The organism is Brevundimonas sp. 1080, from assembly GCF_040545985.1.
Classification (GTDB): Bacteria; Pseudomonadota; Alphaproteobacteria; order Caulobacterales; family Caulobacteraceae; genus Brevundimonas.
In genome coordinates, this window is the sequence record NZ_JBEPMW010000001.1 from 776457 (window position 1) to 885885 (window position 109429).

At 66.8% G+C, this 109429-nt stretch carries 113 protein-coding genes and 1 other RNA gene (1 of these 114 running past the window's edge); 59 read left to right on the forward strand and 55 right to left on the reverse strand.

Annotated features, from left to right (window positions below):
- Nucleotides 1-108 precede the first annotated feature (108 nt).
- From arsC to ABIC32_RS04010, 3 genes are read right to left on the reverse strand one after another with little or no spacing between them, the layout of a single operon-like run.
- The gene (gene arsC, locus ABIC32_RS04000; RefSeq protein ID WP_354072483.1) at nt 109-522 is read right to left on the reverse strand and encodes an arsenate reductase (glutaredoxin); all 414 of its coding nucleotides are present in this window, start codon (nt 520-522) and stop codon (nt 109-111) included.
- Nucleotides 519-1574 (reverse strand): ACR3 family arsenite efflux transporter, encoded by a 1056-nt coding sequence (gene arsB / locus ABIC32_RS04005; protein WP_354072485.1) that lies wholly within the window; start codon nt 1572-1574, stop codon nt 519-521. Before arsB ends, arsC begins: the two co-directional genes overlap by 4 nt.
- Before the next feature lie 19 nt (nt 1575-1593).
- A complete protein-coding gene (locus ABIC32_RS04010) occupies nt 1594-1947 on the reverse strand; it encodes an ArsR/SmtB family transcription factor (protein ID WP_354072487.1) in 354 nt (117 codons plus the stop codon).
- Between the two features lie 38 nt (nt 1948-1985).
- On the opposite strand from ABIC32_RS04010, the gene arsH reads away from it, so the two are divergent.
- On the forward strand, nt 1986-2711 hold the full coding sequence (arsH, locus tag ABIC32_RS04015) for an arsenical resistance protein ArsH (RefSeq protein WP_354072489.1): 726 nt from the start codon (nt 1986-1988) through the stop codon (nt 2709-2711).
- Nucleotides 2712-3003: 292 nt separating this feature from the next.
- Here the strand turns inward: arsH and ABIC32_RS04020 are convergent, their stop codons facing one another.
- The 9 genes from ABIC32_RS04020 to ABIC32_RS04060 all read right to left on the reverse strand — a co-directional run bounded on the left by ABIC32_RS04020 (nt 3004) and on the right by ABIC32_RS04060 (nt 12899).
- The gene (locus ABIC32_RS04020; protein WP_354072491.1) at nt 3004-3921 is read right to left on the reverse strand and encodes a hypothetical protein; all 918 of its coding nucleotides are present in this window, start codon (nt 3919-3921) and stop codon (nt 3004-3006) included.
- The gene (locus ABIC32_RS04025; RefSeq protein ID WP_354072493.1) at nt 3918-4859 is read right to left on the reverse strand and encodes a hypothetical protein; all 942 of its coding nucleotides are present in this window, start codon (nt 4857-4859) and stop codon (nt 3918-3920) included. Before ABIC32_RS04025 ends, ABIC32_RS04020 begins: the two co-directional genes overlap by 4 nt.
- A gap of 487 nt (nt 4860-5346) precedes the next feature.
- Entirely contained in the window at nt 5347-5937 is a 591-nt protein-coding gene (locus ABIC32_RS04030) for a recombinase family protein (protein WP_354072495.1), read from the reverse strand.
- Nucleotides 5938-6062: 125 nt separating this feature from the next.
- On the reverse strand, nt 6063-8387 hold the full coding sequence (locus tag ABIC32_RS04035) for a S8 family peptidase (RefSeq protein WP_354072497.1): 2325 nt from the start codon (nt 8385-8387) through the stop codon (nt 6063-6065).
- 70 nt (nt 8388-8457) lie between these two features.
- Nucleotides 8458-9510 carry an AAA family ATPase gene (locus tag ABIC32_RS04040; RefSeq protein WP_354072499.1) on the reverse strand — a complete coding sequence of 351 codons (1053 nt, stop codon included), beginning with the start codon at nt 9508-9510 and terminating at the stop codon, nt 8458-8460.
- A gap of 419 nt (nt 9511-9929) precedes the next feature.
- Nucleotides 9930-10892 carry a TraB/GumN family protein gene (locus ABIC32_RS04045; protein ID WP_354072501.1) on the reverse strand — a complete coding sequence of 321 codons (963 nt, stop codon included), beginning with the start codon at nt 10890-10892 and terminating at the stop codon, nt 9930-9932.
- 44 nt (nt 10893-10936) lie between these two features.
- The gene (locus ABIC32_RS04050; RefSeq protein WP_055754453.1) at nt 10937-11134 is read right to left on the reverse strand and encodes a helix-turn-helix transcriptional regulator; all 198 of its coding nucleotides are present in this window, start codon (nt 11132-11134) and stop codon (nt 10937-10939) included.
- Between the two features lie 3 nt (nt 11135-11137).
- Nucleotides 11138-11596 (reverse strand): hypothetical protein, encoded by a 459-nt coding sequence (locus ABIC32_RS04055; RefSeq protein ID WP_354072504.1) that lies wholly within the window; start codon nt 11594-11596, stop codon nt 11138-11140.
- 85 nt (nt 11597-11681) lie between these two features.
- On the reverse strand, nt 11682-12899 hold the full coding sequence (locus tag ABIC32_RS04060; RefSeq protein WP_354072506.1) for a DNA recombination protein RmuC: 1218 nt from the start codon (nt 12897-12899) through the stop codon (nt 11682-11684).
- 119 nt (nt 12900-13018) lie between these two features.
- Here ABIC32_RS04060 and ABIC32_RS04065 point away from each other — a divergent pair, with 119 nt between their 5' ends.
- Entirely contained in the window at nt 13019-13381 is a 363-nt protein-coding gene (locus tag ABIC32_RS04065; protein ID WP_161640053.1) for a hypothetical protein, read from the forward strand.
- Nucleotides 13382-13386: 5 nt separating this feature from the next.
- Here ABIC32_RS04065 and recR read toward each other — a convergent pair whose 3' ends face one another.
- A complete protein-coding gene (gene recR, locus ABIC32_RS04070) occupies nt 13387-13989 on the reverse strand; it encodes a recombination mediator RecR (RefSeq protein WP_039244053.1) in 603 nt (200 codons plus the stop codon).
- Nucleotides 13989-14318 (reverse strand): YbaB/EbfC family nucleoid-associated protein, encoded by a 330-nt coding sequence (locus ABIC32_RS04075; protein ID WP_039244052.1) that lies wholly within the window; start codon nt 14316-14318, stop codon nt 13989-13991. Before ABIC32_RS04075 ends, recR begins: the two co-directional genes overlap by 1 nt.
- Nucleotides 14319-14474: 156 nt before the next feature.
- Here ABIC32_RS04075 and ABIC32_RS04080 point away from each other — a divergent pair, with 156 nt between their 5' ends.
- Nucleotides 14475-15089 carry a malonic semialdehyde reductase gene (locus tag ABIC32_RS04080; protein ID WP_354072509.1) on the forward strand — a complete coding sequence of 205 codons (615 nt, stop codon included), beginning with the start codon at nt 14475-14477 and terminating at the stop codon, nt 15087-15089.
- Nucleotides 15090-15161: 72 nt separating this feature from the next.
- Here ABIC32_RS04080 and ABIC32_RS04085 read toward each other — a convergent pair whose 3' ends face one another.
- Nucleotides 15162-15896: a c-type cytochrome gene (locus ABIC32_RS04085; RefSeq protein ID WP_354072511.1), complete on the reverse strand. Its 735-nt coding sequence runs from the start codon at nt 15894-15896 to the stop codon at nt 15162-15164.
- 142 nt (nt 15897-16038) lie between these two features.
- On the opposite strand from ABIC32_RS04085, the gene ABIC32_RS04090 reads away from it, so the two are divergent.
- Nucleotides 16039-16761: a 3-deoxy-manno-octulosonate cytidylyltransferase gene (locus ABIC32_RS04090; protein WP_354072513.1), complete on the forward strand. Its 723-nt coding sequence runs from the start codon at nt 16039-16041 to the stop codon at nt 16759-16761.
- Here ABIC32_RS04090 and nudC read toward each other — a convergent pair.
- Complete coding sequence (nudC, locus tag ABIC32_RS04095) at nt 16758-17678, reverse strand: NAD(+) diphosphatase (protein WP_354072515.1); 921 nt, start codon at nt 17676-17678, stop codon at nt 16758-16760. The genes ABIC32_RS04090 and nudC overlap by 4 nt on opposite strands.
- A gap of 47 nt (nt 17679-17725) precedes the next feature.
- Here nudC and ffs point away from each other — a divergent pair.
- Together ffs and ABIC32_RS04105 are read left to right on the forward strand one after the other, a co-directional pair.
- An RNA gene (gene ffs, locus ABIC32_RS04100) (signal recognition particle sRNA small type) lies at nt 17726-17821 on the forward strand.
- Nucleotides 17822-18141: 320 nt separating this feature from the next.
- Nucleotides 18142-19989 carry a DNA polymerase III subunit gamma/tau gene (locus ABIC32_RS04105; protein ID WP_354072517.1) on the forward strand — a complete coding sequence of 616 codons (1848 nt, stop codon included), beginning with the start codon at nt 18142-18144 and terminating at the stop codon, nt 19987-19989.
- Between the two features lie 9 nt (nt 19990-19998).
- Here ABIC32_RS04105 and ABIC32_RS04110 read toward each other — a convergent pair whose 3' ends face one another.
- Nucleotides 19999-20553 (reverse strand): ActR/PrrA/RegA family redox response regulator transcription factor, encoded by a 555-nt coding sequence (locus ABIC32_RS04110; protein ID WP_055754444.1) that lies wholly within the window; start codon nt 20551-20553, stop codon nt 19999-20001.
- A gap of 89 nt (nt 20554-20642) precedes the next feature.
- Nucleotides 20643-22097 carry an ActS/PrrB/RegB family redox-sensitive histidine kinase gene (locus ABIC32_RS04115; RefSeq protein WP_354072520.1) on the reverse strand — a complete coding sequence of 485 codons (1455 nt, stop codon included), beginning with the start codon at nt 22095-22097 and terminating at the stop codon, nt 20643-20645.
- Nucleotides 22098-22141: 44 nt separating this feature from the next.
- Between ABIC32_RS04115 and ABIC32_RS04120 the strand changes: the two genes are divergently transcribed.
- From ABIC32_RS04120 to ABIC32_RS04130, 3 genes are all read left to right on the forward strand, one after another.
- Nucleotides 22142-22765, forward strand: a complete 624-nt coding sequence (locus ABIC32_RS04120; RefSeq protein WP_354072522.1) for an SCO family protein — start codon at nt 22142-22144, stop codon at nt 22763-22765.
- Nucleotides 22766-22845: 80 nt separating this feature from the next.
- A complete protein-coding gene (locus ABIC32_RS04125; RefSeq protein ID WP_039244043.1) occupies nt 22846-24126 on the forward strand; it encodes a polyhydroxyalkanoate depolymerase in 1281 nt (426 codons plus the stop codon).
- Entirely contained in the window at nt 24092-24814 is a 723-nt protein-coding gene (locus tag ABIC32_RS04130) for a M48 family metallopeptidase (RefSeq protein WP_354072524.1), read from the forward strand. Before ABIC32_RS04125 ends, ABIC32_RS04130 begins: the two co-directional genes overlap by 35 nt.
- Nucleotides 24815-24984: 170 nt before the next feature.
- On the opposite strand, the gene ABIC32_RS04135 is transcribed toward ABIC32_RS04130, so the two are convergent.
- The 3 genes from ABIC32_RS04135 to ABIC32_RS04145 all read right to left on the reverse strand — a co-directional run bounded on the left by ABIC32_RS04135 (nt 24985) and on the right by ABIC32_RS04145 (nt 28797).
- Nucleotides 24985-27078 carry a PBP1A family penicillin-binding protein gene (locus ABIC32_RS04135; RefSeq protein ID WP_354072527.1) on the reverse strand — a complete coding sequence of 698 codons (2094 nt, stop codon included), beginning with the start codon at nt 27076-27078 and terminating at the stop codon, nt 24985-24987.
- 115 nt (nt 27079-27193) lie between these two features.
- Complete coding sequence (locus ABIC32_RS04140; protein ID WP_354072529.1) at nt 27194-27808, reverse strand: class I SAM-dependent methyltransferase; 615 nt, start codon at nt 27806-27808, stop codon at nt 27194-27196.
- Between the two features lie 5 nt (nt 27809-27813).
- On the reverse strand, nt 27814-28797 hold the full coding sequence (locus tag ABIC32_RS04145; protein WP_354072531.1) for an alpha/beta fold hydrolase: 984 nt from the start codon (nt 28795-28797) through the stop codon (nt 27814-27816).
- A 109-nt stretch (nt 28798-28906) separates the two neighbouring features.
- On the opposite strand from ABIC32_RS04145, the gene ABIC32_RS04150 reads away from it, so the two are divergent.
- A complete protein-coding gene (locus tag ABIC32_RS04150) occupies nt 28907-30037 on the forward strand; it encodes a Rieske 2Fe-2S domain-containing protein (RefSeq protein WP_354072533.1) in 1131 nt (376 codons plus the stop codon).
- Nucleotides 30038-30083: 46 nt separating this feature from the next.
- Here the strand turns inward: ABIC32_RS04150 and ABIC32_RS04155 are convergent, their stop codons facing one another.
- Nucleotides 30084-31100, reverse strand: coding sequence for an adenosine kinase (locus ABIC32_RS04155; protein WP_354072535.1), 1017 nt, complete (start codon nt 31098-31100; stop codon nt 30084-30086).
- 92 nt (nt 31101-31192) lie between these two features.
- Here ABIC32_RS04155 and ABIC32_RS04160 point away from each other — a divergent pair, with 92 nt between their 5' ends.
- Entirely contained in the window at nt 31193-32065 is an 873-nt protein-coding gene (locus tag ABIC32_RS04160) for an ATP-grasp domain-containing protein (protein WP_354072537.1), read from the forward strand.
- A 40-nt stretch (nt 32066-32105) separates the two neighbouring features.
- Here the strand turns inward: ABIC32_RS04160 and ABIC32_RS04165 are convergent, their stop codons facing one another.
- Nucleotides 32106-33569, reverse strand: coding sequence for a methyl-accepting chemotaxis protein (locus ABIC32_RS04165; protein WP_354072539.1), 1464 nt, complete (start codon nt 33567-33569; stop codon nt 32106-32108).
- Between the two features lie 225 nt (nt 33570-33794).
- On the opposite strand from ABIC32_RS04165, the gene ABIC32_RS04170 reads away from it, so the two are divergent.
- Nucleotides 33795-34283, forward strand: coding sequence for a MarR family winged helix-turn-helix transcriptional regulator (locus ABIC32_RS04170; protein WP_052247700.1), 489 nt, complete (start codon nt 33795-33797; stop codon nt 34281-34283).
- On the opposite strand, the gene nth is transcribed toward ABIC32_RS04170, so the two are convergent.
- Both nth and ABIC32_RS04180 read right to left on the reverse strand, forming a co-directional pair.
- The gene (gene nth, locus ABIC32_RS04175; RefSeq protein ID WP_354072541.1) at nt 34280-35026 is read right to left on the reverse strand and encodes an endonuclease III; all 747 of its coding nucleotides are present in this window, start codon (nt 35024-35026) and stop codon (nt 34280-34282) included. The two genes, ABIC32_RS04170 and nth, sit on opposite strands and share 4 nt — an antisense overlap.
- Nucleotides 35023-36354 (reverse strand): flavin monoamine oxidase family protein, encoded by a 1332-nt coding sequence (locus tag ABIC32_RS04180; RefSeq protein WP_354072543.1) that lies wholly within the window; start codon nt 36352-36354, stop codon nt 35023-35025. Before ABIC32_RS04180 ends, nth begins: the two co-directional genes overlap by 4 nt.
- Nucleotides 36355-36475: 121 nt before the next feature.
- Here ABIC32_RS04180 and ABIC32_RS04185 point away from each other — a divergent pair, with 121 nt between their 5' ends.
- The 5 genes from ABIC32_RS04185 to ABIC32_RS04205 all read left to right on the forward strand — a co-directional run bounded on the left by ABIC32_RS04185 (nt 36476) and on the right by ABIC32_RS04205 (nt 41064).
- Nucleotides 36476-37561, forward strand: coding sequence for an HlyD family secretion protein (locus ABIC32_RS04185; protein ID WP_165113973.1), 1086 nt, complete (start codon nt 36476-36478; stop codon nt 37559-37561).
- Nucleotides 37558-39168 carry a DHA2 family efflux MFS transporter permease subunit gene (locus ABIC32_RS04190; protein ID WP_055808940.1) on the forward strand — a complete coding sequence of 537 codons (1611 nt, stop codon included), beginning with the start codon at nt 37558-37560 and terminating at the stop codon, nt 39166-39168. The genes ABIC32_RS04185 and ABIC32_RS04190 overlap by 4 nt, the downstream gene beginning before the upstream one ends.
- Entirely contained in the window at nt 39168-39776 is a 609-nt protein-coding gene (locus tag ABIC32_RS04195) for a TetR/AcrR family transcriptional regulator (protein WP_354072546.1), read from the forward strand. The genes ABIC32_RS04190 and ABIC32_RS04195 overlap by 1 nt, the downstream gene beginning before the upstream one ends.
- Before the next feature lie 47 nt (nt 39777-39823).
- Entirely contained in the window at nt 39824-40597 is a 774-nt protein-coding gene (locus ABIC32_RS04200) for a creatininase family protein (protein ID WP_354072548.1), read from the forward strand.
- 68 nt (nt 40598-40665) lie between these two features.
- Nucleotides 40666-41064, forward strand: coding sequence for a phasin family protein (locus tag ABIC32_RS04205; protein ID WP_354072550.1), 399 nt, complete (start codon nt 40666-40668; stop codon nt 41062-41064).
- Here ABIC32_RS04205 and ABIC32_RS04210 read toward each other — a convergent pair.
- The 3 genes from ABIC32_RS04210 to ftsY all read right to left on the reverse strand — a co-directional run bounded on the left by ABIC32_RS04210 (nt 41061) and on the right by ftsY (nt 43331).
- The gene (locus ABIC32_RS04210; protein WP_354072552.1) at nt 41061-41675 is read right to left on the reverse strand and encodes a MarR family winged helix-turn-helix transcriptional regulator; all 615 of its coding nucleotides are present in this window, start codon (nt 41673-41675) and stop codon (nt 41061-41063) included. The two genes, ABIC32_RS04205 and ABIC32_RS04210, sit on opposite strands and share 4 nt — an antisense overlap.
- Before the next feature lie 98 nt (nt 41676-41773).
- Nucleotides 41774-42394: an inner membrane-spanning protein YciB gene (locus ABIC32_RS04215; protein WP_161640626.1), complete on the reverse strand. Its 621-nt coding sequence runs from the start codon at nt 42392-42394 to the stop codon at nt 41774-41776.
- A gap of 1 nt (nt 42395) precedes the next feature.
- Nucleotides 42396-43331, reverse strand: coding sequence for a signal recognition particle-docking protein FtsY (gene ftsY / locus ABIC32_RS04220; RefSeq protein ID WP_039245983.1), 936 nt, complete (start codon nt 43329-43331; stop codon nt 42396-42398).
- Nucleotides 43332-43833: 502 nt separating this feature from the next.
- Here ftsY and ABIC32_RS04225 point away from each other — a divergent pair.
- The 5 genes from ABIC32_RS04225 to ABIC32_RS04245 all read left to right on the forward strand — a co-directional run bounded on the left by ABIC32_RS04225 (nt 43834) and on the right by ABIC32_RS04245 (nt 48551).
- Nucleotides 43834-44046 (forward strand): ParD-like family protein, encoded by a 213-nt coding sequence (locus ABIC32_RS04225; RefSeq protein WP_354072555.1) that lies wholly within the window; start codon nt 43834-43836, stop codon nt 44044-44046.
- Nucleotides 44043-44810 (forward strand): type I methionyl aminopeptidase, encoded by a 768-nt coding sequence (gene map, locus ABIC32_RS04230; protein WP_354072557.1) that lies wholly within the window; start codon nt 44043-44045, stop codon nt 44808-44810. The genes ABIC32_RS04225 and map overlap by 4 nt, the downstream gene beginning before the upstream one ends.
- An 88-nt stretch (nt 44811-44898) precedes the next feature.
- Nucleotides 44899-46938 (forward strand): NAD(+) synthase, encoded by a 2040-nt coding sequence (locus tag ABIC32_RS04235; RefSeq protein WP_354072559.1) that lies wholly within the window; start codon nt 44899-44901, stop codon nt 46936-46938.
- 210 nt (nt 46939-47148) lie between these two features.
- Nucleotides 47149-47373, forward strand: a complete 225-nt coding sequence (locus ABIC32_RS04240) for an alkylphosphonate utilization protein (RefSeq protein WP_055754537.1) — start codon at nt 47149-47151, stop codon at nt 47371-47373.
- A gap of 41 nt (nt 47374-47414) precedes the next feature.
- Nucleotides 47415-48551 carry a CobW family GTP-binding protein gene (locus ABIC32_RS04245; protein ID WP_354072561.1) on the forward strand — a complete coding sequence of 379 codons (1137 nt, stop codon included), beginning with the start codon at nt 47415-47417 and terminating at the stop codon, nt 48549-48551.
- Nucleotides 48552-48612: 61 nt separating this feature from the next.
- Here ABIC32_RS04245 and ABIC32_RS04250 read toward each other — a convergent pair whose 3' ends face one another.
- Complete coding sequence (locus ABIC32_RS04250; RefSeq protein WP_354072563.1) at nt 48613-49668, reverse strand: 1,9-bis(guanidino)-5-aza-nonane synthase; 1056 nt, start codon at nt 49666-49668, stop codon at nt 48613-48615.
- A gap of 214 nt (nt 49669-49882) precedes the next feature.
- Nucleotides 49883-51148: a type III PLP-dependent enzyme gene (locus ABIC32_RS04255; RefSeq protein ID WP_354072565.1), complete on the reverse strand. Its 1266-nt coding sequence runs from the start codon at nt 51146-51148 to the stop codon at nt 49883-49885.
- A 229-nt stretch (nt 51149-51377) separates the two neighbouring features.
- Here ABIC32_RS04255 and ABIC32_RS04260 point away from each other — a divergent pair, with 229 nt between their 5' ends.
- From ABIC32_RS04260 to ABIC32_RS04295, 8 genes are all read left to right on the forward strand, one after another.
- Entirely contained in the window at nt 51378-52607 is a 1230-nt protein-coding gene (locus tag ABIC32_RS04260) for a DUF2254 domain-containing protein (RefSeq protein WP_354072567.1), read from the forward strand.
- A gap of 106 nt (nt 52608-52713) precedes the next feature.
- A complete protein-coding gene (gene phnC / locus ABIC32_RS04265) occupies nt 52714-53523 on the forward strand; it encodes a phosphonate ABC transporter ATP-binding protein (protein ID WP_055808912.1) in 810 nt (269 codons plus the stop codon).
- Nucleotides 53520-54536 carry a phosphate/phosphite/phosphonate ABC transporter substrate-binding protein gene (gene phnD, locus ABIC32_RS04270; protein WP_055808910.1) on the forward strand — a complete coding sequence of 339 codons (1017 nt, stop codon included), beginning with the start codon at nt 53520-53522 and terminating at the stop codon, nt 54534-54536. The genes phnC and phnD overlap by 4 nt, the downstream gene beginning before the upstream one ends.
- Nucleotides 54533-55345, forward strand: a complete 813-nt coding sequence (gene phnE / locus ABIC32_RS04275) for a phosphonate ABC transporter, permease protein PhnE (protein ID WP_045809538.1) — start codon at nt 54533-54535, stop codon at nt 55343-55345. Before phnD ends, phnE begins: the two co-directional genes overlap by 4 nt.
- 79 nt (nt 55346-55424) lie before the next feature.
- Complete coding sequence (locus tag ABIC32_RS04280) at nt 55425-56492, forward strand: substrate-binding domain-containing protein (RefSeq protein WP_066629283.1); 1068 nt, start codon at nt 55425-55427, stop codon at nt 56490-56492.
- Nucleotides 56493-56612: 120 nt separating this feature from the next.
- The gene (gene galU / locus ABIC32_RS04285) at nt 56613-57491 is read left to right on the forward strand and encodes a UTP--glucose-1-phosphate uridylyltransferase GalU (RefSeq protein ID WP_354072571.1); all 879 of its coding nucleotides are present in this window, start codon (nt 56613-56615) and stop codon (nt 57489-57491) included.
- A 101-nt stretch (nt 57492-57592) separates the two neighbouring features.
- On the forward strand, nt 57593-58390 hold the full coding sequence (locus tag ABIC32_RS04290) for an enoyl-ACP reductase FabI (RefSeq protein WP_162237597.1): 798 nt from the start codon (nt 57593-57595) through the stop codon (nt 58388-58390).
- A 58-nt stretch (nt 58391-58448) separates the two neighbouring features.
- Nucleotides 58449-59633, forward strand: coding sequence for a benzoate/H(+) symporter BenE family transporter (locus ABIC32_RS04295; RefSeq protein WP_354072573.1), 1185 nt, complete (start codon nt 58449-58451; stop codon nt 59631-59633).
- Between the two features lie 14 nt (nt 59634-59647).
- On the opposite strand, the gene ABIC32_RS04300 is transcribed toward ABIC32_RS04295, so the two are convergent.
- Both ABIC32_RS04300 and ABIC32_RS04305 read right to left on the reverse strand, forming a co-directional pair.
- Nucleotides 59648-60043: a DUF3597 family protein gene (locus tag ABIC32_RS04300; RefSeq protein WP_039245841.1), complete on the reverse strand. Its 396-nt coding sequence runs from the start codon at nt 60041-60043 to the stop codon at nt 59648-59650.
- 56 nt (nt 60044-60099) lie between these two features.
- Nucleotides 60100-60816, reverse strand: a complete 717-nt coding sequence (locus tag ABIC32_RS04305; protein ID WP_354072575.1) for a glutathione S-transferase N-terminal domain-containing protein — start codon at nt 60814-60816, stop codon at nt 60100-60102.
- 159 nt (nt 60817-60975) lie between these two features.
- Here ABIC32_RS04305 and ABIC32_RS04310 point away from each other — a divergent pair, with 159 nt between their 5' ends.
- On the forward strand, nt 60976-61149 hold the full coding sequence (locus tag ABIC32_RS04310) for a YegP family protein (protein ID WP_112862816.1): 174 nt from the start codon (nt 60976-60978) through the stop codon (nt 61147-61149).
- Here the strand turns inward: ABIC32_RS04310 and rimM are convergent.
- From rimM to ffh, 3 genes are all read right to left on the reverse strand, one after another.
- Nucleotides 61146-61673 carry a ribosome maturation factor RimM gene (rimM, locus tag ABIC32_RS04315; RefSeq protein ID WP_354072578.1) on the reverse strand — a complete coding sequence of 176 codons (528 nt, stop codon included), beginning with the start codon at nt 61671-61673 and terminating at the stop codon, nt 61146-61148. The two genes, ABIC32_RS04310 and rimM, sit on opposite strands and share 4 nt — an antisense overlap.
- A 69-nt stretch (nt 61674-61742) precedes the next feature.
- A complete protein-coding gene (gene rpsP, locus ABIC32_RS04320) occupies nt 61743-62294 on the reverse strand; it encodes a 30S ribosomal protein S16 (protein ID WP_055754551.1) in 552 nt (183 codons plus the stop codon).
- A 24-nt stretch (nt 62295-62318) separates the two neighbouring features.
- Nucleotides 62319-63854 (reverse strand): signal recognition particle protein, encoded by a 1536-nt coding sequence (ffh, locus tag ABIC32_RS04325; RefSeq protein WP_307508652.1) that lies wholly within the window; start codon nt 63852-63854, stop codon nt 62319-62321.
- Nucleotides 63855-64171: 317 nt separating this feature from the next.
- Between ffh and ABIC32_RS04330 the strand changes: the two genes are divergently transcribed.
- Together ABIC32_RS04330 and ABIC32_RS04335 are read left to right on the forward strand one after the other, a co-directional pair.
- Entirely contained in the window at nt 64172-65377 is a 1206-nt protein-coding gene (locus ABIC32_RS04330) for a saccharopine dehydrogenase family protein (RefSeq protein ID WP_039245835.1), read from the forward strand.
- Between the two features lie 13 nt (nt 65378-65390).
- Nucleotides 65391-66563 carry a carboxynorspermidine decarboxylase gene (locus tag ABIC32_RS04335; protein WP_354072582.1) on the forward strand — a complete coding sequence of 391 codons (1173 nt, stop codon included), beginning with the start codon at nt 65391-65393 and terminating at the stop codon, nt 66561-66563.
- Between the two features lie 38 nt (nt 66564-66601).
- Here the strand turns inward: ABIC32_RS04335 and ABIC32_RS04340 are convergent, their stop codons facing one another.
- From ABIC32_RS04340 to ABIC32_RS04370, 7 genes are all read right to left on the reverse strand, one after another.
- Nucleotides 66602-67978, reverse strand: a complete 1377-nt coding sequence (locus tag ABIC32_RS04340; protein ID WP_354072584.1) for a S41 family peptidase — start codon at nt 67976-67978, stop codon at nt 66602-66604.
- A 140-nt stretch (nt 67979-68118) separates the two neighbouring features.
- The gene (locus ABIC32_RS04345) at nt 68119-69198 is read right to left on the reverse strand and encodes a murein hydrolase activator EnvC family protein (RefSeq protein ID WP_354072586.1); all 1080 of its coding nucleotides are present in this window, start codon (nt 69196-69198) and stop codon (nt 68119-68121) included.
- 1 nt (nt 69199) lies between these two features.
- Nucleotides 69200-69664, reverse strand: coding sequence for a 23S rRNA (pseudouridine(1915)-N(3))-methyltransferase RlmH (gene rlmH / locus ABIC32_RS04350; protein ID WP_066554030.1), 465 nt, complete (start codon nt 69662-69664; stop codon nt 69200-69202).
- Between the two features lie 4 nt (nt 69665-69668).
- Nucleotides 69669-70103, reverse strand: coding sequence for a ribosome silencing factor (gene rsfS / locus ABIC32_RS04355; protein WP_082064315.1), 435 nt, complete (start codon nt 70101-70103; stop codon nt 69669-69671).
- A 144-nt stretch (nt 70104-70247) separates the two neighbouring features.
- Nucleotides 70248-70913 (reverse strand): nicotinate-nucleotide adenylyltransferase, encoded by a 666-nt coding sequence (locus ABIC32_RS04360; protein WP_295209070.1) that lies wholly within the window; start codon nt 70911-70913, stop codon nt 70248-70250.
- A 79-nt stretch (nt 70914-70992) separates the two neighbouring features.
- Complete coding sequence (locus ABIC32_RS04365) at nt 70993-71883, reverse strand: alpha/beta hydrolase (RefSeq protein WP_354072947.1); 891 nt, start codon at nt 71881-71883, stop codon at nt 70993-70995.
- Between the two features lie 2 nt (nt 71884-71885).
- Nucleotides 71886-72374 carry a transcriptional repressor gene (locus ABIC32_RS04370; RefSeq protein WP_354072589.1) on the reverse strand — a complete coding sequence of 163 codons (489 nt, stop codon included), beginning with the start codon at nt 72372-72374 and terminating at the stop codon, nt 71886-71888.
- Nucleotides 72375-72491: 117 nt separating this feature from the next.
- Between ABIC32_RS04370 and ABIC32_RS04375 the strand changes: the two genes are divergently transcribed.
- Nucleotides 72492-73274, forward strand: a complete 783-nt coding sequence (locus ABIC32_RS04375) for a SapC family protein (RefSeq protein WP_045809526.1) — start codon at nt 72492-72494, stop codon at nt 73272-73274.
- Nucleotides 73275-73335: 61 nt separating this feature from the next.
- Here the strand turns inward: ABIC32_RS04375 and ABIC32_RS04380 are convergent, their stop codons facing one another.
- The 3 genes from ABIC32_RS04380 to phyR all read right to left on the reverse strand — a co-directional run bounded on the left by ABIC32_RS04380 (nt 73336) and on the right by phyR (nt 75922).
- Nucleotides 73336-73743, reverse strand: a complete 408-nt coding sequence (locus ABIC32_RS04380) for a hotdog family protein (RefSeq protein WP_017505512.1) — start codon at nt 73741-73743, stop codon at nt 73336-73338.
- A 15-nt stretch (nt 73744-73758) separates the two neighbouring features.
- The gene (locus tag ABIC32_RS04385) at nt 73759-74790 is read right to left on the reverse strand and encodes an NADP-dependent oxidoreductase (RefSeq protein WP_354072591.1); all 1032 of its coding nucleotides are present in this window, start codon (nt 74788-74790) and stop codon (nt 73759-73761) included.
- Nucleotides 74791-75127: 337 nt separating this feature from the next.
- Entirely contained in the window at nt 75128-75922 is a 795-nt protein-coding gene (phyR, locus tag ABIC32_RS04390) for an anti-anti sigma factor/receiver protein PhyR (RefSeq protein ID WP_026108480.1), read from the reverse strand.
- Nucleotides 75923-76123: 201 nt separating this feature from the next.
- Here phyR and nepR point away from each other — a divergent pair, with 201 nt between their 5' ends.
- From nepR to obgE, 6 genes are all read left to right on the forward strand, one after another.
- Nucleotides 76124-76324 (forward strand): anti-sigma T factor NepR, encoded by a 201-nt coding sequence (nepR, locus tag ABIC32_RS04395; RefSeq protein WP_045809524.1) that lies wholly within the window; start codon nt 76124-76126, stop codon nt 76322-76324.
- A complete protein-coding gene (locus ABIC32_RS04400; protein WP_055754558.1) occupies nt 76321-76932 on the forward strand; it encodes a sigma-70 family RNA polymerase sigma factor in 612 nt (203 codons plus the stop codon). Before nepR ends, ABIC32_RS04400 begins: the two co-directional genes overlap by 4 nt.
- A 102-nt stretch (nt 76933-77034) precedes the next feature.
- Nucleotides 77035-78729 carry a sensor histidine kinase PhyK gene (phyK, locus tag ABIC32_RS04405; RefSeq protein WP_354072593.1) on the forward strand — a complete coding sequence of 565 codons (1695 nt, stop codon included), beginning with the start codon at nt 77035-77037 and terminating at the stop codon, nt 78727-78729.
- Between the two features lie 50 nt (nt 78730-78779).
- Nucleotides 78780-78917: an entericidin A/B family lipoprotein gene (locus ABIC32_RS04410; RefSeq protein WP_017505506.1), complete on the forward strand. Its 138-nt coding sequence runs from the start codon at nt 78780-78782 to the stop codon at nt 78915-78917.
- Between the two features lie 93 nt (nt 78918-79010).
- Nucleotides 79011-80465, forward strand: a complete 1455-nt coding sequence (locus tag ABIC32_RS04415) for an NAD-dependent succinate-semialdehyde dehydrogenase (RefSeq protein WP_354072595.1) — start codon at nt 79011-79013, stop codon at nt 80463-80465.
- Between the two features lie 52 nt (nt 80466-80517).
- Nucleotides 80518-81564, forward strand: a complete 1047-nt coding sequence (gene obgE / locus ABIC32_RS04420; RefSeq protein WP_165114127.1) for a GTPase ObgE — start codon at nt 80518-80520, stop codon at nt 81562-81564.
- Here obgE and ABIC32_RS04425 read toward each other — a convergent pair whose 3' ends face one another.
- Nucleotides 81565-82698, reverse strand: coding sequence for an AI-2E family transporter (locus tag ABIC32_RS04425; protein ID WP_174085511.1), 1134 nt, complete (start codon nt 82696-82698; stop codon nt 81565-81567).
- 98 nt (nt 82699-82796) lie between these two features.
- On the opposite strand from ABIC32_RS04425, the gene ABIC32_RS04430 reads away from it, so the two are divergent.
- Genes ABIC32_RS04430 through ABIC32_RS04475 form a run of 10 tightly spaced genes read left to right on the forward strand, consistent with a single transcriptional unit; the run spans nt 82797 to nt 91636 of the window.
- A complete protein-coding gene (locus ABIC32_RS04430; RefSeq protein WP_354072598.1) occupies nt 82797-84371 on the forward strand; it encodes a helicase HerA-like domain-containing protein in 1575 nt (524 codons plus the stop codon).
- Between the two features lie 49 nt (nt 84372-84420).
- On the forward strand, nt 84421-84981 hold the full coding sequence (locus ABIC32_RS04435; protein WP_055808867.1) for a NifU family protein: 561 nt from the start codon (nt 84421-84423) through the stop codon (nt 84979-84981).
- A gap of 46 nt (nt 84982-85027) precedes the next feature.
- The gene (gene tsaB, locus ABIC32_RS04440; RefSeq protein WP_354072600.1) at nt 85028-85708 is read left to right on the forward strand and encodes a tRNA (adenosine(37)-N6)-threonylcarbamoyltransferase complex dimerization subunit type 1 TsaB; all 681 of its coding nucleotides are present in this window, start codon (nt 85028-85030) and stop codon (nt 85706-85708) included.
- Complete coding sequence (locus ABIC32_RS04445) at nt 85705-86148, forward strand: GNAT family N-acetyltransferase (RefSeq protein WP_354072602.1); 444 nt, start codon at nt 85705-85707, stop codon at nt 86146-86148. Before tsaB ends, ABIC32_RS04445 begins: the two co-directional genes overlap by 4 nt.
- 27 nt (nt 86149-86175) lie before the next feature.
- The gene (locus tag ABIC32_RS04450; protein ID WP_017505496.1) at nt 86176-86661 is read left to right on the forward strand and encodes a Fur family transcriptional regulator; all 486 of its coding nucleotides are present in this window, start codon (nt 86176-86178) and stop codon (nt 86659-86661) included.
- Nucleotides 86662-86704: 43 nt separating this feature from the next.
- Nucleotides 86705-88141 carry a tRNA (N6-isopentenyl adenosine(37)-C2)-methylthiotransferase MiaB gene (gene miaB, locus ABIC32_RS04455; RefSeq protein ID WP_354072604.1) on the forward strand — a complete coding sequence of 479 codons (1437 nt, stop codon included), beginning with the start codon at nt 86705-86707 and terminating at the stop codon, nt 88139-88141.
- Entirely contained in the window at nt 88141-89127 is a 987-nt protein-coding gene (locus tag ABIC32_RS04460; protein WP_354072606.1) for a PhoH family protein, read from the forward strand. Before miaB ends, ABIC32_RS04460 begins: the two co-directional genes overlap by 1 nt.
- Nucleotides 89124-89570 carry an rRNA maturation RNase YbeY gene (ybeY, locus tag ABIC32_RS04465; RefSeq protein ID WP_354072608.1) on the forward strand — a complete coding sequence of 149 codons (447 nt, stop codon included), beginning with the start codon at nt 89124-89126 and terminating at the stop codon, nt 89568-89570. The genes ABIC32_RS04460 and ybeY overlap by 4 nt, the downstream gene beginning before the upstream one ends.
- Nucleotides 89571-89574: 4 nt before the next feature.
- A complete protein-coding gene (gene lnt, locus ABIC32_RS04470) occupies nt 89575-91212 on the forward strand; it encodes an apolipoprotein N-acyltransferase (RefSeq protein WP_354072610.1) in 1638 nt (545 codons plus the stop codon).
- Between the two features lie 16 nt (nt 91213-91228).
- Nucleotides 91229-91636 carry a helix-turn-helix domain-containing protein gene (locus tag ABIC32_RS04475; protein WP_354072612.1) on the forward strand — a complete coding sequence of 136 codons (408 nt, stop codon included), beginning with the start codon at nt 91229-91231 and terminating at the stop codon, nt 91634-91636.
- A gap of 3 nt (nt 91637-91639) precedes the next feature.
- Here ABIC32_RS04475 and greA read toward each other — a convergent pair whose 3' ends face one another.
- The gene (gene greA, locus ABIC32_RS04480; RefSeq protein ID WP_026108478.1) at nt 91640-92119 is read right to left on the reverse strand and encodes a transcription elongation factor GreA; all 480 of its coding nucleotides are present in this window, start codon (nt 92117-92119) and stop codon (nt 91640-91642) included.
- A 64-nt stretch (nt 92120-92183) separates the two neighbouring features.
- Between greA and ABIC32_RS04485 the strand changes: the two genes are divergently transcribed.
- On the forward strand, nt 92184-93413 hold the full coding sequence (locus ABIC32_RS04485) for a BaiN/RdsA family NAD(P)/FAD-dependent oxidoreductase (protein ID WP_174085497.1): 1230 nt from the start codon (nt 92184-92186) through the stop codon (nt 93411-93413).
- A 37-nt stretch (nt 93414-93450) separates the two neighbouring features.
- Nucleotides 93451-95097 (forward strand): M28 family metallopeptidase, encoded by a 1647-nt coding sequence (locus ABIC32_RS04490; RefSeq protein WP_354072614.1) that lies wholly within the window; start codon nt 93451-93453, stop codon nt 95095-95097.
- Here the strand turns inward: ABIC32_RS04490 and ABIC32_RS04495 are convergent.
- The gene (locus ABIC32_RS04495; RefSeq protein ID WP_354072616.1) at nt 95094-97415 is read right to left on the reverse strand and encodes a sensor histidine kinase; all 2322 of its coding nucleotides are present in this window, start codon (nt 97413-97415) and stop codon (nt 95094-95096) included. The two genes, ABIC32_RS04490 and ABIC32_RS04495, sit on opposite strands and share 4 nt — an antisense overlap.
- A gap of 130 nt (nt 97416-97545) precedes the next feature.
- Between ABIC32_RS04495 and ABIC32_RS04500 the strand changes: the two genes are divergently transcribed.
- Nucleotides 97546-97944, forward strand: coding sequence for a metallopeptidase family protein (locus ABIC32_RS04500; RefSeq protein ID WP_091751206.1), 399 nt, complete (start codon nt 97546-97548; stop codon nt 97942-97944).
- A 4-nt stretch (nt 97945-97948) separates the two neighbouring features.
- Here the strand turns inward: ABIC32_RS04500 and ABIC32_RS04505 are convergent, their stop codons facing one another.
- Nucleotides 97949-98644 (reverse strand): MarC family protein, encoded by a 696-nt coding sequence (locus ABIC32_RS04505; RefSeq protein ID WP_017505485.1) that lies wholly within the window; start codon nt 98642-98644, stop codon nt 97949-97951.
- A gap of 83 nt (nt 98645-98727) precedes the next feature.
- Here ABIC32_RS04505 and pyrF point away from each other — a divergent pair, with 83 nt between their 5' ends.
- A complete protein-coding gene (gene pyrF / locus ABIC32_RS04510) occupies nt 98728-99456 on the forward strand; it encodes an orotidine-5'-phosphate decarboxylase (protein ID WP_354072619.1) in 729 nt (242 codons plus the stop codon).
- Between the two features lie 49 nt (nt 99457-99505).
- Here the strand turns inward: pyrF and ABIC32_RS04515 are convergent, their stop codons facing one another.
- On the reverse strand, nt 99506-100666 hold the full coding sequence (locus ABIC32_RS04515) for a ribosomal eL19 family protein (protein ID WP_354072621.1): 1161 nt from the start codon (nt 100664-100666) through the stop codon (nt 99506-99508).
- A gap of 98 nt (nt 100667-100764) precedes the next feature.
- Nucleotides 100765-101022: a DUF1674 domain-containing protein gene (locus tag ABIC32_RS04520; RefSeq protein ID WP_091751215.1), complete on the reverse strand. Its 258-nt coding sequence runs from the start codon at nt 101020-101022 to the stop codon at nt 100765-100767.
- Nucleotides 101023-101108: 86 nt separating this feature from the next.
- On the opposite strand from ABIC32_RS04520, the gene htpX reads away from it, so the two are divergent.
- Both htpX and ABIC32_RS04530 read left to right on the forward strand, forming a co-directional pair.
- Complete coding sequence (htpX, locus tag ABIC32_RS04525; RefSeq protein WP_354072624.1) at nt 101109-102074, forward strand: zinc metalloprotease HtpX; 966 nt, start codon at nt 101109-101111, stop codon at nt 102072-102074.
- 120 nt (nt 102075-102194) lie between these two features.
- On the forward strand, nt 102195-103802 hold the full coding sequence (locus ABIC32_RS04530; RefSeq protein WP_354072626.1) for a M20/M25/M40 family metallo-hydrolase: 1608 nt from the start codon (nt 102195-102197) through the stop codon (nt 103800-103802).
- A 45-nt stretch (nt 103803-103847) separates the two neighbouring features.
- Here the strand turns inward: ABIC32_RS04530 and ABIC32_RS04535 are convergent, their stop codons facing one another.
- Nucleotides 103848-105023, reverse strand: a complete 1176-nt coding sequence (locus tag ABIC32_RS04535) for an acetyl-CoA C-acetyltransferase (RefSeq protein WP_354072628.1) — start codon at nt 105021-105023, stop codon at nt 103848-103850.
- Between the two features lie 160 nt (nt 105024-105183).
- Here ABIC32_RS04535 and trhA point away from each other — a divergent pair, with 160 nt between their 5' ends.
- From trhA to ABIC32_RS04550, 3 genes are all read left to right on the forward strand, one after another.
- A complete protein-coding gene (trhA, locus tag ABIC32_RS04540; protein WP_354072630.1) occupies nt 105184-105897 on the forward strand; it encodes a PAQR family membrane homeostasis protein TrhA in 714 nt (237 codons plus the stop codon).
- 91 nt (nt 105898-105988) lie between these two features.
- Nucleotides 105989-106618 carry a polyhydroxyalkanoate synthesis repressor PhaR gene (phaR, locus tag ABIC32_RS04545; protein ID WP_307508554.1) on the forward strand — a complete coding sequence of 210 codons (630 nt, stop codon included), beginning with the start codon at nt 105989-105991 and terminating at the stop codon, nt 106616-106618.
- Nucleotides 106615-106968, forward strand: coding sequence for a hypothetical protein (locus ABIC32_RS04550; RefSeq protein WP_307508551.1), 354 nt, complete (start codon nt 106615-106617; stop codon nt 106966-106968). Before phaR ends, ABIC32_RS04550 begins: the two co-directional genes overlap by 4 nt.
- A 225-nt stretch (nt 106969-107193) precedes the next feature.
- Here ABIC32_RS04550 and ABIC32_RS04555 read toward each other — a convergent pair whose 3' ends face one another.
- The 3 genes from ABIC32_RS04555 to ABIC32_RS04565 form a co-directional block, all read right to left on the reverse strand.
- Nucleotides 107194-107619: a hypothetical protein gene (locus ABIC32_RS04555; protein ID WP_045809501.1), complete on the reverse strand. Its 426-nt coding sequence runs from the start codon at nt 107617-107619 to the stop codon at nt 107194-107196.
- A gap of 83 nt (nt 107620-107702) precedes the next feature.
- Nucleotides 107703-108617 carry a hydroxymethylglutaryl-CoA lyase gene (locus tag ABIC32_RS04560; RefSeq protein WP_354072633.1) on the reverse strand — a complete coding sequence of 305 codons (915 nt, stop codon included), beginning with the start codon at nt 108615-108617 and terminating at the stop codon, nt 107703-107705.
- Nucleotides 108617-109429 carry the final stretch of an ArnT family glycosyltransferase gene (locus ABIC32_RS04565; RefSeq protein WP_354072635.1) on the reverse strand. The gene runs 882 nt beyond the window's last position, so the window shows 813 of its 1695 coding nt (coding positions 883-1695); the start codon falls outside the window, past its right edge; its stop codon occupies nt 108617-108619. The genes ABIC32_RS04560 and ABIC32_RS04565 overlap by 1 nt, the downstream gene beginning before the upstream one ends.

Sequence of the window (109429 nt, forward strand, 5' to 3'; positions counted from 1 at the left end):
GCCACCTTCAAGGAAAGGCGGAAGGCCGTGCTTGAGTCGCTCGGGTCAAAGAAGGGGCCAGAGCGACCGCCGGCGGACTATCGCTGCAGCGAGAGCTGGCTGTGATGGCTAGCGCCCCTTTTTAAGAAGCGCCAGCGAGCCGTCCTCCTTAACGAACGAGTGCGGGGGATTTGCGAGTAAACGCAGCACGATTTCAGATGGCCGACACAATGCAGCTCCAAGCGATGTGACGACGATCGGTCGATTGACGAGGATTGGATGCTCGACCATCGCGTCGATGATCGTATCGTCGGATACACCTTCTTCCAGCAGGCCCAACTCTGCCGCTGGCGTCCCCTTCTGCCGTATGAGTTCACGCAATGGCGCGGCGATGAGCGTCGATAGGCTTCGTAGAAGCTCCGGCGTCCACCCTGCGTCGAGATACTCGATCACTTCCGGTTCTTCTCCGGACGCGAGGATCATAGCCAGCGTGTTCCTGGAGGTGCCGCAGTTGGGGTTGTGATAGATGGTGACGTTGGTCATTGCGCCCTCTTGCTTGCGGCGCGCCTGACAGCTGCGCCAGCCTCATACCAACTCTTCGAACGGTTCACGATGCTGACAACCGACAGCATCACCGGCACCTCAACCAGCACGCCAACGACGGTCGCAAGAGCCGCGCCCGATTGGATCCCAAACAGACTGATGGCGGCGGCGACGGATAGCTCGAAAAAGTTGCTCGCTCCAATCAATGCTGATGGTCCCGCCACACAGTGCTGCTCGCCAGTCATTCGATTGAGGACATAAGCGAGGCCGGAGTTCAGATAGACCTGGATCAGGATAGGCACCGCCAGCAGAGCGATGATCATCGGCTGCTCCAGCACCTTCTCACCCTGGAAGCCGAACAGCAGGATCAGGGTCAGCAGGAGCGCCGTCAAAGACGCGGGCTGGATCAATCGCAATGTCCGCGCCAGCGCCGCTTCTCCTTGAGACAGCAGCGCCCTCCGGATCACCTGCGCAATGATAACCGGCACGACGATGTAGAGGACGACGGAGAACGCCAGTGTCGCCCAAGGAACCGTGATGGCAGACAGGCCCAGCAGCAGGCCGACTACCGGCGCGAAGGCGACGATCATGATCAGGTCGTTCACCGCGACCTGGGACAGGGTGAAGTTAGGGTCGCCCTTGGTCAGATTGCTCCAGACGAACACCATTGCGGTGCAGGGTGCTGCGGCCAGCAGGATCAGTCCGGCGATGTAGCTGTCGATCTCGCCCACCGGGAGCCAGAGACGAAAGACGACCGCCAGGAACACCCAGGCAAGGAAAGCCATAGAGAAGGGCTTAATGCCCCAGTTGATTAACAGGGTGACGCCTATGCCGCGCCAGTGACGACCGACGCCGGAGAGCGCGGAGAAATCGACCTTGATCAGCATGGGTATGATCATCAGCCAGATCAGGATGGCGATCGGCAGATTGACTGATGCGACCTCCATCGCCCCCAGCGCCGCGAATAGGTCGGGGGCGAGCGCGCCCAGCCCTATGCCTGCTACGATGCAGAGGATGACCCAGACGGTGAGATAGCGCTCGAAGACTGACATCAGAGAGACCCAAGCCCCGTCATTGAGGTTGGGCAGGGCAACAGGTCGCTTGGCTGACGATGTCGGCAAGCGGAGCGCACACGCTGGGAGAACCTCGGCAACAGTCCTCCATCAGGAAGGCGAGCAGCCCGGTCATGCAGTCGTAGTCGGCGGTATAGATGATGGACCGTCCGTCGCGCCGAGACGAGGTCAACCCTGCGTTTGTCAGGATGGTGAGGTTGTTGGACAGGGTGCTGCCCGCCATCTCGACCTCTGCCCCGAGGACGCCAGCGGCGAGCCCTTCCGGTCCCGCCTGGACGAGGCTGCGGAAGATGTTGAGCCGACCTTCATGTGCCAGCGCCGATAGGGCTGAGACCGCGTTCTTCGTTTCCATACTTCACGAATATCCGAAATATATGGCATAGGGAAGCCATGACCGATTTCCCCGCTCTCGACGCCGCTTATATCAGCACCCCGACCCTGGAGGCTCTGACGCCTCCGATGGAGTTCACTCACCCGCCTCGCTTCCTCCTGCTTTACGGGTCGCTGCGAGAACGGTCTTTTAGTCGCCTGTTGGTCGAGGAGGCGGATCGGTTGCTTCGCTCGTTCGGGGCCGAGACACGGATCTACGACCCGCGCGGCCTACCTCAGCCTGACGACGTAGATCCGTCCCATCCCAAGGTGCAGGAGTTGCGCGAGGCGTCGCTTTGGTCGGAAGGGCATGTCTGGTGCAGCCCTGAAAGGCATGGCTCCATGACCGGGATATTCAAGTCTCAGATTGACTGGCTACCCCTTGAGAGCGGCGGGGTTCGTCCGACCCAAGGGCGCACGCTCGCGGTCATGCAGGTGAACGCTGGATCGCAGTCATTCAACACGGTCAATCAGCTGCGCGTCCTAGGACGGTGGATGCGGATGATCACCATCCCGAACCAATCGTCTGTGGCGAAGGCGTTCAAAGAGTTCGACGAGGCCGGTCGCATGTTGCCGTCCGCCTACTACGAACGGTTGGTCGATGTGATGGAGGAGCTGTTCAAGTTCACACTGCTAACCCGAGGGCAAGCCGACTATCTCGTCGACCGCTACAGCGAACGTAAGGCGGTCGGCCAGCACCCAGCATCATCATCATTGGGCGATGCCACTCAAGTTCAGCGCCCATAAGGTAAGAGCATTCTGATGGCCCGAACACGCTAACCGCTTCCGGGCGGAACGGGCGAAGTCAGGGTCCACGTCCCCGGACTTATACCCTGGACCACGCCTGCATCCTGGTCGCTCAATCATACGAAGCCACCGCCCAGAACCACCGATAAGCTCAGGCGCTCTTCACTTCTGAACACATGAGCGTGGGCGTGAAATGGTCAGCACCGACCGGGGGTGTAAGGGATCCGATCCCAGTCGGTCGGCACGTAAGGGACCCTGATGGCTCCAGGCACCCCAAACCTAAGACTTCGTCCTACTGACGCATCCTTTCCGGCACGAACAATCGTCCGTGCTGACGCTCGACGATCTCCTTAGTCCCGATCTGCTCCAGGTCTGGCGGCAGGATCGAGAAGACCCTCCGGTCCGAAACCAGAGCAAGGTTGATCAGGCCCCAGACACCGTCCTTGGCGAACCGCTTCTCCAGGTCGTCCCGGATGGTGTCGCGGGTCATGTGGCTCTGGTTGCCGGTGCGGAGGCAAGCGTGGAGATCTTCCTTCGCCAGAACCTCGATGCAGCGACAGACCAGCGCCCTGGCACGGGTGGCTTCGTCAGCTGCGTCCCGGCGAGGAGCAGCACGTGAGAACCTCCAGTCTGGTTCGAGATCGGTCCAGTGCGCTTCCTGTCGGAGATACCAATGCATCCGATGGATGACGTACCTGAGCGCTTTCCGAGCAGCATCCTCGGACACCACCTGATCCAGACCGACGTAGGTCCGGAAACGGTCCTGGTCGATGGGATTTTCGATCAGGCCGGCACAGGTTCGAGCGTCCCGTTCCCACTGCTTCAGGGACTGGTCGTAATGCGCCCGGAGAGCGTCGCTGAGCGCGATGCAGACCCTTTCCTTCAGTCCTGCCAGGAAGGGCTCCGAGTGGGGCTCCTGGGGCACCTGGAGACTCATTCTCCGGATGCTGGTCTTGTTCAGGTCGTTGCGGATCAGATCCGTGATCCACTGGGCGATGTGGGCGTTGGCGTAGTCCCTGGTCTGCCAGCTGCCGTCGAACTCGAAGACGCCGGCGAACACGTCGTCCCATTCGATGTCGAAGGTCAGGGGATCGAGGCTGGTCTGAACGATCCGCCAGTCCGTGAGCTGGGTGATGAAGTCCGCCGCCTCGAGGGCGATGGGGGCGGTGATGTGGTCCGGCATGGTGATGCTCGGGGTGGGGGTAATCATTTGCCACCTCCGGTCGGTTGCCCAGCCAGGTCCCGGCATCTCCGGGCCTCCTGCTCCGAGATGAGTCTCAGAAGCCTGTCGGCGGTTACGGGGTCGAGCGCCGGGAGCTTCAAGTCAAGCTGTTGCCGATCGCCTGCAATAGCGAGATCAATCAGTCCCCAGCAGCCGCTCGATGACATTCGTGAGTCGATTTCGGCTTGCAGCAGCACGACGACCTCATCGCTGCTCAACTCCCGCAGTTCGACTTCCGGGAGAAGGGCTAGGAAGGCGCAACTCGCCCGGTAGACGAGATTGCGGGCTCGCTCGTGAGGCTTGCCGTCGTATCGCGCGCCTAGAACATCGCCCAGTTTCCATGGGTCAGCCTTGATCGTCGGGGCACCCGAGGTATCGACAGCAAGCGCCATCGATTTGAACACGTAGTTGAAGCCTCGCCGTAAGTCCCTCGGCTCGATCACCTGATCCATGCCGAGGTAGGTGCGGACGGCGTTCGCATCCTCGGGCGACTGCCAGAACAGTTCGTCTTCCACCCTCCCGCACCAGATGTCGGGCAGGCTTTCGCCTCGCAGGTTCAGGTCGTTCCGGATCCGAGTGAGAACGAACGACCTCAAATCGTCGAGCTTGGCCCGTTGTGCTGCTGCATCATCACGGATGGAGGCGTCGATCCCGCGAAACCGCAGGTGTCGGTCAGTCATCCTGCCGACGATTTGGAGAACCTGATCGGCGACATGACCACGAGCACGGTCTTCATACCGGGGCGTTCCGATGCCCTGCGCACAGAGTTCGAGCTCGGTAGGATTTTCGACCGAGACGGATACAGGATCCCAGCTGGAGAACTGCAGGCACCAGCTGATTTGCGAAACGTGTTTGAAGGCGGCCAACGCAGCGCGTTGGTCGATGACAGCCGGAAGCCAGGATCCGGCGGCGAAAAGCGATTGCATGTAAAACGGAAGAGAGAAGGTTTCTTACCGACCCCCTCGGGGGTCAGCGCACTGACCACTCAGGGCCAGCGTAACCGGAACAGGTGTCCGGGTGAGGGAGGTCGAAGCGAGCCCCGAACCGTTTCAACATGCTACAGCAACGCATCCGGTATGTCGAGTGCCGATGAAACGAACTTGCCGACATCGACGGCTTCCGGAGCGCGCCGCAGGCGCTGGCGAAGGAGCTGGAGATGTAGGCAAGTTGCGCGCCGAAGGCGTGCAGCAGCCGCTTCGTTTCTTTTTCTTGATAGAGATGTCTCTATCAACCCGGTATCTATTATATTCTTAAGAAACCTGGGCGAGCGCGAGCGTGCGCATACTTCATCCTTACTGAAAAGTCAAGAAGTTTTGGCGAAACCGCCCGCCCGCGCGTCCGGTGAGATGGGTGATTTTCCGCCCAGTGGAGTCGCCTTAAGGCTCTCCGCGAAGCTTCCCTCAGAAGCGCAGTTTATGCGGCCTCCACGGGCTCCTGAGCGGCTTCTAGACCCATGCCAGCCTGCTGCTTGATCCTGTACACGCTCGCCCGCCCGATTTTCAGACGGCGGGCCGTCTCGGCGGGGCCGACACCGGCCTGGAGGAGGCGCAGCACTTCATCAGGAACAATGGTTTTCGGCCTGCCACGATACACTCCAGCGGCCTTCGCCTTCTCGATGCCTTCCCGTTGACGTTCCCGGCGAAGGTCGCCCTCGAACTCCGCGACCGCCGCCAGCATGTTCAGCATGAGTCTTCCTCCGGATGTTGTCGTGTCGATTGCTCCTTGCTGGATGGCGCGGAACTCGACGCCCTTGTCCATCAGCCGGTCAACGATGTCGCGGAGGTCCGACATGGACCGCGCCAGGCGGTCTAGCCTTGTGACCACAAACACATCCCCATCCCTCACGTAATCCAGCGCGACGGCGAGCTGAGCGCGACCCTTCTGACTCGTGCCGCTGACCTTCTCCTCGAAGATCCTGGTGCAGCCCGCCGCGCGAAGTTGTTCAGCCTGGATCTCCAGCGACTGCCCTGTCGAACTGACCCGTCCGTATCCGATGATCGCCACGCGATGCCCCTGTCTCGTTGAGGTCTAGACCATACACCGAGACCGTATCGGAAGTCGGGTTACAACCCATACGAGACGCGGGAAATCGTCTCGAGCGGACGCCTCGCGGGGTATACCCAAATAGGTCAGACCATTACGCGCGCTGGCACTCGAGGCTGAACCGCTAGGCGGGATCGGACGGCGTCGTAAACCTCGATTTCGCCATCGGACTCAATCGTGACAGCAAGCCCGAAAGGAACGGCATCCGGCAAATCATCCGCGTTGTCAGGGCGACGAGACACAACGATCGGGACGGCGGCATTTTCCACCAGCGCTCGCGCAGTCGCGCCTTCCCAACAGCGATGGAAGGTCGTCCCACGCGCTGCGGCAACTTTTGCGGTCTGACCCGACTGAGGAGTTACGCCGATTAGAGGGTTGAGATCGGGCTCTTCAATCTGCAGCCGCACGGCCTTGTATGTTCTTCGACCGATGTCGATCGGTGTGAACCAAGCCAGTGTTGCGGTGACTCGCCTGACTGTCCGATTTCCGAACAGGCCAGCCGGGATAGGTAGCACGAAGGAACGCCCCTCATCGACGCCGAGCGTGCCGTGCCCCCATAGAGTTGCACGCGAGGCCAAGCACGCCGTCGCTTCTGACCAGTCAGGGAAACCATAACCGAATAGTCTTCGGACGTTCGCACTTCGTCGTTGATGTAGGCGGGCATCTGCAGGGCCAAAGACCTGATGGATCAACTCGCGCGACTCCGGCGGAACTGTCGCACGATGGACCAAGAGCGCCTTAAGTATCAGCGCCTGTCGAGCGCGATGCAGGTTCGTGAAGACCTCTCCGTATGCATCGACGAGGGCATCGTAGATCTGGTGGGATGCTCGAGCCGTCAGAGCCGTCGCGCCACTCGTGAAGCCTGACCATGCCGACATCTCTGGCTCTGAACCTGCGACTTTCAAGCCGCCTAATGAGTTCGCATTCGAGTATCGCAAGACGGTTGGACTATCGATTGGGCTCGATCTTCCTCGCAAACGCCCACCAGGCGCCAGCAGATCTGGCTTCACGGCGTTCCGAAAACCTGGGCCGTGCCGACTTGCCGGTGAAGGAAGTCGCCCGCTGGGCAAAGCGTCGTGACTGTTCGCGACCGTCTCGGCAATTTCGAGAGCATCATGATGCGCCGCGCCCACCGTGAGGGCATTCGTGGCTTCAGCTGGAGAAATGATGCGACGATGCGGCAAGGCGTCCCGCATCGCGGCCAGACTGGCGCTTGTGCGAGCCTCGCCGACGAGGGCTCGGAAGTGGTCTTCGCTCTCAACCTCCGGAAAATGGAGGTCACGGACGTTACCGGCGCTAACTAGGAACAAGACCCCATACTCAAACGACAGCCAATCGATGGCGCGCGCCCAAGGCGACATTCGTCCGGCGAAGGGGCGGGTCGCGTCCCCCATTGATATGCTGATCACGAGAACGCTTGGCGCAGCGGCGACCTCCGGCGGTCTAGGCACAAACATCTCCCGCACAGCGCGGACGACATCGTCCACGACCAAACGGTCATCAGGGAAGCGCTCATCATCATGTTCGACGGAGGCATACATGACTGGCCTGAAGAAAACCGGGCGTTCGAGCGGCGGCTCACCTGCTTGGAGATCTCCCCAGATCACCAGCGACGACATTGCCGTCCCGTGCTCCCGACGCCCCACAGACATGGCGGACAAATCGTCAGGATCGAAGACAGTCAGGCGCCCCCGCAACAAGGGGTGGTTTGAGAGAGGGACTGCATCGAGAATGGCAACGATGGGCTCCCCAAGCGGATCAGGCGCAACTCGCGCATCCGGATCGGCATCGGACGCATGGAGGTTATCGGCGAAACTCTGTGGCCTGATGGCAAACACGTCGGGCTGTTCAGCTAAGCTGCCCGCTTCCCTCAGCGCCACGGAGCGGACAGCTGGCGCGGGCAACCGAGCTAGTATTGCCTCATAGCCGATCTCGGGAATTGAGGCGGTCCTGACGACTTGGCCTCCCAATCCCTGCACAATCGCACCGACTCTTTGCGCCGTCGTGTTGCGGGCAGCATCAGATCCCCGACTGACGAGCTCGATTTCGATGCGTATATCCTCTCCATCGATCAGATCGAGAAGAAGAGCCGCAGCTTCGTCCGTCACACGGTCTCTTGGCCCCCACCGGCGCAGGTCATGGAGACATCTGAAAACGGAGGCCCAAGAGGCATGGTTGGGTCCTAGAGGACGATCTGACTTGTGCAGGTCCCACAGACGTAGGATTTCGTGCAGCGCCTGCGCGTCTGGGACCGTTAGGTATAGAGCGCCGTCCGCTTCGTCTTCATCCGGATCATCGAACTCACCTTCCTCCTCGCTCAGAAGCTGGAGGCCCGGAACCTGCCGGAGCGCTCTCGAGAAATCAGCGGTCGTCCCTGTCAACTCAAAAACGATGATCGTTTCAGGTGCCAACGCAGCAGGGTCGTCTCGCAAAGACAGGCCGTTTTGCTCTCTCGCGAGCACGTTCCGCAGGCGGTCGAATTTAGGGCCGACTCGAGCGTCCTGATTTACTGGCTGAGCCGGTTGAGGAGGAGGAACGAACGCTGGCGCTCCCCTTCTTCTTTCCGCCATCTGTGGCGGATCGAACGTCAGTAGTGGCTTCGACGGATCGCTCGCCATCACCAGGAACCCTCATGCGGGAAGCCCACACTCGGGACCGCTCTCGGATTGCATCGTTCAACGAAATTCCGGCGTCGGCAAGGATTAAGCGTCGCCTTATTTCGCGAACAAAGTCACCGGCTTCTGCGAAGCTGGACAAAGCTAGTTTTGCAACCGCTGCGACAGCATCGCGAGACAGCACTCCCTCCGTAGCGAGAGCGTTCTTCACGTAGTCCAGCACCATTGGTTGCGAGGGCTTCGCCATGGAAAGACGCATCTCGAACCGTCGCCAGGCGGCCCGATCTAACAGCTCCTCGTGGTTGGTAGCCGCTATGAGGACCACGTATGTCGGCAAAGCGTCAATTTGCAGCAGCAAGCTGGAAACGACTCGCTTGATCTCCCCGGTCTCATGAACGTCCCCGCGTTCCTTTCCGAGAGCGTCGAACTCATCGAACAAGATTACGCAGGGTGTCGTGCGGACGTAGTCGAACAGTCTTTTGAGACGCTGATTTGTTTCGCCGAGGTAGCTACCTATGAGAGCATCATAACGGACCACAAAGAATGGGACCGAAAGAGCCTCAGCGATCGCTTCCGCCAGCGAGGTCTTCCCGTTGCCTGGTGGCCCAGCCAATAAGATCCGGTGTCGAGGCTGCACCCCGTATGATCTCAGCAAATCGCCTCGATGGTGTTCAGTGACCAGCTCCTCGACTTGCTGGCGGACTGACGCATCGAGCACCAAGTCATTTAGGGTGCGTCGCGGCTGGCTCTCGAGAATGAAGTCTCGGCCAGAGGCTATCGAAGGAGACGACGACGCAAATGAAGCAGCTGAAGCTGGGGCAGCTAGACTAGCTGACAACGCCTTTGACAACCTGTCAGCGTATACGTCGTGGCGCTTCGACCTTTCCTCCGCAATCATGGCCTCAACAGTGCTCTTCATAAGAGCCTTGTCGCTACCAGCTGCTGCTCGAACGAGGGATATGATCAGGTCAGCTCGTGCCATCGCTTCGGAAACAGCCGAACCTTTCTGGAGTATGATGCATCATCCTATCCAGCTATCGGCACGACGCAAAGATGACGATGTCATTTTTGGCCGAACTAACCGCATACCGGGAGTGACCCGACCTCGCTCCAAGTCGACCAAGCAGTTTACAGAACGTTGGGCGCTACCAGGCGCAGCTGCCCTGGATTGGAGCCAGTTTGCAGCTAAGCGATTGAAATCCAGTCGCTCGAACCAGCTTGGGAAGCTGACGTTCTACCTCTGAACTACACCCGCACAGAAAAAAACGCCGGAGGGGCATGTGCGCGCTCCGGCGTCGATTGTCTTAGCCGCCTCGGCGGCCGCGCTCAAGGCAGAGGTTATTGCGCCGCTTCGACCGTCATGCCGCGCTTTTGCAGGATGGCCTGGACGCTGTCGTCGCCGGTCAAGTGGGCGGCGCCGACGGCGATGAAGGCGGTGCCGGAGCCTTCGAGCAGGGTCTGGATCTGGTTGGCCCAGTCGGTATTCCGATCGACCAGAACGGCCTGATACAGCGCCGGCGAGGCCTCCTTCATTTCCTTGATCGTGACGCGGTCCAGCGTGGCGACGTCCCCCCGGGCCCAGGCCTCGACCATTTCATCCAGTTTTGTGGCGGCGTTCTCGTAGTCCTTCAGCGTCTCGCGCAGGAAGACCAATTGCACGTCGTCGGGCAGGCCGGCCAGGATGCCGATCTGCTTGTCGATGGTCTCGAAACCGTGGATCGGCTTGCCCGCCGCCTCGGCCCGCGCCTTGAGCACCAGTTCCACGCCGGACTTGGGATCATAGCCGGCCTTGATCAGCGGCGCGACCGACAGGCTGAGCGCCGCCAGCCAGGGCTTCATCGGCTGAAGCTGGGCGGCCGAGGCGCCCATGGCCTGGGCGGCCGCGTCCAGTTCGGCGCTTTCTTGCGGCGTCAGGCGGCTGGACAGGGGCGTCTCGGGCGACAGACCATGCTGCTGTATCAGCGGCATGATGGCGGCTTGGTCGTCGGGATTGCTGATCTCGAACCAGATGTCCGAGGCGCTGTCGAAGGCGGCCTCGACACGGGGACTGGACCAGCCGGTCGCCGGGCGAAGCACATGGACCGAGCCGAACAGATACAGTGTCGAATCCGCATCCTTGACCACCCACAGGGCGGGGCCTTCGCCCTGGATCGGCGCAGGGGCGGCCGGCGCGGCGGTCTGGGCCAGGGCGTCGGCCGGGACGCCGGCGATGGCGACGAACAGCGCCAGGCCGCCGGCGACGCCCAGGGCGCCGCGCGCCAGGCTGGAGACGGACGACAGAAGGCGATCAGTGAAGGTCATGAGAGGTCTCGTTGTTGTCGAAAATGATGGAGAAAAAGGACCGATCAGGCCTGATCGTCCGAGAAGATGGACTCGATGGGCTGGCCGAAGACGCGGGCGATCTTGAAGGCCAGCGGCAGGGAGGGGTCGTAACGGCCGGTCTCCAGTGCGTTCACGGTCTGGCGCGACACGCCCAGATGTTCGGCCAGTTGCGCCTGGCTCCAGTCGCGCTCGGCGCGCAGAACCTTGAGACGATTGTTCATGGCTCAGCCCCGCATCCGCGCCAGCCACCACCACACCCAGACGACGGTGTAGCCGATCAGCATGGGGGCGATCATCAAGGCGGCGCCGGCGGACACATAGTCGATGGGCGAACCGCCCGAGCCGATCTCGCGCGCGATGATGTCGCGCCACGGCCCGGCCGAGGACAGGATCAGGCCGACGCCGCTGACGCACATGCCCGCCGTTCCGCCCCAGTACCAGGCCGCCTTGTGCGCCTCCCGCGCAGCCTCGTCGATCACGCGCATCCATTCGGCGCCGATCCACAGGGCGCCGACCATGATGGCGGCGGCGAAGACTGCGGTCACGATCAGTTCGCCCATCTCGGGCGCGATCCATCCCGAACTGGAGGCGTAGCCGACCGCGACGCCGCCAAGGAAGGCGAACAGCAGGCCGCCGCCGAACGTGATCACCGTCGCCTTGATTACCGGCCGCCACTTACGCATCAGTCAACACCCCTTGTCCTATTGACAAGCTACATTGACATCAAGGCCTTGGCGCTGTCAAGCGCCCTTTCCACAGAAAAGACGTCTACTCGATCTTGGCGGCGGCGATCAGTTCGGGGCGAGCGATGGCGCGGGGCGCGGTTTCGACCGGCGTCAGATCCGGCAAGGCCTTGCCCTCGTGATCGACCTGCAGATCCTCGAACCGGCGCGCGGAGACCATGACCTGGCTCTCGAGCGAGCCGACGAACTGATTGTATTTGCCGACGGCCGTATCCAGAGCCCGTCCGACGGCTGAGGCATGGCCGCCCATGACCGACAGCCGCTTGTAGAGTTCGCGGCCCAGGGCGGCGACCTTGTCGGCGTTGGCCGCCTGCTCTTCCGCGCGCCAGCCATAGGCGACGGCCTTGCACAGGGCGAACAGGGTCGAAGGGGTGACGATGACGACGCGCGAGGCCATCGCCTGGGTCATCAGGTCCGGCTCGTGGTCCAGAGCCGTGACCAGGAAGGCGTCACCGGGCACGAACAGGACGACAAAATCGGGGCTGGGCTTGAACTGGTCCTGATAGGCCTTGGACGACAGCTGGCGCACATGAGTCTTCAGGCTGGCGGCGGTGCGCAGGCCGACCGAGCGGGCGCGCGCCTCCTCGTCGCCCTCCCCGTCGTCGAAGGCCAGCGGGACCTTGGCGTCGATCACGAACATGCCGCCGCCGGGCAGGCGGACGATGAAGTCGGGCCGGTTCTGGCGGCCCTCGTCGTCGGCGCTGGAGGTCTGTTCGGTGAAGTCGAACCGCCCGGCCATGCCGGCGGCCTCCAGAACGTTGCGGCACGTCTGCTCGCCCCAGCGGCCACGCCGGCCGGTGTTGCCGCGCAGGGCCTCGGTCAGCTTGCGCGCCTCGTCGCGCGTGGCGGAGGAGGCTGTCATCAGCTGGGCTAGCTGTTCACGCAGCCCCCCGGTCTCTTCGGACCGCGTCTTCTCCAGCGCGGCGACATGCTCCTGGAATTTGGTCAGGGTGTCGGCGACAGGTTTCAGCTGGGCGGCCATCCGCTCCCGCGCCAGCTGGTCTTGGGCGCGGAAGGTCTCGGTCGCGCGACTGACCATCTGATCCGCCACGACCTGGGCCGACTGCGCCGCCTGGGCCTTGAGCAGTTCGCCCATGGTCACACGGCTTTCCTCGACCAGATCGATGCGGGCCTTGGCCGCCGCCAGCGCGCCGCTCGTCCTCTGCCAGCCCATATAGGCCCACAGAAAACCGCCCGCGAAGGCGGCGGCCAGGACAGCGAGGATCGGCACAAGCATGTTCATGCTCCGTTCCTAACGGGAGTCGCCTTCAATGAGAAGCGGGCCCTTCCGGCGCCGCTTGTCCGGAACGTCGCCGTTGCGATGACGTTGGTGTCTCAGCCATTTGCACGAAGGACCCGCCCATGACCCCGGAAAAGCCCCACCGCCACGACACCGCCGCCGACGCGGTGCACGACGGCCGGCCGGTCGATGCCGAACTGGTGCGCAGCGGCCGCAAGAACCCGCGGATCGCCGTCATCCTGGCGATCTCGACGCTGGCGGCGGCCATTCTGCTGCTGGGCCTGTGGTTCGTGACCAACGGCGCGTTCGACTCCAAGAACGCTGAGACCGGGCCCGAGGCGGCCGCCGCCGAAACCCAGGCCTTCGCCGGCGACAGCCAGACGCCGCCGGCCGCCGATGCGCCGACGGATGAAACGGGGCGCGCCGTACCGACCCCGACGGGCGAAGCGCCGAACGTCAACGCCCCGACCGTGCCGTCGAACTAACTCGATCAGGCCGGGCGGCGGGCGCGAAGGGCCTGGACGATGGTGCCGTCGTCCAGCCAATCCAGTTCGCCGCCGACCGGCACCCCGCGCGCCAGCGAGGTGATCTCCACATCCGGACCGGCGATCCGCTCGGCGACATAGTGGGCGGTGGTCTGGCCATCGACCGTGGCCGGCAGGGCAAGCACGACCTCGCGCACGCCCCCGCCCCTGACGCGCCCGACCAGTTCGGTGATCCGCAAATGCTCGGGCCCGACACCGTCCAGAGCTGACAGCAATCCGCCCAGCACATGATATTTGCCCCGAAAGGCGCCGGATCGCTCCATCGCCCACAGGGCGCCGGCTTCCTCCACCACGCAGATCAGGCCATTGTCGCGCGATCCGTCCGAACAGATGGCGCAGGGGTCGCGCGTATCCGGCGCGCCGCAAACCGAGCACGACACGACCTTTTCCGCCGTCTCGGCCAGCGACGCCGCCAATGGGACCAGCAACTGCTCGCGTCGCTTCAACAGCGCCAGCGCCGCACGCCGCGCCGAGCGTGGACCCAGGCCCGGCAGTTTGGCGAGAAGGGAGATCAGCCGTTCGATCTCCGGCCCGGCGGAGGCGGCCATCAGAACAGTTTCGGCATTCCGGGAATGTTCATCCCGGCCATGGGGCCTGCGGCCTCGCGCATCAGGGCGTTGTTCTGCTCATCCAGCTTGCGCTTGGCGTCGGCATGGGCGGCGACGATCAGATCGGCCAGGATCTCGCCCTCGCCCGGGCTCAGCAGGCTGTCATCGATCTTGATGGCCGTAATCTCGCCAGGCCCCTTGAGGGACACAGAGACGAGGCCGCCGCCGGAAGAACCCTCGGCAATCGTTTCGGCCATCTTGGCCTGGGCGTCCTGCAGCTTTTGCTGCATCGCCTGGGCCTGCTGCATCAGTTGGGTCAGATCTTTCATGCCCTCTAGATAGGGCGAACCAAGCCTGGGCGACAGAGGGGTTGTGCGCGGTGCGCGATATCGAAACCCAGCCTTTCGGGATTGGCGCTTGCGGCTGTTGCAAAACACCCTAATTAGCACCCGTAATCGTTGCTATTTAAGTCAGGACGCATCCCCATGGCCTATGACGCTACTCACCAACGCGACGTCCCGCTGTCGGACGCCGCCCTGTCGCAACTGTTCACCGAGGCGCGCACGCGCAACGGTTGGACGGATCGCCCCGTCGCGCCGGAACTGCTGCACAAGCTGTATGACCTGACCAAGTTCGGGCCCACGGCGGTCAACGGATCGCCCGCCCGCTTTGTCTTCATCACCTCGCCCGAGGCCAAGGCCCGCCTGATTCCGCTGATGAGCGAGGGCAACCGCGACAAGACGCGGCAGGCCCCGGTGACGGTGATCGTCGGTCAGGACATGGACTTCCACGATCATCTCGACGCCCTGTTCCCCCATGCGCCGGGCGCCAAGGCCTGGTTTGCCGACGAGGCCGGCCGGCGAGAGACCGCCCTCCGCAACGCCTCGCTGCAGGGCGGCTATCTGACCATCGCCGCCCGCGCCCTGGGCCTGGATGTCGGGCCGATGTCCGGTTTCGACGCCGCCGGCGTGAAGGCCGAGTTCTTCCCCGACAGCCATGTCGAGCCGAACTATATCCTCAACCTCGGCTATGGCTCGGACGAGAACCTGTTTCCACGCTCGCCGCGCCTGTCGTTCGACGAGGCCGCGCAGATCCTCTGAGCCGAGCTGTCGGCCTGAAACGAAGAAGGGCGGCCCGTCGGGCCGCCCTTTTGTCGTTCATCGCCGGAACGATCAGGTATTGGGCGGCGCAGACGCCGTCGCGGCGGGCGGAGCCGCCGGCGTCGCCTGAGACGCGGCGGGCGCGCCGGCGGCCGGGGTCGTGCCGGTCGCTTCAGTCGCCGCGGCGCCTTCGGCCACCGGGGCCTCGCCCGTCGCAGGCGCGCCGGCGGCCGGCGCGGCCGCGCCAGGCTGACGGGTGGGATCCGGCGCCGGGATGGCGAAGCCGCCCGAGCCCTGGGTGCGGAGCCAGGCGATCAGATTGATGCGCGTCTGGGTGTCGCGGATGCCGGCGAAGGACATCTTGGTGCCGGGCACATATTTGGCCGGGGCCGTGATGAAGCTGTTGATCTGATCATAGCCCCAGGTCGGCGCCTCGGCCTTGTGCTTGGCCATGGCGTCGGAATAGGCGAAGCCCGGACGGTGCATGACCGGCCCGCCGACCACGCCCCAAAGGTTCGGACCGATCTTGTCGGCGCCGCCCTGGTGCGCGTCATGGCAGGCCTGGCAACGCGCGAAGGCGGCCTCGCCGGCGGCCAGATCGGCGGTCGGCAGCACCGTGCCCCAGTCGGGCGCCAGTTCGGCGGCTTCACCGTCGGCGGCTTCTTCCGGCGCATCGACGAAATAGCCCATCTTTTCGGGGGCTTCCGAATGATAGACGAGGCCCGAGGCCTGCTGGACGACCAGGATGACGAACGCCGTCCCCAGAGCCGCGCCGAAAATCTTGTTCCACTTAAGATCGCCGCTCATACGCCTGGTCGTTTCCCTCTGCCGGCCGGGCCCCTCGAAAACACGCCCCGGACATAATCTTGCTTTGGCGTCTCTGGCACGGTAGCGCCGCCTTCGCAACCGGCCCAACGCGCGACGGGCCAGACAGGCGTCAGGGAAGCCGATGAATCCGTTGATAATGATACCGGCTCGCATGGCCGCGACCCGTCTGCCGAACAAGCCGTTGGCCCTGATCGGCGACACGCCGATGATCGTGCGCGCCTATCGCCAGGCCGAGGCCTCGGGCCTGCCGGTCGTGGTCGCCGCCGGCGATCCAGAAATCGTCGAGGCGGTGGAAGCCGCAGGCGGCCGCGCCGTCCTGACCGACCCGGCCCTGCCCTCGGGCTCTGACCGCATTCGCGCCGCCGTGGACGCCATCGACCCCGAGGGCGATTTCGACGCCGTCATCAACGTTCAGGGCGACATGCCCTTCGCCAGCCCCGGTCTGGCCGTCGCCTGCGCCGCCATTCTGCACGGCGAGCCGACCTGCGACATCGCCACCCTGGTCGCCGCCGAGGCCGACGGGTCGGACCGGACCAATCCCGATGTGGTCAAGGCGGTGCTGGCCCTGGGCGAAGGCGAACGCCAGGCGCGCGCCCTGTATTTCACGCGCTCGACCCTGTACGGCGAGGCCCCCGTCTGGCGCCACATCGGCGTCTATGGCTATCGCCGTGAGGCGCTGAACCGCTTCTGCGCCGCGCCGCCGTCGCCGCTGGAAAAACGCGAGAAGCTGGAACAGCTGCGCGCCCTGGAAATGGGCATGCAGATCTGGGCCGCCGTCATCGACGAAGCCCCCCTGTCCGTCGACAATCCCGCCGACCTGGAGGCGGCGCGGGCGCTGGCCTAGACCTCCTCGACCCAGGCCTGGATCAGGCTGTGGGCGATGGCGAAGGGCGGCGGGGCCTGGATGCTCGGATGCTCGCCCGCCAGCACGGCGCGCGCCTCGGCCCGCGTCAGCCAGGCGACGGCTTCCAGCTCGGTCTGGTCCGGTTGCGCCTGATCGTCCGACACCTCTGCGATCAGGCCGATCATCAATTGCGACGGAAAGGGCCAGGGCTGGCTGGAGTGATAGGCCGTGGCGATCACGGTCAGGCCGGCCTCCTCCTTCACCTCTCGGGCGCAGGCCTCCTCGATGGATTCGCCCGGTTCCAGGAACCCGGCCAGGGCCGACATCCGTCCGGCAGGCCAGGCCGCCTGACGGCCCAGCAGGCAGATGGGCTCCGCCCCGCCCTTGTAGACGGGCAGCATGATGGTCACCGGATCGACGCGCGGGAAATGCTCGGTCCCGCAGGCCGGACAGACCCGCTTCCAGCCGCCCGACGCCGTCTCGCTCAGCGTGCCGCAGTTGGCGCAAAAGCCGTGTCTGCGCCGCCAGTCGAACAGACTCTTGGCCCCGCCGGCCATGGCCGCATCCGCCGCCGGCAGGATCGCCGCCGCCGCACGCATCTCCTGAAAGGCGCCCAGCCCGGCCAGCGGCCCGTCGGTCGGATCGATGGAGCCTTCGAACTCGATGGCGAAGACGGGCTCGTCGTTCCACAGGCCCAGAAACGCCTCGCGATCCCGCACGAGGGTGCGCGCATGGCGCATCTGCAGCCATGCCAGCCTCGGCCCCTCGCCCGTCTCCTCGATCAGCGGCCGCCCTTCCCAGAGCGCCAAGGCCTGGGCGTAGGGTTTGGCGGCCTGCTCGGCCAGCCAGTCGGGATCATTCCTCAGGTCGCCGGCCCGATCGAGCGGGTTGCCGGCGAAGGTGTTCTGATGGGCCATGCGGGTTTGTAGCTCTTGATTCCGGCGTTCGCACCCGTCATATCTCCGCTTGGAGATCGCGGGCGAAGGCTTCGCCAATCTGGTCAGGGCCGGAAGGCAGCAGCCACAACGAATTCCCCTTCGGGTCGCGGTCTCTACTTCCTCTTTTTTGTGCGCTACCGCTCGCGACGCGGTCGCGCGATGTTTGAGCGCGTTTTGTGCGCTGACGCCATTTTCCTTTCGTCATTCCGGGCGTAGGGCCTCTTGGCCCGAAGACCCGGAACCCAGCGGCGCGCGTGAGCGCGAACCTGTCGCGCACTCCGCTTTCAACCATACGCGGCGGAGAGATTTCGCCTTCGGCACCGCTGGGTTCCGGGTCTCCGCTTCGCTGCGCCCGGAATGACGAAAGAGAAGATGAACCTGCGCGTGAACCGACGCTGGAATCGCTTCTTCCCGCCCCTCAGCCGCTGTAAGACTTCCTCCCATGACGGACAGCGATACGAATCTCGACGGCCCGCCCTGGGAAGAGGACGACGTCGCCCCTCGCGACGAGAACACCGACGACATGTTCGGCGCGCCCGCCGCAGCGACAGAGCCGGTCGTGGCGCCCGCCGCCGCCGCCGTCGCCAAGCCCGCCCCTGCCGAAGTCGCGGCTCACGTCGATGACGGCGCCGCCTATCAGGTGCTGGCGCGCAAATACCGGCCGCGCACCTTCGAGGATCTGATCGGGCAGGAGGCGATGGTGCGCACCCTGACCAACGCTTTCGCCACTGGCCGGATCGCCCACGCCTTCATGCTGACCGGCGTGCGCGGCGTCGGCAAGACGACCACCGCCCGCCTTCTGGCCCGCGCCCTGAACAACGAGACCGACGTCATCGACAAGCCGTCGCTGACCCTGACCGCCCACGGCCGGCACGACGCCGCCATCATGGCCGGCCAGCATATGGATGTGATGGAGATGGACGCGGCGTCGCACACTGGCGTCAACGACATCCGCGACATTCTGGAAAGCGTCCGCTATGCGCCGGTCGAGGCGCGCTACAAGGTCTATGTGCTGGACGAGGTCCACATGCTGTCGACGCAGGCGTTCAACGCCCTGCTGAAGACGCTGGAAGAGCCGCCGCCCCACGCCAAATTCATCTTCGCCACCACCGAGATCCGCAAGGTGCCGGTGACGATCCTGAGTCGCTGTCAGCGCTTCGACCTGCGTCGGGTCGAGCCGGAAATCCTGGTCGAGCATCTGGGCCGGATCGCCGACCGCGAAGGCATGAAGATCGAGAACGACGCCCTGGCCCTGATCTCGCGCGCGGCCGAGGGGTCGGTGCGTGACGGCCTGTCGCTGCTGGACCAGGCCCTGGTCCAGGCCGAGCGGGGCGAGACGGTCAAGACCGAAACGGTGCGCGACATGCTGGGCCTGGCCGACCGGACCCAGACCATCGCCCTGTTCGAAAGCGTCATGGCCGGCCGCACGCCCGAGGCGCTGGAGAGTTTCCGCACTCTTTATGGCTTCGGCGCCGATCCGGTGCAGGTGACCAACGACCTGTTGGAACATTGCCACGCCGCCTCGGTCGCCAAGATGCTGGGCCCGAACGCGACCCGCCTGCCCAATGATCAGGCGCAGAAGCTGGCGGCCTTGGGCGCGGCCATTCCGGCGGCGACATTGTCGCGCACCTGGCAGATGCTGCTGAAGGCGCTGGACGAGGTGCGGCGCGCGCCCAATCCGGCCGATGCGGTGGAAATGGCCATCGTGCGCCTAGCCTACGCCGCCGACCTGCCGGGACCGGAGGAGGCGCTGAAGCGGCTGCAGTCCGGCGAACTTATCGGCGGCGGCTCGGCCCCGCGTGGCGGCGGCGGAGGCGGCGGCGGCGGAACCTCGGCGCAGCTGGCCGCGCGGCCGGTCATGGCCCCCGCCCTGCCCGATCCTCAGACTTTCGAACAGGTCGTCGCCCTGATCGGCGAGAAGCGCGAGGTCGGGCTTCAGATGGATGTTGAGCGGTATGTGAAGCCGGTCTCGTTCAAGCCCGGCGCCATCGTCTATGAAAGCGTCCAGGGCGCGCCGATCGAACTGGCGCGCAAGCTGTCGGCCCGCCTGCGCGAATGGACCGGTCGCACCTGGCTGATCGCCGCCAACGGCCAGGGCGGGGCCGAGACGGTCATCGAAATCCAGAAAAAGGCCCGCGCCGCCGAACGGGCCGAGGTCGAGGCCAATCCCTTCGTCCAGGCGGTGCTCCAGGCCTTCCCCGGCGCCAAGCTGGGCGAGATCAAGACCATCGCCCCGACCGTGGTCACTCCTGAAATCCCCGACGTGGTCGAGGACGACGACGAGGACTGAGGGGTCGGCCTATCGCGGCGCGCGCTTGGCCAGGATGCGTTGCAGGGTGCGGCGGTGCATGCCCAGGCGGCGCGCCGTCTCCGAGACATTGTGGTCGCACAGCTCATAGACGCGCTGGATATGCTCCCAGCGGACGCGGTCTGCGCTCATGGGATTTTCCGGCGGTTCGGGCGAATCGCCGGTGGCGAGCAGGGCCTTGACCACGTCGTCCGCATCGGCGGGCTTGGACAGATAGTCGACGGCGCCGGCCTTGACCGCCGCGACCGCCGTGGCGATGGCGCCGTAGCCGGTCACCATGACGATGCGGGCGTCTTCGCGTTTTTCGCGCACCGCCTCGACGATCTTCAGGCCGTTGCCGTCCTCAAGCCGCATGTCCAGCACGGCGAAGGCCGGCGCCTTGTCGCGCAGCAGCTGCATCGCCTCGGCGACGGATTCGGCGGTCGTCACCTGAAAGCCGCGCGCCTCCAGCGCCCGCCCCATCCGGGTGCGCAGGGCCTGGTCGTCATCCAGCAGCAGCAGGGACTTGTCGGGCAGGGCGGCGATGCGGGCTTCGAGTTCTGACATGCGTTTCTCTCTCCTGCCGCTTCAAGTCGGGACGGGTAGCGCGCGGGTCAAGGCCAAGGTTCCGCCTGCGACGCTTCGACCCAATCGCCTCATGCCGCGACCTCCAGCGCCGGCCGCGCCCAGCGCACCGCCACGCGCGCGCCGCGCGCCGAACCCTTGGCGTCCGATTGGGGCAGGCCCTGGCCCACGCTGACCGAGCCGCCGGTCCGTTCCAGCAAGGTGCGGGCGATGAAGAAGCCCAGGCCCATGCCGCCCTGGCTGGGGGCGATGGGCGGCTCGACCGTTGTGCGAGGCTTGGAGGGTCGCGCGGCGGCGGCGATCTGGGCGGCCAGGGCCTGGCGCGCCTTGCCCTGGGGCCGACTGGTCACATAGGGCTCGCCCAGCCGGGGCAGGATGTCCCCCGCGAAGCCCGGCCCGTCGTCCAGAATCTCGATCTCGATCCAGCCGGCGTCCACCACCGCTTGGACCCGAACCGTCGTCCTGGCGAAATCGGCGGCGTTCTCGACCAGGGTGGACAGGCCGTGGATCACCTCGGGCATCCCGCGCACGCGCGGCGCCGGCTGACCCGGCGGCGTCTTTACCAGCACATCGAAGGCCAGGTCGAATCCCCGGTGCGGCTCCACCACCTCTTCCAGCAGCGCCTTCAGCGAGACGTCGGCATAGAGGGCGTCGTCGCCCTCGGGCTGCTGCGACAACTGGGTCAGGATGCCCCGGCACCGTTCGGCCTGTTGCAGGATCAGGGCCGCATCCTCGGCCGCGTCGCTGTCGGGGGCGGATGCGCGCTGAAGCTCCTTGGCCACCACCTGAATGGTCGCCAGCGGCGTGCCAAGCTCATGCGCCGCCGCCGCCGCCAGGCCGCCCAGCGCCGCCAGCCTCTGTTCGCGTTGCAGCACGTCCTGGGTGGTCGCCAGGGCCAGTTCCAGCTTCTCCGCATCGGCCGCCACCCGCCAGGCGTAGCCGGCGGTGAAGACCACGCCGGTCACCAAAGCCATGGCCATGCCGAGACGATAAAGCGTCGGCAGGTGGAAGTTCTCGTGCGGTCGCCACGGCAGGGGTTCGGACCAGAAGAACAGCACCCCGACCGCGATCAGGGCCAGCACGCCCAGCATCAGGGCCTGACGCGCCGGCAGGGCCGCCGCCGCGATGGTGACGGGCGCGACCAGCAGCAGGCAGAAGGGGTTCTCCAGGCCGCCGGTCAGACCCAGCAGCACGCCCAGCTGAAAGATGTCGAAGCCCAGGTGGATCGCCGTCGTGCGCCCGTCCGGCAGGCTGGCCTCCAGCCGTCGCACCCGCGCCATGGCCCCCACATTCACCGCCGCGCTGATGGCGATGACGATCAGGCAAGGCCAGAGCGGCAGGGGGAAATGCAGCCCCTGATGCGCCGTCAGGATCGCCGCGCTCTGGCCGATGATGGTCAGCCAGCGCAGAACGATCAGGGTCCGCAGCGAAAACCCCCGACCGCGACGCGGCGCATCGCTCCAGCCGTTCAACGGCTCCGAAGAGGATACGCCGTGCGGCGCCATGCGGGCTTCTGTCGAGGTCACACGCCTTCTATAGACCGATCACATTCGTTTCGTGAGAGGCCGTCATGCCGCGTCGTTCGATCCTGCTGTTCGCGGGCGCCTGCATCGCCATCGCCGTGGCGCTGGCCATCATCACCGTCGTGGTGGTCAGCGGTCGTGCGCCGACGTCGGACGGCGCCGAGGTGACGTCGACCGGTCAACCCCTGGTCGGCGGCGACTTCAAACTGGTCAATCAGGATGGACAACCCGTCGATCAGACGATGCTGAACGGCAAATGGAGCCTGGTCTTCTTCGGCTTCACGTATTGCCCCGAGTTCTGCCCGACCACGTTGGCCGAGCTGGGCGCGGTGCAGCAGCGGCTGGGCGACAAGGCGGAGGATCTGCAGATCGTCTTCGTCAGCGTCGATCCCGAACGCGACACGCCCCAGGCGCTGAAGGACTATCTGTCCTCCGACGGCTTTCCCAAGGGGACCATCGGCCTGACGGGCACGCCCGAACAGGTGGCGACCGCCGCCAAGGCCTACCGCGCCTTCTATCAAAAAGTCGGCGAGGGCGAGGGCTATACGATGAACCACTCCCTGACCGTCTACCTGATGGGCCCGGACGGCAAGTTCCGCACCGCCGTCGCCTATGGAATGGGTCCGGACAAGACGACCAGGATCATCGAACAGGCGATGGCGCGGGGTTAGCAGCGACCCCATAATCCTTTTGCAGGGTGATGCATTATATGTTGCCCTGCACAAACGGCGCTCGGCCGTATCGGATCGTCATGCTCTACGCCTTTCATGAACTCGCCTACCAGTCGGCCCTGCCGTTCCGGGTCGGCGCGCAACTGGCCCGCAGCTTCTGGACCTCGCCGTTCAACCCGGCGGCCGACACCGCCATCGGCCGCACCGCCTACGCCTCGGCCGAACTGTTCGAGAGCGTGACGCGGCGCTACGGCAAGCCGGCCTGGAAGCTGGAAACCATCGACATCGGCGGCAAGCCGGTGCGCACCACCGAGCAGGTGATCTGGCAGAGCCCGTGGTGCCGCCTGGTCCGCTTCGCCCGCAACATCGGCGACCTGAAGCGCGCCAAGAAGCCCGCCTCCGGCCCGGCCGTCCTGATCGTGGCCCCGCTGTCGGGCCACTACGCCACCCTGCTGCGCGGCACGGTCGAAGCCTTCCTTCAGGACCACGACGTCTATGTCACCGACTGGGTCAACGCCCGCCAGGTGCCGATGCTGGAAGGGCGGTTCGACTTCTTCGACTACATCGACCACGTCCGGCTGATGCTGGCCGAGATCGGCGGCCGGGCCCACGTCGTCGGCGTGTGCCAGCCCGGCCCGCCCGTTCTGGCCGCCGGCGCGGTCATGGCCGAAGACGAGGACGAAAACCGTCCCCTGTCGATGACCTTCATGGGGTCGCCCATCGACGCGCGCCTGTCGCCGACCGTCACCAACCAGTTGGCCGAGGAAAAGCCCTTCACCTGGTTCAAGTCGAACATGATCCACACGGTGCCCCTGCCCTATGCGGGCTTCGGGCGGCGCGTCTATCCGGGCTTCGTCCAGCTCTACAGCTTCATGTCGATGAACGAGGATCGCCACCGCGACGCCCACTGGAACTATTTCACCAGCCTGATCGCCGGCGATGGCGACGAGGTCGAAAAGCACGAGGAATTCTACGACGAATATCTGTCGGTGCTCGACCTGACCGAAGAGTTCTATCTCCAGACCATCGACATTGTCTTCCAGCAGCATCTGCTGGCGCGGGGCCTGTTGGAGCATCGCGGGCGCAAGGTCGATCTGTCCAGGATCACCGACATCGGCCTGATGACCGTCGAGGGCGAGAAGGACGACATCTCGGGCGTCGGCCAGACCCAGGCCGCGCACGGCCTGTGCCCCAATATCCCCGAGGATCGCCGCGTCCTCTACGTCCAGCCGGGCGTGGGCCATTACGGCGTATTCAACGGCCGGCGATTCCGTGACGAGATCTATCCCCGCGTGCGCGATTTCATCGCCCAGAACGAGGCCGCCGGTGGCGTACCGCAACGGTCAGCGGCTGCCGCTTGACGAAAGCGGGGCTGGCGCCGGTCCCGTTCTAAGACTGTCGGTCAATCCGCGTGCCCGCCGCCTATCGGTGCGGATCGATGCGCGCGCCGGCGAGGCCGTGGTCATCGCCCCGACCGAGCGCGGCCTGAGCCAGGCCGTCGCTTTCGCCCGATCCAAGGCCGTCTGGATCAGCGAACGCCTGGCCGTCCGCCCTAAGAGCCGCCCGCTGGAACCGGGACAGGTCATCTCCCTGCGCGGCAGGCCTGTGCGGCTTGAGGCCGTGCCCGGCGGGGGCGCCGCGCGTCTGGTCGAGGACGGGACCATCATCCGCTCGGGCGGCGAGGGCGACGCCTATGCCCGCCGCGTCGAAAACCTGTTGAAACGCGAGGCGCGCGAGACGCTTCTGGAACGCACCGACCACCATCTGCGCACCCTGGGCCAGGGCCCGATCAAGATGGGCATCGCCGACACCCGGTCGCGCTGGGGCTCGTGCAGCCCGCACAACCGCACCATCCGCTATTCCTGGCGCGTCATCATGGCCCCGCCCCCGGTCATCGACTACCTCGCCGCCCACGAGGTCGCCCACCTGGTCCACGCCGACCACAGCCCGGCCTATTGGTCCGTCGTCGAACGGCTGGTCGGGGACCACAAACCCTGGCGCAAATGGCTAAAGGATTACGGCGCCGCCCTTCACGCAGTCGGGCGGTAGATGACCACAGTCTCCTCCCCATGAAATGGGGAGGGGGACCGCGCGCAGCGTGGTGGAGGGGCTCTTGAAGTCCCACCGGCGCCTGTGATGCGTTGAGAGCCCCTCCGTCACGGCGCAAGGGCGCCTCGCCACCTCCCCATCGCTGCGCGACAGGGAGGAGACCGGTGTCCTTAAAAGAACAGGGCGTCGCCCTTTCGCTCCGGCGCCGGGCGGCCTTCGGGCTGCTGCGGGGTCGGCGCATCGCGATAGCCGCCCTTGGGCGACGCGGGACTGGACGGCTGCGGCAACGACTGCTGCATCGGCGTCTGGTCGTCCGGGACATAGGGCTCGCCCGCCAGGGGATCGACGGGTTCGATGGGCAGGCCGTTCTGATCCAGGCCGCTCATCAGGTCGCCGACCGGATCGGGCGCGACCCAGCCTTCGGGCATGGGCGGACCGTTGGGGATGGCGGGGGCGTCCAGGCGCGGCAAGGCCGCCTCCATGAAGCCCTTCCAGATGGCGGCGGGCGACGAGCCGCCGGTCACGCCGCGCATGGCGGTGTTGTCGTCCTTGCCGACCCATACGGCGGTGACGAAGCCGCCGGTATAGCCGACGAACCAGGCGTCCTTGTAGTCCGAGGTCGTGCCGGTCTTGCCCGCCAGGTCGCGGCCCGAGATCGCCGCCGACCGGCCCGAGCCGCTGGTCACGACGCCGCGCAGCATCTGGTTCATGTAGTACAGCGACGGATTGTTGATCGCCTGACCGCTCTGGCCCGACTGGCGCTGATAGATGACGCGGCCCTGCGGCGTGCGGATGCGGCTGATGCCATAGGCGTCGACACGGCGTCCGCCGTTGGCGAAGGCGTCATAGGCGGTGGCCATCTCGATCGGCGAAACCTCCACGGCGCCCAGCGCCATCGCCGGCTCCAGACCGATGCGGCTTTCGATGCCCAGACGCCGCGCGGCGCGGGCCACGCTGTCGCGCCCGACCTGATCGGCGACATAGGCCGCCACCGTATTGGTCGACTGGGCCACAGCCTGGGCCAGGGTCATGTTGCCGCTGAAGGTCCCCGAATAGTTGCGGGGCGACCAGTTGCCGATGGTGATCGGCTGATCGACCACCGGGGTCTGGGGCGTATAGCCGGCCTCGACCGCCGCCAGATAGACGAAGGGCTTGAAGGCCGAACCCGCCTGGCGCTTGGCGTCGACGGCGCGGTTGAACTGGCTGTCGGCATAGGAGGATCCGCCGATCATGGCGCGCACCCGGCCGTCGCCGTCCAGCGCGACCAGGGCCGCCTGCTGCACGCCCTTGCCGGCGTCACGGTCCAGGATGCGGCGCACCGACCGCTCGGCCGCCGTCTGCAGCGTCAGGTCCAGCGTGGTCTCGACCACCATGTCCTCGGTCGGTTCGCCGACCAGGCTGCGGATCGACTTGTCCAGCCAGTCGATGAAATACTGGGCGTGCTGGGTCGCGAGCGTCCGCGAGACGATGACCGGCTGGGTCACGGCCTGTTCGCGCTGGGCGGCGGTGATGACGCCGGCCTCTTCCATCTCGTTCAGCACGACGGTGGCGCGGGCGGCGGCGCGTTCGCTCTCGGACACCGGCGAATAGCGCGAGGGCGCCTTCAGCAGGCCGGCCAGCAACGCAGCCTCGCCGACCGTCAGGTTCTTGGCCGACTTGTCGAAATAGCGTTGCGACGCCGCCTCGATCCCGTAGGCCCCGGCGCCGAAATAGACCCGGTTCAGATAAAGGGCCAGGATCTCCTTCTTGGAGAATTTCATCTCCAGCCAGACGGCCAGCATCAGCTCCTGCACCTTGCGGCGCAGGTTCTGATCGGGCGTCAGGAACAGGTTCTTGGCCAGCTGCTGCGTCAAGGTCGAGCCGCCCTGCACCACCCGACCGGCGCGGACGTTGGTCGCCATCGCCCGCATCATGCCGATGGGGTCAAAACCGGGATGGTGATAGAAACGCCGGTCCTCGATCGCGATAAAGGCGGCCGGCACATAGTCCGGCAGCGCATCCAGATCGGCGGGCGGCGCCATCTGGGTGCCCCGCGTCGCGATCAGCGCCCCATTGCGATCCAGATAGGTGATCGAGGGCTGGCGATCGACCTGATACAGGCTGGAGGTGTCCGGCAGGCCGCGCGCGAAGACGGCGAAGAAGACGACCAGGAAGATCAGCCCCCAGACCGCCAGAACCGCGCTCCAGTAGAACAGCCGTCCCAGGGCCGACCGGCGGGGCTTGCCCTGCGCCTGTGGTCCGCCCGCATTCACCGGTCCCGCCATGTCCGTCCTTCAGATGCCGCCTTGGGCGAGTTCTCGTTCATCGGCTGTGTATCGCGTATGAACGCCCGCCGAAACGGCCCCGCCGACTTCACAGGATCGTGAGCGGCTATTTCGCCTAAAGAAAGGCGCGCCGGGCCAGCCAGACGCCCGTGTCCGCCCCGTCGTGTTCCACGCGCAATCCGGAGTCGCTCAGCAGGGCGCGATAGGCTTCTGGATCAAGACTGGCGTGATAGAGCGGCTCGCCTCGCCACTGTCCGATGGTCTCGCCGTGCGCCTGGCCCGAGGTGAACATCAGCCGCCCGCCGTCGGCGACGCACGCAGCCAGCTTCGGCAGTACCCTGCTCTGATCGTCGGGGCTGAGATGGAACAGGCTGTGCCAGGCCAGAACGCCGTCGAACGGACCCGGCGGAAACGCATCGCGCATATCCGCCACCGACCACACGCCCTTCGGCAGCGTCGTCTGAGCATGGGCGATCAGGCCCGGCGACGCATCTACCCCGGTCAGCTGAAACCCCCGCTCCAACAGGGCGGCCCCGATGGGCCAGCCCGAGCCGCAGCCGACATCCAGGATCTTCGCCGCTGGGGGCAGGCCGGCGACGAACCGATCCAGCCAGACCGCCTCGTCCGCCCCGTCTTCGCCGGAATACAGGGTCGCGCCCCGATTCCGCACCCAGTCGTCGGCCTTGTCCCGATAAAGGCCGACGATTCGTTTCGCGGACGGGTGGGTCACCGCGCCTATTTCGCCAGGAAGGCGTCTAGGTCCGCGTAGAAGGCCTGGGGCTGGTCGAACATGATGAAGTGGGCGCTGTCGTCGATCCGCTTCAACTGCGCGTCCTTCAGATTGGCGAACGACATTCGATAGATGCTGTCGGTGATCTGGGGCGTCATGCGCGAATCGTTGAACTTGACGTACAGCACCTCGGTCGGGGCGGTGATCTTGGACAGTTCGGGACGCAGATCCGTCGTGATCAGTTCGCGGAAGGCGGCGGCCGAAACCTTCTGGTCGCTTTCGCGCATGTCCTCCAGCGCCTCGGCGCGACGGCTTTCGGTGTTGATCATGCCGTTGATGCTGGTGGTCGCCTGGGCGACATAGGCCTCGCGCGGGCTGTTGGCCTGGGCGGCCCAGATCTGGTCCGCGACCGGCGTCACGCTTTCGGCCGAGGCGCCCGGCGCGGCGAACATCGCGCCCATGAAGGGAATCATGTCGACCACCATCAACTTGCCGACCGCATCCGGATGGCGCGCGGCCAGCATCATGCCGATGGTGCCGCCCATGGAATGGCCGACGACGACCGGCTTCGTCAGGCCCTTTTCGCGGATGTAGCGGGCGATCTCTTCGGCGACCGGCGCGGCGACGGGCGACGGGGTCGCGCCCTGCGCATTGCCCTCGGCCGGCGCGCCGGCGAAGCCCTGGACGTGGATGCGGTGCACGCGCCAGCCCACGCCGTCCTGCGCCGTCAGATGATCCACCGTCCCCTGCCAGACCTCGGGCGACGAGCTGAGTCCGGGGATCAGGATGATGTCGCGCCCATCCATATCGCCGTCGACGCGAACGTGGATGCGGTCGGACTGGAAATCGGCGTGCTGGCGGCCATGAGCGTGACCCGTGTCGGCATGGGCGCCGTGCCCGTCCTGCGCCAGGACGGCGGGCGCGACACACATCAGGGCGGCGGCCGCTGCGGCGCCGACGGTGCGGTTCAGAATGGATGCGATGGTCATGATCAAACTCCCCTTTTGACGCCCGCTTATGCCGCGCCCACTTTGATATGTAAAGTTCTCTGCCAGGTGACATGAGACAGGCGCCGCGCGGCTCTGTTAGACAGTCGGCATGAAGCCCGCCGACGCCGCTCCCGTCCAGTCCCCCCAGGTCGAACCCGCCCCTTCAAAAGCCGGCGCGCAGCCGTTCGGCAAGGGGTTCGTCACCGACGCCTGGTATTTCGTCGCCCTGGGCCGCGACGTCGCCCCGGCCAGCCTGAAACGCTACGAGATCATGGGCGAGCCGGTGCTGATCGGCCGCACCCGCGCGGGCCAGGTCTATGCGATGCGCGACATCTGTCCCCACCGCGCCGCGCCCCTGTCGGCGGGCAAGCTGGTCCAAAAGCCCGGCGAGGGCGAGACGGTCGAATGCCCCTATCACGGCTGGCGCTTCCGCCCCGACGGCGTCTGCGCCGCCATTCCTTCACTGGTGGAGGATCAGGCGTTTGAGGCGAACCGCATCCGCGTGCGGTCCTATCCGGTGCGCGAGAGCCAGGGCATCGTCTTCGTCTGGATGGCGTCGGACGCGCGCAATCCGATGGAGCCGGACCATGAACCGCCGGTCTTCCCCGGCGTCGTCGGCGGCGAGGCCAAACTGGTCGAGGCGATGGATTTCGACAGCCACATCGACCACGCCGTCGTCGGCCTGATGGACCCCGCCCACGGCCCCTACGTCCACCAGCAATGGTGGTGGCGGTCCGAACATTCGATGCACGAGAAATCCAAGGCCTTCGCCCCGACCGAATTCGGCTGGGCCATGGTGCGCCATGCGCCGTCGTCGAACAGCCGCCTCTACAAGATCCTGGGCGGGGCGCCCGCGACCGAGATCACCTTCCGCCTGCCGGGCTTCCGCTGGGAGCATATTCAGGTGGGCGAAAAACAGGTGCTGGCCCTGACCTGCCTGACGCCGATCACCGACACCAAGACGCGCATCACTCAGATCTTCTGGTCCGACCACTGGGTGTTCGGCCTAGCCAAACCCTTCCTGCGCATGGGGGTCGTCGCCTTCCTGAAACAGGACGGTGGCATGGTGAACCTGCAGAACGAGGGCCTGCGCTACGACCCCGCCCTGATCTGGATCGACGACGCCGACAAACAGGCCAAGTGGTATCAGCAGCTGAAGCGCGAATGGGCCAAGAGCCGCGCCGAGGATCGGCCGTTCGTCAATCCGATCCAGCCTGTGACGCTGAGGTGGAAAAGCTGAAGACGAACGCCTCCTCCCCGCATCGTGGGGAGGAGACACCGGGTTATTACAACTTCAGCCCGGTCTCCTTGGCCAGATCGACCAGCTTCACCATCGGGCGGGGGCCCCAGTGGGCGATGACTTCGGAGGCGGCCAGCGAGCCCAGCTTGCCGGCTTCTTCCAGCGTCAGGCCGCGCGCGAGGCCCAGCAGGAAGCCGGCCGCGTACTGGTCGCCGGCGCCGGTGGTGTCGATCACCTTGGCGACCGGATAGGCGGCGACGACAACGCGCTCGTCGCCCTTGATCACGACCGAGCCGTGCTCGCCGCGCGTGACGGCGGCGATCTCGACGATGGCGGCCAGTTTCGCGGCGGCGGCGTCGAAGTCTTCGGTCTCGAACAAGGCGCCCAGTTCGGCCTCATTGGCCAGGACGATGTCGGCGGACTGGGTGATGAAATCCAGCAGTTCGGCGCGCCAGCGGGCGACGACGAAGGTGTCCGACAGGGTGATGGCCACCTTGCGGCCGGCCTTGTGCGCGGCGGCGGCGGCGCGTTCGAAAGCAGCGCGGGCAGGCGCGGGATCGAATAGATAGCCTTCCAGATAGACGATCTCGCTGGCGCCGATCAGGGCCTCGTCGATGTCGTCGGCATACAGCTGGTTTGCGGCGCCTAGGAAGGTCGCCATGGTGCGCGCCCCGTCCGACAGGACGTTGATCAGGCAACGCCCGGTGCCGTAGCCCTGGTCCGCTCCGCCCGTCAGGACCGGGGTGTCGAAGTGAACGCCCGCCGCGCGGATGTCGTGGCTGAACACCTCGCCCAGCGTATCGTCGGCGACCTTGCCGATATAGGCCGCGCGCCCGCCAAACGAGCCGACGCCCGCCACGGTGTTGCCGGCCGAACCGCCCGAGGCCTCCACGCCAGGCGCCATGGCGTCGTACAGGGCGGCGCTGCGTTCGGCGTCGACCAACTGCATCGAGTTGGGGGCCAGGTCCTGGGCCGTCAGGAAGGCGGCGTCGCAGGGGCTGAGGACATCGACGATGGCGTTGCCGACGGCGCAGACGTCATATTGGGCGGTGTTCTGGGTCATGGTCGCGCCTTAGCCGGTCAATGCCCGCACGTCACCCGAAATCACATAAGGAAGCCCTTATATGCTCCGCGTCGCTTCGGTATGAGGACTGCATGACCCAGATCGCCGTCCTGACCCCCGATCCCGCCGACAAGACCTATGTCGGGCGCTGGCCAGAGGTGCTGGAACGGTTGAAGGCGACGTTGGAGACCACGAGCGCGACCGTCACGGCCACGCCCTGGAGCGATCATGTCGAGGACGCGTCGGGCCTTGGGGTCTATGATCTGATCCTGCCGGTCATCGCCTGGGGCTATCACCGTGATCACGGCCGCTGGCTGAAGGCGTGCACAATGTGGAGAGCGGCCGGCCTGGCGGTCGCCAATCCCGCCGAGGTGCTGCGCTGGAACTCTGACAAGGCCTATCTGGCGCGGCTGGCGGACAAGGGCGTGCCGATCCCGCCGACGCGCTGGACCGACCGGGTTGCCCAGGATCAGGTGGACGCCGCCTTCGCCGAGACGGGCGCGCCGATGCTGATCGTCAAGCCGACGGTGTCGGCCGGGGCGTTTCGCACCCTGCGCCTGACGCCGGGCGAGCAGTTGAGCGATGCGCCCGAGGGCGCGGCGATGATCCAGCCCTATCTGAAGTCGATCGAGACCGAGGGCGAGACCTCGCTGCTGTTCTTCGGCGGTCGGTTCAGCCATGCGGTCAACAAGCGTCCCGTGGCGGGCGACTTCCGCATCCAGGTCCAGTTCGGCGGCCTTTACAGGGCCGTCACGCCGGACGCGACGGCGATGGCCTTGGCCGAGCAGGTCCTGGCCGCCATCGACGAACCGCTGCTCTATGCCCGCATCGACATGGCCCGCGACGACGACGGCCAATGGGTGCTGATGGAGGCCGAACTGATCGAGCCGGACTTCTATCTGGACCACGACCCTGCGAACGGCGCCGGCTTCGCCGGGGCCATCAAGGCGCGGCTGGAGACCTAGGCCGCCTCGTGCTGAACCGCGCCCGAACCGGGCCTGGACCTCAGAACTCTTCCCAGTCCGATTGAACGGCGGCCACAGCGGCCCGCCCGCCGCCGCCGGCCGCCATGCGGGCGCGCGCAGGCGCGGCGTGGGCGCGGGCGAAGCTTTCGACGCGCGCCTTCATCTGCTGGACGGGAGACGCGTGAATCGGCGTCGGCGCCGCCGCGACCTTGCTCGTTTCGAAGCGGCCGACCAGTTCGGCCAGTTCGGCGGCCTCGCGGCTCAGGCTCAGGCTGGCGGCGGTCGACTGCTCGACCATGGCCGCGTTCTGCTGGGTGACCTGGTCCATCTGGTTCACGGCGGTATTGACCTCGGCCAGACCCACCGCCTGCTCCTCAGTCGAGGCGCGGATTTCGCCCATCAGGGTCGTGATCTCCTCGATCCGGCCGGCGATGCCGGTCAGGGCCTCGCCCGACTGACGCACCAGAACCACCCCGTCCTTGACCTGGCTGGAGCTGGCCGAGATCAGCGTCTTGATCTCCTTGGCCGATTCCGCCGAGCGCTGGGCCAGGGCGCGCACTTCGGAGGCAACGACCGCAAAGCCGCGACCCGCCTCGCCCGCACGGGCGGCCTCGACGCCGGCGTTCAGCGCCAGAAGGTTGGTCTGGAAGGCGATCTCGTCGATCACGCCGATGATCTGGCTGATCTCGTTGGACGAGCGTTCGATCTCACCCATGGCCGCGACGGCCTTCTGGACGACCACGCCGCCGGTTTCGGCCTGGCTTCGGCCCTGGGTGACCACGTCGTCCGCCGCCTGGGCGTTCTCGGCCGTCTTGCGCACGGTCGCGGTGATCTGATCCAGCGCGGCGGCCGTCTCTTCCAGACTGGCGGCCTGTTGTTCGGTGCGGCGAGACAAATCCTCGGCGGCGCTGCCGATCTCCTGCGCGCCCGACTGCATCGACCCGGCGTTGACGCCAATGACGCTGACCGCCTGATCCAGCGTCGCCATGGCCTGGTTGAAGTTGTCGCGAAGGACCGCGTAGTCGCCCGGGAAATCGTCCTGAATACGATAGGATAGGTCGCCGGCGGCCATGGCCGACAAGCCCCTGGCCGTGCCTTCGACGACGGCGGCCTGGACCTGGGCGGCCTGACGATCGGCCTCGGCGCGGCGCTCGCGCTCTTCCTCGACGGCGGTGACGTCCGTGGCGAACTTGACCACCTTGTAGGGGCGTCCGTCGCTGTCCAGAATTGGATTGTAGCTGGCCTCGATCACCACCCGCCGGCCGCTCTTGCCGTAGCGCACAAACTTGTCCGCCACGAACTCACCGGCGTTCAGCTTTCGCCACAACTCGGCATAGGCCGGCGTGTGCGCCTCAGTCGGATCGACGAAGATCTTGTGGTGACGTCCGACGATTTCAGACAATTCGTATCCCACCACTGATAGGAAGTTCTGATTGGCCTCCAGAATGACGCCATCCAGATCGAACTGGATGACGGCTTGAGAGCGACTGACGGCAGCCATCATGTTGCGCAGCTCGTTGAGCGTCTTGTCATCTCTGTTTTTGGCAAAAAGGCGCAATGCAAAAATCTTTCGTGCTGAGATGAACGTTAATGCCACATCAACACTTTAAATCAGGTGTCAGCATGGTTAGCGCGCTAAAGGCTCAACCTGGGGGAGAATATTCCTCTGCGGCCTAGCTTTAGCCTCCTTAAAGGCGCTACGCCGCCCGCTGGTTCCATGAGGTCATATTTGTCGCAACGCCCGCACCTGCTGTCGTCAGATCAGCGCAGCGCCCTTCAGCTCGACGTCGCCATGACGCTGATGGTGACGGCTAAGCGATGGAAGTTACGTGTCGCCGATCTGTTCCGAGAGTCCGGACACACGGGCGCGCCGACCGTGGTGCTTTATTTCCTGGCGGACGAGCCCAAGGGCCTGACGCTTTCCGAGTTGGCGAACAGGATGGAGCTGTCCGGCGCGTCGCTGACCCGTCTGGTGCAAAGACTCGAGAAAGACGGCATGGTCAGCCGGCGTCGGATGATTGGAGACGGCCGGTCATGGCTGATCCAGATGGAGCCAGCCGGGCGCGCCGAAATCGAGGCGTTCGAGATCCATGCCGCGGCCATGCGCGAACGAATGTTTGAAGGCGTTTCGGACGAGGATATGGCTGCCGCACTTCGCGTCCTGAAGGCCTTGGCCGAGAAGCTGACCCACGGCCCCGACGCCGCTCCGGGGATCTAGCCCGCCGTCTCACCCAGCGCCATCAGGCCTGCCCGCGATGGGCACAGGTCGGCGATGATGCAGGACAGGCATTTCGGCTTGCGCGCCGTGCAGGTGTAGCGGCCATGCAGGATCAGCCAGTGGTGCGCCTTGGGCAGCCAGTCCTCCGGCACGACCTTGAACAGCTGGGCCTCGACCTTGTCCGGCGTCCCGGCATTGGCCAAGCCCAGCCGGTGCGAGACGCGAAAGACGTGGGTGTCCACGGCGATGGCCGCCTCGATCCCCAGCTCGTTCAGCACCACCGAGGCCGTCTTGCGACCCACGCCGGGCAGGGCCTGAAGATCGGCGCGGTTGAGTGGGACCTCGCCGCCATGCTGCTCCAGCACGATGCGGCTCAGCTCGATGACGTTCCTCGCCTTGCCGCGATAAAGGCCGATGGAGGCGATGTAGGGGATCAGCCCCTCCTCGCCCAGGGCCAGCATCTTCTCCGGCGTGTCCGCGACCTTGAACAGCCGCTCGGTCGCCTTGTTGACCGAGATGTCCGTCGCCTGGGCCGACAGGGCGACGGCGACGACCAGGGTGAAGAGATTGGAGAAATCCAGCTCGGTCTTGGGTTCCGGCATGACGCTGGACAGGCGTTCGAAAATGGCCTCGACGCGGTCTTCGTCGGGCGGCCAGCGCAGCACGGGGATGGCCGCCCCGGTCATCACGGCCGGGCGTTTGGCAGACTTGGCGGCTGGCTTTTTGGCCTTGGCGGGCTTCATGCCTCGCTGTCGTCCTCGGGGCGACGCGGGTCAAGACCCAAGCCCTTGAGCGCTTGGACGGTCAGGGCGGCGTCGGCGGCGCGCTCGCCCTCCATCCAGGCGCCGTGGGCCGTGCCGTAATAGATCGGCGCAGTCGCCTCGCCGGCCACGAAGATGCGGTCCTCGACAGACGTGCGCAGCTTCGCGCGGTCCGACGCATGGCCAGGCAAGGCGTGGGAATAGGCCCCGCGCGACCACGGATCGACGCCCCAGCCGCTGACCGCGACCGCCTCCAGCCGCCGGCGCATGTCCGATCCCAAGGCCGCGACCAGTTCGGACACGGCGAAGTCGAACAGCGCGGCCGGCCCTTGCGCCTCCAGCCCCCAGGCGAGGTCGGCCCCGAAATAGGCCTCGATCATCGGCCGCCCGAACGGCCGCAGGTGATAGCCGCCGGTCTCGGCCGTATCGGTGCGAGTCCACAACTGTGTGTCGGGCTGGAAATCGCCCGCGCCGCGCACCGTCATATGAACCTTGGACGCCAGCCCCAGCGGCACGCCCGCCGTCGCCTCAAGCAGAGCCGGAACCGGCGGATCGATGCGGATCGTCTCGCTGGCGATCAGGCTGTTGGGCACGGTCAGGATGACGATCCGCGCCGTCAACTCGCCGCGATTGGTCTCCAGCCGCAGCACCGGTCCGGAACGGTCGATGCGGCTGACGGCGCAGTCCGTGACCGTGATGGACGAAACAGCCTCGCCCAGCCGCGCGATCAGGCGGCCATAGCCCTCGCGCACCCGCCAGTTCACGCCGGTGTCGCCATAGGCGTCGTAATCCAGGCTGGACACCTCGGCGAACCGCGCGCCGTTCAGGGCGCCCGAGATGGCGTCCATGCGCGGGTTCCAGCGACAGTCGGGATCGAAGAAGTCCGACGCCGGACGATCCTCCCCCACACCCGCGCGGACGAGCGACGCCGCCTCGGTCACCCGCTGGTCGAAGGCGGCGAAGGCCTCGCCGAACTCGGCCTGATCCGCGCGGGTCATCTCGTGATCGAAGGCCTGGGTGCGCCAGGGCGGCGGGGTCTGGTCCAGCGTCAGCCCCTCGGCCTCGACCCGTCCCGCCAGCACATTGTCATCGGCGGAATGCAGCCAGCCGCAGCCCATGTCCAACCCTTCGCCCTCGGCCCGAACCGTCCAAGCGCGCCCGCCGATCCGGTCGCGGGCCTCCAGCACCAGAACCGACAGGCCGGGCCGCAGCAAACGGCGCGCTGCGGCGATGCCGGCGGCGCCTGCGCCGATCACCACGACATCGACCTGTGACGGCAGCGGCTGGGAGGCGGAGATGCGGGCGTTCATGGCGTCAGGACATACACGAAAACCGGTCGTGATCGGCGCCGTCCCTATCGCCTATTGATTTTTGGACGGCGGGGTCCATTTTAGCGCCGCTTCAAAACGCCGCACCTCCCCCGGATTTTCCATGTCGCCTGAACTCAAGAAACGCCTGCCGCTATTCGCGGCCGCCCTCGTCGGCCTGGCCCTGATCGTGGGCGGCATCGTCTGGTGGGTGAACGGCCAGCGTTGGGAGAGCACCGACAACGCCTTCGTCCAAGCGGACACAACCCTGGTCAGCCCGCAACTGTCCGGCCGGGTCACTGAGGTTCTGGTGGGTGACAACCAGCGGGTCGCGGCAGGCCAGATCCTGGTCAAGCTGGACGATTCCGACCAGAAGGCCCAACTGGCACAGGCCGAGGCCAATCTGGCCGCCGCCATCGCCGCCGTCGGCCATGTCGACGCCCAAGCCGAGCAGGAACAGGCCACCATCGCCGCCCGTGCCGCCTCGGTCGCCCAGGCCAACGCCCAGGCCGGCCTGGCCCGCGCCGAGGTCGATCGTTATGGAAAACTGGCCGAGCAGGGCTGGGTCTCGCAACAGCGCATCCAGACCGAGCGCGCCTCGGCCGCCACCGCCGCCGCCAGCGTCCAGCAGGCCCAGGCCGCCCTGGTCGCCGAACAACGCACCGCCGGGGTTCTGGGCTCGACCCGCCAGCAGAGCGTCGCCGCTGTCGAACAGGCCCGCGCCGTCGTCGATCAGGCTCGCATCGCGCTGGAGCGCACCGTCATCCGCGCGCCGGTCGCCGGCGTCGTCGGCGCCCGCAGCGTGCGGCCCGGCCAGTATGTCAACGCCGGCACGCAACTGCTGTCGGTCGTGCCCCTGACCAACACCTACATCGTCGCCAACTTCAAGGAGACGCAGCTGGACAAGGTGCGCCTGGGTCAGACTGTCGAGATTTCCGCCGATGCCTTCCCCGGCCGCAAGATCGAGGGCCGCGTCGACAGCTTCGCCCCCGCCACTGGGTCGGAGTTCGCCCTGATCCCGGTCGAGAACGCCACGGGCAACTTCACCAAGATCACTCAGCGCGTGCCCGTGCGCATCGTCGTCAGCGGCGCAGACCGCAGCCTGGCCCTGCGCCCCGGCCTGTCGGTAGACGTCAAGATCGACCTGAAGAGCCAGGGCGGCCAGAGCTTTGCCGAAGCCGCCACGACGACGGGAGCCGCAGGCCAGTGACCGCCGCCAACCCCGCCGCAGATGGCGGGGCCCCTGTCGCGCAAAAGGGTCCCGTCGCCGGCCATCCCGAAATCAACTGGACCATGCTGTTGCTGGGCTTCGCCGGCATGGTGGTGGGCCAGTTCATGGCCATTCTGGACATCCAGATCGTCGCCGCTTCCCTGCCCCAGATCCAGGCGGGGGTCGGCGCCTCGGCTGACGAGATCAGCTGGATCCAGACCGCCTATCTGATCCCCGAGGTGGTGATGATCCCTCTGTCGGGCTTCTTGTCGCGGCTGTGGGGGACGCAGCGGCTGTTTCTGGTCTCCTGCGCCGGTTTCGTGCTGATGAGCATCGCCACAGGTCTGTCGTCGTCGATCGACATGATGATCCTGTTCCGGGCCATCCAAGGCTTCGTGGGCGGGGCCATGATCCCGACCGTCTTCGCCGTTGCCTTCACCGCCTTCCCACCCGACAAGCGCGTCACCGCCAGCGTGGTCATGGGCCTGATCGTCACCCTGGCGCCAACCGTCGGTCCCACGCTGGGCGGGCACCTGACGGAGTGGCTGAGCTGGCGCTGGCTGTTCTTCATCAACGTGGGGCCGGGGCTGCTGGTGCTGTTCCTGGTCGGGCGGTACGGCAACTTCGACAAGGGCGACCCATCGCTGGCCAAGGGCTTCGACTGGTGGGGCCTGGGCCTGATGGCCGCCTTTCTGATGTCGATGCAGTTCGTGCTGGAAGAGGGCGCCAAGAACGACTGGTTCGACGACACCCACATCCTGTTGCTGACCGTCGTGGCGGCAGTCGCCGGACCGATCTTCATCTGGCGGTCCCTGACCTATCGCCAGCCGATCGTTGAGTTGCGCGCCTTTGGCAATCGCAACTTCCTGGTCGGTTTCATCATGACCTTCATCGTCGGTTTCGCCCTGTTCGGCGGCACCTTCCTGCTGCCGCTCTTCCTGGGCCGCGTGCTTGGTTATTCGTCGTCAGAGGTCGGCACCACCATGGTCGTGTCGGGCCTGGCCATGTTCGCCACCGGCCCCTTCGCCGGTCGACTGGTGCGCAAGCTGGATGCGCGGGTGCTGATGTTCGGCGGCTTCATGCTGTGCGCCTGGGGGATGTGGGAGGCGCGCGTCGTCACCGATGACTGGGGCTTCTGGAACTTCGCCTCGGTCCAGGCCTTCCGCGGCGTCGGCGTTATGCTGGCCATGATCGCGTCCCAGCAGGTGACGATGGCGACCCTGCCGCCGCACATGGTCAAGAACGCCTCGGGGCTGGTCAACCTGTCGCGCAACGTCGGCGGCGCTTTCGGCCTGGCGATCCTGAACACCAGCCTGACGTCCAACACGGCCCTGCACATGAGCGAACTGACCAGCGCCATTGGTCAGGGCGACCAGGCGATGCGCAACATGATGGCCGGCATGACCCAGCGGTTCGCCGGCTCCATCGACCCGGCCGCCTCGGCGATGAAGGCCATCTATGGGATGTTGCAGAAACAGGCGACCACGATGGCGTTCGGCGACGCCTTCGCCCTGCTGGCCATCCTGTGCGCGGGCGCGGCCTTCGTCACCCTGGCCGCCCAGCCGGTGAAGGCCCAGGCCGGCGCCCCGCCCTCGGACGTCCACTGATGGCGCGGCGTCTCGGGCAGGTCGATGAACGAAAGAGCGAGGCGATCCTGGACGCCGCCGCGACCCTGTTCGCCGACAAGGGGCTTCAGGCCAAGATGGACGAGATCGCCAAACTGGCCGGCGTCTCCAAACAGACGGTCTACAACCGCTTCGCCTCCAAGCTGGAGATCGCCCAGGCCCTGGCGTCCAAGCGGGTCGAGGACATCGTCGCCCCCCTGCGCGGCGCCGGTGATCCGCAGACGGTGCTGGAGAACTTGGCCCTGACCTTGTTGAACCGGGTGTGCAGCGGCGACAAGGTCGGCTCGATGCGCGGGGTCGCCCTGGTCTCGGTCGAGGCGCCTGACATCGCCCACGCCATCTATGAGGCCGGTCCGCGTCGCAGCCTGCGTGAACTGGGCGCCTGGCTGGCGGAACAGACGCGGCTGGGCCGGATGAGCGTCGCCGATCCGGAAGAGGCGGCCGAGATGTTCGCCGGCCTTGTGCTGGGCCACGGCCATCTGCGCGCCATGCTGGACATACCGCAGCTGGAGGCCGACAAACGCGCAGGCCGCGCCCGAGAGGCCGCGCGCATCTTCATGGCCGCCCATCCGCCCGCCAAGACTTCCTGAGCGCGGCGCGCTACAGTCGTTCCACCCTGTCGCTTGAGACCGCCTTCATGCTGATCCACCTGTCCTCCTGGCCCGAAATCGATGCGCGATTGAACGACGGCGGTTCCCTGTCCAGAACGGTGGTCGTGCCCATCGGCTCCAACGAGCAGCACGGGCCGACGGGGCTTCTGGGCACCGACTGGCTTTGCCCCGAGATCATCGCCCATGCGGCCGAAAAGACCGAGGCCAACCTGATCGTGGCCCCGACCTTCAACATCGGCATGGCCCAACATCACTTAGCCTTCGCCGGCACCATCAGCCTGCGCCCTTCGACTTTCATGGCCGCGATCACCGACTGGGTCTCGTCCCTAAGCCGTCACGGGTTCGAGCGGATCTACTTCCTGAACGGTCACGGCGGCAACGTCGCGACCATCGAGGCGACGATCTCGGAAATCTACGCCGAGTGGAGCTTCGTAGAGGACAGCCCGCCCTTCATCCTGAAGTTGAAGAACTGGTGGGACCTGCCCGGCGTCAATGGCCTGTGCAACCGCCTGTTCCCGACCGGCCACGGCATGCACGCCACCCCGTCCGAGATCGCGGTGACGCAGGCCGCTTATCCCGAGCGGATCAAGACCGCCGACTACAGCCCGCAGATCGCGCCGAACGGGCCGATCCGCGACGCCCTGGACTATCGCGCCCGCTTCCCCGACGGCCGGATCGGCTCGGACCCGGCCCAGGCCAGTCCCGAGAAGGGCCGGCAGATCATCGACGCGGCGATCCCCGCCCTGCTCGCCGACATCGCGGCCTTCGCCGCCGAAACCCAGCCGGGAGCGTCGCTCTGACCCGCAGGACGCCCACAGCCGCCAGCGCCGCCGTCGTCGGCGCCGAGATCCTGGCCGCCTCGGCCGAGGTGATCGCGGCCCGCACCGGCCTGATGGCCGAGGGCCTGACCAGCGCCAAGGGGCAGGACTTCAAGGAGCTGTCGCTGATGAGTTCCGAGAAGACCGAGGCGATGTCCGCCTCCGCCGACGCCATGGCCGCCAGCGCCGGGGCCATCGGCCAGCGGCTGGGGCGCGTGGCGCTGGACGAAAGCGCCCATGCCCTGCGGGCGGCGGCGGCTGTGACCCAGGCCCGCACCCCGGCCCAAGCGGCCGAGGCCCAGTTCAGCTACGCCATGGGCTGGTGGAGCCGGGCGGCGACCCAGGCCATGACCCTTAACGGCGAACTGCTGAAGGCCCAGGCCGAGGCGCTGGCCCCGATCCACAAGACGGCGACCGCTAACGCGAAACGGCTGCGCAAGACGCGCTAGGCCGGCTCCACCAGCTTGAGCTTGGGCTTCTTGACCTTGGCGGGCTTGGCCGGACGCTCGGCCTTCTTGGCGGCCTTCTCGGCCTTCCTGGCTTCCTTCTCGACCGCCTTCAGCGCCTTCTTGGCGGCCTTGGCCTCGGCCTTGGCGGCGTCGGGGGCGGCGTCGGCGGCGGCGGCCAGATCGGCCAGTTGATTGAGGAAGGTCTCGCGCTGACCCTTGGGCAGCAGGGCCATGATCCGCTTGTCAGCGGCCTCGACCAGCGGCCGCGCGGCCTCCAGACGGGCCGCGCCCTCAGCCGACAGACGCACCGCCTTGGCGCGCGCATCCAAGGTCGAGCGTTCCCGCTCCAGCAGGCCCTTCGTCGTCATGCGCGTGACCAGATCGGCCAGGGTCGAGCGGTCGATGCCGGTCATCCGCACCAGCTCGGTCTGCGTCAGGCCGGCCTTGAGCGACACGGCCTCGAGCACCGCGAACTGGCGCTGGGTCAGGCCGTCGGCGCCGGTCTCCTCGGCATAGATGTCGAGGGCCAACTGCAGAGCGCGGTGCATCAGGTGGCTGGGCGAGGTGGCCAGGGGGCCGACCTTCCTTGCCGCTTTTCCCGCCTTCACCATCGCGCCGCTCCCCTGAAGTTTCGTCCGAACACGTATCAGCTCTGCTTTACGATTTGACGGGGAAAGCGCGTCGGTTCCGTGACAGTTCCGCTTGGTCCCTAGAGCCCGGTGTCGGGCGAGACGGGGGCCGGCTCGTCGTCCTTGATCAGGTGCTTCATGATGAAGAAGACCTGCCAGACGCCGAACACGGCCGAGGCGATCCACAGCCCGCCGCGGAAGGCGACCCAGGTATCATCGGACTGGGTGCGCCAGACGATCTCGTTGACGATGCAGACGGCCGCGAAATACAGGCCGTAACGCAGGGTCAGCCCGCGCCAGCCCGCGTCGGTGATGCGGATCGCCTCGCCCAGCAGATATTTGAACGGATAGCGGTTCAGCGGCAGCGATCCCAGCAGCACGACCGCCAGCAGGCCGTTCTGGATCGACAGCTTGATCTTCAACAGGTTCGGGTCGTGGAAGACGATGGTCAGCACGCCGAAGATCAGGGCGAAGCCGCCGGTCAGCAGCGGCAGGGGCGCCAGACGACGCTCGACCACATAGCCGACGATCAGCGCGATCAGGGACGCGCCGACCAGAACCCAGGTCGCCTGGACCAGGGCTTCCTGCCCGTCCAGACCGCGCGCGAACCGGTTGATCGCATAGGCGGCCATGAAGGCCACGAGGGCGCCGAAATCGACGGCCTGGCGGATGTTGGAAGCCTTTTTCGGCGTCTCGGTCATGTCAGTCTTCCAGTCCCACCAGCGAGCGGGAGAAGGCGCGGGCGTCGAAGGGTTGCAGATCCTCGACCCCTTCGCCGACGCCGATCAGCATCAGGGGGGCGTCGGACGCCTGAGCCACGGGGACCAGCACGCCGCCGCGCGCCGTGCCGTCCAGCTTGGTCATGACCACGCCGGTGACGAAGGCGGTGCGGCCGAAGATCTGTTCCTGGGCCAGGGCGTTGCGGCCCACGGTGGCGTCCAGCACCAGCAGGGTGTCGTGCGGCGCCTCGGGATCGACCTTCTTCAGCACGCGGACGATCTTGAGCAGTTCGTCCATCAAAGCGGACTTGTTCTGAAGTCGGCCGGCGGTGTCGATCAGGACCACGTCATAGCCTTCGGCTCGCGCCTTGGTATAGGCGTCGAAGGCCAGGCCTGCGGCATCGGCGCCGTCGCGACGGCTTTCGAAGTCGGCGCCCGAGCGCTCGGCCCAGACCTTCAGCTGTTCGCGCGCGGCGGCGCGGAAGGTGTCGCCGGCGACGATCATCACCTTGGCGCCCTTGCCCGTCAGATCGGCGGCGATCTTGCCGAGCGTCGTGGTCTTGCCCGATCCGTTCACCCCGACGAACAGGACCACATAGGGTTTGGGGCCGGATAGGGGGTCGAAGGTCGCCTGGCGCGGCGACAATTCGGCGGCCACCGCCTCGGCTAGGGCCTCCTTGACCTCGCGCTCGGGCGCGTCCTTGCCGAACTTCAGGGCGCGAAAGCGTTCGACGATCCGGGCCGAGGCGGCCGGGCCGAGATCGCTTTCCAAGAGGTGCTCTTCCAGCTGTTCCAGAGACGCCTCGGACAGAGGCTCCTTGACGAATGTGGCGACGACCTGATCGGTCATCTGTTTGGAGGAGCGCGAGAGCCCAGCGGACAGGCGCTGGAACCAGCCCTTTTTCGGCGTGTCGTTCATGCAGTGGCTTTAGCGGGGGCGAAGGCCAACGTCATCCGCATTCGCGAAGGTCGTCCGCGACGTTTCAGACGGTCGGCGACAAAAACACCGTCTAACTCGTCTAATTGGTCTGAAATCGGGGCCCTCCTGTCGGCGTGAGTGCGAAGGTCGGGGATTATAGATGCGGGTGAAACGGACGACGGCGGAAAGCGTCGAGAAATCGGCAGGACGTTGAAATCGTTAGCAACTGACCAGCGTCATTGTGATGGCTGCGTCACCTTTTCCTTTCGTCATCCTCCTGCAAGCCGCTTGCGGCGCAGACCGGAGGACCCAACGGCGCCGAAGGCGATGCTCCCCACTCACTCTGTTGAGCGCCTGCGTCTGCGACAGGTTCGCGCTCTCGCGCGCCGCTGAGTCCCCCGGTCGCTTCGCGCCGGAGGATGACGAAATCAAAGAGCGAGCTTGCGCCAGGATGAGTCCTGAATATACGCTTCACATATGTTTCATATAGTTCGAGTGCGTCATGGGCATCGTCAATATCGAGGAAGAGCTGCACGAGCAGCTGCGTCGCGCCGCAAAGGCGTCCTATCGGTCGATCAACGCCCAGGCGGCGTTCTGGATCAGGATCGGCATGTTGTGTGAGATGCATCCCGGCGTGACGTTCCAGGAACTGGTGGCGCGCGAGTTGCGGGCGGCGGGCGTCGATGCTTCCGTGCCGACGGGCGTCGCCGCATGATCAAGACGCCGGCCGAGATTGCGCTGATGGTCGAGGCGGGGCGACTGCTGGCCTCGGTCTTCACCCATTTGGACGCGATGACCCTGGAGGGGTTGAGCACGCTGGAAATCGACCGACGGGTCGAGGCCTTCATCGTCGACGAGCTGAAGGCGCGGCCGTCTAGCAAGGGTCAGTACGGCTATGGCTTCGTGCTGAACAGCTCGATCAACCAAGTCGTCTGCCATGGCGTGCCCTCGGCGGACGACATCCTGAAGAGCGGCGACATCGTCAATCTGGACATCACGCTGGAGAAGGACGGCTTCATCGCCGATTCCTCCAAGACCTATCTCATCGGCTCGGTGGGACCGCAGGCCCGACGGCTGGTGCGCACCACATATGAGGCGATGTGGAAGGGCATTCAGGCCGTGCGCCCTGGCGCGAACCTGGGCGACATCGGTTTCGCCATAGAGAAACACGCCAAACAGGCCGGCTATTCGGTAGTGCGCGACTATTGCGGGCACGGCATTGGGCGCGAGATGCATGAAGCGCCGCAGGTGCTGCATTTCGGCAAGGCCGGGACCGGCGTAACCCTGCGCGAAGGCATGACCTTCACCATCGAACCGATGCTGAACCAGGGCGTGCGCACGGTCCTGACCGAGGACGACGGCTGGACCGTGGTCACCTCCGACGGAAAACTGTCGGCCCAGTTCGAACATACGGTGGCTGTGACAAAGGACGGTGTGCGGGTCCTGACCCTGAGACCGGACGAGAAGCGGGGCGCATAGGCGCGCGAAGGAGAGTTTCCGTCCCTTCATCATTCGCGCCTATATGAAGGCCGACGACCGGCGCGGGCCGGGTGATGCGGACGATCCGATGGCTGATGCTCTGTTCCATTCTCCCAAGACCCACGGCTTCGTGCGCGTGGCGGCGGCGACGCCGGTCAGCCATGTGGGCGACCCCAGGGCGAACGGCCAAGAGCACGTCGCCCTGATCCGTCAGGCGGGCGAGCAGGGCGTGGACCTGATGGTGTTCCCCGAGCTGTCGCTGTCGGCCTACGCCATCGACGATCTGCATATGCAGGCGGCGCTGCTCGACGAGGTCGAGCGACAGATCGCCGTAGTGGCCGCAGCGACGGCCGAGGCGGATGTCGTGGCGGTGGTCGGGGCGCCGATCCGCAACGGCGACGCCCTGTACAACTGCGCCGTAGTGATTGGGGCCGGGGGGGTTCTGGGCGTCGTGCCCAAGACCTATCTGCCCAACTACCGGGAATATTACGAGAAACGCTGGTTCGCGCCGGCGACGGTGCGCGCCGAGGACGTGATCGCGCTGAACGGCGAGACGGTGGATTTCGCGCCGGGTCTGTTGTTCGAGGCGGTCAATCGGCCGGGCTTCGTCTTCTCGGTCGAGATCTGCGAGGACTATTGGGCGCCGCTGCCGCCCTCGACGCGGGCCGCGCTGGCGGGCGCGCGGATCCTGCTGAACCTGTCGGCGTCCAACATCGTCATCGGCAAGGCGGACGAGCGGGCGATGCTGAGCGCCAGCCATTCGGCCCGCACCCTGTCGGCCTATGTCTTCGCCGCCTCGGGCTGGGGCGAGAGCACCACCGACCTGGCCTGGGACGGTCAGGCGACGATCCACGAACTGGGGTCCAAGCTGGCCGAGGGCGAGCGGTTCGCGACGGACAGCCACCTGACGATCGCCGATGTGGACGTGGATCGGATCGGGCTGGATCGGTTGCGCAACGGCACCTTCGCCGAGTGTGCGAGAAACGAAGGCGAGGCGGCGACCGTCGTGCCCTTCATGGCGCGCGAGGATTATGAGGCCAGCGAACTGATCCGGCCGCTGGACCGGTTCCCCTTCGTGCCGGACGACGCCGGGCGGCTGGATCAGGACTGCTATGAGGCGTTCAACATCCAGGTTCAGGGGCTGATGCGCCGCATGACCGCGACCGGCGCCAGGTCGCTGGTGATCGGCGTGTCCGGCGGGCTGGATTCGACCCAGGCCCTGCTGGTCGCCTGCCGCGCCTTCGACCGGCTGGATCTGCCGCGGACCAATATCCTGGGCTTCACCATGCCGGGGTTCGCGACCTCGGACGGGACCAAGTCCAACGCCTGGGCGCTGATGAAGGCGCTGGGCGTCACGGGCGCAGAGATCGACATCCGCCCCGCCGCCGAACAGATGTTCAAGGACATCGGCCATCCCTACGCCGAGGGTCAGCCGGTGCACGACATCACCTTCGAGAACGTGCAGGCGGGTCTGAGGACTGACTATTTGTTCCGGCTGGCGAACCAGCACAGAGCCTTCGTCCTGGGGACCGGGGATCTGTCGGAACTGGCGCTGGGTTGGGCCACATACGGCGTCGGCGACCATATGAGCCATTACAACGTCAACGGCGGGGTGGCGAAGACGCTGATCCGTCACCTGATCCGCTGGGTGGCGGCGGGCGACCTGATCGGCGCGGGTGCGCGCGACACGCTGCACGCCATTCTGGACACCGAGATTTCGCCCGAGCTGGTGCCGGCCGAGGACGGGGTGATCCAGTCGACGGAAGGCACCGTCGGCCCGTATGCGTTGAACGACTTCTTCCTGTTCTACATCAGCCGGTTCGGGATGACGCCGTCCAAGGTCGCCTTCCTGGCGCACCAGGCCTGGGGCGATGCGGGCGCGGGCGAATGGCCGGCGAATACGCCGGAAGACGAGAAGGTCGACTACGATCTGGCGACGATCAAGGGGTGGCTGAGGAAGTTCCTGATCCGCTTCTTCCAGACCGCCCAGTTCAAGCGCTCGGCCCTGCCGAACGGACCAAAGGTGGTCACCGGCGGATCGCTGTCGCCGCGCGGCGACTGGCGCGCGCCGTCCGACGGCAATGCGCGGGTGTGGCTGGACGAGCTGGACGCAAACGTGCCAGACTAAACCGTCTCCTCCCCATTTTATGGGGAGGTGGCGCGGCGCTCTTGCGCCGTGACGGAGGGGCTGTGTCCGCATCGCAAGCCTTAGTGGGACCTCAAAGAGCCCCTCCACCGCTTCGCGGTCCCCCTCCCCGCAAAGCGGGAAGGAGACGATGCGTAAATTCCCATAGGTTGAGTGTGGATATTCGCCGAACCAGTCGCTAGAAGCTTGGCCATGACCGACGACGTGACCAAAGACTCCAACGGCAACATCCTGGCCGACGGCGACAGCGTGACCCTGATCAAGGATCTGAAGGTCAAGGGATCGGGCGGGGTCACGCTAAAGCGCGGGACGCTGGTCAAGAACATCCGCCTGACCGGCGACACGGACGAGATCGAGGCCAATGTGGAGAAGGTGCGCGGCCTGGTCCTTCGCACCGAGTTCGTGAAGAAGGCCTGACCCTCTTCCCTTCGCGCGATGCAGCCGCCATCTAGCGGCCTATGACCGACACCCTCGCCGCCCCCGCCTCGACCGCTTCCGCCAACAGCAAGATCCCCGTCACCGTCCTGACCGGCTATCTCGGCGCGGGCAAGACGACGCTGCTGAACCGGATCCTGACCGAGGATCACGGCAAGCGCTACGCCGTCATCGTCAACGAGTTCGGCGAGATCGGCATCGACAACGACCTGGTGGTCGGCGCCGACGAGGACGTGTTCGAAATGAACAACGGCTGCGTCTGCTGCACCGTGCGGGGCGACCTCATCCGCGTGGTCGCCGGCCTGATGAAGCGCCAGCGTCCCGGCAAGCCGGCCTTCGACGCCATCATCGTGGAGACGACGGGCCTGGCCGACCCCGGTCCGGTGGCCCAGACCTTCTTCGTGGACGAGGACGTCAAGGCCAAGACCCAGCTGGACAGCGTCACGACCCTGGTCGACGCCAAACATGTGATGGCGCGCCTGGACGACTCCAAGGAGGCCCGCGAACAGGTGGCCTTCGCCGACCGCATCATCCTGAACAAGGTCGATCTGGCCACGCGGGAGGAGTTGGACGCTGTCGAGGCCCGGCTGCGGGCGCTGAACCCGCTGGCGCCCATCGTCCGCGCTGAACGCTCGAACGTGCCGCTGGACCAGGTGCTGGGCCTTTACGCCTTCGACCTAGATCGTATTCTGGAGGTCAAGCCGGACTTCGTGAACCCGCCGCACGGCGCGGACGGCCATGTGCATGACGAACACTGCGGTCATGACCACCACGACCATGACCATGATCACGGGCACGACCATCATCACCACGATCACGATCACGGCGCCCATTCTCACGGAGTCAGGGGGCACGCCCACCAGGACGACATCAAGGGCATCTCCCTGTCTCTCGATCGGCCGCTAGACGGGGCCAAGTTCACCGCCTGGCTGGATCGGTTGCTGGGCGAGCAGGGTCAGAACATCCTGCGCGCCAAGGGCATCATCGACGTGAAGGGCGAGAACCGCCGCCTGGTCTTCCAGGCCGTGCACATGATCCTTGAAGGCGACCTACAACGCGAATGGGGCGCCGCCGAACGCCGCTGGAGCCGCGCGGTCTTCATCGGCCGCGATCTGGACGAGGCCGAATTGAAGGCCGGCTTCGAGGCCTGCGCCGCCTGATCTCAAAGGTGGACTGACAGACAAAAGGCCGACGGAGCGATCCGCCGGCCTTTCTCTTTGATCAGCCCTTCCCGAACAGCTTGTTCCAGCGGCGCTTGTCGCGGGCCTTCCAGGCGCCGCGGTGGTAGGCGTCGGAGCCGATCAGGGGGACGACCGTGGTTGCCTCGGCGAAGACCATCTGTTCGTGAGTGGTCTGGACCTTGCCCCAGGAGGCCGCCTCTTTCAGCGTCGAGGACGAGCAGGCGCCGTCGCGGACGTCGGCGACGGTGATCTGAACCGCATAGCGGTGCATCTCGGCCTCGACACCCAGGATTTCGGCGCAGACGACCGTGTCCTGGGCAAAGTTCTTGGGCACGCCGCCGCCGACCATGAACAGGCCGGTCACGCCGGCGGCGATCTTGATGTCGGTCAGTTCGCGGAAGTCGGCGATGGCGTCCAGCATCAGATAGGGCTGGCCGGCGGCGGCGCGTTCCTTCTGGTGTTTCACCAGACCAAAGCCGGCCGAGCTATCGACGAAGGCCGGGCAGAAGATCGGCACGCCCTCTTCATAGGCGGTCTGGATCAGCGAGCCGGGCTTTTTCGCATTGCCCTCGCTCAGCCACTTGCCCATCTCCCAGATGAACTCGCGGCTGGAATAGCCGCGCGGCTCCAGCCGGTTGGCGATCTCTAGGATGGTGTGGTCGCAGGCCTGGAGCTCTTCCTCGTCGATATAGGTGTCGTAGATCCGGTCGATGTAGTTGTCGCGCAGGACGTTGTCGTCCACCTCGCCGGCCGCCTGATAGTGTTTGAAGCCCAGGGCCTCGAAGAAGTCCATGTCGACGATCGAGGCGCCGGTGGCGACCACGGCGTCGACCATGCCGAACTTCACCATGTCGCGGTAGACGTGCATGCAGCCGCCGGCCGAGGTCGAACCGGCCAGGATCAGCCAGGGCGAGCAGCCCTTGTCCTCAATGGCCATCGAGAAGATGTCCGCAGCGCGGGCGGTGTCGCGCGACGAGAAGGACATCTTGCGCATCGAGTCGATGATCGGGCGCGCGTCGAAGCTCGTGATGTCGACGTGCTCGACGACATTCTGCAGCAGTTGGGCCTTGGTGTTCGATTGAACGGGAGCGTTCATTTCGGCGGTTTCCCTGTGATTTGAGCGCCCGTCGAACAAGCAGACGTGCCGGGACGGAGCGACCGACAGGACCGATAGACGCCCAACCATCGGCCGTCACCCTCGGACTTGATCCGAGGGTCGGACGTTCCGCCGCGCGTTCCTCGCAAGGAAGACGCAGAGGGGGCCGATCCTCGGGTCTAGCCCGAGGATGACGATTACAGGTGTGGGCGTCCTATTTCCGGCGCGACTTGCGCTGACCGGCCTTACCCTTGGGGCGTGAAAGGCGCACGACCTTGCGGGCGTTCTCTTCCGCCGTGGTGCGCACGGTGGGGATGGAACGTGGAGCCAGACCGTACAGCGAGGCCATCGGGGCGTCCTCGACCGCGGCGATGTCGTGTTCGCCATAGCCGTTGAAGCCCGTCGACATGGCCACGCCGTAAGCGCCCAGCATGCCGATCTCGATGAAGTCGCCTTCGCGCACATCGGCCGGAAGCCAGAATGGTCCCGGCATGTGGTCGATGGAATCGCAGGTCGGGCCGTAGAACTGGAAGGCCTTCAGCTCGCCCGCGCATTCACCGTCCCGGACCAGCTTGGTCGGGAAGGGCCAGCGCGAGTGGGTCGCGTCGAACAGCGAACCGTAGGAGCCGTCGTTCAGATACAGGGCGTCGCCCTTGCGCAGGTCGACACGGGCCAGGATCGACGAGGATTCGGCGACCAGCGCGCGGCCGGGCTCGCACCACAGCTCGGTCGTTTCCGACACCGGCATCTCGTTGAAGCCGCGATGGATGGCGTCGGCGTATTCGCTCATGTCCGGCGGAACCATGCCCGGATAGACGGACGGGAAGCCGCCGCCGACATCGACGATATCGACGATCACGCCCGCACGGCTGATCGACCGGCCGACCTGGGCCATGGCGGCCTGATAGGCGGTCGGGCGCATGCACTGGCTGCCGACGTGGAAGGAGACGCCCATCAGGCCGTCCTTGACCGCCTGGCGCGTCGCCATCAGCAGGGCCGGCGCCTGATCCGACGACACGCCGAACTTGCCCGACAGCGTATAGGCGGCGCCGTCGGCCGAGACGGCCATCCGCACGATCAGGTTCAGGTCGTCCGCGCCGCCGGTGGCGTCGAGGATCTTGTTCAGCTCGTCGATGCAGTCGAGCGAGAAGGTGCGCACGCCGTGATCGAAATAGGCCTTGGTGATTGCAGACCGGCTCTTGACCGGGTGCATGAAGGCCAGGCGCACGTCATGGCTGACCGAGCGAACCAGCTCGATCTCGGCGATGGACGCCACGTCGAAGCCGCGAACGCCGGCCTCGATCAGGGTTTCGACGACCCAGCGCGAAGGGTTGGCCTTCACAGCGTAGAAGACGTCGGCCTTTAGATTATCCTGGAACCAGCGCGCCGCTACGGAAACCGAACGCGGCCGCACGAGGGCGACGGGACGTTCAGGGGACCGCTCACGGACCAGGTCCAGGGGAAGCTGATACGTGCGCAATTCACGTAACCCCCTGCTAATTGTTAAACCCAGACCGGCGTTAGCGGCGCAGACAGGACCTACGGGGTCCGCCGGAGAGCGCGATATGGGGACGCGCGACTGTCATGTAAAGAGGTTTTTTCGTGGCGGGGCCTAGGTTTGACTGTCACAAATCCGGTCTGCGCCCTCCACGACACGATCCAACGGCAACCTTGACCGTTCTGCGCCGTTGCGATGCTCGGAGGGTTTGATGAATCGTTGGCTGTTCTTTTGGCGCAAGATGCGGCGTCAGTTGTGGGTGCGCGCCACGGCCTATGCCGTCGCGGGCGTCGCCGCAGCCTTGCTGGCCGCCGCCCTGGCCCCCTGGGTGCCGCAGGAGATAGCCGAGCGCCTGGGCGGCGAGTCTGTGGAATCGATCCTGACGATTCTGGCGTCCAGCCTGCTCGGCGTGGCGACCTTTTCGGTCGGCGCCATGGTCACGGCCTATACGTCCGTGTCGTCGGCGGCCAGTCCGCGCGTCGCGGCCCTGGTCACCAGCGATGACGAGACCCAGAAGTCACTGGCGACCTTCGTCGGCGCCTTTCTCTACGCCATCGTCGCCGTCACCGCGATCAACGCCCATTATTACGGCCAGAACGGTCGGGCGATCCTGTTCCTGGTCAGCCTCGTCATGGTGGGTCTGGTGGCGTTTCGCCTCCTGGCCTGGATCAACCGTCTGTCCAGCTTGGCGCGGGTCGGTCACATGATCGATCTGGTCGAGGCCCGGGCGCGCGAGGCGCTGGAACAGCGGCGCGACAATCCGTTTCTGGGCGGGCGAGCAGGCCGTCTCGAAAACGGGGCGGACGTGACGGCGCCGGAAACCGGCTATGTCCAGAACGTCGATCCCGATCGCCTCCAGACCATGGCCGAAAAGCGGGATTGCCATGTTGAGGTGGTCGCTGCGCCGGGCGCCTTCGTGCGACGCGGCGAGGTCCTCGCCCGGGTCAGCCTGCCGGCCTGCGACAAAGAGGCCCAGGACGCCTTCTGCTCCGCCTTCGCGATCGGAGACTCGCGCTCCTATGATCAAGACCCCCGTTTCGGCCTGATCGTTCTGGGCGAGATCGCCGCCAAGGCCCTGTCGCCTGGTATCAACGATCCCGGAACGGCCATTCAGGTGGTGTCGACCGGCGTGAGGCTGATGGACATCTGGGCCCGACACGGCGGGGAAGACGAGAAGCGGACCCTGCGCGATCGCCTGATGATGCCGGGCGTCTCCGAAGACGATCTGCTCGACGATCTGTTCGGCCCGATCGCCCGTTATGGGGCCGGCGACGTAGCGGTCGCCATCAGACTGCAAAAGGGGCTGAGGGCGCTGGCCTCAATCCCTTGTCTGGCCGCGCCGGTCCGGATAATGGCCGATCAGGCGCTGGAGCGATCGCGCGTCGCCTTGCCGATTCCAGCGGACTACGTCCGGGTGAAGGGTGCGGCAGAAGGCTCCTGAACGGCTCGGGTCTGGACGAGATTGCGCCCGACGTGCGATTAGGACTTGCCCGAGCGCGATTTCAGCTTATTGCGGCGCCCCTTCGCCATAGCCTCCTAGCGAGTTCATGAGTTCATCCGCAGCCGCCGCCGCCCCTGGGCTAGTCCTGGCGCGTGACGTGTCGAAGACCTTCGGATCGCGAAAGGCGCTGGACGGCGTCTCGATTTCCGTGGCCTCCGGCGAAATGGTCGCCCTGATCGGTCCGTCCGGGTCGGGCAAGTCCACCCTGCTCCGCTCCATCACCGGCCTGCAGTCGATCGACGCCGGCGCCGGCACGATCCAGGTGTTCGGCGAGACCGTGCAGAAGGACGGCCGGGTCACCGGCGCCGTGCGCAAGGCGCGCGGCAAGCTGGGCATGATCTTCCAGCAGTTCAATCTGGTCGGGCGACTGAGCCTGTTCTCCAACGTCATGCTGGGCGCGCTGGGCCGTCTGCCCGGATGGAAGGGCCTGCTGGGCCTGTGGCCCCAGGCGGACAAGGACAAGGCCATGGCGGCCCTTCACCGCGTCGGCGTCAGCGACTACGCCGCCCAGCGCGCCAACACCCTGTCCGGCGGCCAACAGCAGCGCGGCGCCATCGCCCGCGCCATCGTGCAGGGCGCCAAGGCGATTCTGGCCGACGAACCTGTCGCCTCGCTGGACCCTGTGTCCGCCCGCAAGGTGATGGAACTGCTGGTTGAGCTGAACAAGCGCGACGGCATGGGGGTGATCGTCACCCTGCACCAGGTCGATTACGCCATCCGCTACTGCGACCGCGTCATCGCCCTGCAAGGCGGCAAGATCGTCTATGACGGCCCGTCCACGGCGCTGGACCAAAAGCGCCTGATCGAAATCTACGGTCCCGAGTTCGAGGACGCGTTCTGGGAGACCAAGGCATGAGCCTGTCGCGCATTTCCCCCACCCGCCGTCTAATCGCTGCGGCCGGCGCCGCCGTCATGATCCTGGGCCTGGCGGCCTGCGGCGGCGGCGAGGACAAGAAGGCTGCGGGCGGCGCGCCCAGCGAGATCACTTTCTCGATCCTGTCCGCCGAAGGCCAGGCCTCGGCCGGCCCGCTGTGGCAGCCGCTGCTGGACGACATGTCCAAGGCCATCGGCGTGCCGGTGAAGCCCTATTTCGGTTCGAACTACACCGTCCTGGTCGAGGCCATGCGCGGCAACCACACCCAAGTGGGCTGGTTCTCGGCCAAGCCTGAGGTCGAGGCCATCGACCGCGCCAAGGCCGAGGTCATCGCCCGCACCGTCAACCGCGAGGGTCTGGACAGCTATCAGTCGACCCTGATCGTCAAGAAGGGATCGGGCATCACGCTGGATCAGGTCATGGCGTGCGGCAAGAAGTACAACTTCGGCATCGGGGACGCCCAGTCGACGTCGGGCACCCTGGCCCCGCTGACCTTCCTGTTCAATCCGCGCGGCGTAGTCCCCAGCCAGTGCTTCAAGACCGTGCGCTCGGCGAACCACCAGGCCAACGCCTTCGGCGTGGCGACCGGCGTGATCGACGTGGCGACCTCCAACAGCGTGAACACCATCTTCATGCGCAAGGAAAACCCGCAGCTGGCCGGCCAGATCGAGGAAATCTGGACCTCGCCGCCGATCCCCGAAAGCGGCATCGTCGTGCGCGAGGATCTGGATCCTGCGCTGAAGGAAAAGATCCGCGGCTTCTTCCTGACCTATGGCCAGGGCGAAGGCGCCGAGGCCGAGCGGCAGCGCAAGGTTCTGGCGGACTTGGAATATTCCCGCTTCACCGCCGCCGACGACAGCTATCTGGACCCGATCCGCGAGATGATCGCCGACCAGAAACTGGGCGAGGCCCGCGCCAAGGGCGACACGGCCGCCGCCGCCGCCGCCGAGCGCGAGCTTCAACGCCTGCGCAGCCTGCGCGAGGTCCGGCCTTGACCGCAGTCGCGTCTCCCGCCGTCGCGATTCCGGCGGCGCCCAAGAAGTCCGCCCTCGCCTGGGTCGCCGACGTCCTGGTCTGGGGCGGCGTCGCCGCCGTCCTGCTGTACAGCATCGACGCCGTAGATCTGGGCAATATCTCGCGCCTGTTCGCCGGCAACGACAGCACCCAGCTGTTCGTCCATGACCTGCTGCGTCCCGACTTCAGCGACTGGAAGATGTTCGTCGCCAAGATGTGGGAGACGGTGCAGATCGCCCTATGGGGCACCTTCCTGGCCGTGATTCTGGGTATCCCGCTGGGTCTGGCGGCGGCGCGCAACATCGCGCCCGTCTGGGTCGTGACGCCGGTGCGCTGGATCATGAACCTGCTGCGCTCGGTGCCGGATCTGGTGATCGGCCTGTTGTTCGTCACCGCCGTGGGCCTGGGGCCTCTGGCGGGTGTTCTGGCCATCACCCTGAATACGGCCGGGGTTCTGGCCAAGCTGTTCTCGGAAGCGGTCGAGTCGATCGACAAGGGTCCGGTCGAGGGCGTGCGCGCCACCGGCGCCGGCAAGCTGCACGAGATCGTCTGGGGCGTCCTGCCTCAGGTCGCGCCGCTGTGGACGTCGTTCGCCCTGTACCGTTTCGAATCCAACAGCCGGTCCGCGACCGTGCTGGGTCTGATCGGCGCGGGCGGCATCGGCCAGGTGCTGTTCGACAGCATGAACGCCTTCGATTTCCGCGCCGTCTCGGCCATCGTCATCGTCGTCGTGGTTGCCGTGACCCTGATCGACACCCTGTCGCAGGTGATGCGCCGCCGCCTGCTGTAGCGGTGGCGGGTCCCTTCGCGGGACTGTCATAATCCTCTGCTCTAAGCATCGCGAAATCGATGCTCAGGGAGAGCCTTGGATGATCCGCACACTGAAACTGGCGGCTTCGGCCGCCGCCCTTCTGGCCCTGGCGGCCTGTGGCGACAACGGCGGGGGCGGTTCCGCCTCCGGCGCGCGCTCCGGCATCTGGGCGGCCGGTTCGTCGACCGTCTTCCCCTTCGCCACGCGGGTCGCCGAGACCTTCGCACGCGGTTCGGGCGGCGCGGCGCCGCGCGTCGAATCGCTTGGCACCGGCGGCGGCATTCAGGCCTTCTGCCAAGGCGTCGGCCCGACCACCCCGGACATCGCCAACGCCTCGCGTCAGATGAAGCAGTCCGAGTTCGACCTGTGCGCCAAGAACGGCGTCACCGACATCGTCGAGATCAAGATCGGCTTCGACGGCATCGTCATCGCCACGGCCCGTAACGGCAACGGCTTCAACTTCGAACTGAACGACCTCTACGAAGGCCTGGCCAAGGAAGTGCCGGGCGCCAACGGTCAGTTCGTCGCCAATCCGGCCAAGACCTGGAACCAGGTCAACGCCGGCCTGCCGAACCAGCGCATCCAGGTCTATGGCCCGCCGCCCACCTCGGGCACGCGCGACGCCTTCCTGGAGCTGGGCATGACGCCGGGCGCCAAGCTGGTGCCGGCGGTCAAGGCGATCGAAGGCGACAAGGACCGGTTTGAAGGCATCGCCCACACCCTGCGCGAGGACGGCGCCTGGATCGATTCCGGCGAGAACGACAACGCTATCGTCCAAACCCTGACCCGCACGCCGGGCTCGCTGGGCGTGTTCGGCTATTCGTTCCTGGAGCAGAACCTGGACACGGTGAAGGCCGAGACCATCGACGGCGTCGCCCCGACCGCTGACACCATCGCCAGCGGTGAATACCCGCTGTCACGCAGCCTCTACATCTATGTGAAGAAGGCTCATATCGGCGTCATTCCGGGCCTGCAGCAGTTCGTGCAGGAGTTCCTGTCGGAAGGCGCCGCCGGCAAGGGCGGCTATCTGGCCGACCGCGGACTGATCCCGCTGCCGGAAGACCAACTGCTGGCCCAGCGCGCGACCATCGCCGCCATGACCCCGATGGCCCGCCCTGCCAAATAAGGCGGAACCCGACCGCCGTTCCGCCCCTTCTTTCACCGGTTCGCCCCGTTGAAGCGCGAAGCGCTTCAACTGAAGCGCACGAGGCCGTAGAAGGGGCGGGATAGCTGTCAGGATGATTTGATGACCACCACGCCCGCGCGCCTGCGCAAGGCCGTACTGCCCGTCGCGGGCCTCGGCACCCGAGTCCTGCCCGGCACCAAGACGACCCCCAAGGAACTGCTGAACGTCGTCGACCGGCCGATCCTGTCCTACATCGTCGAAGAGGCGCGCGAAGCCGGAATCGAGCACATTGTCTTCGTCACTGGCCGCTCCAAGGGCGCCATCGAGGACTATTTCGATCACCAGATCGAGCTGGAAGCCCAGCTTCTGGCCAAGGGCAAGACCGACATCCTGGAGATGATGAACGCCGAACTGGCCTCGGCCGGGGAGATGAGCTTCACCCGTCAGATGCAGCCCAAGGGTCTGGGCCACGCCGTCTGGTGCGCGCGCGACATCATCGGCCACGAGCCCTTCGCCGTCATCCTGCCCGACGTTATCGTGGATTCGCAGCCCGGCGCCCTCAAGCAGTTGGCCCAGGTCTACGCCGAAACCGGCGGCAACATCATCGGCGTGGAATCCGTCCCGGAAGATCAGACCCACAAGTACGGCATCGTCGATCCGGTCAGCCGAGACGGTTCGCGCATCGTCATGAAGGGCATGGTCGAAAAGCCCGCCGCCGGAACCGCGCCGTCCAACCTGTCGATCTCGGGCCGTTACATCCTGCAGCCGGAAATCTTCGACCTGTTGGCGACGCAGGAAAAGGGCGCGGGCGGCGAGATCCAACTGACCGACGCCATGGCGCGACTGATGGCGGACCAGAGCTTCACCGCCGTGGAATATGCCGGCGTGACCCACGACTGCGGTGACAAGATCGGCCTGCTGCGCGCCAACGTCGCCCTGGCCCTGAAACGCCCTGATCTGGGCGACGCGGCGCGCGAGGCGATCGCGGGTCTGCTCTGACGCTAGGGAAGGCGGCGGGGGTTCCGGTTTACGCCCGCCCCTGCTAACCCTCCGCGCAAATCATCAGGAGACGAACCATGGCGACTTCCGAAGGCTGGGACATGCCGACCGGCGACCTCATGAAGGGCAAGAAGGGCCTGATCATGGGCGTGGCCAACTCCAGCTCCATCGCCTGGGGCATCGCCTCGCAACTGGCCGCCCAGGGTGCCGAGCTTGCCTTCACCTATCTGGGCGAAAGCCTGGAGCGCCGCGTGCGTCCGCTGGCGGAAAGCGTCGGCGCCAAGCTGCTGATCCCGGCCGACGTCACCGACGACGCCTCGATGGACGCGGCCTTCGCCGAACTGGAAAAGACCTTCGGCACGATCGACTTCGTCGTCCATTCGGTGGCCTTCGCCAACAAGGATGAGTTGAAGGGCAGCTTCGTGGACAACACCACGCGCGACAGCTTCCTTCTGGCCATGAACATCTCGGCCTTCAGCTTCGTGGACGTGTCGCGTCGCGCGGCCAAGCTGATGCCGAACGGCGGCAGCCTGATCACCCTGACCTATTTGGGGTCCGAGCGGGTCATTCCGAACTACAACACCATGGGCGTGGCCAAGGCGGCGCTGGAAGCGGCGACCCGCTATATCGCGCGCGACCTGGGTCCCAAGAACATCCGCGTCAACGCCATCTCGGCCGGGGCCATGCGCACCCTGTCGCTGGCAGGCATCTCGGGCGGGCGCGGCCTGCACTCCAAGTCGGCGCAGTTCTCGCTGATCAAGGAAGAGACCTCGATGGAGGGCGTCGCGGGCGCGGCCCTGTGGCTGTGTTCGGACCTGGGCCGTTCGACCACGGGCGAAGTCGTCCACGTCGATGCCGGCTTCCACGCCGTGGGCCTGCCGGAAGACATCGAGGGCTGATCAAGGAGGGCTGGATCCCAGTCTTCCGCCATCCAAGACGACGGTTTAAGGCCGGGGCATGACTGCTCCGGCCTTTTCCATGCGCACCCTGCCCGCCTCGGCTTTTTCGTCCGCCGCCGTGGCGACGGTGATCGGGTTTGGCGGGACGGTCGCCTTGGTCGTTCAGGCCGGCCAGGCCTTGGGCGCAGACGCGGGCCAGATCGGATCGATGGTGACGGCACTGTGCCTGGGCATCGGGGCGCCGGGCGCCTTGCTGAGCTGGCGGCTGAAGATCCCCGTCGTGCTGGCCTGGTCCACGCCGGGGGCGGCCCTGCTGGCGGCCTCGACCCTGGGGCTGTCCTGGCCGACGGCGATCGGCGCCTTCGTCTTCGCCGCCTTGCTGATGATCCTGACCGGCCTGATCCCGGTGGTGGGGCGGCTGGCGGGGCGGATACCGGCGGCCATCGCCTCGGCCATGCTGGCGGGGGTGCTGCTGCCCTTCGTGCTGAGACTGTTCAAAGTGGCGCCGGACGAGACGGCCTTGGTTGTCGGGCTGATCGCGGTTTTCCTGATCTTCCGACGGCTGTGGCCGACCTGGGCCTTGCCCGCCGTGCTGGCGGCGGCTTTTGCGGTCCTGGCGATGCGGGGGCAGTTGGCCCTGCCCGCCGCGACCGGCCTGTCCGGCCATCTGGAGCCGGTCGCGCCCGTCTTCGACTGGAAGGCGGCGGTCAGCCTGGGCTTTCCGCTGTTTCTGGTGACGCTGGCGGCCCAGAACCTGCCCGGGCTGGTGGTGCTGCAGAGCGCCGGCTATCCGCCGCCCGCCAATCGACTGATCCAGTCCACCGGCGTCGCCAGCCTGCTGATCGCGCCATTTGGCGGGCATGGGGTCAATCTGGCGGCGATCACGGCGGCGATCTGCACCGGGCCGGACGCGCATCCCGATCCCGCCAGGCGCTGGATCATGGGCGTGATCTACGGCGGTCTTTATCTGGTCGTGGCCCTATTCGCCGCGCCGCTGGCCGGGCTGTTCATCGCTATGCCGCCGGCCGTGCTGGCGGCAGTGACGGGTCTGGCGTTGATCGCGCCGCTGACCGGCGCGCTGCAAACCATGATGACGGAGGTCGGATCGCGCGAGGCGGCGATGCTGACGTTTGCGGCGACGGCCTCGGGCCTGACCCTGTTCGGCGTCGGATCGGCCTTCTGGGGTCTGGTCGTTGGGTTTGCGGCGCTGGCCGCGATGCGCTGGATCAGACCGCCGGCCTGATCCAGCTGAGGGGGCTAGTCGCGCAGCGAGGCCGGAACCTGACCACCGTTTTCGGCCAGCTTCTTCCAGACCGCCTTGGACAGGGCGATGTTCTGTTCGGCCGAGCCGTGCTCGCCGGCGTGGACGTTCAGTTCCTCGGCCAGCTCCTTGCGGGCGGCCAGGCTGGAATCCAGGTCCAGCAGCTTCAGAAGATCGACGATCGAGGTCCGCCAGTTGCCGCCGCCGCCCTTGGACGCCGCCAGATCGCTGAGCACCGCCTCGACATCGACGGGCGGCAAGGCCGGCGCGGCGGTCGGGGCCGGCGCGGCGTTGGGCGCCGGGATTCCAGCCGTCGAGGCCGGCGGCGGAACGGGGGCCGCCTTCGGCTTGTGGCCCGTGATCTTGTTCCAGATCGAAGAGAAGATGCCCATCGGTCGCGCTCCTGTTGGTGTGAGCAGACAACGCGACCGACGGGGCGAGGTTCAGATCAGTCGCGCGCCGGGATGTTGAGGCCGCGCTGGACCGCGGGGCGGGCCAGGCCGCGCTCCAGCCAGGCGGCGACGCGCGGGAAGTCGGCGAAGCCGACGATTTCGCCCGCTTCGTAGAAGCCGATCAGGTTGCGGACCCAGCCCAGGGTGGCGACATCCGCGATGGAATAGTCGCCGACAAGCCAGTCGCGGGGCTCTCCCCCGTCATTGGCAAGCCGCGTCTCCAGCACGCCCAGCAGGCGGCGGCTTTCGGCGACGTAGCGGTCGCGCGGGCGCTTGTCCTCGTACTCCTTGCCAGCGAACTTGTGGAAGAAGCCCAGCTGGCCGAACATCGGGCCGATCGCGCCCATCTGGAACATGACCCACTGGATCGTCTCGTAGCGGGTCGCCGGGTCGGCCGAGAGCAGTTTGCCGGTCTTTTCCGCCAGATAGATCAGGATGGCGCCGGATTCGAACATGGCCAGCGGCTTTCCGTTCGGGCCGTTCGGATCGAGGATGGCGGGGATCTTGCCGTTGGGGTTCAGCGACAAAAACTCCGGCCCCCAGGTCTCGTTCTTGGTGATCTCGATCAGGTGCGGCTCATAGGCCAGGCCGACCTCCTCCAGCATGATCGAGACCTTCACGCCGTTGGGCGTCGGCAGGGAATACAACTGGATGCGATCGGGGTGCTGGGCCGGCCAGCGTTGCGTGATCGGGAAGGCGGACAGGTCGGTCATGGCGGGCCTCTGCGGGTTTCCGTCCTTATATTGGCGCGGTCTGCAGGCTTCGCAACAGTCACCGGCGCCATTTGATCGCGGGCTTGTGTCTGGAACCGTACGGCTGGCGATGCCAGCTTGGCCGTGACCGATCGACGGTCGCAGTCAGGGGAACGCCCGATGGCGCACAAGTTCGAAGTCTATCAGGACAAGGCCGGCGAATACCGCGTCCGCTTCAAATACAATTCCGAGGTCATCTTCTCGACCGAAGGCTACGCAGACAAGTCGGGCGCCAAGCGGGCGATCGAATCGATCAAGAAGCACGTCGGCGACGCGCCCGTAGAGGACGCCTAACCGGGCTCGCGCTCGCCCACCTCGGTCGGCGGCACGGCCAGAAGCCAGCCCTCGGCCAGATGCAGTTCCGGCGTCGCTTCCTTGGTGAAGGGCAGATACCAGGTCGGGCCGCCGGCGGCGGGCGCGATCTCCAGCATGTCGTCGGCACCGAAGTTCTGGACCGATTTCACCGTGCCCATGACGGCGCCCGCCGTATCGCGGACCTGAACGCCCAAGAGATCGGCGAGGTAGAATTCGTCCTCGTCCGGCTCGGGGAACCGGTCGCGGGGGACGTGCAGCTTCAGGCCGCGCAGGGCGTCGGCCTGTTCCTTTGTGGCGATCTCCTTGGCCCGGCCGACGACGCCGTTCTTGTCGGGCCGCGTCGAGGTCAAGGTCAAAGCCACGGTCCCATCGGCGCGCAGCAGAGGGCCATAGGCGGTCAGGGCCAGGGGATCGGCGGTGAAGGCGGTCACCCGCACCTCGCCCCGCACGCCGAAGCCGCCGCCGATCTGGCCGACGAGGATCAATCTGCTGTCCGTGGTCATGTGTGTTCTTAACCCATGAAAAAGGCGGCGTCGAAAGACGCCGCCCTGATCATCGTCAAACCGAAAGGCTTAGCCTTCGGCCTTTTCCTCGGTCGCTTCAGCAGCCGGGGCTTCCTCGGCGGCGGCGTCAGCGGCCGGAGCTTCTTCGGCAGGCGCTTCTTCAGCAGCGGGAGCGTTCTTGGCGGCTTCGGCGGCTGCGGCGGCCTCTTCCTTGGCGCGGGCGGCGGCTTCAGCGGCCTCGACCTTGGCGGCGGCTTCGGCTTCCAGGCGGTCGGCTTCGCGCTGGGCGCGTTCGGCGGCGCGCTCTTGCGCCTTCTTGCCCGGAGCGCCCTTGTTCGGGTTGTTCGACTGCGTCCACTTGACCTTCTGGCCAAGGGTCTCGTCCTGCGACAGGAAGCGGGCGACGCGGTCGGTCGGCTGGGCGCCCTTGCCGAGCCATTCGGCGATGCGCTCGACCTTCAGGGCGACGCGCGGGGTGGCGCCGTCCTTGGGCAGCATCGGGTTGTAGCTGCCGACCTTCTCGATGAACTTGCCGTCGCGGGGCGAGTGCGAGTCGGCGATGACGATGTGGTAGTAGGGGCGCTTCTTGGCGCCACCGCGGGCCAGACGAATCTTCAGCATTTCAGGTCTCTTTCTAGGAAGTCGTTATTTCTTGGGAGGGAAACCCGGCAGGCCAGGAAGACCTCCCGGAAGTTGTCCGCCGCCCAGTCCGGCGAGCCGGTCCTGGATGGCTTTCAGATCGTCGGCGGAGGGTTCGGCCATCTTGCCGCCGCCCAGCGCCTTGAGGCGGGCCATGTCGGGGCCGCCGCCCATGCCGGGCATGCCGCCGCCGCCGAGGCCGCCGAGCATGGCGGCCATCTGCTGCATCTTCTTGGGTCCGCCGCGCGCCATCGACTTGACCACGTCGGCCATCTGCCGATGCTGCTTCAGAACCCGGTTCACGTCCTGCACATCGACGCCGGCGCCGGCGGCGATGCGCTTCTTGCGCGAGGCGTTCAGCAGGTCGGGCTTCTTGCGCTCGGCCTTGGTCATCGAGGAGATGATGGCTTCCTGACGCAGGATCATGCGGTCGTCGATGCCGCTCTCGGCCATCTGACCCTTCATCTTGGCCACGCCGGGCAGCATGCCCATGATGCCCTGAAGCCCGCCCATCCGCTTCATCTGCTGAAGCTGACCGGCTAGGTCGTCCAGATCGAACTGACCCTTGGCCAGTTTGCGGGCCATCTTCTCGGCCTTGGCCTGGTCCAGATCCTGGCTGGCTTTTTCGACAAGGGCGACGATATCGCCCTGACCCAGGATGCGGCCGGCGACGCGACGGGCGTCGAACACGTCCAGCGCATCGACCTTTTCGCCGGCGCCCAGATATTTGATCGGCAGGCCGGTGACGGCCCGCATCGACAGCATGGAGCCGCCGCGACCGTCGCCGTCGGCGCGGGTCAAGACCAGGCCGGTCAGGGGCAGACGCTCGTGGAACGCCTTGGCGGTGCGCACCGCGTCCTGGCCGGTCAGGCTGTCGGCGACCAGCAGGGTCTCGACAGGCTTGGCGATGTCGGCGACCTCGGCCACCTCGTTCATCAGCCCCTCGTCCAGGGTGATGCGGCCGGCGGTGTCGAGGATCAGGACGTCGAAGCCCTGGAGTTTCGCCGATTGCAGCGCCCGGCGCGTGATCTGGACGGCGCTTTCGCCCGCCACGATCGGCAGGGTGGCGACCTCGATCTGCTTGCCCAGCGCAGCCAGCTGTTCCATCGCGGCGGGACGACGCGTGTCCAGCGAGGCCATCATGACCTTCTTGCGATCGAACTTGGTCAGGCGCAGCGCCAGCTTGGCCGAGGTTGTGGTCTTGCCCGAGCCCTGAAGGCCGGCCATCAGCACCACGGCGGGCGGATTGGCGTTGGTGTTCAGCGGGACCGGCTCTTCGCCGCCCAGCATCTCGATCAGGCCGTCATAGACGATCTTGACCACCTGATCGGCCGGCTTGACCGAACGGATGACCTCTTCACCGGTCGCGCGCTCGGTGGCGAAGGCGATGAATTCCTTGACGACCGGCAGAGCGACGTCGGCCTCGAGCAGGGCCACGCGCACTTCGCGCATCGCCTCGGCGACATCCTTTTCGGACAGGGCGCCGCGCCCGGTGATCCGGTCGAAGACGCCTGTCAGCCGCTCGTTCAGAGCCTCGAACATTCACTACCTCATGGCGACGGGTGAAACGGCTCCATACGACAACGGCCCCCGGCGACGATCACGTCGGCGGAGGGTTCTCGCCCACCTCGTTCTCTCCTCGGAGAGCTGTCGTGTGGGTGGAGACGCGAGGTTCACTTGCGTCGGAAGCGGCGGCTTATGGCGGAAAAACCGCACAAAGGCAACCGGAGCGATCCGGTCACGCTATAAGAGCCAATATCGGCGCAGGGATTTAGCGGATTGTCATCATCGTGCTAAGAGCCGCGCCCTTTATAGGGGCGGCGTTGTCGCCAGGGTTTCAGACTTCGGGAGAAGCACAGATGAGCAAGGTGCTGGTTATCGGCGCAGGCGGCGTCAGTTCGGTGGCCGTCCACAAGATGGCGATGAACGCGGACATCTTCTCGCATATCACCCTGGCGAGCCGCACCAAGTCCAAGTGCGATGCGATCGCCCAGTCCGTGAAGTCGCGCTTCGGCGTCGACATCGACACGGCCGCCATCGACGCCGACGACGTGGCCGCGACCACGGCGCTGATCCAGAAGGTGCAGCCCGAACTGGTCGTGAACCTGGCCCTGCCCTATCAGGACCTGTCGATCATGGACGCCTGCCTGGCCGCCGGCGTCGACTATCTGGACACCGCCAACTACGAGCCGCGCGACGAGGCCAAGTTCGAATACAAGTGGCAGTGGGCCTATCAGGACCGCTTCAAGGACGCCGGTCTGATGGCGCTGCTGGGTTCGGGCTTCGACCCCGGCGTGACCTCGGTCTTCACCACCTACGTCAAGAAGCATCTGCTGGATTCCATCGAAACGCTGGACATCCTGGACTGCAACGGCGGCGACACGGGCCTACCCTTCGCGACCAACTTCAACCCCGAGATCAATCTGCGTGAAGTGACCGCGAACTCGCGTCACTGGGAGAACGGCCAGTGGGTCGAAGGCCCGGCGCTGAGCCATAAACAGACCTTCGACTTCGAGGGTGTGGGTCCGAAGAACATGTACCTCATGTACCATGAGGAGCTGGAATCGCTGGCGAAGTTCTATCCCGAGATCAAGCGCATCCGCTTCTGGATGACGTTCGGCGACAGCTATCTGAAGCACCTCGAAGTGCTGGAAAACATCGGCATGACCTCGATCGAGCCGATGCAGTTCCAAGGCCGCGAGATCATTCCGATCGAGTTCCTGAAGGCCCTGCTGCCCGAGCCGGCCTCGCTGGGTCCGATCACCAAGGGCAAGACCAACATCGGCGTCATCGCCACCGGCCTGAAGGATGGGGTCAAGAAGACGGTCTACGTCAACAACATCTGCGACCACGAAGAGGCCTATGCCGAGACCGGCAACCAGGCGGTCAGCTACACCACCGGCGTGCCGGCCATGATTGGCGCGGCCCTGATGGTGACCGGCCAGTGGAAGGGCGATGGCGTGTTCAACATGGAGCAGCTGGACCCCGACCCCTTCATGGACATGCTGAACAAGCACGGCCTGCCGTGGAAGGTTCAGGACCTGGACGCCCCTCTGGATTTCTGATCGGACCGACTGAATGCAGACCCAGGCCGGCGATCCGGGCGCCTTTGCGCATTTCGACCTGAACCGCGTCGCCTCGCCCGCCTTCGTGGTGGACGAGGCGGCCATCCGTCGCAATCTGTCCGTGCTGAAGGGCGTGCGTGACGGGGCGGAGGCGCGCGTGCTTCTGGCGCTGAAGGCGTTTTCGATGTGGGCGCTGGCCGATGTGGTCGGCGAATACCTCGACGGGGTCTGCGCCTCGGGTCTGTGGGAGGCGCGGCTGGCGCGCGAGTTCTACAAGGGCGAGCTCACCACCTATTCGCCGGCCTATACGGCGCAGGACCTGCCTGAGATCCTGCGTCTGTCGGATCATGTCATCTTCAACAACCCGGCCCAGATCGCCCGTTTCGCCGACCTGATCGCCAAGGCCCGGGCTGAAGGGCAGGTGTTCGAGATCGGCCTGCGGCTGAACCCCGAACACTCCGAAGGCGAGGTCGCCAAATACGACCCGGCCCAGCCCTGCTCGCGTCTGGGCTTTCCGGTGTCGCAACTGACGGCCGACCATCTGATCGGCGTCGATGGTCTGCACATCCACGCGCTGTGCGAGCAGGACTTCCAGCCGCTGTCGCGCATCTGGGCGGCGGTGGAGCCGAAGCTGGCGCCGCTGCTGGGCGGGATCAAATGGTTGAACCTGGGCGGGGGGCACCACATCACCCGCGCCGACTATCAGACCGAGGATCTGATCGCCTTCGTGCGCGATCTGCAGGCCCGGCACGGGGTTCAGGTCTATCTGGAGCCGGGCGAGGCCGTGGCGCTGGACGCCGGCATCCTGATCGGCGAGGTGCTGGACGTGTTCGAAAACGGCATGCCCATCGGCATCACCGACATCTCGGCCACCTGCCATATGCCCGATGTGATCGAGGCGCCCTATCGCCCCGCGCTGCTGAAAGAGGCCGAACATGGGGTGACGGTGCGGCTGGGCGGGCCGTCGTGCCTGGCCGGAGACATCATCGGCGACTACGTCTTCGCCGAACGGCCGACGCCGGGGACCCGCATCGCGTTTCTGGACCAGGCCCACTATTCGATGGTGAAGACCAACACCTTCAACGGCGTACCGCTGCCGTCCATCATGCTGTGGAACTCCCAGACGGATGCGCTGACGACGGTGCGCGCGTTCGACTATTCAGCCTTCCGCGACCGACTGTCGTAGCCGCAAGAAAAGGGCGACTCGCGCCGCCCTTCCCTGACCTATTCGTCTTTCGGTTCGTCCGCCGACGGTTCGGCGTCGGGCTTGGGCGTCGAGCCCGGTTCGGTGACGACGATGCCTTCGGGCGGGGCCGACAGTTTCGACAGGTCGCCGCCGGCGCGCAGGACGTCCAGCGCGCGCTGAAGCTGATAGTCCTTTTCCTTGTCGAACTTCTCGCCCGGGGCTTCGCGCGGCGTGTGCGGCCCCTTGCGCTCGGCGCCGATGGAGGCGTCCAGGGCCGTGGCGTAGGCGGCTTCGGAATAGATGAAGCTGGAGCGCGAGACGATGCGGGCCTCGGCCTCGTTGCGGGCGACTTCCAGATCCGGCTCGATGCCGATCTTCTGGATCGAGGCGCCCGAGGGGGTGTAGTAGCGCGCGGTCGTGATCGACAGGGCGCCGTCCTGGCCCTGACGCAGCGGGATCACGGTCTGGACCGAACCCTTGCCGAAGCTGGTCAGGCCCACGATGGTCGCGCGCTGATGATCCTTCAAGGCGCCGGCGACGATTTCCGACGCCGAGGCCGAACCGTAGTTGACCAGGACGACCAGCGGCAGGCCGCCGGTGACGTCGCCGGGCTTGGCGGAATAGCGCTGGATCTGCTCGGGCTTGCGGCCCCTCTGGCTGACGATCTCGCCGCGTTCCAGGAAGGCGTCGGAGACGTCGATGGCGGCGTTCAGCAGGCCGCCGCCGTTGTTGCGCAGGTCCAGGACATAGCCCTTCACGCCCGGCTTCTCGGCCTTGATCTTGGCGATGGCCTCGTTCAGCTCGCGGCCGGTGTTTTCGTTGAAGGTCGAGACGCGCAAGTAACCGAAGTCGCCCTCGACCCGGCCGGTGACCGACTGAACCTTGATGACCTCACGGGTCAGGGTCACTTCCAGCGGGTCTGAACCGTCGCGCAGGAAGGTCACCTTGACGCTGGTGCCCACGGCGCCGCGCAGCTTTTCGGACACCTGGCTGACCGTCAAGCCCGCCGCGTTCTGGCCCTCGATCGAAGAGATCACGTCGCCCGCCTGAACCCCGGCCTTGGCGGCGGGGCTGTCGTCCATCGGCGAGATGACCTTCACCATGCCGCCGTCGGCGCTGATGGTCAGGCCGACGCCCGAATACTGACCCTCGGTGCGCTCGCGCAGATCGTCGTAGTTGGAGGGCGGCAGATAGTTGGAGTGCGGGTCCAGCGCCGTCATCATGCCGGCCAGCGCGGCCTCGATCAGCTTCTTGTTGTCGACCGGGACGACGTAGGCCTGCTCGACGATGCCCACCACGTCGCCGAACAGCTCCAGCATGCGGAAGGTTTCGTTTCGCGGGGTCTGGCTGCTGACAGCAGCGGCGGATCCGCCGAGCACCAGAGCGGCGCAGCCGACGAGGAGCAGTTTACGCATTCGGTCTCTTTCGGTCGGGCCGATCACTGTGGGCGCCCGTGGGAAGGTTAAGGGCCCCGTCCTCACGACCAAATCGTGGCGACGCGGCGTCCCGCCGATAAAATCAGCGTCAGACGAGAATGCAAAGGACTATTGCGGGTTCACCGCAACCACGGTCCCGGATCGATCGGCCGTTCGTCGCGACGCAGTTCGAAATAGACGTCGCCGTCCGGGCCGCTGCGCCCCAGGGTCTGGCCGTCCGAGACCCGGGCGTCCGGGCCGACATCAACGCTTTCCAGGCCGGCGATGACGGCGCGCCAGCCGGGACCGAGGTCCAGCACCACCACATTGCCCCACCCCGTCAGCGGCCCGGCGTAGGCGACCTTGGCGTCGGCGGGGGCGGTGACGGCTGCGCGGTCGGCCCGCCAGCGCCAGCCGGAGGTTCCTGCGCCCCAGGTCTGGCTGGGCGCGCCGGCGACGGGCGAACTGAGGCGGCCGCGTCCGGCCGGAAGGCGGGCGGTCGGCGTCTCTTCGGCCTGGGTCGTCGGGACCGCGCCGCCCAGTTCGCGAATGCGGCGCTCCAGCACGGCGGCGGCGCGTTCGGCGGCGCGGGCCTCGGCGTTCAGGACGGCGGTCAGGGCGGTTTTGTGCGCCGTCAGCCCCTCGATCTCGCCGCGCCGGTCGCCCTGCTCGCTCTCGGTCGTCAGCAGTCGCTCCGAGGACAGGACGGCGAGGCGGCGGATGCGCATGATCTCGGCCTGACGGGCGGCCAGCACCTTGGCGCGGCTTTCCAGATCCGGCGTCATGGCCTTGAGCAGGATGGAGGCGCGCACGGTGTCGATGGCCTTGTCCGCGGGCACCAGCAGGGGCGGCGGCGGCCGGCGGCTCATCATCTGCAGCGCGCTGAGCAGACGGCCCTGGGCGCCGCGCTCCCGCGCCAGATCCGTGACCAGTTCGGCCTCGCGCTCGGTCAGTTGCTGGAGCCGGGCGCGCTGATCGTCGATCTGACGGTCGCCGGTCTGTTCGTCGGCCCGCAGCGAAGCCAGCCGGCGCTCCAACTGGGCCAGTTCGGTCTTGGCGGCGTCGGCGTCGGCGCGCAGACGGCGGGCGCGCACCGTCTCGTCCCGGTATTCGGCCTGAATGCGCGACAGTTCGCTCTCGGGCGCCTGTCGGCTCATCGCCGGGGCGGCGCAGACGAAACCCGTCAGCAGGGCCAGCGATAAGGGTATGGCGCGACGCATGTCAGTCGCGATGATAGGGCGATCCGGCCAGGATGGTCACGGCCCGATAAAGCTGTTCGGCCAGCATGGCGCGCGCCAGGGCGTGGGGCCAGGTCTGGGGACCGAAGGCCAGGGTCGAGGACGCGGCCTCGCGCACGCTGGCGTCCAGCCCGTCCGCTCCGCCGATGGCGAAGACCAGACGGCGCTCGCCCTGATCCCTAAGTTTGGCGATGTGGTCGGCGAAGGCGCGCGAGGAATAGGTCTTGCCGCGCTCGTCGCAGGCGATCAGGTGCGCGCCCTCTGCGGCAGCCAAGATCAGCTCAGCCTCCGGCGCCTTGCCGGGTCTGCGGGCTTCCAGATCGATCAGTTCGAGGGGACCGAGGCCAAGCGCGCGTCCCGACAGGGTGGCGCGCTTGGCGTAGTCGTCGGCGAGCGTCGCTTCAGGCCCCCGGCCTGGTCGGCCGATGGCGACGATGCTCAGCTTCATCTTGTCAGTCGCGGACCATGCGGTGGGCGGAATCGACCGCCCAGATCTTTTCGATGTTGTAGAAGGTGCGCACTTCCGGGCGGAACAGGTGCACGATCACATCGCCGGCGTCGATCAGAACCCAGTCGCAGTGGGGCAGGCCCTCGACCTTGGCCTTGCCGAGGCCCTGTTCCTTGAGCGTACGCAGCAGGTGGTCGGCGATGGCACCGACGTGACGGTGCGAACGACCAGACGCCACGATCATGGTGTCGGCCATGGCGCTTTTGCCCTTCAGATCGATCAGGACCATGTCCTGGGCCTTGTCCTCGTCGAGGCGGCTCAGCAGGGCTTCTTCCAGCGGCGTGGAGCCGACGGGGCGGGGAGCGGAATCGTCGAAGCCGCGCGGGGAGGCGTCGGATTCAAAGCCGTCTTCGGAATGGAGAGGTTCGATAGGGTCCATCTCGTGCGCCGTATTCGAGACGGCGGCGTCTTGCGTATCATACGCGGGCGAGGGGGTCAGCGGAGGGCTCCGGGAGCGTTGACTAAAGAAGCCCTCTAGCACGGATGGGCCGCAACGTGAACCGCCGCCCGAATCATCCGGCGATCACGAGGTTGCGCGCACGTCCCTGCCGGTCCTGATCGCCGTGGACGACAGGGGGTTGAGCGGCGCCGTCAGATAGGTCCAGGCGGGCGCCTGGAGCGTCGGCAGAAGCCCCGCCTGCTGGGCGGGAATGCGGAAACCGGCGAAGCGGGCGGCGGCCGGCGCCGTGCGGCTGTCCAGCAGCGAACCCGGCCGGGCGATGACCGCCACCGGCATCAAACGCATGATGTCGGTCCAGCCGCGCCAGCGATGGAAGCTGGCCAGATTGTCCGATCCCATCAGCCAGACGAAATGCACGCCGGGATGCCGCGCGACCAGAAGGCGCAGGGTGTCCACGGTCCAGGCGACGCCGGCCCGGCTCTCGAAATCCGAGACGATCATCGACGGACCACGCGCATGCTGGCGCGCCGAGGCCATGCGGTCCTCCAGCGGCGCGCTGTGACGGGCGTCCTTCAACGGGTTCTGCGGCGAGACCAGCCAGACGACCCGGTCGAGATCCAGACGGCGCATGGCGGTCTCGGCGACATGGGCGTGACCGTCGTGGGCGGGATTGAAGGAGCCGCCGAACAGGCCGACCTTCATGCCTGGAGCGAGGATCAAACCGTCGCGCAGCGCCCCGGAGCGGGGGCCGGCGCCTTTGGGCGCGGGACCGGCGTGGAAGAAGGACAAGCGGCGTCTCGGGCGGCGGGCGTTATGCTCAGCGGCGCCCTTATAGCGCGCGCCCATGCTCCGCCTACAGAATTCGTTCTCAGACGGCGGCGTCGAACAGGGCTTCGCGCGCCACGTCGGCATGGGTCATGGGGAACAGGTGCCCGCCGCCGGACACGACCTCGACCGAGACATTGGGCAGGCCGCGGGGCCGGACCGGCACATGGGTCAGGGCGCCGTGTTCAGCCTTCAGGATGCGAACCGATCCGGGATAGCGTTTCATGGCCCGCCACGGATCGTGCGCCTGGGCCGCGTAGTTGGCCGCCTCCCAGGCCGGCGCGGCGGTCAGGCTGAACCCGCCGTCGCCTTCGTTCAGGCCTTCGGACAGATAGTCGGCCAAGACCATGTCGGGCCAACCCTTGAAGGCGCCGCGCCCGCGATAGGCGGCCATGGCCTGTTCGCGGCTGTCGAACTGGCTGCGACGGCGCAGGGTGGCCTTGGCGATGGGGATCGCCTTCATCAGCTTGTGGGCGAAGGGCAGGTTGAAGGCGAAGACCGCCGAGCGTTTCCAGATCACCGGATCGAACAGCACCAGGCTGGACACCCGATCCGGCCGAACGGCGGCCGCCAGAAGCGAGGCCGTGCCGCCCATCGAATGGCCGGCCATGACCACGGGCGGGCCGTCGATGGCTTCCAGCAGCGCCAGCAGGTCGTCGCGGTGGTCCAGCCAGCTGGTCTTGGGCCGCGCGAAGGTCGGCAGGGCCGATCGGCCATGGCCGCGCAGATCCGGCGCCCAGATCCGCAAGGACGACGACAGGGGCGACAACAGGCTGCGATAGGTGGCGGCGTTGAAGCCGTTGGCGTGAGAAAAGATCAGATCGACCGGCCGGTTCGGATCGCCGAAATCCAGCACGGCCATCTCGCCGGCGCCCCAGCGATTGTCGATCGGCACGGACAGGCGACGCGGTGGGGACATCAACGCCGCATCCATGGTCATGCGACGTCGCGACAGGCGGCGCAGCGACCGTGCGCCTCGATCGTCGTGCGGGCGATGGCGTAGCCGGCGGCCGAGGCGGCGGCGTTCATGGCGCTCTGGTCCGGGCCGCTGACCTCGCGCGTCGCGCCGCAGCAGTCGCAGATCAAGAAGGCGGCCGCGTGGGCGGCCTCGCCGTCGTCGGTGCAGGCGACATAGGCGCTGATCGAGGCGATGCGGTGGACCATGCCCAGCCGTTCCAGAAATTCCAGCGCGCGATAGACGGTCGGCGGCTTGGCGGCCTGACCGTCTTCGCCGAAGCGCGCGATCAGATCGTAGGCCTTCACCGGCTCGCCGCTTTCCAGCAGCAGGGCCAGGACGCGACGACGCTGGGCGGTCATCCGCTCGCCCTGCTGGACCGCGCGCGCGTCGGCCGCCGCCAGGGCGCGGTCCAGCGCCCTGCCGTTCAGGCCGAAGTGGTCATGGTCGTGATCGCAGGCGGAACCCATACGCCACAGCTAATGGCTGGCGACCCCCACTGCAACCGACGCATCGCGGGTTTGCCGGTTGCGCGGCGTTGGGCTAGAAGGCGCGCCTCCGATCTTTAACCAGAGCGTCCTCGCTTCATGACCGACACGAACAATTCGCCGCTTGAAGGCAACGTCCTCTTCTACACCAACCCCGAACCGCTGGATCAGAGCGTCCACGGCGGCCTGGGCGTGAACCCGAGCGACAAGCCCTACGCCTTCGTGGCCCAGACCAATATCGTGCCGCTGACGGTCACCGAATTCTCGGCCGCCGCCCTGTCCTATCCGATCATCTTCACCGGCGAGAACCGCCAGCCGGTGGCCGTGATGGGCCTGAGCTCCAACGAAAACCTGTTCGTCGCGCCCGACGGCGAGTTCCGCGCCGACGCCTATGTGCCGGCCTATGTGCGCCGCTATCCGTTCGTCTTCGCCGACGACAAGCAGAACCAGCGCCTGATCCTGTGCATCGACCGCGGCGCCTCGATCGTCGCCGAAGGCGGCCAGAACCCGCTGTTCGTCGACGGCCAGCCCAGCGACTACACGAACATGGCGATGGAGTTCTGCAACAACTTCGAACAGGAGCGCCAGCGCACCGAGGGCTTCGTCGCCCTGGTCAAGGATCTGGACCTGCTGGACATCCGCGAAGCCCACTTCACGCCGCGCAATCCCGACGGCACGCCGGGTCAGCCGCAGAAGCTGGCCGAATACTATGCGGTGTCGGAAGACAAGCTGCGCGCCCTGCCCGCCGAGAAGCTGGTCGAGCTGCGCGACAACGGCGCCCTAGGCCAGATCTATGCCCACCTGGTGTCGCTGGTCGGTTGGGATCGCCTGATCGCCATGGCCGTGATGCGCCAGGCCCAAGCCCCGACCTCGGTCAACTAAGACCCGGTCTGTCGAAGATCGATCAACGCCCCGCCGGTTCGCCGGCGGGGCGTTTTTCGTTTCAGCGGCGCGAGAACAGCGCCCGCGTCAGGCAGGAAAAGACCAGACGTCCGGCCTCGTCCAGCAGGTCATGCGAGGCGATGACGATGCCCTTGTCGTCGCCGACCGGATCCTTGCCCATCACCGTCATGCGACCCCGCAGCAATTCGCCCGCCGGGGGATTGCGCATGTAACGCAGCCCATCGACGGCCAGGACCTTGGTCTGGGCCCAGCCGCCGGACTTGTCGGCCGCGAGACGGCTCCACAGCACATAGACCATGGCGTCCGGTGCCCCGTAGGCCACGTCCCAGCCCGGCGAGAACCGCTCGATAAAGACGTCCAGCGCCCCCTGATCGACCGCACAGGCGCCCAGCGGCACGACCTGCCCCACCTCCAGGTCTTCGAAATGGACGTGCAGCGGATCGCTCATGCGCAGACCTTGGGTTCAGGCGGGTTCTTCGGAAACGCGAACCAGCAGCTTGCCGTCGTGATCGCCGGTGAACAAGCGATTCAACGATCCCACCGCGCCTTCCAGCCCGTCGTCGACGTGAACCTTCCACTTCACCCGGCCGTCCGCCAGCCACGCGCCCATCTCCGCCACCATCTCGCGAGCGCGCGGGGCGTAGTCCAGGACCAGGAAGCCCTGGACGTGCAGACGATGGGTGATGATGCGCGCGAAGTTCGGCGAAGGCGGCGCCTTGGTCGCATTGTAGGAGGACACCAGGCCGCAGACCGCCATCCGGCCATGGACCTTCAGACGGTTGAACACCGCGATCATGATGTCGCCGCCGACATTCTCGAAGTTCAGATCGACGCCGTCGGGGGCCAGACGGTCCAGCGCCTCGCCGACATCCTCGTTCTTGTAATCGATGGCCGCGTCAAAGCCGAGTTCGTCGGTCAGCCAGGCGCACTTCTGCGGACCGCCCGCGATGCCGATGACGCGACACCCGCGCTGTTTGGCGATCTGCCCCGCGATGGAGCCGACTGCGCCGGCGGCGGCCGAGATGACGATGGTCTCGCCTTCCTTGGCCTTCAACACATCGGTGACGCCGAAATAGGCGGTCAGGCCGGTCAGGCCTAGCACGGACATATTGGCCGTCAACGGCAGGCCCGGCGCACGGTGGACCGGGCGAAGACCGCCTTCCGGCACGACCGCATAGTCGGCCCAACCGCCCGAGGTCGGCATGACGACATCGCCGGCCTTGAAGCGGCTGGATCGCGAGGCTTCGACCACGCCCAGCGTCAGGCCGCGCATGACCTCGCCCAGGCCGACCGGCGGCAGATATCCCTCGGAATCGTTCATCCAGGTGCGATTGGTCGGGTCCAGCGACAGATAGACGGTGCGGACCAGCACCTCGTTCTCCTTCAGATCAGGGATGGCCGTCTCGACCAGTTCCAGATCGCCAGGCTGGATCAGGCCCTTGGGGCGCTGGCGCAGCACCCATTGACGGTTCGTCTTGCCGCTTGTCGAAGCCATTGGCGTCTCTCCGTGCGTTTTCTTTGACCACCATCTTGGCCGCGACGGCGGCCTCGGTCGAGGTGTGCGCCAAGAAAAAAGCGACCCTTTCGGATCGCTTTGAAGTGGCATCATCGAGAATGAGGCGCGGAGGCGGCATGATCAGCTTTCGCAGATCAAGTCGGGGGGCGTCGCCGCCTCCACGGACCCATAACGACGGCGTCTAAAGCCGGTTCCCGACCTTGATCGCTTTTTTTGCGCCTTCGTACTTTCGCCCATCAATAGCGGCGCAAAACAAAGAAAAGGCCTCGATCCCGAGGGACCGAGGCCGGTCTTGTCGCCGGCGAAAGACCGCGTTTTAAGCGGCTTCCTTCTGGCGTGACGGGTGGAAGAACAGCGCCTGGCTGATCGCCGCCTTCACCGTTTCCGGCTGGAAGGGCTTGGTGATCAGGAAGGTCGGCTCAGGACGCTCGCCGGTCAGCAGACGTTCCGGGAAGGCGGTGATGAAGATCACCGGCACGTCCATGGTCTTCAGAATATCCTTAACCGCATCGATGCCCGACGAGCCGTCGGCCAGCTGGATGTCGGCCAGAACCAGCCCCGGCTTGTGGCGGGCGACGGCGTCGATCGCCTCGTCGTGCGTCGTGGCGGTGCCGGTGACGCGGTGACCCAGTTCCGTGACCAGGCTCTGGATATCGGCAGAGATGATGGCCTCGTCTTCGATGACCAGAACATCGGTGGCCAGTTCGGCGTCGATGTCGGCTTGGGCGTCGGCGATCAGACGCTCCACGTCGCGCGGATCGGCGGACAGGATCTGCGCGGCTTCCGAAGGGGTGAATCCTTCAAGGGCGGTCAGCAGGAAGGCCTGACGCGAGCGCGGCGCGATACGCAGCAGACGCTGCGAGGCGTCGCTGCCCGTGGTTTCCAGCGTGCCGGTTTCCAGTTGCGCGCCGGTCGAGGACCAGATGGCGTGGAAGACATGATAAAGGGCGACCCGCGGCGTCATGTCAGCCGACAGTTGCTGTTCGCCGGCCGCCAGGGCCTCCAGAGCGACACGGACATAGTTGTCGCCCGTGGATTGATCGCCGGTCAGGGCGCGTGCGTAGCGGCGCACATAAGGAAGATGCGGCGCGAGTCTGGCCAGAAGGCTCATTCAGATAGTCCCCGACAAATCACAGCCCGACCGGCAAGGCAGGGCGTTATAGCCAGCTTAAACGTCACATTCGCATCACGGTTCCGCCGCTGCGAACAAGCTTTAGCATTAAAAGCCGTTCATGCAGGAACCCCGCCGGTCTGATGACGTTTGAGACCGACATCTCTTCGCGATGACAGTTGGGTGGGCTTGGCTCTGTCTATGATCGATTCTCCGGACTCCTCTCGTCCCAAAGGCGACCAGAAGGGGGAGGCAGGGCTTGAAGAAGCTCGCCTTCGCCAGCAGGCCATTGGCGTTAAGCTGCGACACATGTTCGACGAGGTCGTCAACGAACCCGTGCCCGATGAGTTTCTCGATATCCTAAAACGCGCCGACGCCAAGTCTTCGGACAGCGCCGCATGAGCACCTCACGCCTTGGAGCCGCCCCCAAACCCGCGTCGGCTGACGACGAGGGCTTCAAGCGCGAACTGGTGCTGCTGATCCCGCACCTGCGCGCCTTCGCCCGGACCTTGACCGGCGACCCGACCGCAGCAGACGATCTGGCGCAGGACGCCATGATGAAGGCCTGGGACGCGCGCGCCAGCTATCAGATGGGCACGAACATGAAGGCCTGGACCTTCATGATCCTTCGCAACCAGTTCTATTCCGAAAAACGCCGCTCGTGGCGTCAGTCGCAGCTGGATCAGGAAGCCGCCGAGCGGACCTTGGTCGCCGTGGATGATCCCGAGGCGCCCGTTGCTCTGGACGAGCTGCGTCAAGCTTTGAAGACCCTGCCCGAAGAACAGCGCGAGGCCTTGATCCTGGTTGGCGCCGGCGGCTTCGCCTATGAAGAAGCGGCCGAAATCTGCGGCTGTGCCGTCGGCACAGTGAAGAGCCGCGTCAGCCGCGCGCGGCGTGCGCTGCAAGCCACCCTGGAACGGGGCGGCTACGGACGCGACGGCAAGGCGGCGGGTGACGCCATGCGCTCAATTCTCGGCGAGGCCGACAGGCTGGCCGGCGCCCGGAGCTGAGCGGCGGTGAACGAGACGACCAGGGACGCCCCAAGGCCGCGGCTCGGTCGCACGTGGAGCTCGGATCGCTTTCAGGGCATCCGGTTTCGGCTGGGCGCGGCCATGGCCATGGCCCTGCTGCCGATCTTCGTGCTCAGCCTGATCCAGACCCAGGCGGACTTCCAAAGACAGGCCGACGACCGGCAGGTGGACCTTCAACTGGCGGCCGAACGCAGCGCCTCCAGCGCCAAGGCCAAACTGGATAGCGCCCAGGTGTTGTTGCGCGCGCTCAGCCCCGATGCGGTCGGCCCCTATTGCGCACCGCGTCTGACGGCGCTTGTCGGACGTCTGGAAGGCTATGAGGGCCTCTATCGCATCAGCCCGACGGGCGAGGCGGTCTGCGCCTCGGGCCGAGTGGACGGCGTGAGATCCGGCGTGGCGCCCGCCGCCCAGTCGACTTGGTTCCAGCGGCTGCGCAATGGCGAAGAACTGGTCGTCATGCGCGCCCCCGATGGCGCCGGCTATGAAGGCGCGCTGATCGTGGCCACCCGCGCCGAGCGGCCCATGGGTCGGTTCGACGGCGCCATGGTCGCCGTGATCCCCTTCTCCGCCCTGCAACCCGATGTGGCCGACCCCGCCCTGCCCTCGGGCGCGGAAGCGGCATTGACCGACGGCGCCGGCCGCATTCTGACGGCCAGCGATCCCGACGTGTTCAAACTGTCTGCCGGCGACGATATCGCGGGCTGGGTCGGCCGAGCGCGCGATCAGGGGTCCGCCGTGTTCGAAGCAAAGGATGCGCAGAATCAGCGTCGCGACTATGCGGGCGCGGCCCTGGCCGGCGGCGATCTCTACGCCCTGTTGTCGGCCCCGGCGCCCGGGTGGCTGTCATGGGCGCGGCTCAATCCGATCGGCACCTTGTTGCTGCCGCTGGGCGCCTGGCTAACGGCCTTCGCGGCGGTGATGCTGCTGTCCGAACGCATCTTCATCCGCTGGCTGGATTATCTGGAGCGGGTCGCGGCCATCTACGCCAAGGGCCGGTTCTCGGTGCGTCCGCTGCAGGCGATGAACGCCCCGTCCGAAATCCGCACCATGGCGCGCACCCTGGACGAGATGGCCGAGGCCATCACCTTGCGCGACCGCGAGCTGACAGACGCCTTGGTGGAAAAGGACGCGCTGATGCGCGAGATCCATCACCGGGTGAAAAACAACCTTCAGATCATCTCGTCGCTGCTGTCGATGCAGCAGCGCGCTCTGACCGATGCGCCGGCCAAGGCGGCGCTGGGCGATACGCGCCAACGCATCTCAGCCTTGGCCCTGATCTATCGCACCCTTTATCAGAGCAACGACATCCGCCACGCCGATGCGCGCGAGTTCCTGAACGAACTGGTGGGCCAGCTGATCGCCAGCGAAGCCGGGCGCGGACCGGTGGTCATCAGCTCGGTGGACGCCGATTCCCTGCACGTCGATCCCGACAAGCTGGCGCCCCTGGCGCTGTGGCTCGTCGAGGCGGTCAGCAATGCGCAGAAACACGCCTTCGCCCACAGCGGCGGCGAGCTGAAGGTGCGCTTCCGCGTCCAGGGCGAGACATCGGTTCTGGAAGTCGAGGACAATGGCCCGGGCGCCCAGGCCGGCGCCGAGGTGGGTGTGGGCCGCACCCTGATGAGCGCCTTCGCCAAACAGCTGCGCGGGGAGACAGAGTTCGACACCCCTGCCGGCGGCGGCACTATCGCCCGCATGATCTTCGCCACGCCAGAAGCGCTCGCGCCCGTCGACCCGGCGGACAAGACGCCCGGAACCGCAGCGCTGGCGTCGCGTTGATGAGGCGAGACCGGCGGAGTTTCACCCCGGCCAACCCTGGAGCTTCCCCTATGCGCAAGATTTTCGTTCTGGTCGCCGCCGCCGCCGCCCTGACCACCGCCGCCTGCAACACCGTTGAAGGCGTCGGCCGCGACACCCAGGCCGCCGGCCAGGCCGTGACCGGCGCCGCTCAAGACGCCAAGAACTAATCGACCGCCGCAGCCCAGGCTGCGGCATTCGACCGGCAAGGCCCCGCATCGTCGGGGCCTTGTTCGTTTCAGGACCGCGACAGGAGCCATCCCGTGAACCACACCGCCCGCGACGCCGGCCTTAAACTCTTGCGCCAGCACGCCCTGATCGCCGGCAAGGCCGTTCCGGCCAACGGCGGCGGCATCGCCGTCGATGATCCGGCGACCGGCGATGTGATCGGCCATGTCCCCGATCTGGGCGCCGCCGAGACCGAACAGGCCATCGCAGCGGCGAGCGAGACGTTCAAGACCTGGTCGCGCAGCGACCCCCATGAGCGCGCCGCCTTCCTGCGCAAATGGGCGGCGCTGATCGACGACAATCTGGAGGGTCTGGGCGCCCTGATGGCGCTGGAGAACGGCAAGCCGTTCGAGGAGGCCAAGGGCGAGGTCACCTACGCCAACGGCTTCCTGAAATGGTTCGCCGGTCAGGCCGAACGGTTGATCGGCGAGACTCAGGACAGTCCGCTGGGACATCTGATCCTGACCTATCGCGAGGCGGTCGGGCCCTGCGCGCTGATCACGCCCTGGAACTTCCCCGCCGCCATGCTGACGCGAAAGCTGGGGCCGGCCTTCGCGGCAGGCTGCACCGCCGTGGTCAAGCCGGCCAGCCAGACGCCCTTCACCGCCATCGCCCTGGCCGAACTGGCCTATGAAGCCGGGCTGCCGAAAGGCGCCTTGTCGATCGTCACCGGGGATGCCGCCACTATCGGCAAGGCGCTGACCGACAGCCCGGACATTCGCAAACTGTCCTTCACCGGTTCGACCGGCGTGGGCCGCAAGCTGGCCGAGCAATGCGCCGGAACGCTGAAGCGGGTGTCGATGGAGCTGGGCGGCGCGGCGCCACTGATCGTCTTCGCCGACGCCGATTTGGATCTGGCGGTCGCCGAAACCATCAAGGGCAAGTTCAGGAACTCGGGCCAGACCTGCGTCTGTCCCAACCGCGTCTATGTCGAGCGGTCGGTCGCCGAGACCTATGCCGAGAAACTGGCCGCCGAGGTGGCCAAGATCGTGGTCGGTCCCGCCTTCGACGACGGCGTGAAGGTCGGGCCGCTGATCGAGGACAAGGCCATCGACAAGGTCGAAAAACATGTGGCGGCGATCAAGGCCGACGGCGGCCGGGTCTTGACCGGCGGGTCGCGTCACGATCTGGGCGGCCGCTTCTTCCAGCCGACCGTGACCCTGGGCGGCGACGACGCCCTGTTCCGCGAGGAAGAGACGTTCGGCCCCATGATCCCCGTCTTCGCCTTCGACACCGAGGACGAGGCGCTGGAGAAGGCCAACGCCAGCGACTATGGCCTCGCCTCCTATCTGTTCACGCGCGATCTGGACCGGGCCATGCGGTTCAGCCGTCGGATCGAGGCGGGGATGTGCGGGGTCAACACCGGCCTGATCTCCACCGCTGTCGCGCCGTTCGGTGGGGTCAAGCAGTCGGGCTATGGTCGCGAAGGCTCGATCCACGGCATCGACGAATATGTGGACGTCAAGACGGTGACGCTGGCGCTGAAATAGCGCCGGGTCGCCGGGCCTGTAATTCGCCGCGCTTCTGCGGCATAAGCCCGCGATGAAGTTCCTCGACCAGGCCAAGATCTATATCCGCTCCGGCAACGGCGGCGCGGGTTCCGTGTCGTTCCGACGCGAGAAATTCATCCCCAACGGCGGGCCGGACGGCGGCGACGGCGGCAAGGGCGGGGATGTCTGGATCGAGGCGGTCGACGGGCTGAACACCCTGATCGACTATCGCTATCAGCAACATTTCAAGGCCCAGACCGGCCACCACGGCCAAGGGCGCCAGATGCACGGCGGCAAGGGCGAGGACGTGCACTTGAAAGTGCCCGTCGGCACCCAGGTGCTGGACGAGGACAAGGAAACGGTCCTGCTGGACATGGACACGCCCGGCAAGATGGAACTGCTGCTGAAAGGCGGCAACGGCGGCTGGGGCAATGTGCGCTTCAAGGGGCCGACCAACCAGGCGCCGACCTACGCCAACCCTGGCCAGGACGGTCAGGAACGCTGGATCTGGCTGCGGCTGAAGCTGATCGCCGACATCGGTCTGGCGGGCCTGCCCAATGCCGGCAAATCGACCTTCCTGTCGGCCGCCAGCGCCGCCAAGCCCAAGATCGCCGACTATCCCTTCACCACCCTGGCCCCGAACCTGGGGATGGTAGACCTGTCGCCGTCCGAGCGTTTCGTCATCGCCGACATTCCCGGTCTGATCGAAGGCGCCAGCGAAGGCGCGGGACTGGGCACGCGGTTCCTAGGCCATGTCGAACGCTCGGCCAGCCTGATCCACCTGATCGACGGCACCCAGGACGACGTGGTCGAGGCCTACCGCATCATTCGGGGGGAGCTGGAAGCCTATGGCGAGGGTCTGGCGGACAAGGCCGAGATTCTGGCCCTGAACAAGATCGACGCCCTGACGCCCGAGGCGCGCGAGGAGAAGGCCGCTGAACTGGAGGCCGTCGCCGGTCGCCGTCCCATGCTGGTGTCCGGCGTGTCGGGCGAGGGCGTGCCCGCCCTGCTTCGCGCCGCCTGGGCCGAGGTGAAGAAGACACGCGGCGCCCTGGCCGGCGACAGCGACGCGGACCAGATCAGCGGCTGGCAGCCCTGATCAGGCCTCCGCTTCGGGCACCGGTTTGGGCTTGCGGCGGGTCGATTTCGGTTTGTCGGTCGTCTTGCTCTCGTTCGCATAGGGCTCGCCGTCGCCCGACAGCAGGATCGCCATCCAGCGCGAGCCCTTGAACTCGGCCAGGATCGCCATGGCCATGACCGCCAGCGGCGTGGACAGGAACATGCCGACCACGCCCCACAGCTTGCCCCAGAACGCCAGGGCCAGCAGCACCACGACCGGGTCGATGTTCTGGTTGTCGCCCTGCATGCGCGGCTGGATGAAGTTGCCGACGACGAACAGGATCACCTGCAACCCGACCAGCAGGATGGCGGCGGGCCAGTAACTTTCGAACTGGACGAGGGCGAACAGAGGCGGCGCAAGGCCCGCGACCGCCCCGCCCAGCACGGGAATAAAGCCGACAATGAAGATGACGAAGGTCCAGAACTCGGCGTTCTGAAGCCCGACGGCCCGCATCAGGATCCAGGCGACGACGCAGATCATCGCGCCGGTCACCGACTGCACCCAGATATAGCCCTCGACCCCGCCGCGCACGCGCTGGAACACCGCGACCGCCTCGTCGCGCTGGGCTTCTGATGGGAACATGGCGACGATCTTGCGCCGGAAGCCGACCTGGGAGGCCAGCAGAAAGCCCAGATAGATCAGGACGAAGAAGGCGCCCGAGGCGATGCCCTGCACCTGAAAAGCCATGGAGGTCAGCCAGCCGCGCACATCGACGCCGTTGATCAGGTCCTGCGCCGTCGGCGGATTGGCCAGACGCACCAGCCCATAGGCGTCACGAATGATCTGATCGATGCGCGGGCCGATGTTCTGGGACACGCCGGACGCCTCGCCGAAGAAGCCCGCCGCCCCGTTCACGATGATGGCGATGGAGGCGAAGAAGGCCAGCACCACCAGCGTCAGGGCCGCGATCCCGGCCATGCGGCTGTTCAACGGCGTGCGCGCCTCGACCGACCGCTTCACGCCGTCGATCATGATCAGGAGGAAGATGGCCATCGCCAGCGGCGTCAGGATGTCCCGCAGCCAGTAGATCGCCGCCCCGGCCGCCACCGTGGCGATGACGCCGAGGGCATTGCGAGCGGCGACCGAGGACGGCGTGGCGATGGGGTTTTTCATGCCCGTGTTGTCGAACCGCCCGCCGTCGCCGTCAATCGCTGTTCCGAGCGCGCGGGGAACGCGCTAGACCTTTGCCGGAGACGCAATCGGAGACCCCAATGCCCGACGCACTGCCCGGCCTGTTCCTCGGCCAGTCCGACGCCGCCCAGCCGGAAAACCTGCTGTTCAACCGCGCCAACCGCCACGGCGTCGTCGCCGGCGCGACCGGGACAGGCAAGACGGTCACGCTGCAGATCATGGCCCAGGGCTTTTCCGACGCCGGGGTGCCGGTCTTCTGCGCCGATGTGAAGGGCGACCTGTCGGGCATCTCTCAGGTGGGCGCGCCAAACGAGAAGCTGATCGCCCGCGCAGCCGAGATGGGCCTGACGCTGACGCCGCGCGCCGCCCCCACCGTCTTTTGGGACCTGTATGGGCAGAAAGGCCATCCCATCCGCACCACCGTGTCGGAAATCGGCCCCGTGTTAATGGCGCGGATGCTGAACCTGAACGAGGTGCAGGAGGGGGTGCTGACGGTCGTCTTCCACGTCGCGGACAAGGAAGGTCTGCTGCTGCTGGACCTGGACGATCTGAGGAGCCTGCTGGTCTATGTGGGCGAGAACGCCGAGCGGATCGGGCGCGAGGTCGGCAACGTCGCCCCCGCCTCCATCGCCGCCATCCAGCGTGCACTGTTGCAGGTCGAGCAGCAGGGCGGCGACGCCTTCTTCGGCGAGCCGGCTTTGAAGCTGGAAGACATGATCCGCGTTGGTCTGGACGGCCGGGGCCAGGTCAATGTGCTGGACTCGACCCGGCTGATGAACAGTCCGCGCCTGTATGCGGCCTTCCTGCTGTGGCTGCTGTCGGAGTTGTTCGAGCAGCTTCCCGAGGTGGGCGATCCGGAAAAGCCGCGCCTGGTCTTCTTCTTCGACGAGGCGCACCTGCTGTTCAACGACGCTCCGCGCGCCCTGTTGGAAAAGGTCGAACAGGTCGTGCGGCTGATCCGATCCAAGGGGGTCGGGGTTTACTTCGTGACGCAAAACCCGGCCGATATTCCCGACAGCGTCCTGGCCCAGCTGGGCAACCGCATTCAGCATGCGCTTCGCGCCTATACGCCGTCCGAACAGAAGGGGCTGAAGGCCGCCTCCCAGAGCTTCCGCGCCAACGCGGCCTTCGACACGGCCGAGGCCATTCAGGCTCTGGGCGTGGGCGAGGCCCTGGTGTCGGTGCTGGACGAAAAGGGCGCGCCGACCATCGTGGCCCGCACCAGGATCCGCCCGCCGGCCTCGCGCCTGGGTCCAGCGACCGATACCGAGCGCGCCGCCGTCATGGCCGCCAGCCCGGTGCGGGGCCTTTACGAGCAGGTGCTGAACCGCGAATCCGCCGCCGAAATATTGGCCAATCGTCACAGCGCCGCCGATCAGGCTGAATTTCAGGCCCAAATTCAGGCCAAGGCGCAGGCCGAGGCCGACAAGGCCGCCGCCGCTCAGGCCAAGGCCGATCAGAAGGCCGCCGAAGCCCGGGCCAAGGCTCAGGCTCAGGCCGAGGCGCGGGCGGCGCGCGAGGCCGCAAAGCCTGCGCGTCGGTCCACGCGCGAAACGCCGGTCGAGGCGCTGACCAAGTCGGTGCTGCGCACGGCCGGATCGACCCTGACACGCGAGCTGATGCGCGGTCTGCTGGGTGGGCTGAAGCGGCGCTAGGTTCCGCTCGGGTCTTGCAACAGGGCGGGGGCGAGCGCATCTCCCGCCCATGTTCATCCAGACCGAACCCACGCCCAACCCGAACGTGCTGAAGTTCCTGCCCGGCCGCGACGTGTCGCCGACCGCCGCGCTGGAATATCGCACCATCGACGAGGCGACGGCCTCTCCGCTGGCGGAGGCCTTGTTCGAGCTGGAAGGCGTCGACGGCGTCTTCTTCGGCGCGGACTATGTTTCGGTGACCCGCCAGCCGCAGGGTCCGGAATGGTCCGAGATGAAGGCGCCGATCCTGGGCGTCGTCATGGATCACTTCGTCTCGGGTCAGGCGCTGACGCGCGGCGCCGGCGGCGAAACCGACGGCCATGCCGAGGACGACAGCGAAATCGTCGCCGAGATCAAGGCCCTGCTGGACAGCCGCATTCGCCCCGCCGTGGCCCAGGACGGTGGCGACATCCTGTTCGATTCCTTCGACGAGGCGACCGGCGTTCTGAACCTGCGGATGCGCGGCGCCTGCGCCGGCTGTCCGTCGTCGTCGGCGACCTTGAAGGCCGGGGTCGAGCAGATGATGCGCCACTATGTGCCCGAGGTGACGCGAGTCGAGCAGACCCTCTGATCCGGACGCGGTGGTGGTTCTGCAACGCGCCGCCTAGAAGACGCCCATGAGATTTCTGGTGATCGATACGGCGCTCGGCGCCTGCACGGCGGCGGTGTTCGAGGACGATCGCGCGCTCGCCGTGCGCTTCGAGCCGATGACCAAGGGGCACCAGGAACGGATCGGCGGCCTGGTGCGCGATGTCATGGCCGAGGCGGGCGGCGGGTTCGACAGCCTGGACCGGATCGGCGTCACGGTCGGACCGGGTTCGTTCACCGGTCTGCGCGTCGGTCTGGCTTTTGCTCAGGGTCTGGGCGCGGCGCTGGATCGGCCGGTCGTCGGTCTTTCGGCGCTGGATGCCCTCGCCGCCTCGCTCACCAATCAAGACGGCCCCATCGTAGCCCTGATCGATGCACGGCGCGGTCAGGTCTATGCGCGCCTCTTCGCCGGCGGCGCGTCCCTTGGACCCGATGAAGCGTTGTCGCTGGAAGAGGCCGCGCGGCGGATCGCCGACATCGGACCGGGCGTCGCCCTTGTCGGCAATGGCGCGGCGGTCGTGACCCAGGCCTTCCCCGATCTGCCCTTCGCCCATCTGGACGACCGGGTCGCACCGTCGCCGGAGGCGCTGGCGCGCCTGGCCGCCGTCGCCGATCCGGCGACCCAGCCGCCCCGTCCGCTCTATCTGCGCGCGCCCGACGCCACGCCGCCCAGCCGCCTGCCGGGCCAGCCGCGCCAGCCTGCGCCGTGACGGCGGCGGACCCCGCCTCACTCGCCGCCCTGCACGCCCAGGCTTTTGCCGCGCCGTGGGGCGCCGACACCTTCGCCGATCTGTTGTCGCAGCCAGGCGTGCTGGCGGTCAGCGAGCCCGACGGCTTCATCCTGATCCGGACCGTGGTCGACGAGGCGGAAATCCTGACCCTGGCCGTGGCGCCGAGCGCGCGCCGCCACGGACTGGGACGACGTCTGGTCGAGGCGGCGGCCGTCGCTGCGGTCCAGGCCGGCGCGACGCGGCTGTTCCTGGAGGTCGCCGACGACAATATCGCCGCGCGCGGCCTGTATGAGGGTGCCGGCTTCGATCCGATCGGTCGCCGCAAAGCCTATTATGCGGGCGCCGACGGATCGCGGACCGATGCGCTGGTGATGAGCCGCGACCTCTGTGCGCCTCACGCCAACCTGACGCTTCCCTGATGCGATCCAAGCCCCTATTCTAGGCGCATGGACCGGATCGAAAAACTCTGCGCCGAGCGCGGCATGCGTATGACCGAACAGCGCCGGGTGATCGCCCGGGTGTTATCCAACGCCGCGGACCACCCGGATGTGGAAGAGCTGTATCGCCGCGCCTCTGCCATCGATCCGCACATCTCCATCGCCACCGTCTATCGCACCGTGCGCCTGTTCGAAGAGGCGGGCGTGGTCGAGAAGCACGACTTCGGCGACGGCCGCAGCCGCTATGAAGAGGCCGGCGACGATCACCACGACCACCTGATCGACACCAAGTCGGGTGAGGTTATCGAATTCTTCGACGCCGAGATCGAGCGGCTGAAGAACGAGATCGCGGAACGGCTGGGCTTCCAGCTGATCGGCCACAAGCTGGAGCTCTACGGCGTTGCGATCGAGGGCGCCGAGCCGTCCAAGCGCGAAGGCCTTATCTTCACCCGCCATGCGGCGCGCGTCGATCCCGCCGATGTGGATGCGGGCTGACGCTCGGCTTGTCGCGACGCTTGCGGGCGATCATAAGCCCACGATGACCGAGATCCTGGTTCCCCAAGTCGAGACGGTGCCCGAAAAGCGTCTGTTCATCAAGACCTACGGCTGTCAGATGAACGTCTATGACTCCGAGCGCATGGCCGATGTGCTGCGCCCGCTGGGCTATGGCGTCACCGACGACGTGAAGGCCGCCGACTTCGTCATCCTGAACACCTGCCACATCCGCGAGAAGGCGGCCGAGAAGATCTATTCCGAGCTCGGCAAGCTGCGCGAGATGCGCGATATCCGGCGCGAGACCGGCGGGGACCTGACCATCGCCGTCGCCGGCTGCGTCGCCCAGGCCGAGGGCGAAGAGATCATGCGGCGTCAGCCGGCCGTCGATATCGTCGTCGGCCCCCAGGCCTATCACCAGTTGCCCGAGCTTCTGACCCGCACGGCGCGGGCGCGGGGCGAGCGGATCGGCGCCGACTTCGCTCCCGACGACAAGTTCGACGCCCTGCCTGCAGCCCGCTTCACCGAGGGGCCGACCGCCTTCCTGACGGTGCAGGAGGGTTGCGACAAGTTCTGCACCTTCTGCGTGGTGCCCTATACGCGCGGCGCCGAATGGTCGCGGCCGATGGCGGCGGTGCTGGAAGAGGCGAGACAACTGGCGGATCGGGGCGTGCGCGAGGTCACCCTGCTGGGCCAGAACGTCAACGCCTATGACGGCGAGCGGCCGGACGGGCGAAAGGCGAGCCTGGCCGAACTGGCCTATGCCCTGGCCGAGATCCCCGGCCTGGACCGCATCCGCTATACCACCAGCCATCCCAACGACATGGCCGATGAGTTGATCGCCGCGCATGGCGATCTGGACGCCTTGATGCCCTATCTGCACCTTCCGGTTCAGGCGGGGTCGGATCGGATCCTGCGGGCGATGAACCGCAAACACGGGCGTCAGAAATATTTCGACCTGATCGACCGAATCCGTGCTGCGCGGCCCGATATCGCCATCGCGGGCGATTTCATCGTCGGCTTCCCGGGTGAGACGGATCGGGAGTTCGAGGACACGCTGGATCTGGTGCGGCGCGTGAACTACGCCGGGGCCTTCGCCTTCGCCTATTCGCCGCGACCGGGCACGCCGGCGGCGGGCATGGGCAAACAGGTCGAGCCGGCGGTCGTAAAGGATCGACTGCATCGCCTGATCGCCCTGCTGACGGAACAGCAGACCGCCTTCAATGCGGCTCAGGCCGGCCGAACGCTGAACGTCCTGTTCGACAAGCCGGGACGGCACGGCCACCGTCGCCAAGCGATCGGTCGATCCCCATATCTTCAATCGGTCCACGTCGATGACGCGGATCATCTCATCGGGCAGATCGTTCCGGTCGAGATCATCGCCGGCCAGCAGAACAGTCTGTCAGGCCGGCTCATAGCAGACGGGCTCAAGCAGCCGGCCCCCGCGGGCTCAGCGCTAGCCCAAGCAGAAAAGGCCGCTTGATGGCGCGTGAGTCTGAATTCGTCCCCTTGAACGATGCCGAACTGCGGGCGGTCATCGGGCCGAACAGTCGCCACGTCGCCCTGATCGAGGACGCCTTCAAGGTGCTGGTCGAGGCCCCGGGGGGCGGGGTCTCCGTCAACGGCGGCGCACGTGATCGCACGGACGCCCGCCAGGTGATCGAGGACCTGGCCAAACGCGCGGCCCTGGGCGCCGAAGTCACCGAGGCCGACGTGCGCGCAGCCCTGGGCCAGGCGCGCGGCGGTCGCGGCACGCCCGGCATGGCGGCGGCGGGCGTGTCGCTGCCGGGCGGCAAGCGCGGCGCCATCGTGCCCAAGACCAAGGCGCAGGCCGCCTATCTGGACATGCTGGGCCGATGCGAACTGAGCTTCGGCGTCGGACCGGCGGGCACCGGCAAGACCTTTTTGGCGGCGGCCTATGGCGCATCGCTGCTGCGGCGGGGGCAGGTGGACCGGCTGGTCATCACCCGCCCGGCGGTCGAGGCGGGCGAGAAGCTGGGCTTTCTGCCGGGCGATCTGAACGAAAAGGTCGATCCCTATCTGGCGCCGATCTGGGAGGCGCTGAATGACATTCTGGGCGCCGAGGACGTGCAGCGGCGTCGCGACAAGGGCGAGATCGAAGCCGCCCCGATCGCCTTCATGCGCGGCCGCACGCTCAGCCACGCCTTCGTCATCGTCGATGAAGCCCAAAACACCAGCCGCCTGCAGATGAAGATGGTGCTGACGCGCCTGGGCGAGGGCGCACGGATGGTGGTCACGGGCGACCCGTCGCAGATCGACCTGCTGAACCCGCGCGACTCCGGTCTGGCTCACGCCCTACGGATCCTGGACGGGGTTCAGGGCGTCGGCATCCTGAAGTTTGAGGCTTCCGACGTGGTGCGTCACGCCATGGTCGAGCGGATCGTGCGCGCCTATGACGCCGACGCCGCGCGCGGACGCCCCGCCACGGAACTCGAAGACCCCGCATGATCGAGATTGAATTCGAGGCCGAGGCCTGGACCAGCGCCCTGCCAGGTGCCGAGGCCGTCGTCGAACGCGCGGCGCAGGCCGCGCTGGGCACGGTGGAGGGCGACATCGTCGTCCTGCTGACTGACGACGCCGCCGTGCGCGAGCTGAACGGCCGGTTTCGCGACAAGGACAGGCCGACCAATGTCCTGTCCTTCCCGGCGCCGGAGAACGCCTTTCCGCATTTGGGCGACATCGTTCTGGCTTTCGGCGTCTGCGCGACCGAGGCCGAGGCGCAGGGCAAGACCCTGGCCGATCATCTAAGCCATCTGGTCGTCCACGGCGTGCTGCACCTCTTGGGCCGCGACCACGAAGACGACGCCGAGGCCGAGGAGATGGAGGCCGAGGAGCGCGATATCCTGGCCCAGATCGGCGTCGCCGACCCCTATCTCGCCGAGCAGGACTGACCCGATGTTCCCCGACGCCCTGCTGGACCGTTTCGCGGCCCCGATCCGCGCCCTGCCCGACAGGAAGCGCGCCCTGACGTGGCGGCTGATCCGTATTGTTCTGGCGCTGCTGGCCGGCGCCGGGACGGCCTTCGCTCATCCGCCGTTCGGAGCGTTGATCGGTCTACTGGGCTATCCGCTGCTGATGATCCTGTCGGAGCGGTCCGACACGGTGCGCGGTGCCTTCTGGATGGGCTGGCTGGCGGGGTTCGCCTATTTCTTTGTCGGGTGCTGGTGGGTGGCCGAGGCGTTCTTCGTCAATCCCGAACAGGCGTGGATGGCGCCGTTCGCGGCCAGCCTGCTGCCGGCAGGCCTGGGGCTTTTCTGGGGGACGGCCTGCGCCCTCTATCGTCGGTTCGCGCCGCTTGGCGCCGTGCGGGTGCTGCTGTTCGCCGCCCTGTTCTGCGCGGCCGAATGGTTGCGGGGTCATGTGCTGACGGGCTTTCCTTGGAATCCGGCCGGCGCGACCTGGCGCGCGGGTGGCGGCATGTCCCAATTCGCCTCGGTCGTCGGCGTCTATGGGCTGAGCCTGGTGACGGTCGCGGCCACGGCGGCTTTCGCGCCCTTGATCGGACCTGGCGACAAGCGCAGCCGCCTGATCTCTGCGGGCTTGGGCGCCCTGGCCCTGCTCGCCGTCGGCGGCTTCGGCGCCGTCAGATTGGCGCAGTCGGATCTTCGGTTCACAGACACAGTCGTGCGGTTGGTCCAAGCTGATGTGAAGCAGGAAACCAAATGGTCGCCCGAGGCCTATCGCTCCATCGTCGATCGCTATGTCGCCTTGACGGGTCAGGCGGCGGCGCGCACGCCCAACGTCGTGGTCTGGCCCGAAGGCGCCCTGCCCGTCTCGGCCAACGACGTCTTCGCCTCCGCCGATGCCCAGGCCATCGCGGGCGCCCTGCGTCCCGGACAGACCTTGCTGATGGGCCTGGCGCGCGGCGAGCCGGACCTGACCGCGCCCGAGGGCGCGCGCTATTACAACAGCCTGTTCGCCCTGGCCGACGAGGGCGGGGCGGGCCTGAGGGTCGCCGCCGTCTATGACAAACACCGGCTGGTGCCGTTCGGCGAGTACCTGCCCTTGGGGTCGATCATGACCTCCATCGGCCTGCGCAGCCTGGTGCATATGCCCAGCGACTTTTCCGCCGGACCGACGCCGGCCCCAATTTCGGTTCCAGGGGCCCCGCCGGCGCAGGTGCTGATCTGCTACGAGAGCCTGTATCCCGGCTTCACCCCGGGCGCAGCCCGGCGGCCCGAGTGGATCGTCAATGCGTCCAATGACGCCTGGTTCGGCGCGACCTCGGGCCCGCGCCAGCATCTGAACCTGGCCAGCTATCGCGCCATAGAGACCGGCCTGCCCATCGCGCGGGCCACCCCGACCGGGATTTCGGCCATGATCGACCCGTGGGGCCGGATCGTCGAGGGCCAACGGCTGGAGCCGGGCGTCATGAGCGTCATCGACGCCCCCCTGCCCCGTCCGACGGGCGTCACGCCCTACGGTCGATTTGGCGATTTCCTGTTCTTTTTCTCAGTGCTAACAGCGTTCATCCTGTCCTTGTGGCCGTTGATCCGGCGATCTAGGGTCCAGGGGAATCAAGCAGCGATCTAGGTGAAAGGTGACGGCGATGGCGCGTGAAAAGGACGAGGATCCGCATCCCGTCGATCGCCATGTCGGCCGTCGCGTTCAGGAAAAGCGTCTCGACCTTGGCCTGACCCAGACCGCCCTCGCCAAAGCCGTCGGCGTCAGCTTCCAGCAGGTGCAGAAGTACGAGAAGGGCACGAACCGCGTCTCGGCCTCGAAACTGTTCGAAATGGCCGAGTTCATGAAGGTCGGCATCCCCTTCTTCTTCGACGGCTACAGCAGCGCGACGGTCGGCGTCGCCGAAGAGGCGCCCGCCTTCGACCACGAGCACCGCCCGACCAAGACCAGCGTCGAGATCACCCGCCTGGCGCCGCGCCTGCCGGCGCGCAAGCAGAGGCTGATCCTGGACATGATGCGCGAGATGCTGGGCGACGAAGACGCCCAGAACTGAGGTCTAGCCGACCGCGACGATCTCGGCCGACTGACCGGCCACCGTCACCTCGTCGCCGACCCTTTTGCCCATGACGGCGCGGGCTAGGGGCGAGACATGGCTGACCGAGCCTGCGGCCGGATCGGCCTCGTCCTCGCCGACGATGCGCCAGGTCTGGGCGCGGCCGTCCTCGCGCTCGATGGAGACCGAACCCCCGAACCGCACGGCCCCATCGTCCTCGGTCGGCGCGATCAGTTGGGCCGAAGCGCGCCGTGCGGACCAGTAGCGCAGGTCCCGCGTCGCCCGCGCCATGGCGGTGCGGTCGCTCTCGATCGAGCCTTGCACCTGGGCGGCCGTATAGGCGGCGCGGGCCGAGGCCAGTTCGGCCTCGATCGCGGCCAGCCCCTCGGGCGTGACCAGATTGGGATGGGGCGAGATCGGGCGGTCCGCCAGGTCGGCGGCGGTGGCTTCCAGATCTTCTTCGCGGGTGAAGGCAACGCTCATGACACGGAACATAGCGACGACGACGCCTATAGCCAGCGCGGCCGCAAGCGCGCAAAGCCACGCCATGCAACAGTCCCCCAGTCTTACGACCTCTCGCACCGTTCACGTGATCGGCGCCGGTCCTGCCGGATTGATGGCGGCCGAACGGCTGGCGCAGGCAGGGGCGGCGGTCGTGGTGCACGACCGCATGCCGTCTGTGGCCCGCAAGCTGCTGATGGCCGGACGCGGCGGGCTGAACCTGACCCATTCGGAACCGCTGGACCGGTTCATGACCCGCTATGGCCCGGCCCAGCCGACGGCCGCCGCCTGGATCGACCGGTTCACGCCTGCCGACCTGACCGCCTGGGTCGAGGCCCTGGGGCAGGAAACCTTCGTCGGCTCAAGCGGGCGGGTGTTTCCGAAGGCCATGAAGGCGTCGCCGCTGGTGCGGGCCTGGCTGGCGCGGCTGGAGGCCCAGGGCGTGCAGATCCACACGCGCTCGCGCTGGAGCGGTTGGCGCGACGGCGCGCTGGTGTTTGAGACGCCGGAAGGGGAGCGACTGGAACGGCCCGACGCCGTGGTCCTGGCGCTGGGCGGCGCCAGCTGGCCGCGCCTGGGTTCGGACGGGGCCTGGGCGCCATGGCTGGAAGCGCAGGGCGCCGCCGTGTCGCCGTTCCGACCGGCCAATGTCGGCTTCGACGTCGCCTGGTCGGCGCTGTTCCGTGATCGGTTCGCGGGCCAGCCGCTGAAAGGCGTCGCTGTCACGCACAATGACCGAACGGCGCGGGGCGAGGCGATGATCGCCCGCTACGGCATCGAGGGCGGCGCCGTCTATGCGCTGTCCGCCGCGCTCAGGACGGCGGTCGGGACCGAGGGGCGCGCCGAGATCCAGATCGACCTGAAGCCGGATGTGGCGGTCGGAAAACTGACCGACCGCTTGTCGAAGCCGCGCGGCAAGGCCAGCCTGTCGAACCATCTGCGCAAGGTGGTCGGACTGGAGTCAGCCGCCGTCGCCCTGCTATACGAGGCCGGTCCCCTGCCCGCTTCGCCTCGGGCCTTGGCCGAACGGATCAAGGCCATGCCGCTGCCCCTGACCGGCGTTCAGGGATTGGAACGGGCGATTTCCTCAGCGGGTGGCGTCGTACTGGACGGCGTGGACGAACGGCTGATGCTGGCGGCGCGACCGGGTGTCTTCGTCGCCGGCGAGATGCTGGACTGGGAGGCGCCGACCGGCGGCTATCTGCTTCAGGCCAGCTTCGCCTCCGCCGTCGTCGCGGCCGACGGCGTCATCGACTGGCTCGACAGCCGGGACTGAGAAAGGCAGGGTCGCGCGGTTCGATCAGGAGTCTCCGATGCGCCATACCTTCCCCGCTGTTTCCATCCTGGCCCTGATGATGGCCTGCTCGCCGGCCTTGGCGCAGGAGACGATGCCTAACATCGACGCCGCGCGGATGAATGAGTCGGTTCGGGTTCTGGCGTCGGACGAGTTCGAAGGCCGCGCCCCCGCCTCGGCCGGCGAGGAAAAGACCGTCGCCTGGCTCGTCGAACAGTTCAAGGCCGCAGGGGCCGAGGGCGGCGGCCCGGACGGCGCCTTCGTCCAGGTCGCCCATCTGTCGCGCACGCGCCAGGACGGTCCTGCGACCGTCGCCGCGACCGTCGGCGGCAAGACCATCAGCCTGGAGCGCGGTCCCGACGTTCTGGTGTCCAGCGACCGTCCGACCAACCACATCACAGTGACCGACGCGCCTGTGGTCTTCGTCGGCTACGGCGCGACGGCGCCCGAGCGCCAGTGGGACGATTTCAAGGACATGGACGTGCGCGGCAAGGTCATCGTCGTCCTGGTCAACGATCCCGACTTCCAGGCGCCCGACGGGGATCCGGTCGCGGGCAAGTTCGACGGAAACGCCATGACCTTCTATGGCCGCTGGACCTACAAGTTCCAGGAGGCGGGTCGTCGCGGCGCGGCGGGGGTGCTGGTGGTGCATGAGACGGCCGGCGCCGGCTATCCCTGGTCCACGCTGCAGAACTCATCGGCCGCGCCCAAGTTCGACATCGTGCGCGCCAACCCCGACGCCGAGCGCGCGGCGTTCCAGGGCTGGATCCAGCGCGCCAAGGTGGACGAGCTGTTCACCGCCGCCGGCCTGGATTTCGCCGCCCTGAAGGACAGTGCGCGCAGCGCCGATTTCAAGCCCGTCGTCCTGCCCGGCCTGACGATGAGCGTCGATTTCGGCCAGATCGCCGACAAGGTGGAGACCAAGAACGTCATCGCCCGCATACCCGGCTCCGAACGCCCGGACGAGACCGTCATGTACGGCGCCCACTGGGACGGCTACGGCGTCGGCACGCCGAACGCCCAGGGCGACAAGATCTATAATGCGGCGGTGGACAATGCGACCGGCGTCGCGGCCCTGTTGGAACTGGCCCACGCCTTCGCCGGAGGTCCGCCTCCGAAACGGTCGGTCGTCTTCGCCGCCTGGTCAGGCGAGGAAGCGGGCCTCTTGGGCTCAACCTATTACGCCGCCAATCCGGTCTGGCCGCTGGAGACCACGGTCGCCAACATCAACGTCGACAGCCTGTTGCCAGGGACCGAGATCGACCCGAACGTCGTCGTCATCGGCAAGGGCAAGAACCAGTTGGATGACATTCTGGCGCGCCATGCGACCGAGACGGACCGCACCCTGATCGCCGATCCGGCGCCCCAGGCCGGGGCCTTCTATCGTTCGGATCATTTCCCCTTAGCGCTGAAGGGGGTGCCGGCCCTGTTCCCGGCGGCGGGCTTCACCGGCGCCAGCGCGGCCAGCCGCGACTACGTCCAGAGTCGATATCATCAGCCCACGGACGAATGGGATTCGAGCTGGACCATGGACGCCGCCGCCGCTGATGTCGCCCTGATCTACGCCGTCGGTCGCGAGCTGGCGGATGGGGACCAATGGCCGGAATGGAACGCGGGCGCCGAGTTTGGCCCGGCGCGGGACGCCTCGAAGGCGTCGCGGCGCTAGATTTCCAGCTGAAGCTCGGGCGCCGCGGCGGTCGTCGCGGCGCCCAGCGGCAGATGCAGGATGAAGGCGGCGCCCTTGCCGGGCTCGCTTTCGACCTCGGCCCAGCCGCCGTGCAGTTCGACCAAGGCCTTGACCAAGGCCAGACCCACGCCGGGGCCGCCCCTTTCGCGACGCACGAAGCGGTCGAAGACGTGGGCCTGCAGGTGATAGGGGATTCCGCGCCCGGTGTCGGACACCGTCAGGCGGATTTCGGACGGGCCCGTCTCCGCCTTCAGCTCCACCGCTCCGCCTTCGGACACGGCGCGCGCCGCATTCTCCAGCAGATGATCCAGCGCCTGGCCGATGCGGTGTTCGTCGGCGCGGATGGGTTTGAGATCGGCAGGACAGGAAACGGTAAGTGTGGCGCCGCGTCCCTCGACCCGCGCCCGGACCTTTTCGGCGGCCTGGCTCAGCAGGTCGCAGACCCTGAGGTCGCCCAGCGACAGCTCCATCTCGCCGGCGTCGATCTGGGCCATGTCCAGCACGTCGTCGATGGAGCGGGCCAGCTGGCTGGCGGCGATGCGGATGGCGCCCGCGTGCTGGCGGCTGCGCTCGGGCAGGTCGCCCATCGTCTCCAACAGTTCGGAATAGCCGACGATGGTCGTCAACGGCGTACGCAGCTCATAGGAGACGCTGCCCACGAATTCGCGCTTCAGCGCCTGGCTTTCGGCCAGGGCCTGTTCGCGCTGCACCAGCGCCTGCTCCAGCCCGCGTCGGGCCGTCACGTCCGAGAAGGCGACCAGGGTCGCGCCGTCCGGCAGGGGGCGGGTCTGCCAGGCGGCGACGCGACCGTCCACAGTCCGGCCCTCCCCGGAGATGGCGACGCGGCTTTCGGGATCGGGATCAGCGACGCGCGCCTTCAGCCCCAGCCACAGGGCGGGATCGGGCAGCACGGCCTTGCACAGTTCGGCCAGGGCGTCGAAATCCGAGGCCGTGGCGATCTTGTCCGCCGACAGGTTCCAGAAGGTCTCGAACGCCTCATTGTGCAGGCGCAGTCGGCCGTCGGAGCCGAACACCGCGACCGCATCGTTCAGCTTGTCCAGCGTCGCGCGCTGAACCTGGATCTGGGCGTTGAAGCGGCTGCGCAGCTTCAGCTCGTCGGTGATGTCCGAGAAGATCAGCAGAATGCCGCCCAGCGGGTGCGGCTGGCGCACGACGCGCAGGGTGCGCCCGTCCGGCAGGGACCAGCTGTCGTCCGGCGAAGCCTCCGACGCGCCGTAGAACTCCAGCTCACGCGCCTTCCAGCCGGCGTAGTCGACGACCTCGGGCAGGCTGCGACGCTGGCGCAGACGGTCCAGCAGTTCGGCATGGGTCGGACGTTCGTCCAGCCAGGCCGCGTCGATGTCGAACAGCGTCTGGAAGGCGGTGTTATGGAAGGCCAGCCGCTTTTGCGGGCCGAAGATGGCGACGGCGTCGGCCAGGTGGTTCAACGTCTCGTCATGCGCGTCGACGTGGCGGCGCAGGGTGTCGCGCGTCTCTTCCGCCTCGGTCACCTCGATGGCGAAGGCGGTGACGGCGCCGCCGCCCGCTGGCTCGGCGATGATGCGCCAGGCGCGCCGCGCGCCCCCGCCGGTCGTCCAGCGGAAGCCCTCCTGGCGCACGCCCAGCCGCGCGGCCTCGGCGACCAGGGCATCGGCGCCGCGGTCGAAGGACACGCCCTTTTCGACGGCGTCGTCGATGCTCTCGGCATTGGTCTCATTCAGCCAGGCGCGGTTTGCCCAGGCCAATTTTCCTGTGCCGTCCACGACCCAGGTCGGGGTGGGCGAGGCGTCGCCCAGCAGGGCCAGGCCGCTTTCGGTCGCATCCGCCCCGGTCAGGGTGAAGCGCGAGGCGGGCGACAGCCGCAGCCAGGCCGAACCGCCCGCGACCCGTCCCTCGATCCGCCAGGGCTCCACATCGTCCAGTGCGACCAGACCTTCGAACGCCTGACCTTCGTGAACCAAGGCGTCGATCAGGGCGCCGTGGGTGATCCGGAGTTTGTTCAGGACGGCGGCCCCGGCCTCGGCGTCCTCACCCGCCAGCCGCGCGATCAGTTCGGCCGAACCGATCGGCACACCGGCCGCCTGCCCGTCCGGCGTCAGGGCCAGGCTGACGTCGTCGAAGGCCCGCAGCATGGCGTCATGACGGCTGAGGTCGGCCAGGGCCTCGACCCGCTCGCGCTCGGCGGCGACGGCGGTCTCATGCAGCCGCCCACGCAGCAGCAAGGCCCAGGCGCTGACGGCCATGGCCAGTCCGGCTGCGCCCGCTGTGGCGACATAGGCGATGTCGGCCTCGGCCATTCGTGTCCCTGGAGAAGAGTCTCAGCCCCGATTCGCTAACCATACTCCAAGCGCGCGAAAAAGCGGCAGTCTCGTAATCGCGTCATCGCGCCCCGTTGCGGCAGAGCGTCGGGGCGGCGATATCGCGGGCATGACCGACCCGATCGCCCCCTCCCTCGATGACTTCGCCCGCTTGGCTCAGGAGGCGTTCGACGCCCTGCCCGGACCGTTCAAACAGGCGGCGGGCGAGGTGGTCATCCGCATCGACGACTTCGCCGACGAAGCGACGCTGGCGGAGATGGAGATCGAGGATCCGTTCGAGCTGACGGGCCTGTACCATGGCGTGGACATCGGCCGGCGGGACAGCCTGGGCCCGGCGGCCGAGCCGTCGCGGGTCTTCCTCTATCGCCGCCCTATCCTGGACGAATGGTGCGAACGCGGCGACGTGGGGATCGGCGAACTGATCGCCCACGTCCTGATCCACGAGATCGGCCATCACCTCGGCCTGACCGACGACGACATTCACGCCATCGAGGACGAGGCGGACTGACGCCTTATTTGGTCGCCGGATAGGGCGTCGTCACCGCGCCGGAGATCATGCCGGGGATGGCCTCGCCCAAGCCCAGCAGGATGAACTGGATCGCCAGGGCGCACAGGATCAGGCCCAGCACCTTGACGATGATCGCCATGCCGACCTCGCCCAGCAGGCGGCTGAGCGACCCGGTCAGGGCGAAACAGACGAAGGAGACGGCGCAGGCCGCCGCGATCGCGACCAGCGACCCCATTGTCCCGGCATAGCCCAGCTTGGCCGCCTCGCCCGCCTGGATGATGACCGCCGAGATGGCGCCGGGGCCGATCATCAACGGAATGGCGAAGGGCACGACCAAGCGTTGGAAACGTCGGCGGGCATAGCCTCGCACGTCCTTGGAATCGGCCAGCGCATCCTTGTCGGCGAACATGGCCAGGAAGTCGCCGCGCGCCATGTCCAGCCCCAGGAACAGCAGCAATATGCCGCCCGCGATGCGGAACGCCGCCAGCGAAATGCCGAAGAACTGCAATAGGCCCAGGCCCGTGAACAGGAAGAAGGCCAGGAAAACGGCGGCGAAGGCGCAGATCAGGGCCGAGACCGAAATCCGCTGACGCAGGGTCGCCCCGGCCGTCGCGGCGGCGAAGATCGGCAGATTGCCGATCGGGTCCAGCAGGGCGAACAGGGTCACGAACAGGTTGACACCTAAATCGACTGCGTTCATCGCCTGCCCTCGCCCTCAATCCATCACGCCGCCCTGCCGACGCGCCCTCGTGTCCGGCATAGCCGCTCAGCGCGAGTCCGTCGATGACCGATCCCCAAACCTCCTCCGATCGCGCGCCCGACGAGCGGATCATCTGCGCCCTGGATGTGCCGACGACGGCTGAGGCGGCCGCCCTGGCCGAGCGGATCGGCGATGCGATCGGCTTCTATAAGGTCGGACTGCAACTGTTCGCGGTCGACGGCATGGCGCTGGCGCGGGAACTGAAGGCGCGGGGGCGAAAAATCTTTCTGGACTGGAAGCTGCACGACATCGGCGCGACCGTGGAGAAGGCGACGGCCAATCTGGCGGGCGCCGACTGCGACCTGCTGACGGTCCATGCGCGGCCCCAGGTCATGGCGGCGGCGGCGCGCGGCGCGGCGGGCTCGAGTATGAAGGTGCTGGGGGTTACGGTCCTGACCAGCCTGACGGCCGAGGACCTGTCCGCCGACGACCACAGCCTGTCGCCGGCCGATCTGGTCGAGCGGCGGGTGCGGCAGGCGCTGGAGGCCGGGATCGACGGCGTCGTCTCCAGCCCGCATGAGGCGGCGCGTGCTCGTGCTCTGGCGGACGAGGCGGGCCGGCCCGACTTCCTGATCGTCACGCCCGGCGTGCGACCCGTCGGCGCCGCGCTGGACGATCAGGCGCGGGCGGCGACGCCCGAGGCGGCGCTTCAGGCCGGCGCGACCCATCTGGTCATCGGTCGGCCGATCACGGCGGCGAGCGATCCACACGCCGCGGCGCAAGCGATCGCACAGCAGATCGCCCTGATCTGAGACAGACCAGGGCGACCGTTTCGTCTTCGGTTGTTCTCGCGCCAGGCGATCAGCCGCGCTCGCCTGGCTCTTGGGCGTAGCCGTGACGCGGCGGAGCGTGGGGCGCGGGCGCTTCGGGCGGCGGCAGGTCCCCGTAGTAGCCCGACGGCGGCGGCGGGGGCGGAGGCGGCGGCGGGGCCGTGTTCACCTCCGGCGGCGCCACATAGACCTGAGCTGGGGCCACATTGACCGGCGCGGATTGCACATAGACCGGCGACTGATCGACATAGACCGGGCCGCCGACCTCGACCTGGGCGGGCGCGACATTGACCTGGGCCGGGGCGACCTGGATGTGCTGCGGGCCGATATTGACGGGCGCCGACTGCACATAGACGGGGGCCTGATCGACATAGACGGGCGGGCCGACATCGACCTGGGCCGGGGCCAGGTTGACCTGCGACGGAGCCACCTGAACGCGTTGCGGGCCGATGTTCACCGGCGGCGCCTGCACATAGATGGGCGGCTGTTCGATATAGGTGGGCGGTCCCATCTCGATCTGGGGCGGGGCCATGCTGACCTGCGAAGGCGCGACATAGATGCGCTGCGGCGCGATCTGGACGGGCGGCGCCTGGACATAGACCGGCGGCTGATCGACGTAGCCCTGTTCGTAACGCTGCTCATAGCGGTGTTCGTAGCGAACCGGCGGGCGAACGGGCGGACGGCAGTTGCAGTCGACCGGACGGCCCGGATACGGACGCCAGCCGATGTAGTCACGGCCAAACCCATAGACCGGATAGCCGACCGGAGCGCTGACCGGAGGACGACCGACCAAAACCGAGGTCGCGCTGACGCCGCCGACATAGCCGCCGCCGTAGTAGCCGTCCGAATAGCCGCCGCTTCCGACGTAGGTCGTGCCGCCGCCGACATAGCCGCGCTGGAAGCTGGACGAACTGGAATAGGACCGGGCGCTGCTCGCCGAATAGCTGGAGGCGCTCGCATAGGCGTTGGCGTTGGCATTGGCGTAAGCGCCGCCGTTCACGTTCACATTGACGTTGTGGTTGGCGTTGTAGTTGCCGCCGCCATAGTGACCGCCGCCGCCGCATCCCCCGCCGCAGCCGCCGCCGGGATGGCCGCCGCCATAACCCCCGTGACCGGGACCACCGGCCAGAGCGGGCGCTGCGGAGAGCAGCAGAGCCGCCGACGCGGCGGTAAGTATCGACTGTATCGTCACGGGACAGACTCCTCTGAGTTGTCCCGTGACTGGCAAGTCCGGCGCCTGTTTCTTAAGGCGTGGTTAACCTTTGCGCCCGTCGCGGCAGGCTCGGCGGGTTAGAAATCGACCGCCAGACCCTTCTTCTCCCAATCGCCGAAACGGGTCGGTTCGGGACCGGTCGGACCGCCGTATTCCGTATCCGCTTGAACGGTCGATTCCGCCGCGCGACGATCCGCCGCTTCCTGAAGCGCGCGCCGCGCGGCCTCGCTGAGCGGCCGTTCAGGCGTGGCGTGGGGCACGTCGGCATTGAAGACGGGCGCCGCAACCGGCGTTTCGTCGGCGTCATTCGGCGCCAGGGTGGGATGTTCGGTCACAGGGCGGCTCCCTTGAGGCTTGATGCGCCTTCTCTCAAATAGAGGCTCAAGCCCGGGACGCCAGACGGATCGGGAATGGAACCGCGATGAACCATCTGAAGACCTTCATTCTGTTGGCGGCGATGACGGCCCTGTTCGCAGGGGTCGGCTATCTGATCGGCGGCGCGACCGGCATGGCGATCGCCCTGCTGTTCGCGGGCGGGATGAATCTGTTCAGCTACTGGAACGCCGACAAGATCGTGCTGAAGATGTACCGGGCCCAGCCGGTCGATGAGCAGCACCCCAATGCCGTGGTCAGGAACTATGTCGCCGACGTGCGTCAGATGGCGCGCGACGCCGGCCTGCCCCAGCCGAAGGTCGCCATCATTCCCAATGATCAGCCCAACGCCTTCGCCACCGGCCGAAACCCCGAGAACGCCGCCGTCTGCGCCACCACCGGCCTGCTGGACATGCTGACGCGCGAGGAGGTACGCGGGGTGATGGCGCACGAGCTGGCCCATGTGAAGAACCGCGACACCCTGATCATGACGGTGACGGCGACCATCGCCGGCGCCATCGCCGCGCTCGCCAACTTCGCCCTGTTCTTCGGCGGCAACGACCGCGAGCGGCCGGGCGGCGTTATCGGCACGATCGCCCTGATGCTGCTGGCGCCCATGGCCGCCGGTCTGGTGCAGATGGCCATCAGCCGGGGCCGCGAATATGAGGCCGACCGCGTCGGGGCCGAAATCGCCGGCGATCCCCAGGCCCTGGCTTCGGCCCTGCAGAAGATCGACGCCTACGCCCGGCGGATCACCAATCAGACGGCCGAGCGCAATCCGGCCTCCGGCCAGATGTTCATCATCAATCCGCTGGCGGGACGCGGTGCGGACAATCTGTTCTCGACCCATCCGGCGACGGGAAACCGCGTCCAGGCCTTGATGGAGCTGGGTGCGAAGATGGGCATCCAGTCCCGCGCCCGAACGCCGGACCTGACCCAGCCGCGACCGGCCGCTGGTTTCACGACCACCGGCGTCCCGACTACCCCGACGGAGCCGCGCGGCCCCTGGGGGTGACGATGCGGGTGAACATGGGGCTGATCGTCGCGGCCTGAACGCCGTTTGCGGTTTGCACTCCGCGACCGGATCACCTCAGATGCGCCCCTGTTCAGCCATCGGGCTTTCTTGGGGAAATCCATGTCGCGTCTGCTCGCCTTCGTCTCCGCCGCCGCTCTTCTCGCCACGCCGGCCGCCGCCCAGTCGGTGGACCGCGTCGCCGTCAACGGCATCATCGATCAGGGGCTGAACCACAGCCAGGTGATGCAGACCGCCGCCTATCTGACCGACCGGATCGGCGGACGGATGACCAACTCGCCCCAGATGCGCGAGGCCGAACGCTGGGCGCAGCAGCAGTTCCGCGATTACGGCCTTTCCGACGTGCGCGCCGAAGGGTTCGAGTTCGGCCGGGGCTGGTCCATCGTCCGCTCCAGCGCCCGCATGACCGCGCCGCGCCCGCTGGATTTGCGCGCCATCCCGGTGGCCTGGACGCCCTCGACCAATGGCGTGATCAGCGGCGGCGTGATCGTCGCCCCGATCTCCAAGGTCGAGGACTTCGACAAATGGCGCGGCAAGCTGTCGGGCAAGATCGTCATGCTGTCCCAGCCGGGCACGGGGTCGGAGCCGACCGAGCCGGCCTTCCGCCGATGGACCAGCGCCGAACTGGCCGAGCGCAACACCTATAATCAGCCCCAGCATTCGCCGGCCGCCATCGAACGCTCGCTGAAGACAGTCAACTTCGCCAATCAGCTGGACGCCTTCCTGGCCGAACAGGGCGCCCTGGCCTGGGTGCGGATTTCCCAGCGTGACGGTGGCCTGCTGCACGGCACGGGCTACACCTATCAGGTCGGGGCCACGCCCAAGCTGGCGGGGATGGAGCTGGCGGCCGAGGACTATCGCCGTCTGGCGCGCCTCGCCCTGACCGACGCGCCGCCGACGCTGGAGCTGATGAGCGAGGTCCGCTTCCACGACGAGGACGTCAACGCCTACAACATCCTGGCCGACATCCCCGGCACGGCGCGCGGCGGGGAATATGTCATGGCCGGCGCCCATCTGGACAGCTGGGTCGCCTCGGACGGCGCGGTCGACAACGCCGCCGGCAGCGCGGTGGTCATGGAAGCCGCCCGCATCCTGAAGGCCCTCAACGTCAAGCCCAAGCGCACCATCCGTTTCGCCCTGTGGAACGGCGAGGAGCAAGGCATCCTGGGCTCGTTGGCCTATGTCGATCGTCATCTGGCGACGCGCGCTGCGTCGAACGATCCGGCGCTGGCGGGCCTGCCGGACAACCGCACCTGGCGCAGCCGCTGGCCGATCGAGCCGCGCGCGGGCTATCGCGATCTGGTCGCCTATTTCAATCTGGACAACGGCTCGGGCAAGATCCGCGGCATCAACGCCGAGGGCAATGTCGCCGCCGCCCCGATCTTCCAGGAATGGCTGGCGCCGTTCGCCAGCATGGGCGCGACGACGGTCTCGCTGCGCAATTCGGGCGGCACCGACCACGTCTATATGCAGACCGTCGGCGTGCCGGGATATCAGTTCATCCAGGACCCGCTCGACTATTCCAGCCGCCTGCACCACACCAGCATCGACAGCTATGACCACCTGAAGGCCGAGGACCTGCGTCAGGCGGCCGTCATCCTGGCCAGCTTCCTGCTGAACGCCGCCAACCGCGACGAACCCCTGCCGCGCATGCCGCTGCCAACCCAGCCCACGCCGAGCGATCCGTTCGAATATCCGGCGGCGGACTAGGATTTGAGGGGCGAGGGAAACCTCGCCCCTTTTCTTCTTAGGGGATCACGCGCGCTCGACGCACAGGGCCACGCCCATGCCGCCGCCGATGCACAGGGTCGCCAGACCCTTTTTCGCGCCCGAGCGCTTCATCTCGAACAGAAGCGTCGTCAGGATGCGCGCGCCCGAGGCGCCGATGGGGTGGCCGATGGCGATGGCGCCGCCGTTGACGTTGACCTTGGCCGGGTCGAGACCCAGTTCCTTGACCACGCAGAGGCTCTGAGCGGCGAAGGCTTCGTTGGACTCAACCAGATCCAGATCCGCGACGCTCCAGCCCGCCTTCTCCAGCGACTTCTTGGACGCCGGGATCGGGCCGGTCCCCATGATCGACGGATCGACGCCGGCGGTGGCGTAGGAGGCGATGCGCGCCAGCGGCTCCAGCCCGCGCGCCTTGGCCTCGTCGGCGCTCATCAGCACCAGGGCGGCGGCGCCGTCGTTCAGCCCGGACGCGTTGGCGGCGGTCACGCTGCCGTCCTTGGTGAAGGCGGGTTTGAGTTTCTGCATCAGCTCCAGCGTCGCGCCGTGGCGGATGTATTCGTCCTTGTCGACCGTCACATCGCCCTTCTTGCCCGGGATGACGACCGGCGTGATCTCCTCATCGAACTTGCCGGCGTTCTGGGCCGCCTCGGCCTTGTGCTGGCTGGCCAGACCGAATTCGTCCTGCGCCTCGCGGCTGATGGACCATTTTTCGGCGATGTTCTCGGCCGTCTGACCCATGTGATAGCCGTTGAAGGCGTCCCACAGGCCGTCCTTGACCATGGTGTCGACCAGGGCGACGTCGCCCATCTTGTGTCCGTTGCGAAGCTGTTGGGCGTGCGGCGCCTGGCTCATGCTCTCCTGACCGCCGGCGACGACGACCTTGGCGTCGCCTAAAGCGATCTGCTGGGCGGCGATGGCGACGGCGCGCAGGCCCGAGCCGCAGATCTGGTTCAGGCTCCAGGCGGCGGCTTCCTTTCGAACGCCCGCGCCGACGGCGGCCTGGCGCGCAGGGCCCTGGCCCGCGGCCGCCTGTAGCACATGACCCAGGATCACCTCATCGACCTCGTCGCCGGAGACACCGGCCCGCTCCAGCGCCGCCTTGATGGCGATCTCGCCCAGCTTGGACGCCGGAAGCGACGACAGGGCGCCCAGGAAGGAGCCGACGGGGGTGCGCGCGGCGGAAACGATGACGACGTCGGTCATGGGATTTCACTCTTTGGAGAATAACTCGGCGTGACCGTTTTGCCGCATTGCAGCGCGTTCGTCACCTGCGACGACATGGACAGGGCGCGATTCAGCCAATCGTCACCCTGTCGGCGCATTGTCGCGGAACGATAGAGGCGATCGACGGATTGGAAGGTCCATGCTGCGCACGCTGAAACGTCTTGTCACCCACGTCTGCACGCCGGACGAGCTGGACATGGTCGAGCACTATCCGACGCGCGCGGAAAAGCTGGCGGATCTGTGGGTCCACGTCGTCGGCCTGATGCTGGCGGCGGTCGGCGGCATCATCCTGGCGGGTCTGGCCGGGGTCTATGCGGGGATCGGCGGCGTGATGGCCACCGCCATCTACGCCCTGTGCCTCGTCGGCATGCTGACGGCCTCGACCATCTACAACTGGACCAACCCCTGCGCTGCGCGGCCCGTGCTGCGGCGGCTGGACGAGGCGGCGATCTTCCTGATGATCGCCGGCAGCTACACCCCCTTCACCACCCAACGGTTCGAGGGTCTGTGGGCCATCGGTTTCACCACCCTGATCTGGACCCTGGCCTTCCTCGGCGCCGGGGTGAAGCTGTTCGCGCCGCGCATCTCGGACAAGTTCTGGAGCGGCGTCTATGTCGTCTTCGGCTGGCTGGCGGTCGCGGCCCTGAAGCCGATGGTCGAGACGGTGCACCCGATCGCCCTGGCCCTGCTGGTCATCGGCGGCTTGATCTACACCGCCGGCGTCTTCGTCTTCATCAGCCCGCGCGTGAAGTTCCGTCGCGCCATCTGGCACGGCTTCGTCGTCACCGGGGCGACCGTGCATTGGACAGCCGTCTTGGTCGGCGTCGTGCTGGCCCCGGCCATGAGCCACTGATCAACCGTCCGTTCCCCGCGGTTTTCTCCCCCTCTGGCGCATCGCGTCGCAACGGAGGATAGTGACGCGTTGCAACATCGCGAGAACAAGCGTGGCTGACGAAAAGACCAAGGGTGGAAAGACCGGCGACAGCGCTCAGGTCGTCATCAAGAAGTATGCGAACCGCAGGCTCTACAACACGCGGACCAGCACCTATGTGACGCTGGAAGATCTGGCGACCATGGTGCGCGAAGGGACCGAGTTTGTCGTCTATGACGCCAAGACCAACGACGACCTGACCCGCCAGATCCTGACCCAGATCATTTTCGAGGAAGAGAGCCGGGGCGAGGCCTTGCTGCCGGTTCAGTTCCTGCGCCAGCTGATCGGCTTCTACGGCGGCCAGATGCAGGGCGTCCTGCCCTCCTATCTGGAGATGTCACTGGCGAACTTCGGTCGCCAGCAGGAGCAGTTCGCCAGTCAGATGGGCCGCGCTTTCGGAACCGGCGCGGGCGCGACCCTGATGGAGGACGCCGCGCGCGCCAATATGGCGATGTTCGAGCGCGCCATGCAGATGTTCCCGGCCTTCACCTATCCCCGCGCAGAGCCGACCCCGGCCGCGTCGGATGAAAAGGCTGAAACAGCGCCGCCGCCCGAGGCGCCTGACGCCCTGGACGAGATGCGTCGCCAGATGGACGAGATGCGCCGTCAGATCGAGAAACTGGCGGGCGGCAAGAGCAAATGACCGACCGGATACAGGCCGTCGGCGGACCGGACCGGGTGGATCGCCGCGAAGGCGAACGCCGCGAGCGCGAGCGGCGCGCCCGATCCGCCTCGCGCGCCCTGGTCCCCGTCGATCCGCCTGAGATCCTCAAACCCCAACCGGCCCCGGCAAGAGCTGCCGTCCTGCCGACGCCCGAGCCCGGCGCCGCCGCCTTCGTCGCCCAGCAGATGGGCCAGAGCGGCCAGAAACGCGGCCTGCGCGGCGGCCCGCCGGTGCTGGATGCAGCCCGCTCCGCCTACCTTGGAGCCGAATATTCCGGCGCGGCCGAGCGTCGTCCGAAGACAGGCAAGACCGCCAAGACCGACATCTGAGCTGACGCCGCTCGGGCGGCACGGGGTTTGCTGGGGAGCAAGGCAGAACGCTCTCAGCCGGATCCGCCCATGCCCGCCGTCTTCGCCCTCGCCGCCAAAGCTTTCGACGTGGCCGTCGTCGCCCTGATCTTCACAGCATTTTCGTAAGCGCTACCGCGCTTCGCGCTGCTTGAGCGCGTATTTCTTAGGGCCTACCGCGCTTCGCGCGACTTGAGGCCGCTCGACTTACGCTCCGCCGAAATCGAAATCCTTGCGCGACGCGATGATGGTCACGATGAACCCGGCCAGCACGTCCAGCAGGATCATGATCACGATCAGGAAGAAGGTCGAGGTCGCGAACCCCGGCAGCAGCAGGAACTCCACCAGCACGCCGATGAAAAGGATCATCGACAGGGCGTGATTGATGATGGCGATCCGCTGGCTGGAGGTGGACTTCACCAGCTCGAAGAACAGCAGGATCAGGCCGAGAAACAGGATCAGGTCGCCCGACCCGATCGTCCATTGCGCGCCCGAGGTCATGGTGATCGAGAACAGCGGATCGCGCAGCAGCACGTCCGCCTGCACCATGCCCGCCCCGCTCGGCGCGCCGAACAGCACGACGATATTGTAGAGCACCACCGGGATCAGCAGCAGCGGAATGGCGAGCAGCATGGACAGTCCTCTTCGCAGCCGGTCCAACGGCTACGCCTGTTCACCCTGATTTAGCGCCGTTTTCGAAACGCCGCCACAAGGGTTCAAGCCTTGGGAAATCCGCCTGCCCGGCTGAGCGCCGACGGCGCCGGCCGGCCGATGGCCTCGCCGATCCAGCGCGCCGTCGCGATCAGGGCGTCCAGATCATAGCCGGTCTCGAACCCGCCGCGCGCCAGCATATAGACAAGGTCCTCGGTAGCGATGTTTCCCGTGGCGCCCGGCGCGAACGGGCAGCCGCCGATCCCCCCGACCGAGGCGTCCAGCACGTCGATCCCCGCCTCGACGCCGGCATAGGCGTTGGCCAGGCCGGTGTTGCGGGTGTCGTGGAAGTGCAGGCGCAGCGTCGCGTCGGGCGCGGCCGCCCTGGCCGCCTCGACCTTTTTCGTCACCGCCCAGGGATCGCCCGCGCCGATGGTGTCGGCCAGCCCGATTTCGCCGACGCCCATATCGGCGATGGCGCCGACCATGTCTGCGACCTGATCGACCGACACCTCGCCGTCGAACGGACAGCCCCAGACGCAGGAGATCATGGCCGACAGCGACGGCGCGCCCTCGCTGGCCTCGGCGTTGTGGCGGCGGGCGACGATCTCGCCCAGCATGGCCAGTTGATCCTTCACCGCCAGGCCCTGGTTCTTCAGGCCGAAGCCGTCGGTGGCGGCGACCGAGACATTGACCTCGTCCACCCCGGTCGCCAACGCCCGGTCATAGCCCTTGCCGTTCAACACCAGGCCGATGCGGCTGCGCCCCGCCTCGTGCGGCAGGGCGGCCATGACCTCTTCGGCGCCGCCCATCTGCGGCACATATTTGGGATGGACGAAGGAGACGGCCTCGATCCGTTTCGCCCCCGCCTGCTCGAGCCGTCGCACCAGATCGGCGCGGACGGCGGGCTCAAGCACCGCCTTTTCGTTCTGCAAGCCATCACGCGGCCCGACTTCGACGATCTGGATGAAGCGGCCCATCACTCGGCTCCCGCTGCGGCGTTACCGTTCCCATTCCCGTTTCGGGGCGGCGGCGCATAGACGGTCAGGCTGACCGGATCGCCCGCCGAATAGTTGTAGCCGTTGACCGTCCCGACCGCGCGACCGGACACGCCCAGACGCGCCGCAGCCGCACGGAAGGCGTCGGCGTCGCGTCCTTCGACGATGGCAGGCCGCCCCTCGGCCAGGGCCTCAGCCGCGCCTTGGGCGTCGGTCAGGTCGGTGTCGCGCCCGGTCAGGAATACGAAGCTGGGTTCATGGAAGCCGGTGATCGCCACCGGCCCCGGCGTGCGGCCCTGACGCGGGTGCAGATCGGCCGCCTCCAGCGCCTTTTCAAGCTGGGGCGCGATGGCCAGGGGCCGCAGTTGGCGGATCGTGCCCGACAGAGCCGCGTGCGCCACGATCCCGAAGGCCAGCGAGGCGACCAGCGCTGCGACCGGCGCGCGGTTCAGCAGAAGGAAGCCCCCCATCGCCCCCGCCGCCAGCGCCATGACCACCGTCAGCGCCGCCCAGGTCTGGGCCGTCGAGGTGCCATAGACGGTCAGTCCATAGACGGTGATGCCGATGATCAGCAGAGCCGCGAACGCGCCCAGGACCGCCCCGGTGATGCGCGAGACCTTGCCGATGGGTTGGGCCAAGGCGGCGGCCGCCAGCAGGGCCAGCGCTCCGAAGGTCGGCAGGGTGTAGTGCCACAGCTTGGTCGGCGCCAGTTCGAACATCAGCCAGCCCGGGACCAGCCAGCAGACCAGAAATCGGATCGCAGGTTCGGCCCGTCGGCTCCACCCCGTCGAGAC

What these genes read in the sequence shown, in the direction of transcription:
- arsC (WP_354072483.1), bottom strand. Translation starts at nt 522, where the DNA reads ATGACCAACGTCACCATCTATCACAACCCCAACTGCGGCACCTCCAGG.
- arsB (WP_354072485.1), bottom strand. Translation starts at nt 1,574, where the DNA reads ATGTCAGTCTTCGAGCGCTATCTCACCGTCTGGGTCATCCTCTGCATC.
- ABIC32_RS04010 (WP_354072487.1), bottom strand. Translation starts at nt 1,947, where the DNA reads ATGGAAACGAAGAACGCGGTCTCAGCCCTATCGGCGCTGGCACATGAA.
- arsH (WP_354072489.1), top strand. Translation starts at nt 1,986, where the DNA reads ATGACCGATTTCCCCGCTCTCGACGCCGCTTATATCAGCACCCCGACC.
- ABIC32_RS04020 (WP_354072491.1), bottom strand. Translation starts at nt 3,921, where the DNA reads ATGATTACCCCCACCCCGAGCATCACCATGCCGGACCACATCACCGCC.
- ABIC32_RS04025 (WP_354072493.1), bottom strand. Translation starts at nt 4,859, where the DNA reads ATGCAATCGCTTTTCGCCGCCGGATCCTGGCTTCCGGCTGTCATCGAC.
- ABIC32_RS04040 (WP_354072499.1), bottom strand. Translation starts at nt 9,510, where the DNA reads ATGAAGAGCACTGTTGAGGCCATGATTGCGGAGGAAAGGTCGAAGCGC.
- ABIC32_RS04045 (WP_354072501.1), bottom strand. Translation starts at nt 10,892, where the DNA reads ATGACCTTCACTGATCGCCTTCTGTCGTCCGTCTCCAGCCTGGCGCGC.
- ABIC32_RS04050 (WP_055754453.1), bottom strand. Translation starts at nt 11,134, where the DNA reads ATGAACAATCGTCTCAAGGTTCTGCGCGCCGAGCGCGACTGGAGCCAG.
- ABIC32_RS04055 (WP_354072504.1), bottom strand. Translation starts at nt 11,596, where the DNA reads ATGCGTAAGTGGCGGCCGGTAATCAAGGCGACGGTGATCACGTTCGGC.
- ABIC32_RS04060 (WP_354072506.1), bottom strand. Translation starts at nt 12,899, where the DNA reads ATGAACATGCTTGTGCCGATCCTCGCTGTCCTGGCCGCCGCCTTCGCG.
- ABIC32_RS04065 (WP_161640053.1), top strand. Translation starts at nt 13,019, where the DNA reads ATGACCCCGGAAAAGCCCCACCGCCACGACACCGCCGCCGACGCGGTG.
- recR (WP_039244053.1), bottom strand. Translation starts at nt 13,989, where the DNA reads ATGGCCGCCTCCGCCGGGCCGGAGATCGAACGGCTGATCTCCCTTCTC.
- ABIC32_RS04075 (WP_039244052.1), bottom strand. Translation starts at nt 14,318, where the DNA reads ATGAAAGATCTGACCCAACTGATGCAGCAGGCCCAGGCGATGCAGCAA.
- ABIC32_RS04080 (WP_354072509.1), top strand. Translation starts at nt 14,475, where the DNA reads ATGGCCTATGACGCTACTCACCAACGCGACGTCCCGCTGTCGGACGCC.
- ABIC32_RS04085 (WP_354072511.1), bottom strand. Translation starts at nt 15,896, where the DNA reads ATGAGCGGCGATCTTAAGTGGAACAAGATTTTCGGCGCGGCTCTGGGG.
- ABIC32_RS04090 (WP_354072513.1), top strand. Translation starts at nt 16,039, where the DNA reads ATGAATCCGTTGATAATGATACCGGCTCGCATGGCCGCGACCCGTCTG.
- nudC (WP_354072515.1), bottom strand. Translation starts at nt 17,678, where the DNA reads ATGGCCCATCAGAACACCTTCGCCGGCAACCCGCTCGATCGGGCCGGC.
- ABIC32_RS04105 (WP_354072517.1), top strand. Translation starts at nt 18,142, where the DNA reads ATGACGGACAGCGATACGAATCTCGACGGCCCGCCCTGGGAAGAGGAC.
- ABIC32_RS04110 (WP_055754444.1), bottom strand. Translation starts at nt 20,553, where the DNA reads ATGTCAGAACTCGAAGCCCGCATCGCCGCCCTGCCCGACAAGTCCCTG.
- ABIC32_RS04120 (WP_354072522.1), top strand. Translation starts at nt 22,142, where the DNA reads ATGCCGCGTCGTTCGATCCTGCTGTTCGCGGGCGCCTGCATCGCCATC.
- ABIC32_RS04125 (WP_039244043.1), top strand. Translation starts at nt 22,846, where the DNA reads ATGCTCTACGCCTTTCATGAACTCGCCTACCAGTCGGCCCTGCCGTTC.
- ABIC32_RS04135 (WP_354072527.1), bottom strand. Translation starts at nt 27,078, where the DNA reads ATGGCGGGACCGGTGAATGCGGGCGGACCACAGGCGCAGGGCAAGCCC.
- ABIC32_RS04145 (WP_354072531.1), bottom strand. Translation starts at nt 28,797, where the DNA reads ATGACCATCGCATCCATTCTGAACCGCACCGTCGGCGCCGCAGCGGCC.
- ABIC32_RS04150 (WP_354072533.1), top strand. Translation starts at nt 28,907, where the DNA reads ATGAAGCCCGCCGACGCCGCTCCCGTCCAGTCCCCCCAGGTCGAACCC.
- ABIC32_RS04155 (WP_354072535.1), bottom strand. Translation starts at nt 31,100, where the DNA reads ATGACCCAGAACACCGCCCAATATGACGTCTGCGCCGTCGGCAACGCC.
- ABIC32_RS04160 (WP_354072537.1), top strand. Translation starts at nt 31,193, where the DNA reads ATGACCCAGATCGCCGTCCTGACCCCCGATCCCGCCGACAAGACCTAT.
- ABIC32_RS04165 (WP_354072539.1), bottom strand. Translation starts at nt 33,569, where the DNA reads ATGATGGCTGCCGTCAGTCGCTCTCAAGCCGTCATCCAGTTCGATCTG.
- nth (WP_354072541.1), bottom strand. Translation starts at nt 35,026, where the DNA reads ATGAAGCCCGCCAAGGCCAAAAAGCCAGCCGCCAAGTCTGCCAAACGC.
- ABIC32_RS04180 (WP_354072543.1), bottom strand. Translation starts at nt 36,354, where the DNA reads ATGAACGCCCGCATCTCCGCCTCCCAGCCGCTGCCGTCACAGGTCGAT.
- ABIC32_RS04185 (WP_165113973.1), top strand. Translation starts at nt 36,476, where the DNA reads ATGTCGCCTGAACTCAAGAAACGCCTGCCGCTATTCGCGGCCGCCCTC.
- ABIC32_RS04195 (WP_354072546.1), top strand. Translation starts at nt 39,168, where the DNA reads ATGGCGCGGCGTCTCGGGCAGGTCGATGAACGAAAGAGCGAGGCGATC.
- ABIC32_RS04200 (WP_354072548.1), top strand. Translation starts at nt 39,824, where the DNA reads ATGCTGATCCACCTGTCCTCCTGGCCCGAAATCGATGCGCGATTGAAC.
- ABIC32_RS04210 (WP_354072552.1), bottom strand. Translation starts at nt 41,675, where the DNA reads ATGGTGAAGGCGGGAAAAGCGGCAAGGAAGGTCGGCCCCCTGGCCACC.
- ABIC32_RS04215 (WP_161640626.1), bottom strand. Translation starts at nt 42,394, where the DNA reads ATGACCGAGACGCCGAAAAAGGCTTCCAACATCCGCCAGGCCGTCGAT.
- ftsY (WP_039245983.1), bottom strand. Translation starts at nt 43,331, where the DNA reads ATGAACGACACGCCGAAAAAGGGCTGGTTCCAGCGCCTGTCCGCTGGG.
- ABIC32_RS04225 (WP_354072555.1), top strand. Translation starts at nt 43,834, where the DNA reads ATGGGCATCGTCAATATCGAGGAAGAGCTGCACGAGCAGCTGCGTCGC.
- map (WP_354072557.1), top strand. Translation starts at nt 44,043, where the DNA reads ATGATCAAGACGCCGGCCGAGATTGCGCTGATGGTCGAGGCGGGGCGA.
- ABIC32_RS04235 (WP_354072559.1), top strand. Translation starts at nt 44,899, where the DNA reads ATGGCTGATGCTCTGTTCCATTCTCCCAAGACCCACGGCTTCGTGCGC.
- ABIC32_RS04240 (WP_055754537.1), top strand. Translation starts at nt 47,149, where the DNA reads ATGACCGACGACGTGACCAAAGACTCCAACGGCAACATCCTGGCCGAC.
- ABIC32_RS04245 (WP_354072561.1), top strand. Translation starts at nt 47,415, where the DNA reads ATGACCGACACCCTCGCCGCCCCCGCCTCGACCGCTTCCGCCAACAGC.
- ABIC32_RS04250 (WP_354072563.1), bottom strand. Translation starts at nt 49,668, where the DNA reads ATGAACGCTCCCGTTCAATCGAACACCAAGGCCCAACTGCTGCAGAAT.
- ABIC32_RS04260 (WP_354072567.1), top strand. Translation starts at nt 51,378, where the DNA reads ATGAATCGTTGGCTGTTCTTTTGGCGCAAGATGCGGCGTCAGTTGTGG.
- phnC (WP_055808912.1), top strand. Translation starts at nt 52,714, where the DNA reads ATGAGTTCATCCGCAGCCGCCGCCGCCCCTGGGCTAGTCCTGGCGCGT.
- phnD (WP_055808910.1), top strand. Translation starts at nt 53,520, where the DNA reads ATGAGCCTGTCGCGCATTTCCCCCACCCGCCGTCTAATCGCTGCGGCC.
- ABIC32_RS04280 (WP_066629283.1), top strand. Translation starts at nt 55,425, where the DNA reads ATGATCCGCACACTGAAACTGGCGGCTTCGGCCGCCGCCCTTCTGGCC.
- galU (WP_354072571.1), top strand. Translation starts at nt 56,613, where the DNA reads ATGACCACCACGCCCGCGCGCCTGCGCAAGGCCGTACTGCCCGTCGCG.
- ABIC32_RS04290 (WP_162237597.1), top strand. Translation starts at nt 57,593, where the DNA reads ATGCCGACCGGCGACCTCATGAAGGGCAAGAAGGGCCTGATCATGGGC.
- ABIC32_RS04295 (WP_354072573.1), top strand. Translation starts at nt 58,449, where the DNA reads ATGACTGCTCCGGCCTTTTCCATGCGCACCCTGCCCGCCTCGGCTTTT.
- ABIC32_RS04300 (WP_039245841.1), bottom strand. Translation starts at nt 60,043, where the DNA reads ATGGGCATCTTCTCTTCGATCTGGAACAAGATCACGGGCCACAAGCCG.
- ABIC32_RS04305 (WP_354072575.1), bottom strand. Translation starts at nt 60,816, where the DNA reads ATGACCGACCTGTCCGCCTTCCCGATCACGCAACGCTGGCCGGCCCAG.
- ABIC32_RS04310 (WP_112862816.1), top strand. Translation starts at nt 60,976, where the DNA reads ATGGCGCACAAGTTCGAAGTCTATCAGGACAAGGCCGGCGAATACCGC.
- rimM (WP_354072578.1), bottom strand. Translation starts at nt 61,673, where the DNA reads ATGACCACGGACAGCAGATTGATCCTCGTCGGCCAGATCGGCGGCGGC.
- rpsP (WP_055754551.1), bottom strand. Translation starts at nt 62,294, where the DNA reads ATGCTGAAGATTCGTCTGGCCCGCGGTGGCGCCAAGAAGCGCCCCTAC.
- ffh (WP_307508652.1), bottom strand. Translation starts at nt 63,854, where the DNA reads ATGTTCGAGGCTCTGAACGAGCGGCTGACAGGCGTCTTCGACCGGATC.
- ABIC32_RS04330 (WP_039245835.1), top strand. Translation starts at nt 64,172, where the DNA reads ATGAGCAAGGTGCTGGTTATCGGCGCAGGCGGCGTCAGTTCGGTGGCC.
- ABIC32_RS04335 (WP_354072582.1), top strand. Translation starts at nt 65,391, where the DNA reads ATGCAGACCCAGGCCGGCGATCCGGGCGCCTTTGCGCATTTCGACCTG.
- ABIC32_RS04340 (WP_354072584.1), bottom strand. Translation starts at nt 67,978, where the DNA reads ATGCGTAAACTGCTCCTCGTCGGCTGCGCCGCTCTGGTGCTCGGCGGA.
- ABIC32_RS04345 (WP_354072586.1), bottom strand. Translation starts at nt 69,198, where the DNA reads ATGCGTCGCGCCATACCCTTATCGCTGGCCCTGCTGACGGGTTTCGTC.
- rlmH (WP_066554030.1), bottom strand. Translation starts at nt 69,664, where the DNA reads ATGAAGCTGAGCATCGTCGCCATCGGCCGACCAGGCCGGGGGCCTGAA.
- rsfS (WP_082064315.1), bottom strand. Translation starts at nt 70,103, where the DNA reads ATGGACCCTATCGAACCTCTCCATTCCGAAGACGGCTTTGAATCCGAC.
- ABIC32_RS04365 (WP_354072947.1), bottom strand. Translation starts at nt 71,883, where the DNA reads ATGGATGCGGCGTTGATGTCCCCACCGCGTCGCCTGTCCGTGCCGATC.
- ABIC32_RS04370 (WP_354072589.1), bottom strand. Translation starts at nt 72,374, where the DNA reads ATGGGTTCCGCCTGCGATCACGACCATGACCACTTCGGCCTGAACGGC.
- ABIC32_RS04375 (WP_045809526.1), top strand. Translation starts at nt 72,492, where the DNA reads ATGACCGACACGAACAATTCGCCGCTTGAAGGCAACGTCCTCTTCTAC.
- ABIC32_RS04380 (WP_017505512.1), bottom strand. Translation starts at nt 73,743, where the DNA reads ATGAGCGATCCGCTGCACGTCCATTTCGAAGACCTGGAGGTGGGGCAG.
- ABIC32_RS04385 (WP_354072591.1), bottom strand. Translation starts at nt 74,790, where the DNA reads ATGGCTTCGACAAGCGGCAAGACGAACCGTCAATGGGTGCTGCGCCAG.
- phyR (WP_026108480.1), bottom strand. Translation starts at nt 75,922, where the DNA reads ATGAGCCTTCTGGCCAGACTCGCGCCGCATCTTCCTTATGTGCGCCGC.
- nepR (WP_045809524.1), top strand. Translation starts at nt 76,124, where the DNA reads ATGATCGATTCTCCGGACTCCTCTCGTCCCAAAGGCGACCAGAAGGGG.
- ABIC32_RS04400 (WP_055754558.1), top strand. Translation starts at nt 76,321, where the DNA reads ATGAGCACCTCACGCCTTGGAGCCGCCCCCAAACCCGCGTCGGCTGAC.
- phyK (WP_354072593.1), top strand. Translation starts at nt 77,035, where the DNA reads ATGGCCATGGCCCTGCTGCCGATCTTCGTGCTCAGCCTGATCCAGACC.
- ABIC32_RS04410 (WP_017505506.1), top strand. Translation starts at nt 78,780, where the DNA reads ATGCGCAAGATTTTCGTTCTGGTCGCCGCCGCCGCCGCCCTGACCACC.
- obgE (WP_165114127.1), top strand. Translation starts at nt 80,518, where the DNA reads ATGAAGTTCCTCGACCAGGCCAAGATCTATATCCGCTCCGGCAACGGC.
- ABIC32_RS04425 (WP_174085511.1), bottom strand. Translation starts at nt 82,698, where the DNA reads ATGAAAAACCCCATCGCCACGCCGTCCTCGGTCGCCGCTCGCAATGCC.
- ABIC32_RS04430 (WP_354072598.1), top strand. Translation starts at nt 82,797, where the DNA reads ATGCCCGACGCACTGCCCGGCCTGTTCCTCGGCCAGTCCGACGCCGCC.
- ABIC32_RS04435 (WP_055808867.1), top strand. Translation starts at nt 84,421, where the DNA reads ATGTTCATCCAGACCGAACCCACGCCCAACCCGAACGTGCTGAAGTTC.
- tsaB (WP_354072600.1), top strand. Translation starts at nt 85,028, where the DNA reads ATGAGATTTCTGGTGATCGATACGGCGCTCGGCGCCTGCACGGCGGCG.
- ABIC32_RS04450 (WP_017505496.1), top strand. Translation starts at nt 86,176, where the DNA reads ATGGACCGGATCGAAAAACTCTGCGCCGAGCGCGGCATGCGTATGACC.
- miaB (WP_354072604.1), top strand. Translation starts at nt 86,705, where the DNA reads ATGACCGAGATCCTGGTTCCCCAAGTCGAGACGGTGCCCGAAAAGCGT.
- ABIC32_RS04460 (WP_354072606.1), top strand. Translation starts at nt 88,141, where the DNA reads ATGGCGCGTGAGTCTGAATTCGTCCCCTTGAACGATGCCGAACTGCGG.
- ybeY (WP_354072608.1), top strand. Translation starts at nt 89,124, where the DNA reads ATGATCGAGATTGAATTCGAGGCCGAGGCCTGGACCAGCGCCCTGCCA.
- lnt (WP_354072610.1), top strand. Translation starts at nt 89,575, where the DNA reads ATGTTCCCCGACGCCCTGCTGGACCGTTTCGCGGCCCCGATCCGCGCC.
- ABIC32_RS04475 (WP_354072612.1), top strand. Translation starts at nt 91,229, where the DNA reads ATGGCGCGTGAAAAGGACGAGGATCCGCATCCCGTCGATCGCCATGTC.
- greA (WP_026108478.1), bottom strand. Translation starts at nt 92,119, where the DNA reads ATGAGCGTTGCCTTCACCCGCGAAGAAGATCTGGAAGCCACCGCCGCC.
- ABIC32_RS04485 (WP_174085497.1), top strand. Translation starts at nt 92,184, where the DNA reads ATGCAACAGTCCCCCAGTCTTACGACCTCTCGCACCGTTCACGTGATC.
- ABIC32_RS04490 (WP_354072614.1), top strand. Translation starts at nt 93,451, where the DNA reads ATGCGCCATACCTTCCCCGCTGTTTCCATCCTGGCCCTGATGATGGCC.
- ABIC32_RS04495 (WP_354072616.1), bottom strand. Translation starts at nt 97,415, where the DNA reads ATGGCCGAGGCCGACATCGCCTATGTCGCCACAGCGGGCGCAGCCGGA.
- ABIC32_RS04500 (WP_091751206.1), top strand. Translation starts at nt 97,546, where the DNA reads ATGACCGACCCGATCGCCCCCTCCCTCGATGACTTCGCCCGCTTGGCT.
- ABIC32_RS04505 (WP_017505485.1), bottom strand. Translation starts at nt 98,644, where the DNA reads ATGAACGCAGTCGATTTAGGTGTCAACCTGTTCGTGACCCTGTTCGCC.
- pyrF (WP_354072619.1), top strand. Translation starts at nt 98,728, where the DNA reads ATGACCGATCCCCAAACCTCCTCCGATCGCGCGCCCGACGAGCGGATC.
- htpX (WP_354072624.1), top strand. Translation starts at nt 101,109, where the DNA reads ATGAACCATCTGAAGACCTTCATTCTGTTGGCGGCGATGACGGCCCTG.
- ABIC32_RS04530 (WP_354072626.1), top strand. Translation starts at nt 102,195, where the DNA reads ATGTCGCGTCTGCTCGCCTTCGTCTCCGCCGCCGCTCTTCTCGCCACG.
- ABIC32_RS04535 (WP_354072628.1), bottom strand. Translation starts at nt 105,023, where the DNA reads ATGACCGACGTCGTCATCGTTTCCGCCGCGCGCACCCCCGTCGGCTCC.
- trhA (WP_354072630.1), top strand. Translation starts at nt 105,184, where the DNA reads ATGCTGCGCACGCTGAAACGTCTTGTCACCCACGTCTGCACGCCGGAC.
- ABIC32_RS04550 (WP_307508551.1), top strand. Translation starts at nt 106,615, where the DNA reads ATGACCGACCGGATACAGGCCGTCGGCGGACCGGACCGGGTGGATCGC.
- ABIC32_RS04555 (WP_045809501.1), bottom strand. Translation starts at nt 107,619, where the DNA reads ATGCTGCTCGCCATTCCGCTGCTGCTGATCCCGGTGGTGCTCTACAAT.
- ABIC32_RS04560 (WP_354072633.1), bottom strand. Translation starts at nt 108,617, where the DNA reads ATGGGCCGCTTCATCCAGATCGTCGAAGTCGGGCCGCGTGATGGCTTG.